The sequence below is a fragment of the Thermomonospora echinospora genome (assembly GCF_900108175.1).
GTDB lineage: Bacteria > Actinomycetota > Actinomycetes > Streptosporangiales > Streptosporangiaceae > Thermomonospora > Thermomonospora echinospora.
This window is the reverse complement of sequence record NZ_FNVO01000004.1, coordinates 1-111,023: the sequence shown is the minus strand read 5'-3', so window position 1 is coordinate 111,023 and position 111,023 is coordinate 1. Positions and strand designations below refer to the sequence as shown.

The following is a 111,023-nucleotide window of genomic DNA, read 5'->3' as shown; positions in this document are numbered from 1 at the left end:
CGGAGCTGAAGAACCCGCTGACCGGGCAGGGCGTCGAGCAAGCCAAGCAGCAGTACCGCTCCGACCGGGACCCGACCGAGCTGATCTTCACGCGTCGGGTGATGGCGAACTTCGCCGTGGACCCGGACCTGGTATTCGTGACGACACAGTTGCGCGGGGCCAAGACCCGCTTCCTGCCGTTCAACACCGGTTCCAACGGCCCCGGGCAGCCGGGCGGGGCGGGCAACCCGGCCCCCACCGAGCCCGGAAAGTACGCCACGTCATACCTCTGGGAGCAGGTCTGGCAGCGGGACAACTGGCTGGACATGCTTGAACGGTTCGTGCACGAGCAGCGGACCAAGAGCCCAGGCGGGCGGACCACCAGGACGCTGATCTTCCCGCGGTTCCAGCAGTGGGACGCGGTCAAGAAGCTCACCGCGCACGCCGCCCGGCACGGCGCCGGGCACAACTACCTGGTGATGGCGTCGGCCGGGTCGGGCAAGTCCAACACCATCGCCTGGCTGGCCCACCGGCTGTCCTCGCTGCACACGCCCACCGACCCCGGCGCGCTGGACCCGGAGGCCGTCGCGAACGGGCTCAAGCCCGGGGAGCCGGTGTTCGACAAGATCATCGTCATCACCGACCGGCGGAACCTGGACGCCCAGCTCCGCGAGACCATCGGCTCGTTCGAGCAGACCGCCGGCCTAGTGGTCAAGATCGACGAGAAGCTGGGTACCAAGTCCGAGCAGCTCGCCAAGGCCCTGTCCCAGGAGACTGGGAAGATCATCACGGTCACCCTGCACACGTTCCCCGCGCTGATGGACTACCTGCGGCGCAACCCAACCGAGATCCAGGGCCGCACGTTCGCGATCGTCGTGGACGAGGCGCACTCCTCCCAGTCCGGCGACGCCGCCACCGCCGTGCGCGCCGCGCTGCGCGATCTGGGGCTGGATTCGGAATCCGAGGACGAGGGCGCCACCAGCGTCGACGCCAAGCTGGAACGCAAGGCCACACAGCGGAGCCAAGCAGCGAACCTGTCGTATTTCGCGTTCACCGCCACACCGAAGGCCAAGACGCTGGAGCTGTTCGGCGCCCTGGAGACCGTCAACGGCAAGGCCACGTACCGGCCGTTCCACACCTACTCGATGCGGCAGGCCATCGAGGAGGGCTTCATCCTCGACCCGCTGCGCAACTACGTCACCTACAACACGTACTGGCGGCTGGTGAACGAGAACCCCGAAGACATCGAGGTCGACCCGGCCAAGGCCAACCCGCTGCTGGCCCGGTACGCGCTTACCCACGACTCGACCGTCGCCCAGCACGCCAAGATCATCGTTGAGCACTTCCGGGCGCACACCCTGGGCCGGCTCGGCGGCCGGGCCAAGGCGATGGTGGTGACGGCCTCCCGGCACAGCGCCGTCCAGATGTCCCGCGCCATCAAGCAGCACATCGACGACATGGGGTACGGCATCGGCGTGCTGGTCGCGTTCTCCGGGCCCCTCACCTACCAGGGCGAGGAGACCACCGAGGCCAAGGAGAACGGCGGACTGTCGGAAAGCGCACTGCCCAAGGCGTTCGCCTACACCCGCGCCGACGACATGACCACCAAGGCGGGCGGTCCCGGCAAGCCGGAGTACCGCATTCTGGTCGTCGCCGAGAAGTACCAGACCGGGTTCGACCAGCCACTGCTGACTACCATGTACGTCAACAAGAAGCTGACCGGCATCGCGGCGGTGCAGACCCTGTCCCGGCTCAACCGAACCACCGACCGCAAGTCCCAGGCCGATCTAGCCGTGCTGGACTTCGTCAACGAGGCCGCGGACATCCAGGAGGCGTTCCGCCCGTTCTTCGAGGAGGCGATGACCCTCCCCTCCGACCCGAACCTGCTCTACACCGCGCAGAGCCGGGTCATGTCCGCGCCGATCCTGGTCGGCTCGGAGATGCAGGCGTTCGCCGAGGCGCACCTGGCCGCCGAGGAGCAGGCGGCCGGTTCCCAAGCCAAGTGGGAGAAGCTGCATGCCGAGCTGTACCGGCTGCTGAACCCCGCCGTCGAGCGCTTCACCGAGCTGGTCGACAGCGAGGACACCGAAGACCACGACACCGCAGAGACGTTCCGTGCGGACCTGAACGACTACGTCCGCAAGTACGGGTTCCTCGCGCAGATCGTGCCGTACCGGGACGCTGAACTGGAGCGCCTGTACCTGTACGGCCGCCACCTGCTCAACCGGCTCCCCCGCCGCAACGACGGCGGCGTCGACATCGGCGAGGTCGACCTGAGCCACCTGCGGGTCGAGCAGACCGGCGAGCACGACGTCAGCCTGTCCCCAGAGGGCGCCACGCTGGTCAAGGGATTCGGCGAGGGCTCCGGCGGCGCCAAGGAGCCGGAGAAGTCGCCGCTGTCGGAGCTGATCGAGAAGTTCAACGCCAGGTTCGGCACGGACTTCACCGAACAGGACCTGATCGTCCCGTTCGAGGAGGCGATGGCCGATCCCAAGGTACGGCAGGCGGCCGTCGCCAACGACGAGGAGAACTTCGGGGTCGTCTTCAACGACGTCTTCGAGGACAAGATCGCCGACCACATCGACACCATCGCCGGCCTGGGACACCAGTACTTCGGCCCGGACAAGAGCTTCAAGAACGCGCTCAACCGCAGTGCCCGCAGCGCGGCGTGGCGACTGATCCGCCAGCAGGAGGGCGTGGTCGACGACGTAGCCTGATCCGCTGGTCCAGCGCTCGTTCCAGACCGACTTCGGACGAGCGCTGGACAGGCGATCTTCACCGTGAGAACACTGGCCTGACAGACGAACGCAGGCGCGAGCGGGGAGCTGATGCCGGGAAAGCCGATCGCCGGACGCTACGAGCTGATCGGGGAGATCAGCGCAGGGGGAATGGGAACGGTCTGGCGGGGCTATGACTCCGTGCTCGACCGCGAGGTGGCCGTCAAGCTGATCCGGCCCGACATGCTCGCCTCACCGAAGGTCGCCGAGGAGTTCGCCAAACGGTTCCGCCGCGAGGCCCGGGTCACCGCCCGCATCCGGCACCACGGCGTCCCCCAGGTGTACGACGCGGTCCTGGACAAGTCCTTCGACCGCCTCTACCTGGTGATGGAGCTGATCCACGGCACCAGCCTGCGCGCCTACATCAACCCCGACGACCCGCTGCCCATCGCCTGGGCCGTCGCCATGGGCGCGCAGATCAGCACCGTTCTGTCCCATGCCCACGCCGTGCCGGTCGTCCACCGCGACCTCAAACCGGACAACGTCCTCGTGGCGCCGGACGGCACGGTCAAGGTGCTCGACTTCGGCATTGCGGCGATCCTGCGCACCGACATCACCAAGCTCACCCCGGCCGGGCAGCCGATCGGCACCAGCAAGTACATGTCGCCCGAGCAGATCCGCGGCGCCCAGATCACTCCCCACAGCGACCTGTACGCCCTCGGCTGCATCCTGTACGAGCTGCTGTGCGGCCGACCGGTCTTCGACGGCCACAGCGATTACCAGCTGTGGCAGCAGCACACGTCCGCATCACCCCGGCCACCGCACGAATTGCGCGACGGCATCCCCGCCGACCTGGAATACCTCGTTCTGGAGTTGCTGAAGAAGAGCCCGGAGCACCGCCCGCAGGATGCCTACGCGGTGTACGAGCGTCTGCTGCCGTTCCTGCCAGCACCCGGGTCGTCGCTGCCCATGGTGGAGGGGCAGCTGCTGAATGTTCCCGACCCGACCCACATGTTCCGCCGCCCCAACGCGCCGCATCCACGGCCCACACCGGCTCCGCCCGCGGTCACCGCCGCGACCGCCGTCGACCCGAACGTCTTCCCCGCCACAGGCCTCCGAGACGCCATCAGGACGGCGGTCGAGCAGTCCGACGCGTTGCTTGAGGAAGAGCGCTTCGCACAGGCAGCGGACGTGCTCCAAGCGGTCATCACTCCGGCAGCCGAAGTCATGGGCGCCGAAAGCCGCCGTGTCCTGCAACTACGCATGCGCCGCGCCGCAATCCTCGTCCTCAGCGGCGATCCCCGCCGCGCCCTGGCAGAGTTCAACGCCCTAGCCGCCGCCTACGTCCGCGCCGAGGGAACGGCCAGCCCCAACGCCCTCGAGTGCCGCCGCCAGGCCGCCCACTGCCGCGCCGAACTAGGTCAGGCCACTACCGCCCTCAAGCAGTTCCGCGAAGTACTCGACCAGGTCCGCAAGAATGAGGGAGACGCCTCCCCCACCGCGTTGGACCTGCGCCGCAACATCGGTGTGCTGCTCATCGCAGAAGGTGACGCCGAGGCAGCATTCGACGTTCTCGAACCCCTTCACGAAGACCTGTGCCTGCTCAACGGCCCAGACCACGAGGACACCCAGGAGATCGCCGACCTCCTAGCCCGCCTACGCCTCTAAGCTGCGAGGTCCTCCTCCGCTAGGAGTTGGGCTGACGTCTGCGCTTAACTTTCGATTTGAAGCAATCTGAGAATTTCTTCAAAATGTTGCATCTGTCTGGATAGTGCTGCCAGAGTGCTCCTCATGGACCTCCAAGCGCTGGCCGCTTCCCCTGTCGGCACTCTCGTTCCAATCGAGGGCCTGGACACCAGAACGGGCCGAACCTATAAGCACAAGGCATTCGTGCCGACCGCTCTGCCGCACGAACTCGTGCTCGAACCCTCGACCTACAGCGCCATCTCCGATGCGGTAGCGGAAGTAGTACGGCTCGACGAGGCATCCAAGAAACTACCCAGCCCCTCATCGCTCGCGCAGACCACCATCCGTGTTGAGGCAGTCAGCACTACCGCTCTAGCAGGAAGCCGCACCTCTCTTATAGAAGTCCTCAAAGGAGAGATTCTCCCTCGCTACAAAAGATCACCTGCGGCAATTGAGGCGATCAACTACATCCAAGCCGCGGATCATGGTCTTACGTGGACCAAAAACGAGCCAATCTCAATCGGACTCATCAACTACCTTCACAAGGCGCTCCTAAAGGATACCCCTGCAGACACGCACGCGGGCACCCCAAGATCAACTGTCACCTTCATTGGCGACAGCCCAACCCTGGAGGAATCACGTTTCGTCCCTCCACCTCCCGAGCACCTTCATGACTCACTTCGATCCTGGATCGAATGGGCCAACAAGGCAGACCAGATTCCCACTCTGGCCAAAATAGCCCTTAGCCATTACCAATTCGAGACGCTGCATCCATTCACCGAAGGAAACGGGCGCCTCGGCCGGCTCATCTGCACGCTTCAGTTGGCCCGCAGCCGTCAGATAACCCACCCCCTCCTACATCTTTCCACCTGGATGCTGTCGAAAAAGTTCCAATATCACGACCACCTCCTCCAGTGCAGCAAAAAAGGAAGGTTCGATGAATGGATCCAGTTTTTTTGCCAGGCGGTACAGCACCGGTCCAGGGAGACGACGAGGAAGATCGACGAGCTGATCCATTGGAGGAGGGAGATCGTGAACGAACTGCACAGAAGGGGAAGGAGAGGAGTCATACACCAAATCGTCAAAAACTTGATCGGATACCCGGTCGTTACACCCCAGATGGCAGCCGGTCAGCACTCCGTATCCTATCAAGCCGCCAATGCGGCGATACTCCACCTAGAAGACATGAAAATCCTGCACGAACAAACCGGTGGAGCATATGGCCGAATTTTTGCCGCCCCTCAAGTGCTATCCATTATTTCGCCTTAGCAACTCAAAAATCCTAGGCGGAAGGGCCCGGCGCCATGAGGCATCGGGCCCTCGCCATAAACATCCGATTGAGCTACACGATTTATGGAAAAATAAAGGCTGTCTCGTAACGATGGGCGTCTTGGTTGATGGTCGTGTGGGGCAGGTGATCACGGCTGAACGAGAGGAGTGGATCGGCCCGCCCCCTAGGCTGAGTGTCCGGCGGTTCCACAAGCTCGTGCGGATGGTGGCCGAGCGGGGTGGGCTGAAAATCGCCGATGGTAGGCCAGGCATCCGTGGACGTTGTCGTTGGTCAATTGAGTGCTGCTGGTCTCGGTGTACTGGGCACCAACCTGACCTTGCAGCAGGTCAGGCCGCTGTTCGGGATCTCCCATACCGCCGCGCACCGAGTGGTGGACCCCCTCCGCTGCTGACGCTGCAACCGATCCGACACTGCCGCCGATGGCAAGCAGGACCCGAAAAGGTGGACGTCGTCGACGGCTCGCTGGTACTCAGTCACCGTGCAGATCACCATCAACGCCGGCACCCGCCTGGTCGTCGCGGTCGGTGACCCGGTGCCGGGCAACCGCAACAATTGCCAGGCATACCGCGACTCCTGCATCGATCGTGCCCTGGCCGGGCGGCGTGGGATAGCCGACAGCATCTACCGGGACAACCTCGGTGTGATCGTTCCCTACCGGCGTCCCCGCCGCTGCCCGTCTAGCAGGAAGACCTCAACGCGGCGCAGCGCCTGCGCCCGCATCGAGCAAACCATGACGCACCTGAAGGTGTGAACGATCCCGCGAGACTACCGCCGCCAGGCACGTACGGTGCACGGCACCGTTACCGACATCGCCTACCTGCACAGCCTGGCCCGCACCACCAGCACCCGACCAGCCAGAGCCCTCCAGCACCAGAGCTACGCGATAACCTTTACTCAGGCATGTTGGGGTCGGGGCCAGTCCTTCGCCTCAGGCAGGGTGTCGAAGACCCGATCCATGGTGTGGGGGTCGAACACTGTATCCGCTTCCACAATGTCGATCCAATCGGAGTCGGTGAACTGGAACATCCACAAGGCATCCATTTCGAAGTCCCCGTGTGCCTCCGGTAGGTGCCCCATCTCCTTCTCCATGGCGTCGCGATCGAGGCCATCCCCTCCGGTCCGCCCCTCGAGATAGGAGCGTGCAGCCTCGTCCAACATGATCAGCTCAGCGATCGTGTGGGGGACGGGGACGCGCCCGGACTCCAGTTCCTTGCACAGGTCCATGCAAGTCTGCGCTAGCCGCAGGTAGAACTGAGGTGCTTGGGCGACCAGGGATCTAGGGAATCCTACCGCTGGGCCCTCGACGCCCCACATTAGATCCTCGGCATGAGAGACGATCACCTCGGAAATCTCAGCCAGTGACTTGTAAATCGCGGCAGCCCAGCGAGGACCAACATCCCACAGGCCGCACATGCAGTCATCCAAGTCACCTTCCAGGTCCTCACTCTGGCAGCTGCATGACCCACCGGGAGCACACTGGTTGACAACCTCGCCGTCGCCGCGGGATTTGGAGTGTCCAGGACACCCCTCGCACCAGTCGCACCCGCCCGGAGGGCACTGCGCGACCGGGAACAGTTTCGCCCAGTCGATGAAGGCATCCGGATCGGGCAGCTCGGGGATGTCCAGCTCGGTGATGAACAGAGACGCGAGGGGGTAACGTCCATCTGCTTCGCCGACCCTCTCCTCCTGGACTTTTTCCAGGTTCGCCTTGACGCTGGCGGGAAGGCTTACCCAGAGCCCGGAGAGAGCTTCACGGCCATCATCGACGTTGAGTATGTTACAGATGGCGACGGCCTCGTGCGGCCAATCCACTGTGGCTACCGCATCGATTTCCAGGCCGCTGCCTTTGTCGACAAGCGCCATGATGCGCGACTTGGTCGTCGTGTGTTGAGGTACGAAGGCCAGAACATTTCTGGGCACAGCGAACTCCTCCTGATGCAGGACAAGACTGCATCGGCAGCAGTGAAAGAGTGAGGGGATGCGCTGGTTGTCCCGGTGCTTCCAAGGACTCCGCTTCGCAGGGTGCCAAGCTAACACAAGTCGTCTACCCGCACAACGCGTAAAAGCGCCTCTGGTGGTTACCCACCCTCGATGAACCTGCGTCCGACGCTTCCGCCCCAGCACTACCCAAGCCCGAGCCGCGGCGTCCGACCGCCGAACGCCTCCCGTCGACGGAAGCAGAGCCGTCGGCCGGCTGGCAGCCACCGGACCTGGTAGGTGCCTGGATGAATATCCGGTACGGTGCGGCGGTCTCGCTACAGTGGCTGGGCAATAGAATCACGGGAAGGAGGGGACCATGAGGGTACTCTACGATGTCGACTCTGACGTCCCCCCCTCCTTCTATCTGGTCGTTCCCCGCGCCACCAGCGGATACACGTCCGGTGAACTCCCCATACGCGAGGTGGTCTCCGGCGCACGTGAGCACTCCTCGCCACAGGCGATAGCTGGGCTACGGCAGGAGATCGACAGGCTTGATCAATTCCGTGCCGATGCCGCCCTTGCGGGTCCTGGCGGCATCCGCATGCTCCTCCAGGCTAAGTTCTCCTCGCGCTCCAATGCGACGATGCTCTCTCGGTACGGAGAACTGACTAAGATCATCGCCGCTTTCGCTGACTGTCGCGGCCGGATGGGCTTCGAGCTCCCCTCCCTGTTTGAAGCCGAGACCATCCCCGCCCCCCGACCTGTGCCATGGTCGCCATTGCTGGAGACCACATCGGGGTCATTGGCCGTAAAGGCGATCCGCCGTCTTCCCGATCTCTCCCGTGAATCCCTGCCGAGCACCTTGCCTAACAGCAGTCCGCGGGTGGAGCTCGCGATTCCTCAGCAGGTGCTTCATGACGTTTTCGCTGCCTTCCTGCGGATGCTGGACGACCAGCTAGTCCGCCTGCGACTCCTCTTGTTCATCGCCTTGGCCGCGCTGACACGAACAGCCTGCGTGGCCGCGTTCGTCCTGGTTCTCATAGCCGTGTGTCTGCGGTATGGGCTTCGCCACGAGCCCTCGGACGACGACGAGCGGTTCCTCCTTCGCACGCCGGAACTAATCCGGCGGGGAGAGTGATGACCTGCTAGGACCACGCTCCCCGCCATGAGACTGGGGAGCTGGTACGTTGGATTCGCTGTTTCGTCTGCTGGCCGAGGGCGGGCCTGTTACCTGGGTCGCCGCGCTCGGTGCTGCGGTCATCGTCGCGCTCGTGTTCTATCTCGGAGTGGCGATGTTCGCCACGCTCATATCCCGTGATCAGCGACGGGGCAAGATGCGTTACCGCGTCTTCCTCGACCTGCTGGAGCTGTTCCAGCGCCGGGGTCCCCGATGAACGCCCCCGCGCCGAGGGCTACTGCGCCCCGCCGTCGGGGCCGCCCGCCCTGCTGCCCGCGTGAGGTCACCATCCGCGTGGTCGAACTGCATCGCCAGGGCCTGAGCTTGGCGCAGGTCGCTGACGTCCTCAACGCCGAGAGCGTACCCACGCCGGCTGGTAAAGCACGCTGGACCAAGTCGCACGTGGATCGGTTGCTGTCCACGCACCACGCCCAAGACGTCATGGCAGAGCTGGACGTTCAGAACGAGAATCACACTCTCGCCGATGGCCGCAGCCCCCATACAGTCCAGGAGCGCCGACAGTGAACGGGTAGAAGGCCACGCGCTCCGTGCCGCATGGCACGGAGCGCGTACGGACACCGTTGAGGGGACGAACCCTGGCAGAGCGAAGGCCCAGCGTGTAGGTAGGACGCTGGGCCTTGCGGTGTTACCATCAGTGTTCGGTCAACTGCATAGCGCCTAGCCGCCTATTGGGATGTGGTGGACGTCGCCGATGGGGTGGGGTGTCCATGTGCGGTTGGGCTGGGTCGCCCCTCGGACCCGAACCGACCGCACACGTCGACAGGCAGGACGGATACACCGCTAGGCAGCAGACGCGAACGGTAGGGCGTCGGTCAGGGTGATGGTGTTTGGGGTTTCTGGGCGTGACGCCCCTCGGACACCAAAGTTGTACATGTCTGGATGTTTCCGGACAGGGTCGACCGTCACTTGAGGTCGGCTCCGGCTGAGCTCGGGTGGTTTCGCCGGACTGGGGCTGGCCGTGCAAACACTCCTCCGCCGCTCTGTACCTGCTGGCCGAGGCATTCGACGACGACCCGTTCCGATCCTGGCCTGGCGGGGCAGGTCCCGGGAGGAGCTGCTGAGCGACCTGCGCGGGACCTCGGCCGACGAGGGACCGCGACGGCCCAGCCTGCTCGATGTCGACGACGTTCCGTTCAGCGCGTATGGAGGACTTCTTCACCGGCGAGCGGGTGCCCCCGCCCGCACCGGTCGACCTGCTGCTGCGCGCCCTGGAACCCCCTCGGATCGAAGTGCGGGGCACCGCTGCTCGCCCTGCTCGCCCCGATCTACCGGGGCTTCGCCGTTCAGGACGAGGAGACCGCACCCCCGTCGTCCTGAACGAGGATCGCCGCCGCTCCGCGACACCGCCCCGGCTGGGGATGGAAAAGCTTCATGTTCAACCGGCGGCTTCGACCAGTGGCTTGTTCCGAGTTTTCAGCTCAGTGCGTATACGCAGAAGCTCACCGCTCTGTCGAAACGCCGGGAGGCCAGGTCGTCCTGGCGGATGTACCAGATCATCGAACCGTCGGAATAGTCGAACGCCTCCTGCGTGAGGACCTGGGCCAGCAGAACCCACTGGTCTGCTTCAGCGGCAAGTTCCGCGTAATACTTCCTGAACAGCGCCTGCCGCTCCTCGTCCCCCGGGTAGGGCTGCTCGGAGTCCGGTGCCTCGTCGGGCGGCAGCACCCCGCGGTCCCTCAACTCGTGCTCGGCCATGGACCAGTGGTCAGGGGTCTCTGCGATATTTGCGAATCCGCCGACCTGTATGTTCCCCAATCGGCCATCCGGCGGTATGCCATCGCAGCGTTCGTGGTATTCCTCGCACGCCTGGAGCCCTTCGGCTCCGGGCCCCAGCAATCCGTCGGCCTCCAGCCAGTCGGCGTACTCGCTGCCCCACACCCAGTGGGGCGGGCTTTTCCTGCTCCATGAGACCGAGGCGTACAAGGGACGGCGTTCGAGCACGTCGAACTCGTCCTGTGGGGCGGCCCGCTCGGAGGTCTCGGCTCCCGCCGGCACGTACCTCACGGACCCTCGCCCGTCTACGTCGTTATCGCCGAACAGCAGTAGTCGCCCGTCTTCGGGAAAACCGACTTCCAGGTACTTCCGGGGCAGAGCGGCACAGTCGAGGGTCAGGATCAGCGAGTGCCTGTCCCAGGTGGCATCCGCGGGCAGCATCGGCAGACCGCCGATGTGCCCGATCTCCCGGCCCTGCCCATGCGTTTCCAGGGACAGGCACGGGCGGTACCACTTCCGAAGCGTTTTTATCGCATCCGCCGACACACCGCGCCGACGCGCATTCTCGAAGAAAGTCTCTTGAGTGGCCATGCGCTGAACGCTAGCAGGCATCTCCGACAACAAGTCTTCCTTCGCCGAGCTGGTGAATCCGCCGCGCCGAGTGCGCTGCGCTGTTGCGCGGGCCGCGCCTCAGTCACCGGGCGGGCGGGACGACCCGGCGGTGCGGAGGCGGTGGCCGGGTGAATGGCGGCAACCGGTTGGCAACCGTCCGGCAACCGGTTGTCGGCACAGTCCCTGGGCAGCCGTGGCGTCAGGGCCATCGGCCGGAGAGAGGAGAAACCATGGCGGGTAAGGCCGTCGTCAGCCTGACCACGGGGCTGGAGGACCCCGAGCGGGTCACGGTGGCGTTCCTGGTCGCGGTCGGAGCGGCCGAGCAGGGACGTCCGACACTGATGTTCCTCACCAAGGAGGCCGCCCGGCTGGCCCTGGAAGGCGTCGCCACCGGCGTGGCGTGCGACGGCTGCCCGGCGTTGGCGGACCTGGCGGCCCGATACGTCAAGGCGGGCGGACGCTACCTGGTCTGCCCGATCTGCTTCGACGCCCGCAAGCTCGACCGGACGCAGCTCATCGACGGCGCGGATCTCGGCGGCACCGTCGTGATGTGGGAGTGGATCGGCGACGAGGGCGCGACCACCTTCAGTTACTGAGCACGTATCCAGAAGTCATCCAGAAGTCCCGCGCGTGACCGGTGTGAGGCCGCCGGAGCGGGCCACCGACCCAGAACTCGTAGCCCCGGTCGTCCCCGTATTCACGCAACGGCACACTGCCCTCACAGATCCCTCGGCTTGGTAGGGCGCTGGGCCTTGCGGAATTACTATCCGTGTTCGAGCAGGTACGTGACGCCTATGCGCCTATCGGGATGCGGTGGACGTCACCGATCGGGCGAGCGAGGTATGTGTGGTTGGGTGGGGTCGCCCCTCGGACACGTCGTGGTAATTCACGAAGAAGCGGGACAAGGTGGGCTTGTTCCGCTTCTTCGCGTGTGGGGTGACGTGTGGTCTCGGCTGGGAACGGGATCGTGGTGATGGCCGACGAGGTGTCCGCCGGTTCCGGACAGGCGATGCGTCAGCCCCGGGGCGGTGGCGGGTGAACGCGGCGAGGGGAAGGTGACCACCGCCGGCCCGGCCGCGACCGGACTGGTCATCGCTGCCATGGGCCGGTAAAGCTCTTCACGGCAAAGCACGGCAGATGGTCATCTGCCGCGCTTTGCGCGTTCATGAGGACGAGGGGACCGGTGCTGCTCGCCGGGCGCTGCCTGGCGGGGTCAGCGGAGGGAGTTTCCGCCGTCGGCGACGATGGAGCGTCCGGTGATCCAGGCTGCTCCCTCACCGCACAGGAACGCGATGACCTCGGCCAGGTCTTGCGGGGTGCCGGCGCGGCCCAGTGGTGTGGCGCGCGCGGCGGCGGCCAGGAGCCGTTCCGGGTCGGGGCTGATGTCGCGCAGCGCGTCCGTCGCCACCACGCCGCCGCTCACCAGGTTGACCGTGATGCCGTCGCGGCCGAGTTCCACGGCGAGGTAGCGGACGACGCTTTCGGCCGCGGCCATGGCGGCGGCGATCGCCGCGTAGCCGGGGACGTGCCTGCTCGTCCCGGTGCTCACGGTCGTCACGACACGGCCGCCACCGTTCAGTTGCGGGCGTGCCGCCGCCACCAGGGCGAGGAGGGAGCCGACGCGGGCGGCGAACATCTGCTCGTAGGTGTGCCAGGGCGTTTCGAGGGCCTTTCCCAGGGACGGTGAGGCGGAGCCGAAGCCTGTCGCGTTCGCGATGACCGCGCGGACGGGGCCGAGCCGTTCACCCGCTGCGCGCACGAACTCCGCGCACTGGTCCCGGTCCGCGACATCCAGCGCGAAGGCGGCGGCGTGTCCGCCGTTGCGGTCGATCTCGTCGACGACTTCGGCGGCGGACTCGGCGTTGCGGTGGTAGCCGACCGCGACGGCGTAACCGTCGCGTGCGAGCGCGAACGCGGTGGCCCGGCCGATGCCCCGGCCGGCTCCGGTGATGACGGCGGTCTTCACGGGCGGCCCCCGAAGGTGATGTGGTCGCCGTCCGCCGCCTCGGCGTAGCGGCGCCGTGCCTCCTGCTGGAGCGTCGCGGATTCGGAGGAGGCCAGTCTCTCCGCGAAGAGGGCGGCCTCAAGCCGGAGACCTTCGGTGAGCGGCAGCCGGGAGCCCTCGACCAGTGCGCGTTTCGCGGCGGCGAGCGCGGCGGCGGGGCGGGACGCCATGTGGCGGGCCAGTCGCAGTGCCTCCGGCTGGAAGCCGGGGGCGGGCAGGACCCGTTCGACGATTCCGGACGTCCTGGCCTGGTCGGCGGTGAGGACGTCGCCGGACAGGACGATGTCGGCGGCCCGGCCGGGACCGATCAGCCTGGCCAGGCGCTGGGTGCCGCCCGCCCCGGGAATGATGCCGAGCGCGGTCTCGAGCAGGCTGAAGTGGGCGGCGGACGAGGCCCATCGCAGCGTGCACGCCAGGGACAGTTCGAGGCCACCGCCCCAGGCCTGGCCGTCGATCGCGGCGATCACCGGCTGGGGGATCCGCTCGATGCGCCGCATCGCGGTGTACCAGATCTTGGCCCGCGGCACCGGCCCGCGGGACAGTTCGGCGAGCTCGTCCAGGTCGGCGTGGGCGACGAAGTAGCCGGGGACGCCGCTGGTCAGCACCACGACGCCGATGCCGGGCGTGTTCTCCAGCCGGGCGAGTTCCGCGTCCAGTTCTTCCAGCGCGGCGAAGGTGAGGAAGTTGCGCGGCGGGTTGCGGTAGGTGAGGACGGCGACGCCGTCGCCGTCCTCACGGCTCCACATCGTCATGTCAGCCCTTCGGGGAGTCGAGTCCGTGTTCGGCGAGGAAGCTCAGCACGGCGTCGTTGAAGAAGTCGGGGTTGTCCTGGTTGGCCAGGTGGGCGGCGTCCGGGACGACGAGGTGCCGCGCCAGCGGGTCCCGGCGTTCCCAGACGGGCATCGCGGTGCGGAAGTTGCCGAGCCGGTCGTGTTCGCCGTGCAGCAGCAGTTCGGGGATCTCGATCCGGTATCCGGGCTCGGGGTGGAGGGCGCCGACCAGGCTCGCCATGACCGCGACCATGTCGCGGTGCGCCATCCGGCTCGCGGCCTCACGGACGTACTCACGGACCTGCGGGTCCCGGGCGGACGCCCTGGCCTCCTGGCGGATCAGCGTCTTCCGCGGGTACCAGGGCAGCATCCGGACGACCGCCCTGGCCTGGAGCCGTTCCCGGCGGGACAGCGGCAGGGTGTTCCCGGCACAGCCCAAAGCCACCAGGCCCGAGGCTCTGCCGGGATGGTGGTAAACGATCTCCTGGGAGAGGTTGCCGCCCATCGACTGGCCGACGAGCACGGTCCGCTCGATGTCCTCCCGGTCGAGGATCGCCAGCAGGTCGTCGGCCGCCTCCCGCAGCGTCCACGGGACCCGGTTGGGGATCGAGCGGCCGTGGCCGCGGACGTCCCACAGCAGGATCCGGTACCGGGCGGTGAACGCCTCGATCTGTGGCTCCCACGTGCGGTGGTCGAGGGTCGCGCCGTGCGTGAAGACGATCGGGGGGCCGTCGTCCGGCCCGCCGATCCAGTAGTGGATCTCGCAGTCGGCGCGCTGGAGGGTCCGGTGCCGCAGCGTCACCGCTCCGCCCCCTCGCCCAGGATGAGGACCGACGTGCCGTAGTGGACGCTGTGGTCGGACGGTGTGCCGGGCCCGGCCGTGGCGGGCGGCTCGCCGTTGCCCTGGTTGCGGTCGTAGTGCGGGAAGTTGCTGCTGGACAGCATCAGGCCGATGCGGTGGCCCGCCCTGAAGCGCTGGGCCGTGTGCCCGAGGTCGATCTCCAGCCGGACCGGTTCCCCGCGCGGCACGGGGGTGTCCGGGCCGTCGCGGTGGCTGAGCCGGACCACCCCCTCGCAGACCGGCAGCAGGCGACCGTCCGGCAGGTGGTCCACCAGCCGGGCCATCACGTCGGCGTCGGCCGCGTCGGTGGCGAAGCCGAGCCGGAGCCGCACCCGGCCGACGACGTCGATGTCCTCGGTGAGCGCGTCGCCGAGGTAGAGGAGTACGTCCGGTCTTGCGGCCGTCCGGCTGAGGTCCAGTGGCCCGGGGGTGAGGCGGCCGAGGTGCAGGACGCGCCCGCCACGGCTCGGCACCGGGTCGGCCGGATCGTGGACGTAGCCGTCGGGCGCGGCCGGGCTCGCCGTGTCGGGTACGGCGGTCAGCCGACCCGGCGTCCGGCCCGGGACGGCGGGGCCGGTCAGGTGCAGGACGTGCCCGGCGACGTCCGCGGGCGGCCACTGCTCGGCGGTACGCCATTCGTCCGCGCCCATCAGGAAGTACAGGACGGGGTCGGATCCGCCCGGTCCGTCCAGGCAGCGGCGGAAGAACTCCAGGTGCCGGGCGGGCAGCCGGGCGGCCGCCGCCGAGGCCGCGACCCCGAAGTTCACCTCGCCCTGCAGATGGGACAGGGCGCCGGTGTGCGCCCAGGGGCCGACGATCAGCTCGTGCCGCAGGTCCGGTCGTAGCCTGCGCATCTCCAGGTGCCCGCGAATGGTCGCGCCGGCGTAGACGTCGTACCAGCCCGTCACCGACAGGACCGGCACCTCCACCGCCGCGGGGTCCCAGTCGGGCAGCGCCCGGACCCGCCCGCCCAGCAGGTCACCGATCCTGATCGGGAATCCGGGCAGGTCCAGTTCCGGCATGTCCGCGAGCGGCAGCCGCCGCATCGCCCGTTCCGGGCCGTGGATCAGCGACGCGACCTTCGCGGCCAGCGCAGGGTCCGTGTCCGGGCTCTGCCGGCCCAGCCAGTCGGCGGCCATGTAGGCCAGCCACCCGACGAGGTGGTCCAGCCGCAGCGCGCCGCCGGTGTCGCGGAGGTCGGCCGCCGCGCCGGTCGTCATGGCCGGGGCGATCCCCCGCAGGTGCGGCGGACGTTCCGCCGCCCCCAGCCAGGCGACGATGCCGAGGTAGGACGTGCCCGCCAGGAACACGTTGCCGTCGCACCAGGGCTGTGCCGCCGCCCATTCCACGGTGTCGTAGGTGTCCTCGGCCTCCTGCTCCCACATGACGGCCTGCCACTCGCCGTCGGAGTCGAAGCGGCCCCGGGTGTCCTGCACCAGCGCGGCGAACCCTCCGGCGAGGCAGTGCTGGGGCTGCAGCGTGTCGGAGCTGATCTGCCGCCGTCCGTACGGCGTCCTGAACACCACGACCGGGGCCGGGGACGCGGGCCGCCACAGGTCGCCGCGCAGCAGCACGCCGTCCCGCATGGGGGTCTCGACGCCGCCTTCGATGCGTCCCAGTTCCGTCATCACACCGCCTTGAGGGTGAGCATCGTCCGGGCCATCTCGTTCCAGCCGGCGGTCGCGCCGCCGTCCACGGTGAGGGCGCATCCGGTGAGGAAGGAACTGCCGGGCAGCGCGGCGAACACCGCGGCGCGGGCCTGCTCCTCGGGGGTGGCCAGCCGGCCGGTGGAGGTGGTGGCGATCAGGGAGTCGCGGAGCGGGCCCGGCGGCCACAGCTCGTCCACCATCCCGGTGTGCGTCGGCCCGGTGACCAGGGCCACCGCACGGATCCCCTGCGCGCCGTAGTCGACGGCGACGGACTGGGCGAGGCCGATGAGGGCGTGCTTGGCCATGTTGTAGACCGGGGAGCGGGGTGTCGCCGCCACCCCGCACATCGATGAGGTGAACACGAACACTCCCCCGTCCGTGCGCATGTGCCTGACCGCGGAGCGCACCAGGTAGAAGTTGGCGTCGCAGCAGACGCCCATCACCTTGCGGTAGTCGTCGTCGGTGATGCTGTGCGGGCGGCCGGGAACGTTGATGCCGGCGTTGCCGTGGACGACGTCGAGCCGGCCGTGCCGGGCGACCACCCCGTCGACGACCTCGGCGACCTGTGCCGGGTCGGAGACGTCCGCCTGGACGATCCCCTCTCCGGCGGTCAGGTCCACGCCGACGACCTCGGCGCCCACCGCCCGGAACAGTCTCATCGAAGCGGCGCCGATGCCGCTCGCCGCGCCCGTGACCAGGACGACCCGGCCGTCGAGGCGGCCGAAGACGTCGCCGTCCGCTGCCCTGTCCGTCATGGTCATCCGTTCCTCCTCAACGACCGGTGAACTCGGGGCTGCGCTTCTCGACGAACGCACGCGCCCCTTCGACCGCGTCATGGACTTCTCTGTTGTTGCGGATGTGGAAGCCGTTCTGGATGCGCAGCGCCTGTTCCAGCGGCTGCCCGTACACCCGTTCGCGCAGTTGCTTGTAGAGCCCGATCGCGCGGGTCGGGCCGGCCGCGAGGCGACGCGCTTCGGCGAGCACCACGTCCTGGAGCTCTCCGAACGGGACGACGCGGGTGTAGATGCCCAGGCGCTCGGCGTCGGCGGCGTCGAGCAGCCCGCCGGACAGGTAGATCTCGGTCGCCTTCGCGGTTCCGACGATGCGGGGCAGCATGACGGCGGTGCCGGTCTGCGCCACGTTCACCAGGCAGCTTCCGATCCGCGCCGTGTCCGAGGCGATCCGCAGGTCGGCGGCGCAGGCCAGCTCGGTGCCCGCGCCGGCCGCGGGGCCGTTGACCGCTGCGATGACCGGCTGCGGCGATGTGACGATCGCCTCGACGATCCGCAGGTACACCGGGTCGGCGGTGTCACCGAGCACCGGCGAGTGCCTGCGGTCCCCGGCGAGGTGCTCGTCCACCGCGCCGAGGTCGTCCCCGCCGCAGAAGGCGCTGCCCGCTCCGGTCAGCACCACGACCCTGGCCTGCGGATCGGTCTCGGCGTGTTCCAGCGCGCGCAGCAGCTCCTCGCCCAGCGCGCGATCGAGCGCGTTCCGCCGGGCCGGACGGTTCATGGTCAGCCACAGCACCCCCGGCGCCGGCCGGGACACCAGCAAGGTCTCCGTACCGCCGGACGCCGTGCTCTCCTGATCGCGCCTCACGCTCTGACCATCCCTCCGTCGACGAACAATGCCTGGCCGGTGACGTAACCGGCGCTTGTTCCCAGCAGCCACACGATCGCGGCGGCGACCTCCTCCGGATGGCCGCACCGGCCGAGCGGCAGCCGCGCGGCGACCTTCTCCGCCAGCCCGCGAAGCCCGCTCGCGTCGAGCATCGGAGTGTCGATGAAGCCGGGGCACACGGCGTTCGCCCGGACGCCGAGCGGTCCCAGCTCGACGGCGAGCGAGCGGGTCAGGCTCAGCAGCCCGCCCTTGCTCGCGTCGTAGGCGGCCTGCCCGGCGAACCCGGTCACCGCGATCGAGCAGACGTTGACGATGGCGGCGCCCGGCTGTCCGGCGAGGGCCGGGGCCGCCGCGCGGGCCAGCCGGAACGGCGCCGAAAGGTTGATCTCCAGCACGCGCGTCCAGTCGGCGGTGCCGTGCTCGGCCAGCGCCGCGCGATGCTCGACCCCCGCGTTGTTGACGAGTCCGTCAAGGCCGCCGAGCCGGTCGATCGCCCGGTCGACGATGCGCTGCGGCGCACCGCTCTCGGTCAGGTCGAGCGGCATCGTGTGCAGCCGGCCGTCCTCCGGCCGGCCGCCGATCCGCCGCTCCAGCAGGCGGCAGCCGGACTCGTCGACATCGGTCGCCAGCACCCGCGCGCCCTGGAGGAGCAGTTCGGCGACGAGTGAGGTGCCGATGCCTCCCGCGGCTCCGGTGACCAGTATCCGGCGGCCGTTCATGCCGCCGCTCCCGGCCGGACCCGGTTCAGCAGCCGCTCGGCGTTGTCGTGCAGCCAGGCTCGGACGACGTCGTCCGGCAGACCGAGCCGGGTGACCTCGGCGGCGAGTGCGGCGGGAGGGCGCGCCTGCGTCCAGCTGGTCGACCCGAAGAGGACCCGGGTCCGGACGGACGCGGTGCCCAGGGCGAGCAGCGCCTCCCACCCCGATCCGCGGTCCCCCATCCTGGCCGGACGGTGCGAGGAGAACTCCAGGTAGACGTTGGTGTGCCGCTGCACCACGGCCAGCATCTCGGTGACCCAGGGCCATCCCCCGTGGCCGGCGACCAGGACGAGATCGGGGTGCGCGCCGGCGATCCGGTCCAGCACCCGCGGTGCGGAGACGTCGATCGCGACGTCCGAGCGGAAGTGCTGCCCGCAGTGCAGCCACACCGGGACACCGCGGTCGGCGGCGAACCGCCAGAACCCCTCGTACTCGGGTCCGGACGGGTCGACGCCGTCGAGGAACGGGATGACCGACAGGCCGGTCGCGCCGAGTTCGTCGAGCGCGCGACGGGCCTCGGTGATCGCGGCCCGCGGATCGGTGAGGCCGACGCCGGCCCAGGCGCTGAGGCGGTCCGGGTGCCGGGCGGCGTAGGCGGCGACCCGGTCGTTGACGGTGCCGTCTCCGATGGTCCACGGCCCGCCGTGCAGGACCTGGTGACGGACCCCGGTCTCGGCCAGCGCGGCGACGTGGTGGTCGATGTCGAACCCGCGCCCGAGGACGGCGGCCAGCCGATCCGCCGTGCCGGCCGGGTCGCGGGCCGCCTCCGCCGCGACGTCGCCGGGGGCGCGGCCGGTGAGGGTGGCCAGGCGTCCGGCGAACAGGACGAGATAGCGTGGCGCGACGGTGGCCAGCGCCCCCAGATAGGCCGTCCAGCACTCGGTGTCGTAGGCGACCTCACAGACGTCGATCACCGGTTCACTCATCACTCCCCCCTCTGTATACAAACGTTTGTTTACCAGATTCTGCCATGACAGGTCAATGAACGTTCATATGGTGATAGCGTCAAGGGGTGGCTACGACACACTCCCGGACGACCGCCGGCGACCCACCGGCCACGGCCTCGATGAGCCGGCGGATCCTCGACGAGGCGGCGCGCCTGTTCTACGAGGACGGGTTCCCCGCCACCAGCGTCCGCAAGATCACCGCCGCGTGCGGGGTCACCGCGGGCTCGCTCTACAACCACTACCAGTCCAAAGAGGAAGTGCTCTACGCGATCCTCAAGCGGGCGCACGAGGACTCCGAGCGCCTGCTGGAGGAAGGGCTGCTGCGCGGCGGCGACCGGGCCGACCGGCAGCTGGCCGAGCTGGTGCGGGAGCTCACGCTCTTCCACACCGAACGGCGCATCGAGGGCCTGGTCGCCCGGACCGAATGGCGTCACCTCCCGCCCGAGCAGGCCAAGGAGGTGCTGGACGCCCAGCGGCGCGTCCGCCGGATCTTCGAACGCACCCTGGAACGGGGCCTGGCCGCCGGCCGGTTCCGCCTGAGCGATCCGCGTTCGTCGCGCCCGGCCCCGGTGGACGTGGTCGCCAAGGCCATCCTCGACATGTGCATCAACGCCGGACAGTGGTTCCGGCCGGAGGGCACGGTGTCGGCCCGGGAACTCGCCGACCAGTACGCCTTCCTGGCCCTGCAGCTCGTCGGCGCCGGTCCCCCGGACGCCTGACGGCACCCGCCGCCCCGGCCCCGGTCCGCGAAGACGTCCGCGGCACCCGCCGGCGCCGGGGCCGGCGGGTGCCGCGGACGAGCGGCTCAGCGTGCGGCGGGCGTCTCGCCGATGCGGTCCCGCCGGACGACCACGCCCAGCCGCTCGCGATCGGCCGTGTCCACCGTCACGCCCTCCGAACGCAGCCGATGCTTCTCGACCTTGTTCGTCGGGGTGTGCGGGAGCGCGTCGACCACGCGCACGTAGCGGGGCACCATGAAATGCGCCATGCGCGGGATCAGGAAACGAAGCAGCTCGGCCGGGTCGATCGTCGCGCCCTCCACGGGCGCGACCACGGCGAGCACGTCGTCCTCGCCGTAGGGGCTCGGCACGGCGACCACCGCGGCCTCCCGGACCGACGGATGCGCCAGCAGTTCCGCCTCCACCTCGGCCGAGGAGATGTTCTCGCCCCGGCGCCGGATCGTGTCGCCCATCCGGTCCACGAAGAAGAACTCGCCGTCCACCGTGCGGAAGGCGTCCCCGGTGTGGAACCAGCCGTTGCGCCAGGCCCGTGCCGTCGCCTCGGGCATCCCGAGGTAACCGGAGTTCATCGCCCACGGCTGGTCGGTGCGCAGCACCAGCTCCCCGACCTCCCCGTCGGGCAGCACCCGGTCGTGCCGGTCCACGATCCGGGCCTCGACGCCGGGACGCAGCCGCCCGGACGTGCCCGGGACGCCGGGGTCGGGCCCGGAGATGATCGGGATCGAGACCTCCGTCATGTTGAACATGGCCACCACGTCGACGCCGAAGCGCTCGGCGAACGCCACGCTGTCCTCGATCAGCGGGATCATGAAGACGTGCCGCAGTGGGTGGGCACGGTCGTGGTGGGACGCGGGGCGCTTGCTCAGGAACGTCGCCATCACGCCGAGCAGCGTGACGTGCGTGGTACCCGTCGCGCGGACGGCCGGCCAGAACGACTCGGTGTCGAACGCGCTGACGAGACTGATCCCGCCGCCGAGCAGCAGCGCGGCGTACGTGCCGATCGTGCCGCCCGCGTGGAACAGCGGAAGGTTCACCATGTAGCGGTCGGCCTCCCCGAAGCAGCCGCCGAACGCGGCCCGCGCGCACGCCGCGAGCTGGACGTACGAGCACAGGACGCCCTTCGACGGCCCGGTCGTCCCCGACGTCAGGATCACCGCGTACGGGTCCCACGGCCGGGGCGGCGCCTCCGGGCGGAATCCCGGGGCCGGCGTGGCCAGCACCTCCGGCCCCAGCACCTGCGGCCCTGGCGCCTCCTGCCCCGGCGCGGCGACCCGGCGACCCGGCCGGGTACCGCCCTCGCCGAGCACCACCACCCGTTCCAGCGCGCCGGTGTCGATGTCGTCCAGGCGCCCGGCCAGCTCGGCGTGTACGACCGCCACCCGCGCCCCGGACAGCCGGATCGCGTGTTCGAGCAGCCCACCGCGATAGGCGGTGTTGAGCGGGACGAGGGTGCCGCCGAGCAGGTTCACGCCGAACCAGGCGCGTAGTGCGTCGGGTCCGTTCGGCAGCCAGGAGACGACCATGTCACCCGGCCGCACCCCCAGGCCGTGCAGCCCGGCGGCGACCCGCTCGGCCTCGGCCAGGGTCTCGGCGTACGTCCACCGCGTCCCGTCCTCGAAGACCGCGTACACCCGGTCCGGATGCTCGGCGGCACGGCGGGCGAGCAGCTCCCCGACCACGCAGTCCTCGGCCTCGGGCACCGCCGGGCCCCACCACTCATCGCTCATGTCACTCCTTGATCCGCTGGTCACCGGCCGCGGCCGCGCCCAGGTAGGCGACCCGCAGCGCGGGGTCCTTCGCCAGCTCGGCGGCGGACCCGGCCGCCTCCACCCGGCCGTGCCGCAGCACCAGTCCCCGGTCCGCGAGCGCCAGCGCCTGGCCGACGCGCTGCTCGACCAGGATCACGGTCAGGCCGTGCGTCCGCAGCCGGTCCACCACCGCGAACACCCGCTGGATGACCACGGGCGCCAGGCCGATGGAGGGTTCGTCCAGCAGCAGCACCCGGGGTTCACGCATCAGCGCCTGGCCGATGGCGAGCATCTGCTGCTCCCCACCGCTGAGCACCTCCGCGTAGGCGTCCATTCGCTCGCCCAGCACCGGGAACAGGTCGACGACCCGTTCCGTCCGCTCCCGCTCGACCCGGCGCCGGTTCGGGGCGTTCCAGAGCCCGAGCCGCAGATGCTCGGCCACCGTGAGCCCCGTGAACAGGCGCCTGCCCTCGGGAATGTGGACCAGGCCGTGCGCCACGATCCGCTCGGGGCTCCACCCGGTGATGTCGGTTCCCGCGAGCCGCACCGACCCGGACGTGGGGCGCAGCAGCCCCGAGACGGTGCTGAGCAGGGTGGTCTTCCCGGCTCCGTTACCGCCGACCACCGCGAAGATCTCGCCCGTCCGGACCGTGAAGTCCACCGAGTGGATCACCGGCACCGCGCCGTAGCCGGAGCTCAGCCCGGACACGGCGATCAGTTCCTCGTCCTGAGCTGTCATGCGGGTGCCCCCAAGTACACTTCGACGACCCGTGCGTCGCCGAGGGCGTCCTGCGGCGACCCCGACGTCACGAGCCGGCCCCGGTCCAGGACGGTCACCACGTCGGCGACGCTCGCGACGAGTTCGATGTGGTGCTCCACCAGGACCACGGTGGTGCCGGCGTCGCGGATCGCGCGGATCAGGCGTCCCAGCGACTCCAGTTCCCGCGGGGTGAGCCCGGCCGCCGGCTCGTCCATCAGCAGCAGACGTGGACGCGTCATCAGTGCCCGCGCCACCTCCAGCAGTCGCTGCTCGCCGTGCGGCAGCGCGGCGGCCTCCTCGTCCGCCCGTTCGGCCAGTCCGAGGTCGGCCAGGAGCCGGTCGGCCTCCTCCGTCAGTTCGGCCCGCTCGCGGCGGGCCCACGGCAGCCGCAGGACGGTCGCCGTCCCGCCCGTCCGCTCCCGCGCGTAGGCGCCGAGCAGGACGTTGTCCCGCAGGCTCGACGCGCCGAGCAGCCGCGGCGTCTGGAAGACGCGCGCCACACCGTGCCGGGCGAGCCGCTCGGCGGTGGCCCGGCTGACGTCCTCGGTGCCGAGGAGGACCCGCCCTCCGTCCTGCCGCAGCAGGCGGCTGATCACGTTGAGCAGGGTCGTCTTCCCCGACCCGTTGGGCCCGACGATCGCGTGGACCGTGCCGGGTTCGATGGTGAGGTCGACTCCCTGCAGGGCGTGCACCCCGCCGAACGACTTGCGGACGCCGACCAGCTCGACGCCGAGCGGCTCCCCTCGCGGCGGCCCGACCTCGACCGGGACGTCCGTGCCGGAGGCATCGGAGACGTCGGAGGTGCCGTAGGCATCGGAAGGCGTGCCGGAGGCCCGGCGGCGCGCCCGCAGCCGCTCCCATTCCCCGGCGATGCCCTGCGGCGCGTACACCATCAGTACCAGCAGCGCCGCGCCGTAGATGAGTCCGCGCCATTCCGCCAGGCCGGTCAACAGCTCGGGGAGGGCGAAGAACAGCAGGGTGCCGATGATCGGGCCCACCAGCCGCGCCGCGCCGCCGATGATGACCACCAGCAGGAACAGGATCGAGAAGTCGAGGGTGAAGTCGTCCGGGGTGACCAGCCCGTGGTGGACGGCCAGCAGCGCCCCGCCCAGTCCGGCGGTGGCGCCGCCGCAGGCGAACGCGAACAGCTTCATCCGCGCGGGCGCGACGCCGACGCTTCGCGCCATCTCCGGCGCGTCCCGGACGGCCATCATGCCGCGGCCCAGGCGGGAGTCGACGGTGGTGCGGACCATGGCGAACAGTACGACATTGACGGCCAGGACCAGCCAGAAGACGCCCCGTTCCCCCAGTTCCCACGGGCCGAGCACCGGCCGCGGGATGCCGATCAGTCCCGACCAGCCGCCGGTCAGCCCCTCGAACTCGACCAGGAGGCTGCGCGCCGCCATCGCCGCGCCGAGCGTGACCAGGGCGATGTACCAGGACGACAGCCGGAAGGCCGGCAGGGCCATCAGGGTTCCCGCTCCCACGGCGACCAGCACCGCCACCGGGGCCGCCGCCCAGAACGTCCAGTCGTGGTCGGCCATGAGGATGCCGGTGGTGTAGGCGCCGACGGCGACCAGTGCGCCCTGCCCGAGCGAGACCTGGCCGGTGTAGCCGAACATGAGGTTCAGCCCCGTCCCGACCAGCACGTAGATCCCGGCCGTGGTCGCCAGATAGGTGATCGTCGGGTCGCCGCTCAGCAGCGGCAGCGCGGCCGCGGCCGCCACGAGGACCAGCCACGGGGCCGCGCGCCGCGCGGCGCCGGACCGTGTCCCGCGAGCTTCAGACATGACGTTGCACCGCCAGACCGCGCAGGCCGTTGGGCCGGATCAGCAGGATGAGCAGCATGGCCGCGAACAGGACGACGGACTGGGACCCGGGCGAGGCGAAGACGGCGCCCGCGGCCTCGATGACGCCGAGCACCCAGCCCGCCACCAGCACGCCGCGGTTGTCGCCGATCCCGCCGACCGCGAGGGCGGCGAAGCCCTTGATCAGCAGACCCAGGCCCATCGTCACCGAGGCCAGCAGCAGCGGCGCCGCCAGCACCCCGGTGAGCCCCGCGAGCGCGCCGCCGAGCAGGAAGGAACGGCGGGTCAGCGCCGCCGGGTCGATGCCGCGCAGCCGGGCGCCGTCGCGGTCGGCGGCCACCGCCCGCAACGCGGTGCCGAGCCGGGAACGATCCAGGACGTCGAGCAGGGCCACCACGGCCACGGCGATGACCACCACCGCGACCTGGTAGCTGGAGAAGCGGACCCCCAGCACCTCCTCGACCCGCATGGACAGCGGCCACGGTGGCGCGACGGTGCTCGGCTGGTCCGTCCACAGCCGCCCGGCGGCCTCCGCGAGCAGCAGCGAGAACGCCAGCGTGGTGATCACCCAGCCGACGGCGTGGGACGACCTGCGCAGCACCGGGGTCACGGCGACCCGTTCCTCGGCCAGCGTCACGATCGCGACGACCGCCATCACGCAGGCGGCGGCGATCCCCCAGGGAAGCCCGCCGATCGGGGTGGCCGCCATCAGCATCGCACCGATCATGATGAGCTCGCCCTGGGCGAAGTTCACCACGTTCGTCGGCCGGTGCAGGATGTTGAAGCCCACCGCGACGAGGCCGTAGAGGCTGCCGAAGACGAGGCCGGCGACCAGGATGTCGGCGATCATCGGCCGGTCACATCCCGTCCGCGCGCCGTCGCAGGACCCCGCCCAGGCTCTGCGGCTCCTTCGCCGACACGAGGGTGCCGACCGTGATGTCCTCGGCGGCGATTCCCGAGTGCCGCTTGGCGGTGAACGACACCTTCGCGCGAACGCCCTGGTAGTCCTCGACCTTGTCGAGCGCGGCCTTGAGCTTCGCCGGTTCGAGGCTCTTGGTCTCCTCGATCACCTTGGCCATCAGCAGCATGTAGTCGTAGTAGGGGCTGGTCACCGCCGAGTAGCCCAGCCCGGCGGTGTCCGGATGCTTGTTGATCCGCTCGACCAGCCCGTGCACCGCGGCGGAGGGCTCCTCCGCGTCGGTGTAGGTGAGCCCTCGGTAGGTGGTGCCGAAGAACCCGTCGAGCAGCGCACGGGGGAACTCCCCGAGCGCCTCGATGTAGTTGAGGTCGTGCGAGACGATCACCGGGTGGAAGTCGCTCGCCGCCATCGCCCGCAGGATCAGGATGGTCGCCTGCGGCTGGCCGGTGAACAGGCCGAGGCCGTCCACGCCGGCCCGTTCCAGGTTGCGGACGAACGGCGTCATGTCGGAGGCGTCCACCTCGAACACCTCGACCGCGACCGGCTTCGCGGAGTAGGTGTCGCGCAGGATCCGGACGACCGCGTCCCTGATCGACGTGCCGAACTCCGAGTTCTCGACGATGATGCCGATCTTGCGGAGCCCGCGGACCTCGTGCAGGAAACGCGCCGCCACCTCGGCCTGCTGGGTGGTGTTGTAGACGAGCTGGTAATGGTACGGAAAGCGGTCACCGTCCCCGAGCAGTTCCGCGCCGCCCCAGCACGACTGGATCAGCTTCGCCCGGGCCAGGGCCGTCACCGACGCCAGGACCTGTGAGCTCCCGGTCGGCCCGACCACGAACGTCGGCTCTTCCCGGATCAGCCGCTGCGCCACGGCCGGCTGAGCGGCCGGGCTCCCCTTGTCGTCCTCTTCCATGAGCTGCACGGCCTGCCCGAGCAGCCCGCCGCCCGCCTTCAGGTCCTCCAGGGCGAGCCTCGCACCGACATAGATCGGCTTGTAGGCGGCGGCGAGCCGGCCGGTCTTCGGCTCCACCCATCCGATACGGGCCGTCGCCTTCCCGCCGCCTCCCGAGCTTCCGCACGCCGCCGTCCCCAGGCCGAGCATGCCGAGCGCGGCGACGGACGTGGTGCCCGTCAGGAACCCTCGCCGGGACATCCCGTTCGTCCGGTATGTGCTCAAGGCCGCCTCCTCACGCTGGTGTATGAACGTTTGTATACCTGCCTCCAATGCACGTCAAGAGACATGGCAGGTTCCAGCGGAAAGACGAGTCGGTCCGAGCGCCGCGCGTACGTGAGGGCGAGGGCCGCTCGGAGCGCGGCCCGGCCCCGCCCGGCCCCGCCCGGCCCGGCTCGGCGATGAGCGATGTCTCGCGCTTGTGCCGAGCCTCCCAAGCCGGTCAGGCGTTCAGGCGGGGTCAAGCGGTCGGCACGAACGGGAGCGTGCCGGTCACGGTGATGAAGGCCGGGGTTCCTGGTCCGTACGCCCAGCGAGACGTCCCGGTTGCACATGCTGAACCGCGTGCCCTATGCCACGGCCCCGTCCAACGGGTACATGATCACTGGGACGATCGGGCGCGGGTCGGTGGGGCGAGACACCCCTCGGACACCCATATCAGCCCTGGCCACAGGGCCGAGACTGATGCTGGGGTGCAACGCAGGATGCGACCGGGTATCGAGTGGAGTATCAGGCGAACAGCGAGGCGACGAGCGGGTTGCGGTCGTCGGCACGGGTGAAGACGGCCACATCGGATCCGCTCTCGTCCCGGAACTCCGCGCGGCAGGCAGGGAACTTCGTCCAAGTGCTCGCCGCGCCGTCCCGTCCCTGGCCGATGCCAGGCCGCACGCGGCCTGGCGGCATTTCAAGCGGCCTGGCGGGCAACGTGGCGAGTTCTCCGGAGAGGTGGCGAGCACGTGCGCAGACGTCTTGTCTCAGCGAGAGTGCTGCCGGCCCGAGGCCATGACCCGGGCAACATCAGATTGAGTTCACTCCACCTTCATCTGCCCTGGTGGCAGAGGGCGAGAATGGCCTGATGACGGTGGTCGTGCGGCCGCCTGGCCGCCTGCCGTGCGGTGGCGGTCGCCTCAGAGGTCTTTCAAGATCTCTGGCGACCATTTTTCCATCCATTTCAAACAGTCCTTGCATGCACATCGCGCCCCTACCCGGGATCGCTGCTTCCCCCGGACGACCCTGGTGCGAGGAGCAAGGTCGTTCAGCCAGTCCGGCAGTTCGCGGAGAGCGTTGTGGGAAAGGTCGATGTTCTTGAGCGAGGTGAGCTTCCGCAAGGACTCCGGAAGCAAGGTGAGCGCGTTGCCGCGCAGTGAGAGATATCTGATCGAACTGAGCTCGCCCAGCGATTCCGGTATCTCGGTGAGGAGGTTGTGACCTGCGTAGAGGGTGTCAAGACGGATGAGTCGCCCCAACGACTCCGGCAGTGAGGTGAGCGAATTGCCGTCAAGGTGAAGAGCATGGAGGGAGGACAGGTCTCCCAACGACTCCGGCAACTCGGTGAGAGCGTTTCCCGTCAGATTGAGGGTGGTGAGCGAACCGAGCCCTCCAATTGATTCCGGCAATCGGGTCAGGGCGTTTCCGGCCAGTCTGAGCGTGCCGAGCGAGGACAGCCCTCCCAGCGATTCCGGCAGCTCGGTGAGAGCGTTTCTCTCCAGTCCCAGGTCTTTGAGGGCCACCAGGCCGCCCAGTGAGCCCGGAATCGAGACAAGGGCGTTGTCCGTCAGGTCGAGATACTGGAGGGAGGTGAGGCTCCCCAGCGACTCCGGCAGTTCGGTGAAGGCGTTGGCCCTGGCGTTGAGCGAGGTCAGCCAGGTCATCTGCCCCAAGAACTCCGGCAGCTCGGCAAGGCCGGTGTCCTGTAGCCAGAGGCTGCGGAGAGAGGTGAGGTCCACCAGCCATTCCGGCAGCGTTTTGAGCTCGTTCGCCGGCAGGTCCAAACGGGCCAGCCCGGGAAGGTCCCGCAGACACTCCGGCAATGCGGTGAAATTGTTCCACCGCAGGTCGAGACGAGTGAGGGCACTCAGCTCGCCCAGCCAGCCCGGCAAATCGGTGAGGGCGTTACCGCTCACGTCGAGATGTTCGATCCAGGTGAGGCCACGCAGAGAGTCGGGCAGGCGGGAGAGCCTGAGATAGGACAAGTCCACCTCGCGGGCGCCCTCGTGCATCGCCTTGCCAATGCGCTCCTCGACCTCCGAAGTCACCAAACCCCCGCAAATTCAGCATTCGGACATGAGTTGCAATATGATAACACAATGGCGATTGGGTTTTTCGTCCTCAGTGAACCCGCCCATACAGCGCGACAGGACAGCGCACCCGTGGCCCGAGCGCCCCGGTGAGCATGCGCAGCCCGGACCGGGCGCCGTCGCACGCGGTCACCGTACCGAGCACCACCACGTCGATCCACCGCCCGGCGATCATCGGCAGTCATCCCGTGCCCTGGAGAAGGCCCGTCGCGGCCTGGACACGGCGGGCGGAGAGCTCCGTCGTCCCATCGCCCGGTGACGACCTCATAGGTGAGCGATCGGTACCGATTGCTAACCTATGAGCATGGAGTTGCCATCGTCGTCGCGGATGGACCAGGTGGCCGCAGCGCTACGCCAGATCAGCGAGGGGTTCGCGGCACTGGCCGACGCGATCTCGGCCGACCCCGCCGAGGTCCCCGCCGAGAGCCGGTATCGCTCGCTCATCTCCGAATGGGGAGCGCGGGGGCTGACCAGGTCCGAGGCGAGCGCCCTGTTCCGCAAGCACGGCTTCTCCCCCCAGGTGGCGGGCGGCTGGGCACGTGGCGACTGGCTGGAGATCCGCGACGACGGGCTCCGCTACCTCACAGACCGTTCCTTCCACTGGTTGGCCGAGCAGGGAGCATCCGATGACCCGCAACCCCACGACTGAGCCGTTCAGCGTCCGGCTGGAGGTGCGCAGCTACGAGATCGACCCCCAGCTTCATCTCAACGGCGGCTTCTACGTCCAGTACGCCGACCACTCCCGCTTCGCCTGCGTCCAGGCCGCCGGGATCTCCATCGAAGACCTGCTGGGCAGCGGCATCGGCCCCGTCAACCTGGAGACCGTCATCAGATACCGCAGCGAACTACGCGGCGGCGACCAGGTCGATGTGTCCTGCGACTGGGAATGGGGCACCGGCAAGACCTACCGGGTGCACCACGTCCTGCGGCACCTGGACGGCACCGTGGCCGCCGAGGTCGACCACGTGAGCGGCCTGCTCGACCTCAAGACACGCCGCCTGATCACCGACCCCGACCACGAATGGCGGACCCGGGCCGACAGACCCGAGCTTCTGGGCCTCGGACCTCACGACCCGCACAACGAGGGGTCCGTACGGTCAACGGCGCCTCTCTGTGACAAGCCGCGGTGAGCAGAGAGGTATCCGTCGGCTGGACAGGGGCACGGATCGGCTGGCGCCGACCACGGGGAAATGAGGCTGGGCGTCCCGGCCGGCCGGTGGGTCTGCGATGCCGATGAGCTTGTTGGACAGGACGGTCGACGACGACGCGGTGGCTCGCACGCTTCCGGCGCTTCGCGCCACCGGGTACCGGGTGCAGGAGGAGCTCTGGGTCGACCGCAGCCCGTGCTGCCCGCCCAACCCGTGCATCGCCGACTCAAGGACCAATGCCCAACCCCCGGCCTCACCAGCGCAGCAGGCACCGGTGACCTCGGTACGAGCCGATCCATTCGCGGCCGACAGCGGCCACTTCGGACTCTCTACGTAGGGCCGGTTACGGCGTCGCTCTGCGTATGCACCGGCTGCTCCGCGTTGTGGCCGGTCTCCGCCTCACGGTCCGGCAGTACCGGCGGCGGACGAAGGGGCGTTCGGTTTGCGCGCATCTGATCGCGCTGAGGCGAAGGGCCATCGGCTAGCCGTCCTCGTCCTTGACCTCCAGCGCTCCTCGCGCCAGACCGATGAACGTGACGTAGGCCTCCCGGAAATCCCGGTAGGCGGCGTCATAGGCGTCCCGCCGCCCGGGACCGCCGTCACCGATGAGCGCCTGGAGCAGCACCTGCACGCGCCGCGCCATATTCCGCAGGTGATCCGCCGCAGCGGAGACCTCGTCAGGGCCGTCGAGCCGGACCTCGTGCATCGCCCTGTTCATGTCCCCGATGGCCGGGCCGATGCGCTCGTACATCTGCGACAGGAGCCGGTCCTTGCCCTCACGGTCGTGCGTCGCATCGACGTCATCGATCTGCCACGTGATCGCGCTGAACGCGTGCGCGCAGCTCATCATCTCCCGATAGGAGGATCGCCGCCGCTCGCGCTGCTCGCGAAGGGCCTGAGCCCGTGTGGTCGTTCGGGCCTGGGCCAGCGCCGCGCGCAAGGTCGCCCGCGAGGTGAGGTAGCCGGCTCCCAGTGCGGTCAGCGCGGTGAGGACGCCGACCCACAGTCCGCTGTTCGCCATGGCCGAAGAGTCTGTCAGCCGGGGTGCCGTCGAGACAGCCCGCGAGTCGATCACCGACCGTGGCCGGTGACGGCCGGATGGCTCCCCGCCCTCCAGCCGTGCAGCTTTCCGAACGGGGCGGGCGCTGTGCCGCATACTCCTGATTCTCGCGAAGGTCGGTGGTCGTTTCCCTGTACTGCAGTTGGCCTCGCTGGGAGCAAGGAGCGCGGGACGGCCAGGACGACGCAGTTACACCTCTACACGGTGCATGAAGGTCTGCTGGACGAGTGGGCCAGCAAGTGGCGGAGGCCGTTCGTTCAGGACTGTCCGGTTCCGGGGTAACCGGAACCGGACAGTCCCGCCAGATGGCCCAGCCGTCTGTCGGAGACATGTCCGGCGGGCGTTGTCGGTCGTGTGGTGCAGGATCGGAGCGCCGGTGCTTCGAGGAGGGACAGGGAACGCCGTGGCGATCACGAATCAGCAGGTGACAGGGCATCCGTTTCTGCGAGGGCTGTACGCGGACGAGTACTTTCCCGATCACGTCGTCGACAAGGGCAAGGCGGTCCTGCTGAGGCTGTGCGAGCGGATCGAGGCCGAGCGGCCATCGGATCTGGCGGCGCTGTACGCGCTCACCCATGTGGCGACGGAGGAGTTCAACGCGCTGGAGGCGGAGTTCGAGGCGGCCGGAAGCGAGATCGAGACCTTTGCGCGGGAGGAGATAGCCGAGGACTTCTGGTTCGTGGCCTCGGCGTACGGGTTCGCGGAGGCGGACATCGAAGAGCTGATCGCCCCCCGCGACTGGTGACATCACGCGGGAGCAGGGACGTCTGCAGCACTGGCCCCCGGGCGGTCGACGGCGTCAAGCGGCCGTGCCGGGAGCTCGGTCACCCGTTCGTGGGGCCACTGGTCGATGCAGATGCCATCGAGCGGGCTGGTTTTTGCCTGCGGGGTTGGCCTTGCGGTAGGCGAACCAGTGCCGGATGACGTTCATTCCACTGACCTCCTACTCCCACATGTGGAGTGTCACCAGAGCAAAGGCATCCACGTACAGCCGCTGGGTGGCCTTTCATAGGCGATCTTTTCGGGAAGCCAGCCTCCATGGGGGTCAGGTTGGTGATGCGTCGTTCGCCCCCTGGGAGAAAGGTGATCGTACCGGTCGGGCGTCCTCGGCCGGGTCGGTGAACGGGCGCGACGGCCAGTTTCCAGCGCGCAGCAGTAACGGCGCGGTGCTCTTCTGTCGGGGCGAAGCAAAGGGACTGGTGCAGCCAGTGTTGCGCTCCTGAAGGGTGAGGTGAACGTGGCTGGACGCCCCATCCCCGCCAGAACCACACAAAGTAATAATTAAACCTCGGACAGTGATCGATCCGATGTCGGACCGACGGCGGGCCGTCGGGAGGGAGATCCGGTCGTGTCTGCGAGGAGAAGAAATGCATCTGACCCCTCATGAGCAGGAACGTTTGCTGATCCATATGGCGGCCGAGGTGGCCGCCAGGCGCCGGGATCGAGGGCTGCGGCTGAACTATCCCGAAGCGGTGGCGCTGCTGACCGTGCATGTGCTCGAAGGGGCCAGGGACGGCAGGACCGTCCGGGAACTGATGTCCTCCGGGCGTGGCGTGCTCACCCGCCAGGAGGTGATGGAGGGCGTCCCGGAGATGATCGAGATGATCCAGGTGGAGGCGACCTTCCCCGACGGCACCAAGCTGGTGACCATCACCGATCCCATCCCCGTCAGGAACGACGTTCCCGGTCCTGGGCAGATCGAGCATCCCGGCACGGGCGAACCGGTGCTCGTCAACGAGGGCCTGCCGGTGACCAGGGTGGAGGTCCGCAACGTCGGCGACCGCGCCGTCCAGGTCGGTTCCCACTACCACTTCTATGAGGTGAACCCCGCCCTGGAGATCAGGCCGGCACCGGTGGAATCGCCGGACTCCGAGCCGGACCGCGCGTGCGCGTACGGCAAGCGGCTGAACATCCCCGCCGGCAAGTCCCGGCGTTTCGAACCCAACTACCAGGTCGAGGTCGACCTGGTGCCCCTCCAGGGCGAGAGGATCGTCCCGGGGCTGCGCGGAGAGGTCGGAGGTCCGCTCGATGGCTGAGCCCGAGGTATGCCGCCCCCGGCTGGAGCGCGCCGACTACACCGACCTCTACGGCCCGACCGCCGGAGACCTTATCCGGCTCGCCGACACCGACCTGTGGATCGAGATCACCGAGGACTGGGCCGGCGGCCCGGGCCGCAGCGGCGACGAGATGGTGTTCGGCGGCGGCAAGGTGATCCGCGAATCGATGGGCCAGTCCCGCGTGTCGCGTGCGGAGGGCGCCCCGGACACCGTGATCACCGGAGCCGTGGTCCTGGACCACTGGGGGATCGTCAAGGCGGACGTCGCTCTGCGGGACGGTCACATCGTCGCTCTCGGCAAGGCCTACAACCCCGACATCATGAACAGGCTCCACGATGACCACCCCCTGGCCACCGACATCGTGGTCGGGCCGGAGACCGAGATCATCTCCGGCAACGGCAAGATCCTCACCGCGGGCGGCGTCGACACCCACGTGCACTTCATCTGCCCCGAGCAGATCGACGAGGCGCTCGCCTCGGGCGTCACGACGCTCATCGGCGGCGGCACGGGCCCGGCGGAGGGCAGCAAGGCCACCACTGTCACCTCGGGCTCCTGGCACGTCGCGGCCATGTTCGAGGCGCTGGACGGCTCCGCGGTCAACATCGGACTGCTCGGCCAAGGAGCCACGATGTCCCGCGACTCGATGCGCGACCAGCTGCGCGCCGGGGTCATGGGCTTCAAGATCCACGAGGACTGGGGGGCCACCCCCCGAGTCCTCGACGCCTGCCTTGAGGTGTGCGCGGAGTCCGGCGTCCAGCTGGCCATCCACGCCGACACGCTGAACGAGGCCGGCTACCTGCAGAGCACCCTGGACGCCATCGGCGAGCGCTGCATCCATGCCTTCCACGTGGAGGGCGCGGGCGGCGGCCACGCCCCCGACATGATCGAAATGGCCTCTCATCCCCGCGTGCTGCCCGCCTCCACCAATCCCACCCGGCCGCTCACGGTCAACACCGTCACCGAGCACATCGACATGGTCATGGTCTGCCATCACCTCAACCCGAAGGTCAAGGAGGATCTGGCCTTCGCCGACTCGCGTATCCGCCCCTCCACGATGGCCGCCGAGGACCTCCTGCACGACCTGGGCGCCATCTCGATCATGTCCTCGGACGCCCAGGCCATGGGACGCATCGGGGAGATGGTCCTGCGGACCTGGCAGACCGCGCACGTGATGAAACGCAGCCGCGGCAGCCTGCTCGGAGACGGCCGCTCCGACAACCTCAGGGCCCGCAGGTACGTCGCCAAGTACACCGTCAACCCGGCCATCGCCCACGGCATCGCGCACAAGGTCGGCTCGGTGGAGATCGGCAGGCTCGCGGACCTGGTGCTCTGGGAGCCGAAGTTCTTCGGCGTCAAGCCGCATCTGGTGCTCAAGGGAGGGCAGATCGCCTACGCGCAGATCGGCGACGCCAACGCCTCCATCCCCACCCCCCAGCCGGTCCTTCCCCGCCGTATGTTCGGCGCCCTGGGGAACGCGCCGGGCGGCAACTCCGTCAACTTCGTCTCGGAGTGGTTCACCGGTGGGTCGCCCGGGACGAGGAAGGCGTTCGAGCACATCACCGACACCCGGGAGCTCACCAAGGCCGACATGCGCGAGAACGACGCCCTGCCACGCATCGATGTCGATCCCGACAGTTTCGAGGTGGTCGTCGAAGGCAGTGGAGGCACCGGCGAGCAGGACGACCGGACCAGCGATGTGAACGTGTCGGTCGGCGAAGGGGCGGTCGCGCCGGATTACCGCAGAGAGCTGCCCATGGCCCAGCGGTACTTCCTGTTCTGATGAAGCCTCCGCCGACTGGAGCCATGATGAGTCCTGCGGCACTGCTCGTCCTCAGCGACGGCCGGTTCCCCTCCGGCGGGCACGCCCACTCGGGAGGAGCCGAGGCCGCCATCGCGGCCGGGCACGTCCACGACGCGGCGACCCTGGAGCGGTTCTGCCTCGGCCGGCTGCACACCGTCGGACTGGTCTCCGCGGCGTTGGCCGCCGCAGCGGCCGGCGGCTGCGACCCGCTCCTCCTGGACGCCGCGGCCGACGCCCGTACCCCCGTCCCGGCGCTGCGCCGGGTCGCCCGCAGGATGGGCAGGCAGCTGATGCGCGCCGTGCTCGCCGTCTGGCCCGATCCCGGCCTGCGGGAACTCGCCGCCGCGCGTCCGGGCGGCGCGCACCAGCCGATCGTGCTCGGCCTGGCCGCGCGTGCGGCCGGGCTGTCCCCGCCGGACGCCGCCCAGGCCGCCGGCTACGACGCCGTCTGCGGCCCGGTCACCGCCGCGGTGCGCCTCCTCGGTCTGGATCCCTTCCACGCCACCGCGGTCCTCGCCCGGCTCACCGACGACATCGAAGAGGTCTCCCGTCAAGCGGCCGGGGACGCCGCGCGGGTGCCGGCGGAAGGCGTGGACGTGCTTCCCGCCGCCTCCGCGCCCCTGCTGGACATCACCGCCGAGCAGCACTCGGCCTGGCCGGTGCGTCTGTTCGCCAGTTGAACGGCCACCGGCCACCGCAACCGCCTCACACCGGAGCAGCCATGCATCTGCACCACCCTGAAACCGCTCCCACGGACATCGCCCCCTCCGGCGCGGTCGCCGTCCGTCCCGGCGCCCCCTCCCGTGCCCTGCGCATCGGTCTGGGCGGGCCGGTGGGCTCTGGCAAGACCGCCACCGTCGCCGCGCTGTGCAGGCGTCTTCGCGACACCCTGTCCCTCGCCGTGGTGACCAACGACATCTACACCCGCGAGGACGCCGAGGCCCTGCTGCGCGAAGCGGTGCTGCCGCCCGAGCGGATCGCCGCCGTCGAGACCGGCGCCTGCCCGCACACCGCCATACGCGACGACATCTCCGCCAACCTGGAGGCCGTCGAAGACCTGCAGGACCGGCTCGGACCCCTGGACCTCATCCTGATCGAGTCCGGTGGCGACAACCTGACCGCCACCTTCTCCCGAGGGCTGGTCGATCACCAGATCTTCCTCATCGACGTCGCGGGCGGCGACGACATCCCCCGCAAGGGCGGTCCCGGGGTCACCACCGCCGATCTCCTGGTCGTCAACAAGACCGATCTCGCCCCCTATGTCGGAGCCGACCTCGGTGCCATGGAGCGCGACGCCAAGACCGCGCGCGGTTCCCTTCCCGTCATCCTCACCAGTGTGAAGGCCGACGGCGGTGTCGAGCCCGTCGCCGCGTGGGTGCGCCGCCGCCTTGCCGAGTGGGCCGAGACCCGCGCATGACGGCCGCGCCCCGAACCCGTCCCGCACCGTCTTCCCCTCCGGCCGGGCGCCCCGCCGGGAGAGGGCTGCACGCCACCGCCCGCATCGTGGCCACCGCCGAGGCCGGGAGCACCCGTTTTCCCCTGCTCCAGGGTGATGGGCCCCTCGACCTGCGCCGTCTTCGCCCGGACGGTCCTCGTGCGCGCCTGTGTCTCCTCAACGCGATGAGCTCCCCGCACAACGGCGACCGGCTGCGCGTCGAAGTCACGATAGGTCCGGGCGCCGACGTGTACATCACCTCCGCCGCCGCCACCGTCGCGCTGCCCGGTCCCGCACCCGGACACGCCTGCTATGACGTGGTCCTGCGCGTGGAGGAATCCGCGCGGCTGCGCTGGCTTCCCGAACCTGTCGTCTCCGTCTCCGGCAGCGACCTGCGGCAGAGCATCCGGGTGGAGTTGGCGCCCACCGCCCGGCTCCTGCTGGGTGAGCAGCAGATCCTCGGTCGTGCGCACGAACCCACGGGCAGGCTGGACAGCCGCCTCAGCGTCCGCTGCGACGGGCGGACGCTGCTGGACCAGCACACCGTTTACGGACCCGGCGCACCCGGCTGGGACGGTCCCGCCGTCCTGGCCGGCAACCGCGCCACCGGCCAGCTCCTCCTCATCGACCCGGCGATCGAAGACCCCTCCTGCGTCCGGCTCCTCGGCGGCACCCCGGTGGAGGGACACGGCGTGATCGTCCCCCTTCCCGGCCCCGGCAGGCTCCTCACCGCCGTCGCGCCGGATGCGGGCGTGCTGCGCCGCCTCTTCGACGCCGCGCTGTGCCACCTCGGGTTCTCGGACGGATGAGAGCGCGGGCGACGGCGGGCGGTCCGCCTGCCGAACGCCGAGGCCCCCGGCCAGGGAGATCATGGGATCTTCCCGGCCGGGGGCCGTGGGCGCCGTTAGGTGATCAGAAGGCGAGGGACACCGTGCCCATGGTCACGTTGTCCGGGCAGAGGAAGCGCTTGGGGTCCTTCTCCACGGCGGGCACGTCGGTGCCGGTGTAGGTCGGGCCGGGGCCGAGGAGCGTGGCGTTGCTCACCCGGTAGGCGCAGCTCGGTGTCTGGACGGCGACGTCGATGGACACGATCGTGGCGTTGCCGCCGCTGAAGGTGACCGTGGGGCTCGAGGTGACGGTCAGCGCGATGCCGCCGGTGCAGGAGATGGTGGAGTTGATCGAGGTGTGGCTGATCGTCAGCGTGTTCGGGGGCACGTCGCTGGTGGTCGCGTTGGTCCAGGAGCAGGTCACGTTCCAGGGGCTGAAGTTGACGCTGACGGTGCCGCTGACCGTGCCTGCCGCGTGGGCGGGGGTCGCCGTGAAGGCGATGGCGCTCACACCGGCGGCCAGGCCGACGAGCATGCTGGCGAGTTTCATGGAGTGGTCCTCCTCGGGGTGGGCGGCGGTCCTTCCGCCGTCGTCCGACACGGCTGCGCCGTCTCTCGCCGGGCCCTGCGAGGAGCGCGATCCCCGTCGAACGTTGATCTCTTTGATGATCAGCGCCGTCCCCGGTGGATACCCCGTCCAAGGAGGACAGGTTTAGACCTTGTCCAACGAAGGATCTGGCCGTGGCCGTCCGGCGTACCGGTCGTCGCACCGTCTCCGACCGGCCGCGTCCAGCACGATCGGCACGGCCCTCCGCCATGACGGCTCCCGCTCACCACGGGCGGGACGGACACTGATCTCGATGCGGTTGCGTCCGCCTCGGACAGGCCGCCGAAAACGCCCATGATCATGTCGTGGGCCTCCACCGGTCGTCGGCTCGTGCCCGGTCGTTGTTTCCGGCTTCTGAGGTGCGGCCTTGAGCAGGATCCGCAGCAACGCCCTGGCCTCTCCTGGAATGAGCCATAGCGGGCTCCTATCGCGATCGCCGGAGAAGAGGGCCAGTTTTCTTCACGGAAGGGTCCTCTCTGGGGATCACCGCTGTCAGCAAGTGGTAGCACCGCAGGACCATCCACATCCTCAAGACCCGTGTGCCGGATCTCGGCCCTTTCCACGCCGTCTCCTGGGAGCCCATCTACGCGGGCAAGCCGGTCACCCGGCAGGGCCGGCCACTGATCCCGGACGGCAAACGCCGAGTGGTCCGGGAGCAGGAGGAGGCCTCACGCCGCATAGCCGACGGCAGCCTCAAGAACGTGCCCCTCGTCGATGGCACCTGGAACTGAGCGCCACAAGACTGAAGCGAGCGCACACCACCCACCTACTCGGCCGAGGGGCCGCCCCCGTCCCTTCCGAGAGCCAACCCCAGTAGCCGGCCAAGCCTCCAACGATCAGAACGGCGACGTTCATACGCGATGCCTGGAAGCGGACGCCCCCTGACGGCCGTCAAGGGCTCCGGGACACCGGTTCGGGCCGGGAGGCAGGCGCTCGATGAGCTCGGCCCGCTCCACCTGACGGATCGGCCGCCCGGAACGATCCGTACGCGGCCGAGGCTGCGCGGATCGCGTGAAAGGCCGGCGCGGGGAATCAAGTGGCCATGGCGGGAGAGGAACAGCGGTCATCCGAGATCGCGGTGGATCGGCCGGCGGGGTTCGGTGAGCGGTTGCTGGGCGTGCTGCTGGACCGGGCTCGCGAACTGCCGCCGCAGCTGATCGCCCCGGTGATCGCCGAAGAGATCGGCAGGATCGGAGGCCGGGACGTCTCCGTCCTCCTGCAGGACTACGACCAGTTGATGCTCACGCCGTTGCCGGGCGGGAAACTGGTGGCCGGGGAGCCCGAGCGGATCGACGACTCTCCGGCCGGCAGAGCCTTCCTGCGCGCGGTCCCCGTCGAGCAGCCGCTGGCCGATGGCGTACGGATGTTCCTGCCGCTGCTGGACGGCAGCGACCAGGTCGGGGTGCTGGCCCTCACCCTCGACTCCGCCGACGACGACGACCGGCGGCTGCTGCGACGGCTGGCCAGCCTGGTCGGCAACATGCTGCTCACCAAGAGCGGTTACACCGACCTTTTCTTCCGGGCACGGCGCCGCGAGACGATGAGCGTGGCCGCCGAGATCCAGTGGTCACTGCTGCCCCCGCTGGCCATGACCGCTCCGCAGGTGGCGGTCGCCGGAATCCTCGAACCCGCCTACGACATCGCCGGTGACAGCTTCGACTACGCCCTCAACGAGGGCATCCTGCATCTGGCCGTCATCGACGCGATGGGCCACGGCCTGAACGCCGCCGTACTGGCCACCGTCGCCATCGGCGCCTACCGGCACGCCAGACGGACCGACGTCGGGCTGGCCGAACTGTACGCGTTCATGGACACGGCCATCGACGAGCAGTTCGGGCCCGACCAGTTCGTCACGGCGCAGATGTCGCGGCTGGACACCGCAACGGGCCACCTGGAATGGGTCAACGCCGGTCATCCCGCGCCGCTCCTGATCCGCGACCGGCGGGTGGCCCGGAGGCTGGAAGGCCCCGGGACCCTGCCGGTCGGTTTCGGCGGCGACCAGCCGCAGACCAACGAACTGGGCCTGCGGCCCGGTGACCGGCTGCTGTTCTTCACCGACGGGCTCGTCGAGGAGCACCGGCCCGGAGGAGAGGAATTCGGCGAGGAACGCCTCATCCACGTCATCGAGGGGACCGGGCGCGACGGCGAGAACGTACGGGAGACGGTACGGGCGCTCTCCCACACCCTCATGCGGGAACGACGCGGGATCACCACCGACGACGCGACGCTCCTCCTGGTCGAGTGGCGCGGAGGCGGCGCCGACCACCTCACCGCACCGGGAACCTGACGATCCCGCCTCCGTCCGTACCCACCACGGCGTCGAGGAGGCCATACCCCGCTCGACAAAGGCCGGGGCGTGACCATCGACCGGCGTGCGCGCCTCGCGATTCGGCCCTGAGACAGCTGCGGCAGGTGTTACGCCGGCTCTCGCTGCTGCGGAACCTGTGCCCCATGTGAGCGCGGAATCAGAGCGGAGGCATCCGGGTCGGCGCCGTTCCACCCGGATGGCCGTCCGACGGCGGCGAGGCGCGGTCGTCGGGCGAGGTGCTCCGGACGCGCAGGGCGCCGGGGTGTGCGCGTTCCTCGGGATGGGCGCGGACGCGCAGCACGCTGGCGATCGTGGTGACGATGAGGATGAGCAGGATGAGGGCGAGCGAGAGCGTGGTCGGCAGTTCCGGCACGGTCCGGGTGATGTCCTGATGCAGGAACAGCAGGATGAGTTTGACCCCGATGAGGGCCAGGATCAGCGACAGCCCGATCGTGAGGTAGACCAGGCGTTCCAGCAGGCCCCCGATGAGGAAGAACAGCGCGCGCAGGCCGAGCAGGGCGAAGGCGTTGGCGGCGAGCACGATGAACGGTTCGCTGGTCACCCCGAACACCGCGGGGATGGAGTCCAGGGCGAACAGCAGGTCAGTGCTGCCGATGGCGAGGAACACCAGCAGCACCGGGGTCACCACCCGTCGCCCGTCCTCGACCGCCAGCATCCGGCCGCCGTGGTAGCCGGCGCCGACCGGCATGATCGCTCGTGCCCGGCGGACCAGCCAGGTGTCCTCCACGTCGGGGTTCTCGTTGCGGTGGCGGATCAACTGCATCGCGGTCCACAGCAGCACCAGCCCGAACAGCAGGAAGGTGAAGGAGAACAGGCTGATCGCGGCCGCCCCGATCGCGATGAACACCGCGCGCAGGCACAACGCGAACGCGATGCCGAACAGCAGGATCTTCTGCCGGTACTCGGCCGGAACGGCGAAGCGGGCGAAGATGATCGAGAAGACGAACAGGTTGTCCACCGACAGGCTCTTCTCCACCACCCAGCCCGCGAAGTACTCGGTGCCCGCTTGGGCGCCCGCGACGGTCCACAGGGCCAGCCCGAACCCGACCGCGACGACGACGTAGAACACCGACCACACCGTGGCCTCGACCAGCCCGACGGCATGCGGCCGGCGCACCGCCACGAACAGGTCGAACGTGAACAACACGACGATCAGGCCGATCATCGCCGCCCACGCCCCCACGGCAAAACCGTTCATCCGCCATCACCCTCTCGCGGTCGTCCGCGCCGCCCCCGCATCGCCGTATCCCGGCTCGGAGGCCGAACGCAGCGCCACAACAGGGCTCGCGAACCACACCGGGCCCGGTGCCGTGCCGACCCCCGGGGCCGACCGGGCCGTTCCGCTTCGGCACAGGGCGAATCCATGGTGAGCGGCCACGCCTCATGACGGCCCGCCCGGGTCGCCGCCGGGCAACGGTCGCGCGGAATCGGCTCCGCCCGGCCGTACAGGGGGCACGGGGGCCGCACAATGCGCTCCCGCCGGCGGCCGGCAGTCGTACGAGCCATCGGGGACACGCGTCTTCACCAGGTGAAGCAGTGGGCGTACCAGGCGGCGATGCCGCCGGGGCCGGGCCGCCGTCCATAGGTGATGGCGACGGCCGTGGCATGAGCGCTGTGTCCGTCCTCGCGTGAGGGTGTGAGGTTGCCGGGCTCGGACGGGGCGGGAAGAACATCGCGGATCTCGCCCAGCAACAGGTGGATGGACTTGCGGAATTCCAGGCGCACGTCGATCGGGCCATGACCGCGGGCGGCGGCGCGGGCGACCAGTTCCTCGATCAGCGGCACCACCTGACCGGCGACCGGACCCAACCCCCATCCCCGCAGGACACCGGGAATCAGGCGGCGGGTGTACGCGGCCGCCGTCTGCCCGCGCGGCATCCGCCATCGGCCGGTCCGCAGGCCCGATCGTGCGGGGGTGCAGGTGCGGTCCGGGGTCGTGGGCACGGCTTCCATGCAGTTCCTTCGAATGCAGATGGGCGCGTTCCGGGGCCCTCGATCGATCAGCGGTGCGGATCGGATGCGGTCGTCGCCTCGCCTGTCGGTGTGCCTGGTGACCAGATGCCCATGCGGCCACGGTCCCCGATGGCCATCGCCCGGCCTCGCTCGACTTGGACATCACCGGTGGCGGTCGGTGCCACCAGGCCCGGCCGGGCGGACACGAACGGCCTGCCTCCCGCGCTCTCGGCGATCCGGCGAAGGTGTGCGGTCACCGCATGTGGGTCGCTTTGGCCGTGCTCGGGTCGCTTTGGCCGTGCTCGGGTGGCCGGCGTCGCCGTGGCCATGCGGGTCCGATCGGGGCCGCCCGGTCCGGCCGGGCGACGGGTCAAGAGCGTGCCGTGGGCGACGGCCGGTCGAAGCGGTGCGCGTTCCCGGCGGGACGGCGCTCGACGGTGAGGGCCGGGAGTCGGGTGGGAGGCGAGGCGAGCGCGTCATGGAGTGTGGGATGAACGGTGAGGCTGCGGTCCAGTCCGGTGATGCGCAGCAGCTTGGCGACCTGCGGGTTGGGAGCGGCCAGGCTCAGGGTGATGCCGAGGCCGGCGGCGCGGCGTTGGGTGCCGAGCAGCACGGTCAGCCCGGCGGCGTCGCAGAACGACACCCCGCTCAGATCGATGATCAACAGCCGGGTGCCGTGGTGCAGCGTGGCCAGCAGGCGCTCGCGTAGCACCGCGGTGGTGGCGAGGTCCAGTTCACCGTGCAAGGCGACGAGGGTGTGTTCCGGGCGTTGCGGGGTGGGGGCCCGGGAAGGGCCGATGGCGAGGGTCGAGGTGGTCATGGTGAATCTCCGTTCGTGGAGGGAAGTGCGTGGTCCGCCGACCGTGTCACGGCGTCGCCGGATGTCGTCGCGGGTGACTGGTCTCGGATTCCCAGGTGCTCTGGGTGGTTGCGCGTTCAGCGATGGTCCACATGGCCGTGGCCCTCTCCTCGGGCCGCCGGTCGGGCCGCCGGGGATGAACGACGGAATCGGGATCGGTCAGTGCCGCGGCTCCTCGATGGGTCGGAGCCGGGTGATCCAGGCGGTCCCGGCCACCAGCGTGATCAGAATCCCCCCGGCCACCAAGGTCACCAGCGCCATGGCCACCGCCAGTGGCGGCATGGTCTGCACGAGGAGCACGACGAACACGATCGCTGCGGTCAGCACGACCGCGGCGGGCCAGACCTCATCCCGCCAGGACGGGGCGGCTTCAGGCCGTGCCACCCAATGAGCGGGTCCGTAACCGCGATTCAAGATCGGCATGGACATCCCCCTTGTCGGGGCGAGCCGGTATGGCGGTTCAGCCTCGGGATGAGGATGTCGTCGTTGCCGGATATTTATATCCTACCGCATGAATCCATGATGCGCTGAAATATCTGAAGTAATCATCGGCAATGGTTTTGGAATTTTCGGCTCCACGGTGGCCGATGGCCGGGACATGGTCCGGGCGGTCGCCGAGCCGGCCGATGCCGGTGGTGCCGCGTACCGGGGCGTTCACCCTCGTCATCCTGCGCAGAGGGCTCGGTGCCGATCCGGTCCGAGGGTCGGCGGGAGGGGGAGCGCGAGCGCTTCGGGCAGAGTGCTGTAGATCATGAAGCCGCAGTCCGCGCCGGTGACCTCCAGGATTTTCGCGACGCGGGAGCGGGGGGCGGCCAGGCGCAGCGGAATGTGCAAAAGCGTGGCGCGGCGCCGGGTGCCGAGCAGGACCGACACTCCGGCCGCGTCGCAGAACCACAGGCGCGACAGGTCCAGGACCAGCAGCCGCAGGCCGGGACGCAGCAGTGCCAGCAGCCCTTCCCGCAGCGCGGGCGCGGTGGCGACGTCGAGGTCGCCTTGCAGCGTGGCGATCGCGCCGCCGGGGCCGTGCGCGACCGACAGCACCACCTGCGGATGAGCGTCGATGTGGCCTTCGGCCGTGTAGGTGGTGTTCATGGCATTCTCCGATTCGTCGGGCGGCGGAGCCGCCGGCCGTCCCCGCGATAACGCGATGAGCGGACGGGTTCGGCTCCCGCCGAGCGGTGGTCGTGCACCGGCCTTGAGAGGCGGTGCACGACCGGGACGACGCCGCCTCCGCCGCCTTGCGGCTGGGAAAGTCGCCCCGCCGCACGCTCGGGCTGGGCTGAGCAGCAGGTCGGCGACGACAACGAGATGCCGACCGTCCTGGACTGCGGCCACAACGCCGACCTGGCCGACGAATACGCCATCTACGTGGCCCATGGGTGACCCGCCGCGCCATAGGAGATGCCTCAGATCATTCGGACAGGTCTCAGCGCGGTCAAGGGCAAAGGGCCGGTTCCATCCGGCTGCGGGGCTCGCAGGCGAGCCGTACGCCGAGGGTGGGGACAGGCTGATCGTCGTTGCGCGTTCGGTGGTGGTCCGCGTGGCCGCCGTCCCCTTCCGCCCGGTCACCGGTCGGGCGGCCGGAAGGAGGGGCGGAATCAGGATCGGTCAGGGCCGTAGTTCCGCGATGAGGAGGCGGAGCCGGGTGACCCAGGCGGTCCCGGACACCAGTGTGGCCAGGATCCCCCCGGCCACCACGGTCGCCAGCGCCATGATCACTGCCAGCGGCAGCGTGGTCGGCACGAGGAACGCGACGAACACGATCACTGCGGTCAGCGCGATAGCGGCGGGCCAGACCTGCTTCCGCCAGGACGCCTGCGAGACCGGGGCGGCCTCGGGCCGTGCCACCCAGACAGCGGGTCCGTAACCGCGATTCAAAATCGGCATGAGAATCCCCTTTATTGGACTGAGCCGGTATGACGGATCAGCCTCGAAATGAGGGTGTCGCCGTTGCCGGATACCCTCATTCTATATCCCGAATTCCCATGCACTGAAATACCTGAATTAATTGTCGGCGGCGATGTTTTGACCGTCCGGCCCGGGATGCGTGCTCGGAGCGGCGCCGACCACCTCGCCGCACCGGAAACCTGACGGCTCCGCGCCCACCGCATGTGATCCGAGTGCGTCCAGCGCCGCCTGATGCGCGACCTGGGTCCGGGTGGGGACCGGCGATGCATGGTCGGCACCAGCCCCCAGCCGACGTCGGGATGAACACCTGTCGGATCCGGGGTGAGCCGGCCGGGCGTGGGTGTTCTGTGATGTCGTCCGACCTCCCGGCGGCGGTCGGGTGAGAATCGGTGCGTGCCGGAGGCCGAGCAGTCGGCGTGATCTTTCCGTTCTCGGATACCGGTGAGGGTCAGAGTTTGACGAGTTTGTGGTACGGCGCCACGATCCGCAGGGTCGGCAGGCCGAAATCGACGATCACGGCGACGCCCTCCTCGACGCCGACGACACGGCCGAGGCCGTACTTCTCGTGGGTCACCTGGTCGTGCAGGGCGTAGGTCTCCGGTGCGGGGGCCGCCTGCGGAGGGTTGAACGGGCTGGTGGGCAGGTGCCGCCGCCGGGCGGCCCGAGAAGAGGTCATGACGCCAGTATGCGCTCACCCGCCGGAACGAGGGTGGTGCCCGGCCCGCCGGGCGCTCCCCTCGTTCGGTGGCCGTCGAACCTGAGGTGCGGTGATACGGCCGGGCGATCGCTGTGTTACGGCGGGGAAGTTGCGGTTCCCATGGATTTCTTGTGTGCGCCTGCCGGTCTCAACCCAGGCGCATTTTTTGTTTTCTTGATCTCCCTGATGGGCTGATCGCGGCACCCCCGGACCACACGGTGTGGGACCGGGAATCGATCCAGAGGGAGACAGGCATGGCCACCGGCACAGTGAAGTGGTTCAACGCGGAAAAGGGCTTCGGCTTCATCGAGCAGGACGGCGGCGGCGCCGACGTCTTCGCCCACTACTCCAACATCGCGGCCCAGGGCTTCCGGGAGCTCCAGGAGGGCCAGAAGGTGTCCTACGACATCACCCAGGGCCAAAAGGGCCTGCAGGCGGAGAACATCGTTCCCGCCTGAAACCCGGCGGGTGGGGCTGGTCGCCCGGCGTGCGATCCTGGATGCGGGGCCCGGTCCCGTGAGCCTGGAGGTGTTCCCTATGGGTGGTGTGGGGCCCGAAGTGTGGATCGCGACGGCCGACGGCCGGGACATGGTCCGCGCGGACGCGATCGTCGTCGTACGCCTGGACGGGGGAAGACTGACGGCTCAGCTGCGCGACGAGTCCAAGCAGACCGTGACGCTGATCGACGGGGCGACCGCTGCGCACCCGCCGGCCGACTTCCACCGCCGGCTCGTCCGGACGGTCGCCGAACTCGCCGACTCCAGCGGCGCCCAGCTGGTACGGACGGCGTGCGACGAAAACGGATGGCGGTGGGTGACCGAACCGCTGTAACAGACCACAGCGCGCCTGGGCCCCCGCTCTGCACGGGATGCCGGGAGCTCGCCCCTGTCATCCTGCGCAGATGACCCGGTGCCGGTTGCGAGGCGGCACCACCGCCCTTTCCTCACCGCGTGGTGGCGGTCGTGGCCGGGGCGGTGGAGATGTCGCAGGCCGCCAGGATCCGGTCGGGCCGTTCGCTGGCGGTCCCGGTCGCCGATTCGCTCAGCGCGGCCTGCGCACAGGCCCGCGCCGCCTCGGGCGGAACCACCAGCAGCAGGAACGTGTCCATCCGGCCCCGGATCACGGCGACCATGTGCCCGAGCCCGGGGAACCTCCCCACCTTCACCCGCCTGCCGGCGATGGTGATGTCGGCGGGTATCCGCTCCCAGCGGTAGGGATCGACGGCCAGGTGGGTCACCCTGCCCAGATGTTCGACCAGTGTGGCGGCCAGTTCCGGCAGCTCGGCCCGCGCGTCGCGCGAGCGCGGCCACCAGCCGCCGTCCAGCGCCCCGCGGTGAGCCGCGCCCGCCGCCAAACTCAACCGCGCCCCGCGCGGGTACGGACGCACGGGCCCTGGATCGATGGTGCAGTCGTTGATGTCGTGGGCCATGGTGCAGGCCCCGTCCTCGGTTCGAAGAACCGGATAGTCGATCGCCCCGGACGACGCCGACACGGCTGCCAACGCTCGAATAACCCCAGGTAACCCCTACCTTAGGCGCCGAACCCGTTGGTGGCGAATCTCGCCGGGGCGCCCTCGTCGAGGTTTGACGGTCTCGTGCGCGCCACCCCGGGCCGCCGCCGGCGCCGATCGGCGTCGGCCCAGCACCCTGCGCCCGGATGAGCCGGCGGCTCTGGCTGCGAGCCCGATCGTCACACCTCGATCAGACGACGGCTCGGAGTTCGTCCGCCGGTGGTGCGGTCTCCTCCGGTCGGGGCCGCCCGGGACCCGGCAGCGCCAGCCGTAGGACGCGCTTCCAGACCGAGCCCGCCTGCCGGGCCAGCGAACCGGAGTTGTAGGGGAGCCCGAACCGCTCGCACAGGGCGCGGACCCGGGGGGCGATCTCGGCGTAGCGGTTGCTGGGCAGGTCCGGGAACAGGTGGTGTTCGATCTGGTGGCTCAGATTGCCGCTCATGAGGTGCAGGAGGCGTCCGCCGTCGATGTTGCAGGAGCCGAGCAGCTGGCGGAGGTACCACTCGCCTCTCGTCTCGTTCTCGATCTGGTCCTCGGTGAAGAACTCGGCGCCCTCGGGGAAGTGCCCGCAGAAGATGATGGTGTGCGCCCACATGTTGCGGGTCATGTTCGCGGTGAGGTTGCCGAGCAGGACGGGCAGCAGGCACGGGCCCGCCAGCAGCGGGAACGCCACATAATCCTTGAGGATCTGGCGCCGCGCCTTGCCGGCGACGGCGCGCAACTGGTTCAGGGCCTCCTTCGGGCTCTTGTCACCTGTCGGTATGCGTTCGAGTTCCGCGTCGTATATCGCGATGCCGTATTCGAAGAACAGCGCGAGCAGCACGTTGTAGAGCGGCTGGGCGAGATGGATCGGATGCCACTTCTGCTCCGGGCTGATGCGCATGGCCGAGTAGCCGATGTCGCGGTCCTTGCCGAGCACGTTCGTCCAGGTGTGGTGGATGAAGTTGTGCGAGTGCTTCCACTGGGCGGCGGGGGTGGCGTTGTCCCACTCCCAGGTCGTCGAGTGGATCTTCGGGTCGCGCATCCAGTCCCACTGGCCGTGCAGGACGTTGTGGCCGATCTCCATGTTCTCCAAGATCTTCGCGATGGCCAGCGCCGCGGTCCCGGCGGCCCAGGCGGGCGGCAGCCACGACGCGAACAGCAGTGCGCGGCCGGTCAACTCCAGCCTGCGCTGCATCGCGATGACACCGCGGATGTAGCCCGCGTCGTCCTCCCCAAGTCCTGCGATCACCTCGTCCCGGATCCTGTCCAGCTCACGGCCGAACTCCTCGACGTCAATGAGTGCGAGGCGCACTGTGGTCGGCATGGTCGCGTTCTCCTTCAGAGATCGATCTCAACGGGGCCGGCGGCGGCCGACACACAGGTCTGGACGAGGTCGCCCTCCTCGCCGTGGATCCGGCCGGTGCGCAGGTCACGCACCCGGCCCGAGGACAGCCGCGCCACACAGCCATGACAGATGCCCATGCGGCAGCCGCTCGGCATGAGCACGCCCGCGCCCTCCCCGGCCACCAGCAGCGACGTGCCGCCGTCGGCGGTGGCCTCCCGGCGGCTCCTGGTGAAGCGGACACGTCCACCCGTGTTGCTGGTCGCCGGCGTCGCGAGACGAAAACGCTCGACGTGCAGGCGATCGGCGGGCCCGCTCCAGTGCGCCGTGACCTCGTCGAGCATCTCGGGCGGCCCGCATGCCCATACGGAACGTTCCGTCCAGTCCGGGCACAGTCCGGGCAGATCCGCCGGTTTGAGGCGCCCCTCGGTCCGCGTGTGCCGCTCGTGCAGCCGCAGGTTCGGAAACCGCGCCGCCAGGCCCCGCAGTTCCTCTCCGAAGATGACGTCCTCGGGCGTGGGGGCCGAGTGCACCAGCACCACGTCCGGTGCTCGCCGGCGGGACCCGGCGCCTGCGGCGACCGTCGCGGCTCCGTGGGCCAGCAGGCCGTGCAGCATCGGCCTCACCGGTGTGATCCCACTGCCGGCCGTCAGGAACAGCAGGCGCGACGGCGGCGGTTCGGGGAGCACGAACTCGCCCTCCGGCCGGCCCAGACCGAGGATCGTCCCACGCGCCACCCGCCGCAGCAGATGGCCGGAGACCAACCCGCCCGGGACCGCCTTGACGGTGATCGTGATGCAGCCGTCAGGGCGGTCCGGCGGCGAGGAGATCGAGTACCCGCGCCAGTGGCGCACCCCTGCGATGTCGACACCTACCCTGACCCACTGGCCGGGCCTGTGCGGGACCCAGTGACGGCCCGGGCGGATCACGAGCGTCACCGCGTCCGAGGTCTCCGAGCGCACGGCCTCGACCCGGCCGCACAACCCCCCGGCGGGCCAGAGCGGGTTCACCAGCCGGAGGTAGTCATCAGGCGTCAGGGGGGTGGTCAGCCACCGCGCGGCGCCCGCAAGCCACCGCCGGACGCCCCACCGGGACGTGGTGTCCGATGTGGTCGCATACGGACTGCTCATGGAACCTCACATCTCCGAAGCGACCACTCCCAACACCCCGTGTTGACGCAAGCGCACTTAAAACAACGACAGCCGACTCGTCCACCATGGCGATGTATGGATCCCGGCCACGTCACCGCGCTGATGGAGCGGGCGGTGGAGGAGGCCCGCACGATCCCGCCCGACCCGGAGCGCTGGTCCAGCCTGTCCCGGACGCTGGTGGAGATCGCCAAGATCGGTGACCGAGCGCGCCCGGGTCCCGGTTTCCGTGGCCGAACGGCTGCGGGCCGTCCCCGGCGTCCGGGACGTGGTCGCCGACGTGTCGTTCCCCGTTCTGACGTCCTCGGGGCAGGGCCGCGCCCGGCCTCACCGTGGCCACCGGACCGGCGCGCGGCGACGCCGAGGACCTGACCGTGGCCGCCGTCCGGCCCGACATCCTGCAACTGGGAGCGTCGCTCGGCGGCCTCGCCGTGATGACCGTGCTGGTGGTCGTCGCGGGCTGGTCGCCTTCGGGTCCGCCGACGCTGAAACCACCGCTCCGCCCGTACGCGCGGCGAAACCGACCCCCTGGGCCTTCGCCCCGACACCACCGGGCGCGAAGGCCCAACCCGTCGTCAGGATGCCGGGCTGCAACCCGTGTCGCGTATCGACAGGTTTGCGTTGAGGGAGCGGAGTGCGATGTCGATGCGCGCCGCTACCGCTCCGGGGTGAACGGCAGGCGGCGCGGGCCCGGTAGGTGGTCAGAGGGTGATGGCGACCTTGCCTCGGGCGTGGCCGCGCTTGATGTAGTGGAGGGCCTCGGGGATCTCGGCGAACGGGTAGGTCCGGTCGATGACGGGGGTGAGCTGTTCCTTCTCCATGAGCCCGGCCAGGAACTGCAGGTCCGCGGAGTTGGGGTTCCAGCGGACGCCGGTGATGCGCTGGCGGACGAAGGGGGAGACCAGGGCCCCGCGGAGCATCTGCGCCGCCGGGCCGAGCAACCCGCCGCGGGCCGAGATGCCGCCCACGAGCACGAGCGTTCCACGGGAGGTCAGGGGGCGCCGTAGCTTCGCCAGCGACCGGTCGCCCACGATGTCCATGAGCAGGTCGTATCGTCCCTGCCGGGCGGTGAAGTCCTCGCGGGTGTAGTCCACGACGTCGTCCGCGCCCAGAGAGCGAACCAGTTCGACGTTGCGGGTGCTGCACACGCCGGTGACCTCGGCCCCGAACGTCTTGGCGAGTTGGACGGCGAACGTGCCGATGCCGCCGGAGGCCCCGTTGACGAGGACCCGCTGCCCGGCGGAGATCCGCCCGTCGTCCCGCAGCCCTTGCAGGGCGGTGTGCGCGGCCATCGACACCGACGCCGCCTGTTCGAAGGTGAGGCGGGCGGGCTTGACGGCCAGCCTGTCCTGCGGGACGGCGACGGCCTCGGCGAACGAGCCCAGGCTGACCTCCCCGAAGACCTCATCGCCGGGCTGCAGTCCGGTCACCTCCTCGCCCACTCGCTCGACGACGCCGGCGAGGTCGGCGCCGAGGATCAGGCCCGGCTTCGGCCGCCGCAGGCCGATGCTCAGCCGTGCCAGCATCGGGTCGGCCCCCGCGTGGCGCCAGTCGTAGGGGTTGACGGAGGCCGCCCGTACCCGCACCAGCACCTGGTCCGGGGCGATGTCGGGTTCGGCGACGTCCTTGAGGGTCAGCACGTCGGGCGGGCCGTAGCGGTCCCAGCTCCAGGCTTTCATGGCGTCTTCCTTTCGGTGGGCGTTCACGCTCGGGTCGGTCGGGGTGGTCTGAGCGGGCTCAGGTTCCGGTGCCTGCGGGTGCTCGTCGGCCTCGGCCCCGGTGTGACCCCCTGTGGCTGGTGTCCGCATACCGCTCCTGGTCGGGCCGCTGTCGTACGACGTAAGCCTGTCGTACGTTGTAAGATTCTCGTACGCAGTAAGGCTATCGTACGACGTAAGGGAGTCAAGGGCGCGACGGAAAGGAAATCAGTCGGTGACCGAAAGTGACGACGTGTCCGGCGCGCTCAGCCGCGTTCGGAACGGGTCACGAACCGGCGGCGCGGCGCCGTTCCAGCCCTTCGAGGATCAGGTCGAGCGCGAACTCGAACTCGAACTGGTCGTCACAAAAGCCCAGGGTGCCATCAGGATCGTCATGGATGGCGTCCGCCAACATCCCGACGATGTTCGGGAACTGGTCGGCCATCTGCTCCATCATCGCGGCGGCCTCGGCGTCCGCGGTCTCGGCGCCGCCGGGCTGGAACAACTCCTGGGTGAACCCGAGGGCGCGGCTGCCCAGAACGTGCAGCGCGCGGTGGGCCAGGTCGAAGGAGAACCCGCCCGCCCGGAGAATGGCAACGACCTGGTCGTAGTAAGCGATGACGGCCGGGCTCGTGTTGGTGCGGCTTTCGAGCACCTGCGGGGCCCAGCGATGGCGCAGGAAGACCTCCCGGGCAGCGAGGATCCGCGCGCGCAGCGCCGCTTGCCAGTCCTCCTCCGGGGACGGCGCCTCGACCCCGTCCACCGCCGCCGTGATCTCCCCGAGGATCACCTCGACGACGCCGTCGAGGACGGCCTCCTTGTTGGCGACGTGGTGGTACAGCGACATCGCCTCGGCCCCGACCTCCTGCGCGAGCCGGCGCATGGTGAGCGCGTCGAGGCCGTCGCGGTCGGCGAGCTCCACGGCGGCGCGCAGCACCCGCCTCCGGCTCAGCGGAATACGCGGCTGCTCGATCAGCTCATCGGCGTCGGTCCGTGGGGTCATGGATCTTCCTCCCGCCGCACTCTACCCGTACCCGGATTGCCGCCCGTGGCCACAGTCCCTAGTGTCGGCCGCACATGGCTGAAGATCAGAAGGCTGAGACACGGCCGGCCTTTCTCCAGACCCTGGAACCGGGGCAGGTCCGGCGGGGGACCGTGACGTCCCTCGAACGGTTCGGGGCGTTCGTGGATCTCGGTGGGGCCAGTGGCCTGGTCAGCGTGCCCGAGCTGTCGTGGCGGCGGTTCGATGACGTGTCGCAGGTGGTACGGGTCGGCCAGGACGTCACCGTCATGGTCCTGGACGTCGATCTCGATCGCGAGCGGGTGTCCCTGTCGCTGAAGGCGCTCCAGGAAGACCCGTGGAAACAGCTCGCCCGGACCCGGCTCGGTGACGTGGTGAGCGGACCGGTGACCAAGGTCGTGCCGTTCGGCGTCTTCGTCGCCGTGGCCGACGGCATCGAGGGCCTGGTCCACGCCTCCGAATTCCTCCCAGGAGAACCGCCCGCCGAGGGGCGGGAATTGACGGTTCGCATCCGCGACATCAACCTGTGGCGTCACCGCATGAGGCTCGCACTCGCTTAGATCAGCGTCTACGGCCGCCATCGAAGGCGTGGCGATTCCGGCAAGGGTGAGTGCAGCAAACCCCCAGACGCATTTCCATAGGCTCCTGACGTGCGGTGACGCCGCCGGTGTGCCAGAGCAGGGCCGGAAGCCGGTGTCCCAGGATCAGCGGACGTAGGGAGGCGCCACGCCCCAGCCCCAGTGGGGGACGGGGGCCTGCATGGGTGGGGAGGCGTTGGGCTGGGAGTTGGCAAGGGCCAGGCGGGTGCCCCACTCGATGTAACCGGTGAACGCGGCGCGGAACTCCGGGTCGGACGGCAGGCCGACCTCGTCGGCGGCGTCCATGAGCAGGCTCACCCAGCGGCGCCGCTGCGGCTCGGTGATCGCCTTGCCCAGGTGCTGGATGAGCATGTGGTGGTAGCCGCCGCGTTCGCGGGTGTAGCGGTCGGGGCCGCCGAAGACCTCCGACAGCCACATCGCGACGTACTTGGGATGGCCCGGGTCCATGTGGGCGAACAGCGGGCCGATCAGCTCGTCGGCGAGCACTTTGGCGTAGAAGGTCTCGGTGAGCCCCTCGAACGCTTCGGCGCCGCCCGCCCACTCGTACAGGCTAGGCACGGACCCGCCGGCGCCGCGCACGGCGGTGCGCTTATAGTGCCGCATCTCCTCGATCTGCCGCACGTACAGCTTGATCTCGGCGAAGAACGCCGCGAAGTGCTCCCCTCCGCGGAAGCCTTGCAGGTGGTCGTCGGCCGAGGTCCAGACGATGCGCAGGATGTACCACTCGGGCTCGTCCACGCAGCGCGTCAGTTCGTACTCCACGCACTGCGGGGCCACCGCGAGACAGGCCGCGGCACGGCCGTAGGCGGCCTCGAACTCCTCGGCGTCCACCTGGTCGATCCGGTAGCGGATGTACTCAACGATCATGATCGCTCCTCGGGCCGACCCAGGTGTAATCAGCGTAACAGCGTAATGATCGTTGAAAGCAGTGTCTTGGGACAGCTGCCGGAAGTTTCCCGTCAGAGCCGGCGGGCCTTGGTCCCTTGGGAGCCGCCGGCTCGGGCAGTGGCGGGCTCCCGCGCCGGCGGAACACCCGTCGGCGCACGTGCTGATCGAGGCGCCGGTGTGCCCGACCGACGCCGCCGTGCGCGTCTTCGGTGAGGTCTGCCTGCCGGGTGAGGTGTTCGCGCAGGTGGGTCGAGGTCAGAGATGGAAGGTGGCCTGGCCGGTGATGCGGATGCCGGTCCGGTCGCCGGGGCGGAGGGGGACGTGGCCGCCGATGCGGATGTCGACGGGCGTGTCGAGGCCGTCGACGGTGATGGTGATCATGGCGTCGTGGCCGTAGTAGCGGACGTCGGTCACGATCCCGTCTGGTGTGGTCTCGCCAGGTTCGGTGAGCCGCAGTTGTTCGGGCCGCAGAAGCACGGTGCCCTGGAGGGGGGCTTCGGTGGGCGTGCGCAGTTCCACGGTGCCGAGGGCGGTGGTGGCCGTGTCGTTCACGGCGGTGCCGGGGAGGGGGACGGCGTCGCCGACGAAGCCGGCGACCCAGGGGTCGATGGGGCGGCTGTAGACGTCCTGGGGGGAGCCGCACTGGGCGACTCGCCCCTCACGGACGACGGCGACGAGGTCGGCCGTGGACAGGGCCTCCTGCTGGTCGTGGGTGACGAGGAGGGCGGTGGCTCCGGTGGCGCGGAGGGCCGCGCGGACGTCGGCACGCACCCCGGCGCGCAGGGCGCTGTCGAGGGCGTTGAACGGTTCGTCGAGCAGGACCAGTGCGGGTTCGGGGGCCAGGGCGCGGGCCAGGGCGACGCGCTGCTGCTGTCCGCCGGACAGCTCGTGCGGCATCCGGTCGCCGTATCCGGCCAGGCCCACCAGATCGAGCATCTCCTCGGTACGCCGGCGGCGGGCGGCCCGGTCGGTCAGGCCGAAGGCGACGTTGCGGGCCACGCTCAGATGGGGGAAGAGCGCGCCTTCCTGGGGCACGATGCCGATGCGGCGGCGTTCCGGGGGAATGTGCGTTCCGGGGCCGGTCAGGGTACGTCCGCCGACGGTGACGGTCCCCGCGTCGGCGCGCAGGAAGCCCGCGATGATGCGGAGCAGGGTGGTCTTTCCGCAGCCCGAAGGGCCGAGCACGGCGGCCAGCGAGCCGCTGGGCACGGTGAGGTCGAGTCCGTGCAGGACGGTGGTGTCCGGGCCGTACGCCTTGGTCAGCCCCTCGATCTGCAGTTCGGTCATGAGCGTTGTCTCCCGAGGAGGTACGAGGGGACGGCCGCGAGCAGGATCAGTGCGGCGGCGTACGGGGCGGCGTCGGCGTAGGAACCGACGCCGGTCTCCGTCCACAGCCGGGTGGCGAGGGTGTCCATGCCGGTGGGGCGCAGCAGCAGAGTGGCCGGCAGTTCCTTCATGCAGACCACGAAGGTCAGGGCCGCACCGGCCGCGACACCGGGTGCGGCCAGCGGTACGGTCACCTCCCGCAGAACGCGCAGGGGGCTGCGGCCGAGGGATCGGGCGACGTCCTCCAGCACGGGCGGGGACTGCAGGACGGCGGCGCGGGTGGCGCCCACCGCGACCGGCAGGAACAGCACCGCGTAGGCGCAGACCAGCAGCGGCAGCTCCTGGTAGAGCGGGTTGGCGTAGCGGACCGCGAAGAAGACCATCGAGAGGGCGACGGTGATGCCGGGCAGGGCGTGCCCGGCGTAGGCGGCCTGCTCCAGCAGGTCCGCGGCCCGTCCCCGGTAGCGGGCCGCCACCACGCCGACGGGCAGGGCGAGCACGGTGGTGAGCGCGGCCCCGCCCGCGGCCACGCCGAGGGTGACGCCCGCGATGTTCAGGAGCCCGGCGGGATCCCAGGTGGCGAGGTTTCCGGCGACCAGCCAGTAGCCGAGCGTGGCCAGCGGGAAGACGACGGCGGCGGCGACGACCGCCCCGCACCAGGCCAGCGCGGGGATCGTCATCCGTCCGAGGGGGACGGGGGTGAAGGGACGGGCGGTTCCGGTTCCGGTTCTGGCGTGTCCGCGCCGGCCCCGGGTGCGCGTCTCCAGGGCGACGAGGGCCACGGTCATCACCACCAGGACGACGCTCAGGGCGGCGGCCGGAGTGCGGTCGAAGCTGGCCCGGTAGGAGGTGTAGATGCCACGGGTGAACGTGTCGTAACGCATCAGCGACACCGCGCCGAAGTCCGACAGGGCGTACAGCGCGACCAGCAGCCCGCCCCCCGCCGCAGCCGGACGCAACTGCGGCAGGGTGACGCGGAGGAAGGTTCGTACCGGCCCGGCTCCGAGGGACCGGGACGCCTCCTCCTGCGCGGGATCGATCCCGCGCAGGGCGGCGGCGACGGGCAGGTAGACGTAGGGATAACTGACCAGGGTCAGCGCCACCGCCGAGCCGGTGAACCCGGCGAGTTCCGGTACCGCGGACAGCCAGGCGAAGGCCGCCACGTAGCTGGGCACGGCCAGCGGCAGGGTCGCCACCACCGACCACGCGCGTCCGCCGGGCAGCGCGGTGCGCACGGTCAGCCAGGCCAGGGAGATCCCCAGGAGCAGGCAGGCCGCCACCACCACGACGGCCAGCGCCAGGCTGCGGCCGAGGAGCAGCGCGGTGCCCTCGGTGGTGACGACGCTCCAGGCGAAGCCGGGGCCTCGCTCCAGCGAGCGCACGGCCAGATAGCCGAGCGGCAGCAGGGCGAAGGCCCCGGCCAGGCACGCCGGGCCGAGCAGGACCCACGGGGCGCGGGCTGTGGTCATCCGGGTCAGACCATCCCGACTTCCCGCAGCATCGTCAGGGTCTGCTGCAGCGATTCGAGCTTGCCGAGGTCGATCTCAGGGGCCTTGAGGGACTCCAGCGGCGGCAGGTCCGGAACCGTGCTGGTGACCCCGGAGGCCAGCGGGTACTCCTTGGTCTCGTCGGCGAAGTAGGTCTGCGCCTCCTTGGAGAGCAGGAAGTCGACGGCCTTGAGCGCCGCCGCGTTGTGCTCGCTGCCCGCCAGGACGCCCACGCCCGCCACGTTGATCAGCGCGCCGGGGTCGCCGCCGGGAAGGTAGTGGAGTTTGGCGGTGACCTTGTCCGCGCCCTTCTCGGCGACCTTCTCGTACCAGTAGTAGTGGTTGATCATCCCGAGGGCGACCTGCCCGGAGTCGACCGCGTCCAGCAGGGCGAGGTTGTCGTCGTAGGCCTTGATGCCGTTGGCCTTCAGGCCCTTGAGCCACTCGCGGGTGGCGTCGTCGCCCTCCAGGACGCGCATGCCGGTGACGAACGCCTGGAAGGACGCGTTGGTCGGCGCGTACCCGACCTTGTCCTTCCACTCCGGCTTGACGAGGTCGTGCACGCTGTCGGGCGCCTTGGTGACCTGGCCGGGGTGGTAGGCCAGTACGCGGACACGGCCGGAGACGCCGACCCACTCTCCCCCGCCGGCGCGGAACTGCTTGGCCACCCGGTCGAGGGTGGGCTGCGGCAGCTTCTCCAGCCGCCCCTGCTTGGCCAGGGCGCCGAGCGCTCCGGCGTCCTGGGACAGGAACAGGTCGGCCTTGGTCTTGTCGCCCTCCTCCAGGAGCTGCGCGGACAGTTCGGCGCTGGCGCCGTAGCGGACCTCGACGTCGGTGCCGACGGCCTTCTCCAGCTTGTCCAGCAGCGGCTTGATGAGCCCTTCGTTACGGCCGGAGTAGATGACGAGGCCGGCTTCCGATCCGATCCCACAGGCCGTCCCCAGGGGAAGCAGAACGGCCGCCAGCGCGAGTGCGGAGATACAACGGGTCACTGAGGGTCGCATGGGGCCTTCCTAAGGGATGCGGCACACGGTACGTTTTGGCACGTAGGTTAGCCTTACTTAAGATGCGCCGCATGAGTCGCCCCCACCCGAGGCCGAATGCGGTCCCGTTCGCCTGTGAGCTGGCCGAGCACGGGGATCGGACGGCGGTCATCACCGCCGGCGGCGCGTTCTCCTATCGTGAGCTCGCCGCACGGGTGGCGGCCACCGCCCGGCGCCTGGGATCCGAACGCCGGCTGGTCCTGCTCGCCGCCGCCGACACGGTCGACGCGCTCGTGGTCTACCTGGCGGCGCTGGCGGCCGGCCATCCCCTGCTGCTGGTCCCGCACGACCGCCCCGAGTCGATGCGGTCGCTGGTCGCCGCCTATGACCCGGACGTCGTGGCCCTCCCGGACGGCACCCTCGACGAGCGGCGCGCGATCTCCGCGCACACGCTGCACCCGGACCTCGCGCTGCTGCTGAGCACCTCCGGCTCGACCGGCTCACCCAAGCTCGTACGGCTGTCGCAGGAGAACCTGCGGGCGAACGCGGAGGCCATCGCCGACTACCTGGACATCCGGGACAGTGACCGTGCCGCCACGACCCTGCCCATGTACTACTGCTACGGCCTGTCGGTCATCAACAGCCATCTGCTGCGCGGGGCGGGGCTGATCGTCACCGAGCTGTCGGTGGCCGACGCCTGCTTCTGGGAGCTGTTCCGCGACGCGCGGGGCTCGACCCTGGCGGGCGTCCCCTACACCTTCGACCTGCTGGACCGGGTCGGCTTCGCCGACATGCGGCTTCCGCACCTGCGGTACGTCACCCAGGCGGGCGGGCGGCTGCCGGCCGACCGGGTGGCGCGCTACGCGGAGCTGGGCAGGCGGCGCGGCTGGGACCTGTTCGTCATGTACGGCCAGACCGAGGCGACGGCCCGCATGGCGTACCTGCCGCCGGAGCTGGCGGCCTCCCATCCCCAGGCGATCGGCGTTCCGATCCCCGGTGGCTCCTTCCGGCTCGAACCGTTGCCGGACTGGCCCGGCCCCGACACCGGCGAGCTGGTCTACTCGGGGCCGAACGTCATGCTCGGATATGCCGAGGGCCCTTCCGACCTGGCCCTGGGCCGTACCGTCGAGGAGCTGTACACCGGCGATGTCGCGCGGCGCACCCCGGAGGGGTTGTACGAGGTGGTGGGGCGGCGCAGCCGGTTCGTGAAGCTCTACGGCCTGCGGATCGATCCTCAGCGCGTCGAGGCGATGCTCGCACGCCACGGCCTGACCTCATGGTGCACCGGCGATGACGAGGGTCTGATCGTGGCCGTGACGGGCGAGGCGGACGCCGGGCACGTCAGACGGCTGGTGGCGGCCGAGTGCGGCCTGCCCGCCCGGGTGGTCGGTGTGCACGTCCTGGCCGAGCTGCCCCGGCTCCCCACGGGTAAGCCCGACTACCAGGCCGTACGCGGGTTGGCACGCTCCAAGCCCGGGTCCGTCTCGCCCGCCTCGTCCAGCTCGTCCAGCTCGGATCTGTGCCGCCTGTACGCGCAGATCCTCGACTGGCCCGACGTCACCGAGGACTGCAGCTTCGTCAGCCTGGGCGGCGACTCGCTGTCCTATGTCGAGATGTCGCTGCGGCTGGAGGAGACGCTGGGGTCGCTGCCCGCGGACTGGCACACCCGGCGCATCCGCGACCTTCGGCGTCCGGCCGGGCGCGCCGGACGGCGAACGCTGGAGACGGGCATCGCGCTGCGCGCCATCGCGATCGTCCTCATCGTCGGTTCGCACATCACGATCTTCACGATCCGGGGCGGCGCGCATGTGCTGCTGGCGGTGGCGGGCTTCAACTTCGCGCGGTTCCACCTCACCGCGGCCGATCGGCGCGAACGCCGCCGGCACGTGCTGAGCGGCCTGGCGCGGATCGCCGTGCCGAGCATCCTGTGGATCGCGCTGGCGGCGCTTGTCACCGACGACTACCACCTGGCCGGCGCCCTGCTGCTGGACAGCGCCCTCGGGCACAACAGCAACTACTGGTTCGTCGAGGTCATCGTCTACATCCTGGCCGCCATGGCCGCGTGGCTGAGCATTCCGGCGCTGGACCGGGCGGAGCGGCGCTCTCCCTTCGGGTTCGCCCTCGGCTTCCTGCTGCTCGGGCTGGTCGCCCGCTTCAACCTCTTCGGGCTCGTGGACCTGCCGTCCGCGATCGCCGCCTGCTGGATGTTCCCGCTGGGCTGGGCCGCGGCGAAGGCGGGCACCCCGGGGCAGCGCCTGCTGGTGACCGCGATCGCCCTGGCCACGGTCCCGGGCTACTTCGGCTCCGGGGAACTGCTCCGGGAGACCCTCATCATCGCCGGCCTGACCCTGCTGATCTGGGTACCGACGCTGCCGAGCACGGGTTGGCTCAACCGCCTCGCCGGCCCACTGGCCGGCGGCTCGCTGTACATCTACCTGGTCCACTGGCAGATCTATCCGCTGTTCGCGGACCACTCACAACTCCTGGCCCTGCTCATCTCACTCGCGGCCGGCGCAGCGTGCGCCGCCCTCGCGGCAAGGATCACCCGGCACGCAACCTCATCCCTACGCCGCCGCCAGGCCCCCCGTGACACGACGGATGTGGCGACGCCACCGAGCAGACGCCCACCCGCACCGTCCCGTCAGCCACCGGACGACCAGGTGACCTCTCCGACTCGGGGGGACGAAGGTCGTGTTCCCTCTCAGTGGTGACGGGCGGTGATGATCCAGGCGCGGGAGTCGAAGCGGACGCCGTCGTCGCTCAGGTGTGCGGAGATGTCGACCCCGCGCGCGCTGCCTGCCCGGGCCGTGCGCGCGGCTGGCTCGCCTTTCGGGGTTTGCCGAAGTGGCAACAGGATTCGCGGTGGTTTCACCGGGTGCCGGACGATCGATGTGAGGGCCGCCGGCCGGTGCTGTGGCCGTGGTCTGCGTTCGGCGCATGAGGATCGAAGGTTTTGGGGGATTGATGTCGCAGTCCGTTCCGGCCATGGCGGTCACGCATCGTCTGGTCTCGTCTTCCGCTGGTCGTGTCCACCTGGTGGAGCAGGGCTCCGGGCCGCTGGTGCTGCTGGTGCACGGGTTTCCCGAGTCGTGGTACTCCTGGCGTCACCAGTTGCCGGTGCTGGCCGCGGCCGGTTACCGGGCCGTCGCCGTCGATGTCCGTGGCTACGGCCGCTCTTCCAAGCCCGCGGACGTGGCCGCCTACCGGATGCTGGAGCTGGTCGAGGACAACGTCGCCGTGGTGCGCGCTCTGGGTGAGCGGACGGCGGTGATCGTGGGTCACGACTGGGGCGCGACCATCGCCGCGAACTCCGCGCTGGTGAGGCCCGACGTCTTCCGCGCGGTCGGGCTGCTGAGCGTGCCCTACGCCCCGCGCGGCGGGCCACGGCCCAGCGAGATCTTCGCGCGGATGGGCGGAGCGGAGGAGTTCTACGTCAGCTATTTCCAGCAGCCCGGCCGGGCCGAGGCCGAGATCGAGCCGGACGTCCGCGGCTGGCTCGCCGGCTTCTACGCCGCCCTGTCCGCCGACACCATGCCGCCCGCCGACGCCCCGGATCCGCACTTCGTCTCCACGGGCGGGACGCTGCGCGACCGGTTCCCGGCCGGCCGGCTGCCCGCCTGGCTCAGCGAGGACGACCTCGATGTCTACGCCGCGGAATTCGAACGGACCGGTATGAGCGGGGCACTGAACCGCTACCGGAACGTGGACCGGGACTGGGCGGACCTCGCCGACTTCGACGGTGCCCCCATCACCCAGCCGTCCCTGTTCATCGGCGGTGCGCTGGACGCCTCCACCACCTGGATGGCCGACGCCATCACGGCCTACCCCGCCACCCTGCCGGGCCTGGTCTCCTCCCACATCCTCGACGGCTGCGGCCACTGGATCCAGCAGGAACGCCCCACGCAGGTCAACGACCTCCTGACCGGCTGGCTCTCCTCCCTACCCACCTGACCCCGGCCACGGCCTGGCCCAGTGCGGCATGGCGGCCGCCTGGCGCAGGCGCTGCGCGGCGAGCACGACCGCGCGGCCGGACTGCTCACCGCGGCGCGAAGCCGCCTACGGAGCTGGGCGTGGATCTGTTCGGCTTCGCTCCGGTCGGCTGGCTCGATTCACCTACCCTCACACGGGGAGATGCTCGAACCGCTGCGGCGGCTGGGAGGGATGGCCTGGTGAACGAGCTGTGCGCCCCCCTTGACGTCGGTGACACCGGGGCGGTCATCCCCACCGCGTCTTTATTACCCGCCGAGGTGGCCGCGGCGGAGCGGGCGGCATTGGCCAGTGCCGCCTTCGACGGGCCACGCCAGAGGCCGGACGGCACCCGCACCACGATTCGGGGGCAGCACACGATCATCAAGGTGCAGCATCGTCGGCACGAACGGCTGGAGACCATGCTGCGGCTGGAACGAATGCGTCAGGAGGCCGGTGTCCGCGCACCCCGCCTGTTGGACCACGGCACCGTCCCCACTCCCGAAGGCCAGGCATGGTGGGTGGTACACACCTTCCACGACGGGCAGCCCGGTGACCGGCCCACCGCAGCACAGCAACGAGCCCTGGGCGACCAGTTGCGCCGCTGGCACGACCACGGCCCGGCCGGGGGCCTGCGCCTGGACGGTCCCGGCGCGCTCGGAGTCCTGCTGGGAACGGCCCGCCGCCTGGCACCTGGCGCCTACGCGGAGATCTCCAAACGGTTCGACGACGCCTGCCGAGGCCGGCGGATGACCGCGATTCACGGTGACCTCGCCGTCGGGCATAACGTGCTGTTCCAGGGGGACGAACTCGTGGCCGTGCTCGATCCGGGAGCCGTTGACATCGGTCCGCCCATGCTCGACCTGGCCTGGGCCATGGCGGTCGATCTGCCGCACGGCGCCGCTCCTGGCCCGCTGCTGGACGGGTACGGCCCCATCGACTCCGAGGCGCTGGATGTGGTGCTGCCGCTGATGATGCTGCGCCGCCTGATCGACACCTTTGACGAGGACGGCCCCAACGACGGTCCCTGGCTGACCGGCTGGCTCGACCAGCACAGTCCCGAACTGCTCGACCTCGTCCCCTCCGTACCGGAGGCATGACCCCCGGCGCGCTCAAGGACGCGCCGGGACCGACAGCGCCCGAGGCCGCCAGTACGCCAGGTCAGCGGAGGCCAGCACCCCGGCCTCACGCCCCTCCACGTCCACCTTCAACAGGTCGAAGCCCGGACGCGCGTACCGCCGCAGCTCGGCGTCGTAGCCGCTGGGGCCGGGCGTAGGTCCGCTTACAGGGTGCCGCACCGCAGCTCCTCCGCCACGGGTGGCTTGTCGATGGCCTGGCCTGGTGATGTGGGGCGGGCAGGCAATCGCATCAGTCGATCTCCGAAAACCTCTGCCGCTCAAGGTAGATATTCACTGCGGTGTGGGGTATGGTTCCTGTCATCGAAGAGGAACAAGTCCATGAGACGCGGCAGATGACGAACTGCCCGGTGAGATGGATGACGCAGGCCGGGCGTGCCGGGGTCAACGCAGTGGAAGGGACCCCGGCAGCCGGCCGCGGAGCCGGCGGCCAACGGGCCGCCGGGCGCACGAATGCAAGTGATGGCAAGAACACAGGTAGGGAGAACACGGAAGGAGGTTGGCGGCACCATCGGGATCGCCCGCAGTCGGCTCCAGTCACGCCGCGCGGGTACCGCAGCCCCATAGATTGGACGGTGGTCTACGGTCACGCATCCGCGATCCTCGCGCCCCCGCCCCAGGCGGCAGGCGCGGAAGACAACCGGCCGCAGCGCCGGATAGATGGTGTTGTACCTCATGGCCCCGGCGCCGCCCTTTGGCGCCGGGGCCCCGTCGCTTCTCCCGAAACCCCATCCGGCGCCGACACGCCCACGACAGTACGGAAGGTTTTGTGAGAGCACCTCAGCCGGTCAGGCCCGGCACCCACCCAGCACCCCGCGACCCGCGCCCCGCCCAGCCTGGTCCGGTGCCGGACGACCCCGCCACCGGGCTCGACAGCAGGCTGGACGACAAGCTCGACGATGAGGACTACCCCGCCTACAGCATGGGCCGGGCCGCCGAAATCCTCGGCGTCACCCCGGGGTTCCTACGCGGCCTGGACGCCGCCAAGCTGTTCGTCCCGCAACGCTCGCCCGGCGGGCACCGCCGCTACTCCCGCTACCAGCTGCGCCTGGCCCAACGCGCCCGCGACCTGGTCGACCAGGGCACCGCGCTGGAAGCGGCCTGCCGCATCATCATCCTGGAAGACCAGCTCGCCGAAGCCCAGCGCATCAACGCCCAACTCCAGCAGCGCATCGACAACGGTGCCGACCGGGACTGATCCCGCCTTCCCCGCCACCAGTACCGGCGCCTACACCTTCCCGCCCCGTCTCCAGATCCGTCTTCGTGGCCCTGCTCATGGCCGCGAGGCCGAGGTCGAGGTGACCGAGCCGCAACTCCAGCGGGGCTGGTCGGCGTGAGCGGTGTTCCCACACCCGGCAGCGGTGCCGATGGCGGGTCGGGTGCCCGGCCTGTGTGGTGCTGGGCCGGGCGCCCGGCTGGGGCGTGTTCCTGCACACCCTGGCCCGGCTCCCCGAGGTCCGTGAGCCATGGCTACGCGCCGTCTACGAGCACGTGAAGGACCGCCGGTACCGCTACCCGTTCTGATCAGGCGAGGTCGGACGGGCGCCGCACGATGGCGGTTCCGGCGTTGAGGTCGATGTGCGTGCGTGGGGGTGCACCGTCGTTCTCCTCGTCTCGCAGCATCAGTGAGGAGCGGCGCTGCTCCTGCTGATGGCGGTGCGTGCCGTGGAAGAAGACGTCCAGTTCGCCGAGAGCGACCGCGGAGATCGGGCGGCCCACCTCGTCCCGCCTCCAAGGCAGACGGAACCTGCGATGCGCCCACAGGCCGACACGATCGAGGACGGCGAAGGCGACCAGCGCTATCACCAGCCCGGGGATCGTCATGAACGCGATGGCTGCCACGATCCCTCCAACGGACCTGACCCGTCAGCGGTTCCGTGTCGCGGCTACCAGGCCAGAACGGCCTCACGACCTGGTCGGCCAGGTCGACATGGACGAGGACGAGACCGCCGGCCGGCGCAGGATCCGCGCGAATCCGGAGGCCGCCACCACCTTCCGCCGCACCGTGAACCTCATCGGCTGACCGGGGCTTCGTGTGACGCCCCACCCGCACCAGAACGGCCAGTGGCGATGACCCGCGCCCCGACGACGGCCCCTGGCTGACCGGCCGGCTCGACCACCACAGCCCCGAACTCTCGACCTCGTCCCCTCCGCCCCGCAGGCATGACCCCTGCCGCGTTCGAGGACGTGTGAGGCCGGGTGCCTGCTTGGGGTGGTCAGTCTTCTTCGGGGGGCTGGTCGGGGTCGCCGGGCCGGTCCTTGGTCTGTTCGAGGGCTTCGGCGATGGCGGTGAACTCGGCGAGGGCGGCGGTGAGGTCCTCGACGATCTCGCGGGCGATGACGTCGGGCGGCAGGAGGCTGTCGGCGTCCTCCAGGCTCGGGTCCTTCAGCCAGGTGATGTCGAGGTTGACCTTGTCGCGGGCGATCAGCTCGTCGTAGGTGAACGGCTTGAACCGCTCGGTTTCCTCGCGGGTGTGGTGGGGCTCGCCAGGCCGGTAGCACGTGACGAAGTCGTCCAGGTGGGCGCGGGTGAGCCGGTTCTGCTTGAGGGTGAAGTGCTGGCCGGTACGGAAGTCGTACACCCACAGCGTGGAGGTCCAGGGCACGTCCGGCCGGGCGGGCTTCTTGTCGAAGAACAGCACGTTGGCCTTGACGCCACCGGCGTAGAAGATGCCGGTCGGCAGCCGCAGCAGGGTGTGCACGTCGAACTGCTTGAGCAGCCGCCGCCGGATCGTCTCCCCCGCCCCGCCCTCGAACAGCACGTTGTCGGGCAGCACGACGGCGGCGCGGCCGGGGATGCCGAGCATGGAGGCGATGTGCTGGACGAAGTTGAGCTGCTTGTTCTTGGTGGTGACCCAGAAGTCCTGCCGGGTGTACTCGATGTCCTCCCGGCCGGCCCGCCCGTCCTCGCCGACGACGGTGATGGACGACTTGCGGCCGAACGGCGGGTTGGCCAGGACCACGCTGGGATACAGGTGGGACGGCTCGGCCAGCGCGTCGCGGACCTCGATCAGTGAACGGCCGGTGGGCTTGCCGATGCCGTGCAGCAGCATGTTCATCGCCGCCAGCCGGGCCGTACCGTCCACCAGCTCGACCCCGCTGATGCCGCCCCCGGCGAGCCGGTCACGCTGCTCGGGCGTCAGGTCGCCGCTGTGGTGCCGCTGGATGTAGTCGTACGCCCCCAGCAGGAACCCGCCCGTACCGCAGGCCGGGTCGCAGACGGTGTCGTCCGGGCCGGGCCGGACGCAGTCCACCATGGCGGCGATCAGCTCACGGGGCGTGAAGTACTGCCCGGCCCCGGACTTGACGTCCTCGGCCCCCTTGGCGAGCAACTCCTCGTAGGCGTCGCCCTTCACATCGACGCCCTGGCTGGACCACTGCTCCTTGCCGATCAGGTCGGCGATCAGCTTTTTGAGCTTGGCCGGGTCCTGGATCCGGTTCTGCGCCTTGCGGAAGATGACCCCGAGCGTGTCCTTGCGCTGCCCGAACTCCCGCAGCACATGGTTGTAGGTGTCCTCCAGCTCCTGGCCATCGGCGTCCAACAGGGACTGCCAGGCGTCCCCCACCGGCTTGAGCGCCAGGTCCGGGAAGCTCTTCCGGTTGGCCCGCTCATGCCCCATCTTCAGGAACAGCAGGAACGTGAGCTGCTCCACGTAGTCGATCGTGGAGACCCCGTCGTCCCGCAGCACATCGCAGTAGTTCCACAGCTTCGCGACCAGCCGCCGCGTCTCCGGAGTGCTCACAGCAACGTCTCTTTCTGAGGTGCCTTCTCGCCCTTGCCCCGCCGCGCCCGCCGTACGGGCTGCCCCGCCGCCCGCTCGGCCCGAATCCGCTCCAGCAACACCGAGGCGGGCTCATCCGCCGGATCCTGCTCCACCAACCGCCCCGCGAACGCCTCCGCCAGCAGCGCCCGCCGCAGGTGCTCACTCTTGTGTTCTGAAGTCGCAAGAGCGTTAGAAAAACGCTCCACTGTTTGAGCAGTCTCAGCGAAGTCAGCAAGCAGGTCCTCTTGAACCTCCCGCGAGGGAACAGGAATGTTGAGCATTCTCAGTTTCTCCTGTGGCAAATGCTTAATCGTCGTCCCGGTGAACATCCCGACGGCACGGCCGTTGCGGATCGATTCCTCGATCATCAGAGCCAGCCATTCCGAGGTTATCCGATCTCCAGGACGAATCCGATGTAGCGCCTTTTGGTAAGTCATTAGCTCGTACCCACCTGGCCATATGGCGCAACGCCCAGGCTCCCCACCCTCACAGACAAGCAAGTCACCCTCTCGGAGGGAGAACTTGGTGCGCTGCTCCTCAGGCATTGGCACAGTCTCGATATTGGCCAGATCAAATGAACCCCACCGAACATTTATATTCCGCAAGTAGGGGGTTGGCTCCCCTTCGTTCCGCTTGGAGTCCAGCATCTTGCCCAGGCTTGTTGTGGCTATCGTCCCGAGCGGAAGAAGCTCTGCTTTACACTGAAGGGCTCGTTGGCGCAGCGCCTGGAGTGCAGATCTTCGCAGTAGAGGTATGCGGGCACCAGCAGTGGAACATCCAGCCGTAGCCGCGTCGAGGTGAGAGAGGTGGTCTTCGAGGGCGGCGACGATGCGGCGTTGCTCAGCGAGTGGAGGGACAGGGAATTTAAGATCCATGAGACGTTTCGTCTCTATGGAGGCTACTGTTGTTCCCGATTTTCGGCAGTTACGAAGGATATATTTCTCCAGCGAACGAAGCCCCCAGGACAGCCATCGCGCATCAAGCCAGGGCCCTGGAGAAATTGCCTTCATGTCCTGATTGAGCGTTACAGCAAAGGACACCAGGCCAATGGGAACTTTGCGCTCCAAGATCCCTGATCGAACAACGACTGCAACAGAATTCTCGGGAACTACGCGCACGGGCGAATTTTGAACCGCAACTTCGGTGATGTGATCTCGCGTTCCCGAGATGACATCGGCATTCATGTCCTTAGGGGACAGCCAAGGAACCGTGCCATCATCCCAGAATTCTGGATTGGACTTCGAGGGGGTGCCGCCGCCATACCATGTGCCCAATTCGCACAGAGGGAGGCGGATCCAGCCGGAGGGAAGGTTTGTCATGCAGTGAGGTTCCGGTTCGGGTCGGTGCGGAGGGTGGCGGCCTGGTCGTCGCCGAAGGTGAGCAAGAAGCCGTCGATGCCACTGCGGTCAGTGGAGGGGGGCCTGTCCGGCTCGGCGGGGGTGATGGCCGCGTTGTGGATGTGGTCGAGTCCCCACCGTTGGTTTGTGGTGAAGGTGGCCCCTACCTGCTGTTGCTTCACAAATCAGGCAGCGTAGCGCTCCCCTATGACGGTGTGGTGTGGTTCGGGCAGTTTTCCATGGCTATCCGTCGCATCGTCCGGCGGTGTTGCGGGCCGCGTTCGCGTCTGCGTGCCAGGTGGAACTGCGCGAGGTGCTGGCGGAGGTGGTCGGGCCGGGTCTGGTAGGGATGCGGTGATCAGGCAAACGGCGTGATCAGGCTGGCCTGGATGAGCGGTTGCCGCCATCCGGGCCGGCCTCTACTGCGGCAGCTGGATACCTTCGCCGGGTCTCGTGACCGCCGTGCCTTCGGCGATCTTGACGTTATCGTCGTCTGAACGCGGTTCGGAGCGCAATAACGTCAAGATCGGCGGGAGCTGGGAGTGGACACGGTGGGCGTTGGGGGACGCCGCACTACGTGGACGACGCCGGGGAGTAGGGCGGAGGGCGGTGGTCCTGCTACCGGGTGTGATGGTCAGGCGGTCAGCTTGTCGTGCTTGAGGTGGGCCAGGAGGGCGGCGAAGGCTTCGGCCGGGACGGTGAGGTGTTCGGCGTCGGGATTCTTGGAGTCGCGCAGGCCGATGACGGCATCCAGCCGAGCCGCCTCGACGCAGTCTCCGCCGGTGTTGCCGCTGTGGCTGCTCTTGTGCCAAACGGCAGCGTTCAGCCGGGCGACCTCGACGCACTCACCACCGTTGTTGCCGCTGTAGCTGCTCTTGCGCCAGACGGCAGCGTTCAGCCGGGCGACTTCGACGCAGTTACCGTTTCCGCCGCTGTGGGTGCTCTTGCGCCAGGTGGTGGGGCGGGTCATGGCGGCTCCCTCATGTGGGCGGACGCGCGGTCGCGTTCAGTGTGAGGGAGCGACGGGCCGCCGTCACCCCCTCAAACCCGCCAAGGATGGGCAGGTTTGAGGGGTGTAACCCGTCAGGCGGTCGGCCCGCCCTGCTTGAGGTGGGTCAGGAGGGCGGCGAAGGTCTTGGCCGGGACGGTGAGGTGTCCGGCATCGGGGTTCTTGGAGTCGCGCAGGCCGATGGCGGTGCCTAGCTGGGCGACCTCGACGCAGGCACCGCCGTTGTTGCCGCTGCGGCTGCTCTTACGCCACGTGGCGGTGAGGAGGTCCATGGCAGGGTCTCCTTCTGCTCGGATGGTCATCGGGTCAACTCTGCGGCCACTTGCTGAATGAACTCGACAGTCTGCTCCGGTCCGAGCGCCCGGGCACGCAAGTGGTCAAATACCAGGCTATACCGCTCAACCTCGTCGGTCTTCTGGGAGTAGACACCGCCAGTCTGGAGTTCCACGTAGACCTTGTCCGGGTTGCCCTCGTCAGGGAACCGCATCAGGTAGAACGAGCCCAGCATGGCGGCATGTTCACCTGCATCGAATGGCAACACCTGGAGCGTGACGTTGCGTGTCCTGGCCAGCTTGACGAGGTGATCGAGCTGTTCGCGCATGACTTCCGGGCCACCGACCGTTCGACGGATGACCGCCTCGTTCAGTACTACCCAGAGGTTGAGCGGGGCCTCGCCCGCCAGCCGGGCCTGCCTGTTCATCCGGACGGCGATCTTCTCTTCGATCTCCTCATCGGAGTCGAGAATTGGCGCGGTAGACATGATGGCTCGTGTGTACGCCTCGGTCTGCAGGGTGCCCGGCACGAGTTCTGACTCGTACTCGCGCACCTCGGACGCGGACGCCTCCAGGACGACGTACACCTGAAACCACTCGGGGATAGCACCGGAGTAGCGGTGCCACCAGTCGGGCTCGCGGGCCTGCCGGGCGAGTTCGAGCAGCACCTCAGCCTTGGCGTCATCGATCTCGTACAGCTTGATCAGCCGCTTGACGTCGCGGGCCAGGATGCGGCTTTTGTCGTTCTCGATCCGGTAGAGCTTGCTCTCGGACCAGCCCATCTCCTCGGCCACGGCCGGCCAGGTGAAGCCCGCCCGTTCTCGCAATATCCGCAGCTCAGCGGCCAGTCGGCTGCTCGCGACGGTCGGTATGTGTCTGCCTTGCGCCATGGCTCCGCTCATCACCACCAGTCATATGACAGGTTTCAAACAATCCCTTGCGTGCTCGGATCGCTACGTGCATCCTAGCGAGTAGCAGAACGCTTGCGGACTGTAATGGCGGAAATCGCTCATCGCAGACATTGGGTCGTGAGGTGGATGCCGCTCAGAAGCCGCCGCGCGACCGGGTTACGGATTCCTGGCCTGGCCCGGTCGCGCGGCTCTACCCCCTTGAAGGAGGTACCGATGAGAGTACTGCCGATCGGTGTGCGGGCGGCCGCGTACCCGCTCGCCCGCCGGGTGGGCCGGGTCCAGGCGGCGGGCCGGTGAGCGGCGCGGTGGCCGGGGTGGACCCGAAGGTCCCGGTCGAGTTGCGGATGCCCATGGCGGCCTCCCCGGCCAGCGTCGGGCTGGCCTGGACCCTGGTCGAGCAACGGCTGCTGAGCTGGGGGCTGGGCGAGGACGCGCGCTACGACGCCCATCTCATCCTGGCCGAACTGATGGCCAACGCCATCGCGGTCACCCCGGCGGCCGGGTGCATCACCGTGTACTGCCGCCGGGACGTGGCCGGGATCGCCCTCGGGGTCGGCGACCCCGATCCCGGTCTCCCCCACAACCCCGCGCCGGTGACCGAACTGCAGCCGGGCGACCTGGACCTGCGTCCCGAGCACTTCGACGACAACGGCGGCTGGGGCCTGACCATCGTCACCGCGCTCGCCGCCACCTGCGGCGTCACCCCACTGCCCGACGGCGGCAAGGTCGTCTGGGCGAGGTTGAAGCCATGACCGGCGCCCCCCGGCCCGGACGGGGACCACGATGAAAGCCCTCCCCGACCTGGCCCCCATCATCGGCACGCTCCTCGCCTACGGCGGGCTCTGCCTGCTGACCGGCCTGACGCTCGGCTACCTGCTGGGCACCACCCGCCGCGAACGACGGCTCACCGCCCCGTTCCGCCCACGGCCCGGCCGGCACGCCCGACCACCGGCCCACCGCCGGGTGGGGAGAGGACACCCGGCGGCGGGCCGGTTCTAACCCGCGCCCCCACCACCCAACCCCCGGCCACCCCAGAACAGCGGCGGCGCGGTGCCCTCTTCCCCCTTCGGGCACCGCGCCGCCGCCCACCCCCACCACCCCGGCCACAAGGCCCGGCCGTGGCTCGGAGCCGTGGACGCCATGGCCACCGAGCCCGGTGAGGCTCCGGCGGGATGGCACCTCGTTCGGTGCCGTACCGAAGGGCAAAACAGCCGTCACTGCGCCGGTCTGCCGACTGAACGTGGTCCGCTCGATGCCCTGGCTCTCGGCGAGCGCGGTGAGCCGGTGGTCTGTCACGGCGTTGATGTGGCGGTCTTCGACCTCGCCGCGCTCATCGGCGCCTAGGTGGACGACTGGGTCAGGCGATACTGCGAAGGCGGGATGCCGTAATGGGCGACGAACGCCTGGCGCAGCGTCTCGGTCGTCCCGAATCCGCAGCGGGCCGCCACACCGGTCATGGGCAGGGTGGTGGAGGCCAGGAGGTGGGCGGCGGCCTCGGTGCGGGCCTGGCGGACGAAACGGCCCGGTGTCCGGCCCAGATGCTTCAGGAACAGCCGGGTCAGGTGCCGTTCGCTCACGCCCGCGAGGGCCGCCAGCCCGGCCGTGCTCAGGTCGGCGTCCAGGTGGGCCGTGATGTGGTCGACGATCTGCCTGACCAGGCCGTCGCTCGGCGGCGGGGCGGCGGTGAACATGCTCATCTGGGCCTGGTTGCCCGGTCGCTGTAGGTAGGTCACCAGGTGCCTGGCCACCCACCGGGCCGTCTCGACGCCGTGGTCCTCCTCGATGAAGGCCAAGGTGAGATCCAGGGCGCTGGTGACCCCGGCGGCCGTGGCGACGTTCCCGTCCCGGATGAAGATCGGATCGGCGTCGACGACGACCTCGGGATGGCGGACCGCCAGGTCCTGCGCCTCCCGCCAGTGGGTGGTGACGCGCCGGCCGTTCAGCAGACCCGCGGCGGCCAGGATCCAGGCTCCCGTGCACACCGAGGCGACACGGCGGCTCTCGCGCGCCAGGCGGCGGACGTGGGCGACGATCAGCCGGTCGGCGGCGGCCGCCTCATGTCCGATCCCGCCCGACACCATGAGCGTGTCCAGCGGCCCGGTGATCCGTTCGAGGGCCTCCTGGGCCTGGAGCGTCAGCCCGCTGGCACAGGTGATGGGGTGCCCGCCCGGCGTGGCCAGGCATACCTCGTACGGTGGTGCCGCACCGTGCAGGTTCGCGCCGATCAGGCTTGAGGTCACGCAGGCGATGTCCAGCAGTTCCGCCGCGTCGTACCCGACGATGACGAACCGGCGTACGGCCATGCCCAGGACTCTAGGCCGAAAAGACAGGGATCCCAAGTTTCCGGACCTGCCTGCCGCATCCGCCTGGGCCTGCCGCCGTCACGGCAGCACAGTGAGATCATGACCCAGATCGCACGGAACACCCGCCGCCCATGGCTCCGATTCGCCTGGCACTACCTTGAGATGGTCATCGCCATGTTCGTCGGGATGGCCGTTCTCGGGCTGCCCCTGGCCGCCGCCGGGGTCAGTTTCTCCCACGAACGCAACCCCGAGCCGGCCTACCTGCTGATGGCGTTCACCATGTCCGTGGGCATGGCCGCGATCATGCGCTACCGCGGCCACGGTTGGCCCGCCACCCTGGAGATGTGCGCGACGATGTTCGCCCCGGCCCTGCCGCTGTTCCCCCTGCTGTGGCTGGACGTCATCGACGCCGAGGCCCTGATGCTCCTGGCGCACGTGGCGATGTTCCCCCTCATGCTCGCCGTCATGCTGCGGCGCCGTACCGAGTACACCGGATGCGCCACCTGACCCGGCCACGGCACCGACGGAGATGGCCGGTGCACGTGGGGGTCAGGGTGGGCCGGCGGCCGATGGGGGCTGGCCGGGGGTGCCGTTTGGTGCAGTGGCGGATGTGGCCGCGGGCCATGCCGGGTCAGTGGGGACCGCTCTTATGGCCCCCTTGGTAGGCGGGTCGGCGTGGTGGTTTGGTGAAGACGTTGAACGGCGCGGCGAAAACGGCCGCGAGAAGAGCCGGTGACGCCCCGGCGTTCAAGAAGACCAGCACGGCGGCCACAATGGTTGACGCGATTCCGATGATCCACACGGCAAACGCCGTGCGCAGTGCCCGTTGCGGGTTTCGATTTCTCAGTGCCGCGACAGCTGCACTCGCACAGATGGTCGAACAGCCCAGTGCCGCCACGGCCGCGGCGAGAACCGGCACGAAAGCGATCGGAATCTGATCCGGTTGCGAAACCGCCAGAGAGACAACGAAGACCGATACGGCCGCGAGCGTGGAATGCTGGAAGAACTGGAGCCACTGCGGTGCCCGGTTGGCGTTCCCGTTGAATGAGGGCTCACGGTGATTCGAGGGGGATGTCATGTCAGAGGTCACTCGATATTCGCTGGAGCGTGTTCTGGCTGATGATTCGAAGGTGATGTCGGACGGTGGGCCCTCAGGAAGGAAGACCGACCGCCGAAGGCTGCCGAAACGGGCGTTCGCACCCTTGAGTATCGCATTCGAGATGGCCTCCAGGGCCGCGAGGTCGAAGGTCTCCTGCGGGAGTCGCTCACGCCACGTGCCACGCAGGCGGAACGACGACGACAAGCCGTCATCCGCCACCAGGACCTCGATGCTTCCGGTGCTGTCGGTGCTGTCGGTGCCCACCGCCGAAGCGGGCTCGGCCGTCGCAAGAGGCTGTTCAACCGGCACCACGCCCAAGTGCGCGCCGTCGGCGAGCAAGGAGCCGCCACGCTCAAGCGTTGGCACATCCTGCGGAAGGCCCGTTGTTCGCCAGCCCGGATCACCACCATCGTCCAGGCGATCATCACCCTGCACCACCACACCGCCTGATGTTGGGAACAGCTCGCTGCTCTACCTCGACCGGTGAGCCCTCAGCCCCAGCAGGTAGACGATGGGACCGCGGCGGCGGTGTCCATGGTTTTCAGCCCGGGGCCGCCCTCACTGGGGCGTGGGGCGGTTCCCCGGCCAGGGGGTCGTGGTCGCTACGAAGGTTTTGCCGCCGTAGAGGGACTGGTAGTGGATCTCCACCTGGAGTCGTACGGTGATCAGTTCCCAGAACCAGGAATGCCGCTCGTCCTCGAAGTCGTCAAGTCGCAGGAGGAAGGCTTCGTGGCCGACCGGCAGGGCGGCGCCGTCGGTGAGGGTGGTGACCCTCGGCTGGATCGGAAATCCGTCCGTCACCTGCCGGTAGGTCGGCAGGTTCCACCCCCCGACCGGGTTTCCGTCCAGCCTGACCAGCGTCTTGGTGATGATCGCGGGCCCGAGACCGCAGTTCACGACCCGCAGCCCGGCGGGTACGTCGTTCAGCAGTTTCGTTCGCCGCAGTTGCAGTATGGGTCGTACCGAATGGCGGTTGTGCTGCCGGGTCATCCGGGTTTCCGTGACGGAGACGGCGAGGGAGCCTAGGGCGATCACAACGGCGCAGACGGCGGTCACGGTATTGGCGTCCATCGATTCCCTCCCGGGGCCACGGCACCTTTGCCGAGTTGGACCGGTGGAGATCGTCCCTGGTTCCCGGATTCCGGCGGCGCTGCGTGAGAGAGCGCGGGTCCGCGCGTTCCCTGCGATGGCCGGCCACCTGCCGTACAGGGTCTGCAGCCAGGTCCGGCGATGGGTCAGGTCGAGCGTGGTGGTCGATGTGGCGGGTGGACCGGGACATCGACGGGGCGTCCCGACGGCGCTCGATCGACGCGTTCCTTGCGATACTTCGAGTGTCGATATATGGTCCCGGCCATGGCAAAACGATCACCACTGATGAGCGAGGCGACGTACCACATCCTCGCCGCGCTCCTGGAGGGCCCGCTGCACGGGTACGGGATCATCAAACGCACACAGGAGCTGTCCGGCGGGCGGGTGCGGCTCGCCGTCGGCACCCTCTACGGGGCTCTCGACCGGATGACGGGCGACGGGCTGATCGCGGTGGATCGGGAGGAGACGGTCGACGGCCGGCAGCGTCGCTACTTCCGGATCACCGACGAGGGGCATCGGGCGGTGTCGCAGGAGGCGGCCCGCATGGCACGGGCGGCTGAGATCGTCCGAGGCCGGATGGTCGCCCGCCCGGGGACGGCGCCGGCATGAGCGCCGAGGTCACTGCGGGCCACGGGCCGCGCCGCTCCCCGCTGGAGCGGCGTTATGAGGCGCTGCTGCGGATCTATCCGGCCGCCTTCCGGGACAGGCACGGCGCCGACATCATCGGCACGCTCATGGAGACGTCCACGCCCGGCCGGCGCGTTCCCTCGCCGCGGGAGACGGCCTCCCTCATCCGGGAGGGGCTGGCCGCACGGGCACGGCAGGCGACCGAGAGTCCGGTGCGCTGGTGGGCCGACGGCCTGCACCTGGGCGTGCTGATCCTCGCCGTCGTCCACCTGGTCCATGTCGGCGCCGACATCGTCCTGCAAGGACGCTCCTCCTGGCCGTGGGTCGCCGTCTCGATGGCCCTCACGCTCGCGCTGCTGCGCGGCCGGCTCTGGGCGGCCCTGCCGCTCGCGCTGGGGTCGGCATTCGTGGTGAGCCGCGCGATGCTGTTCGGGTACGCCGCTTCAGCGGACTGGCCCCTGCTGAGCAACGCGACCGTCTACCACAGCTGGATATCGCTGACACCGTACTGGCTGATGGCGGCCGGGGTCGTCGTGCTGGCGGCCCGGCGGTCCCGCGAGTTGCAGCCCCGTTCCTGGTGGTGGCTCGCCCTTCCGGTGGCGACGTTCGCCGGGGACGCGCTGCTCGGCGTCGATCTCTACTCCGAACTCGGATCGCTGGGCAGGGCAGGGCTGGAGGGCGGGCTGCTGCTCGCCGGGATCTGGGTCACCACGGTCACCCGCAGCCCGCGCTGGGCCCTGGCCGCCGCGATCTACGTACTGCCCGGCGAGTTGTCCACGATCGCCGACCTGCCACAGACGCTGAAGAGCCCCATGGTCACGGCCTACTGGGCCGTGCTGGCCGTGCTGCTGCTCGCCATGGCCTGGATCGCCTCGCGGGTACGAACCGACACCGGAAGCGGAGCCTGAACCTCAAGGCGGGCCAGGGCGGTGGTGGCGAGCGGGGGCGGCACCGCCGCCTACAGGGAGGCGGGGGCGGCGCCGGGGTCGGGTCGGCGGACGGCGCGATCCCGGTGTGACCGGTGACCAGTAACCAGGCGCAGGCGAGCACGAACACGGCCATGCCGGTGCCTGTCATCAGCACGGCGGACGGCCTCCGTCGGGATTCGGTGCGGGTCACTCCTCACCGGAGAAGCGTTCCCAGGCGGACTGGCGGGTGATCCCGAGTGCGGCGCCGATCCTGCTCCAGGTGACGCCGCGGCGGCGCAGCTCCAGCACCCACGAGCGCAGGTCGGCCTCGGCCTGGTCGATGTGCGCGGCGACGCGCGGGATGTGGCTCAGCATCTCCTCGTCGGTCAGCGCCTGCCAGACGGGGGCGCGCGGTCCGGCCGGCTTGGCGGGGCTGCCCTCGATGATCGACGCGGCCAGGGCCACGCACTCGTCGCAGATGTGCACTCCAGCGCCGGCGACCAGCTTGGCGACCTCGGTGTCCGGCTTGCCGCAGAAGGAGCACCGGATGAGCTCGGTCAGGGTGTCGGGTGACGTCATGACGTACTCCCAGATTGTCAGGATTTCCCTGACACACTAGGGCGTCAGGGACACCCTGACAATCTGCCGGGGACGGCCGGTACCGGTCAGGCGGTGAGGTTCCGGTTGAGGTCGGACAGGAGGGTTTCGGCGTCGGCGTCGCCGAAGGCGTGCAGGAAGCCGTCGATGCCGCCGCGGTCGGTGAAGGGGGGCTTGTCGAGTTCGGTGTGGTCGATGGCGGCGTGGGTGATGACCACGTCGCGGATGTGGTCCAGCCACCACCGCTGGTCGGCGGTGAAGACGACCCCGGCCTGCCGCTGTCTGGCGAGCCAGGCGGCGTAACGTTCCTCCACGACGGCGCGGTGCGGTGTGGGCTGGGAGTCCAGGCCCAGCTCGAAACGGATGAGGCCGATCAGGTCGATCGGGCCGTGCCCCGTACCGGACTTGTCGGCGGCCAAGCCGAGGCGTTCATACGCCTTCCACAGCTCCGCGGGCGTCCACTCGTGCGGGGGACGGGCGATACGGGCGGCCAGTTCCTTGAGCTTCGCGTAGGCGGTGCGGCCCGACTCGCCGCTGCGGTAGGCGACCTCGATGGTGGTGATCTCATCGCGGTGTTCGTCCAGGTAGGCCCGCCAGGACGTGACGACCTCCTGGGCGCGCAGCTTCGGGTCCTGGGCGGCGGCCTCGATGAGGGTGTCGGGGTTGACCTCGTCCCAGTAGACGTCGTGGGCGCGGCGGATCTCCAGCAGGCGCCGCCTGAGCTCGCGGTTTTCGGCCAGGGGGCGGACGGCCCGCACCACCAGATCGTGCACGGCGTTCTTGCCGCCGGCCTCGTGGGCCTTCTGGAGGGCGTCGGGATCGGCGCAACTCGACACCGAGGCGATCACCTCGGCGAGCGGGCGGCCGGCCAGGTTCTCCAGTTCGGCGCGCTCGTCCGGGGTGATCTGCTTGTTGAGGCGGGCGAGGCGGCCGGCGAGGGTGGACGCCTCGTCGGGGCTGATGGTCAGGTTGCCGGCCTTGTTGAGGAGGGCCTCCAGGCTGACCTGCCGGTCACTGTGCTGGACGAGCGGGGTGGCGTCCACCCGGGGCGAGTCGGTGACGCCGACGGCGTCGACGAGGACGAAGCGGGTCTTGGCGTCGGTGTCCGGGGTGACCTGCCTGAGCTCGGCCGGGTCAACGGTACGGGCCCCCCTGCCCTTCATCTGCTCGAACAACGCCCAGCTCTTGACCTCGTTGAGGAAGAACACGCACTCCAGCGGGCGGATGTCGGTACCGGTGGCGATCATGTTGACGGTGACGGCGATCCGCAGGTCCGGAGAGTTGCGGAAGGCGGCGATCAGGGCGTCCGGATCGGCGGCCTTGTAGGTGATCTTCTGGCAGAAGTCGTTGCCCTTGCCGAACACCGTCCGGGTCATCTCGACGATCTCCTGGGCGTGGTTGTCGTCCACGGCGAAGATCAGCGTCTTGGGCACATAGGTCCGGCCGGGGAAGATCTCGGTGAACAGCCGGTCGCGGAAGGTCTGCAGCACCAGCCGGAGCTGGCCGGTGCTGATCACCTTGCGGCCGAGCTGGGAGCCGGTCCAGGTCAGGTCGTCGTCCAGTTCCTCGTACCGCTTGCGGCGGGTGGGCCGGCTCATGATCGGCACGATGGTGCCGCGGTCGATGGTGGCGCCGCTTTCGGCGTGCTCGGTGCGGATGCGGTAGACGTCGAAGTCGACGTTGACCGCGTCGGCCACCGACTCGCGGTAGGTGTACTCGCTGACCAGGTTCTGGTGGAAGAACCCGAACGTCTGCTTGACCGGGGTGGCGGTCAGCCCCACCAGGTAGGCGTCGAAGTACTCCAGCACCTGTCGCCACACCCCGTAGATCGAGCGGTGGCACTCGTCCACGATGATCAGGTCGAACGTCTCCGGCGGTAGGTCGGCGCTGTAGTCCACCTCGACCACGTCGCTGGTGGCGTAGGAGTCGAACGCCTCGTCCTCGACGTCCGGGTCCACCGGCTCGCCACGCAACCTGGCGTGCAGGCGCTGCACGGTGGAGATCACGACCTTGGTCGAGTCCTTCATCGCGGCGGCGCCGAGGCGTTCGACGTTGTACAGGTCGGTGAACTTGCGGCCGTCGTCGGGGGTGACGAAGTTGTCGAACTCGGTGTACGCCTGCTTGCCCAGGTTGTTGCGGTCCACCAGGAACAGCACCCGCCGCGCCTTGGCGTACCTCAGCAGCCGGTAGATCTGGGTGACCGCCATGTAGGTCTTGCCCGCCCCGGTGGCCATCTGGATCAGCCCGCGCGGCTCGTCGCGGGCCAGCGAGGTCTCCAGCCCGGTGATGGCGCGGACCTGGGCGGCGCGCAGGCCCCTGGTGTCCAGCGGCGGCAGCCCCCGCAGCCGAGCGCGCAGGGTGGGGGCGTCGGGCTCGCCGTCCGCGTCCCGCATCCAGCGGGACAGGGTCCGCGGCTGGTGGAAGGAGAACACCCGGCGGGCGCGCGGGGCCGGGTCGAGGGTGTTGGTGAAGTGCGTCTCGACCGCCGTGGTCTCGTACCGGAACGGCAGCGGGATCCGCCAGGCGGCGAACTGCTGGGAGGCGGTCAGGGAGTCGGCGTAGCGGGCCGACTGGGCCTCCACCGGGGACAGGATCGTGCCCTCCCGCTTGGCCTCGATCACCCCGACCAGCTTCTGGTCCACGTACAGCAGGTAGTCGGCCACACCGTCGGCCGTTGCGACCTCGCGGACGGCCACGCCGTCGGCGGCGAACAGATTGACGGCATCGGCGTCCTGGACGGCCCAGCCGGCCAGCCGCAGCATCTCGTCCACCCGCGTGCGGACCTCGGCCTCGGTCAGCGGCTCACCGGCCGCCCGCTGGGCACGCGCGATGAAGGCGTCCCGGTGAGCGGGCTTCACCTTCTGGGCGCGTTCCAGCTCCGCCGCGAACCGCGCCTGGGCCTCCTTGAGCCTCCGGTCGGTCTGCTCCACCAAGGCGCGCAGTTCGTCCCGGGCGGTCTGCACCCGGACCAGCTCCTGCTCTGCCTGGCGGCGGGCGCGGGCCTCGGCCTCCAGCCTGGAGAGCTGGCCGTCCCGGTGCACCATCACCTCGGTCAGCCGCTCGCGGTGGCGGGTCAGCTCCCGGCGCAGCTCCTCCAGTTCGGCGCGTTCGGCGGACGTCTCCGAGGCCCGTGCGGCCGGGTCGGGCGGCGGGACGAACCCCTGTGGGGCGCCCTCGCCGGTCACCGCCCGGTGGAACCAGACCCCCAGCTCGAAACACGTACGCACGCACGACAGGGCCGCCCGCACATCGCCCCAGTGAGAATGGACGGCCCGATTACCCGAAATACGGACATGGTCGAATGCCTGGCGGATGCTGGGGACCAGCACCCCCGCATCGGTGAGCGCTGCGATCCGGGCGTCCTGAGTGGTGCCGCGCACCCGCGTCTGCGTGCGCTTGACCAGCATTTTCGCCAGCGTCTCGGTGAACCTGCGGGCCTTGGCCAGGGCCGCGTCCGGATCGCTGTACAGATACGACTCGGCAGCGGCCCCGTCCATCACCAGCAGCGGCTCGTGGCGCAGCAGGAAGCCGAAATTACGTGACCGTTTCGCCAGTTCGTCGATGGGCTCCGCCATGTCCCCTCAGCACCCCTGGAAGTTACGCAGAACGTTGCAGAATATCGGAATGCGCAGATTCTGCCCAGTGAGTTGAGGGGATCGGCCCCAAGCCCGCCTCGTCCGACCTTCAGGCCGGGCGAGGCGGGCCGAAGGCCGGGGAGCGCGTCATTCGAAGAGGGACGGGTCTCCGGTGCCCCGGCGGAGGATCTCGGCCTCCCCCTGGGAGAAGTCGACGACCGTGGTGGGCACGGCGCCGCACTCGCCGGAGTCGAGCACGGCGTCCACCACGTGGTCGAGCCTTTCCTTGATCTCCCAGCCCTGGGTCAGGGGCTCCGTCTCGCCGGGCAGCAGCAGGGTGCTCGACAGCAGCGGCTCGCCGAGTTCGGCCAGCAGCGCCTGCACGACCACATGATCGGGGATCCGCACGCCCACGGTCTTCTTCTTGGGGTGCAGCAGCCGGCGCGGCACCTCCTTCGTCGCCGGCAGGATGAACGTGTAGCCGCCGGGGGTCGCCGCCTTGATCGAGCGGAACAGCGCGTTGCTGATCTGGACGAACTGGCCGAGCTGCGCGAAGTCCTTGCACACCAGGGTGAAGTGGTGGCGGTCGTCGAGGTGGCGGATCTCCTTGATCCGGTCGATGCCCTCCCTGTTGCCCAGCCGGCAGCCGAGCGCGAAGCACGAGTCCGTCGGGTACGCGATCAGCCCGTCCGCGCGCAGCAGGTCCACCGTCTGACGGAGCGCCCGCGGCTGCGGGTTGTCCGGATGCACATCGAAGTACTTCGCCATGCGTCCCAGCCTAGAAGCGGACGCTCCCGGCAACGACCACCGATCCGGAACGCCGGTCTTTCGCGATGCGCCCGTCTCGTCCTGCGCGTTTTGTCGTTTCATTGCCACGGGTGCGGCTCTGTCGGCCGCGGCGGGCATTACGATCGCACCCGATCCGGTGGCACGAAATCGGGGATCGAAATCACCTGAGAACGATCCCGGGGCGAAAAGGAGAACCCTCCGGCCGCCCGTTCCCATCGGCGTCCGTCGTGCGGCGCCCACCAGTCGATCACCCAGGAGACCGCCACCGGCGCAGGGGTGTACGGCTACGCGGTGCTCCGCGATGACAACGGCACCTGGGAGCTCACCTTCCACCAGACGAACGGGACCGTACGGGGCAAGACCTGCGACCTGAGCAGCGGCCTGGTCAAGACGTTCACCTGTCACTGACGGGCCGTCACGTCCGAGGGCGGGCACGTCCTCGGCGGCGTGCGTCCGGCCCGGTCTGCTCCGGGCCGGACGCACGTCGGGTTCAGGTGGTCAGGACGAGGGCGGGATCCACAGGTCGCACTTGTGGTCCTGCGGGAAGGTGGTGCTCGGGGCGATCGCGCCGGGCGCCAGCACCTGCACCTTGGGGAAGACGCTCCAGTGCGGGGCGTTCCCCGCGTACGGGAGACCGGTCCGGGCGAAGTTCGTCCAGTAGCCGAGCATCTGGTCCGACAGGGCGTTCTGGGCGGGGGTGCCCGAGACGTTGCCGAAGATGTAGCGGATCTCCGAGCCGTGCGGGGCGCCGATCGGGAAGCTGACCGGCAGGTTCAGGTAGTCCATGGCGTGCCGGTCGGCGAACTCGTACTGGTAGGCCCGGGTGTGCTCGGCCATCAGGCGTGTCGTCTGGTGCGACAGGCAGGAGAACTGGGAGTCGGTGAAGATCGCGCCCAGCGCCTCCGCGGGCGTGCCGTAGTCCGACAGCGGGTAGCGGGCCAAGATCGCCTCGGCCCGGTCGCCGTAGGCCTGGCGGACCGCCACCGGGTAGCCCTCCGCCGTGAGCCGCCTTCCGGCCAGGTCATAGGTGGACGCCACGGTCAGCCGCCCCTCGTCGGCAGTGGTGCCCTGGATGACCGGGACCCGGTGGAACCGTCCGGTGCCGAGCGCCTGCGCCACCTGCAGCGGCACCACCCTGCCGTCGACGACCGGCGTCCAGCGCGCGGCCGGGCTCAGCGAGGCGGCCAGCACCTGGTCGGCGGACCTGCCGCGCAGGCAGGCCACGTCGGAGCAGCCCAGGGCCGAGGTCGCCCAGGCCGAGCCGCTCGACTGCTGGGCCTCCTGGGTGGGCATCGGGAATCCGCAGCCCGACTGGGCGATCGCCCGGTCGAACAGCCCGGCGGCGCGGGGCGAGATCAGGTTCTGGCAGACGCTGCCGCCCCCGGCCGACTCGCCGAAGATCGTCACGTTGCCGGGGTCGCCGCCGAACGCCGCGATGTTCTCCTTCACCCAGCGCAGGGCGGCCTGCTGGTCGAGCAGCCCGTAATTGCCGGCCAGCCCCTGGGCGGACTCCTGCGCCAGCCCCGGGTGGGCGAAGTAGCCGAAGGCGCCGAGCCGGTAGTTGAAGTTGACGACGACCACATCGCCCTTGGCCGCCAGGGCACGGCCGTCGTAGAAGGTCCCCGAGCCGATGGTGAAGCCACCGCCGTGGATCCAGACCATCACCGGCCGCTTGGACACGGACCGTTTCGCGGGCGTGTAGACGTTCAGGTAGAGGCAGTCCTCACTGGGCGTACCCGGCCCCGCCAGGTTGCCCCAAGGCGTGGGCTCGGCGCGCTGCATGCAGGGGTTGCCCGGCGTGGACGCGTCCCGGACGCCCGGCCAGCGCGCGGGCGGGGAGGGCGGCTTCCAGCGCAGCGACCCGACCGGCGGCGCGGCGTACGGGATGCCGAGGTAGGAGTTGGCGGTCTCCGCGGCCGTTCCCCGGACCTGTCCGTACCGGGTCGCGACGGTCGGTCCCTCCTCCGCGGCCACGGGGGCGGCCAGGCCGCCGGCCGACAACAGCAGAACGGCCGACACCACCCCCCGCCGCATCCATGACAGCGGCGAACGAGCCCTCGCCGGGAAACCCGTCGGCAAACCAGACATCGGCACCTCCATGGAGGAAAGCGGTGCCCGCATCGTGGCAAGAAGGCCGATGACCGGCATCGCGTAAATCACCGGTCTTCGGCCGCCGCAACGGTACGGCCACCGCCGCCCTCGGCATCATGAAGCTGCGCACGCCCACCGGCCGGTGGTGCCCGGCAGCGCGGAGAACGCCGTGGTCAGGAACGCATGTCCTGCGGCTCCGGCTCGTCCTGGGGCTGCGACCCGTCCTGAGTCCGCGGCTCGTCCTGGAGCTGCGGGCCGCTCTGCGGGTCCGTTCCAGGGCGGGCGTCCGGGTGGGCCGCGATGAACTGCTCGTAGACCTCGTCGGCGATCTTGCCGCGTACGCTGACCTCGACGCCCTCGCGCTTGGCCCACTCGCGGACGTCGGTGTTGGTGTAACCCCGCAGCCGGGGGGTGACGTCGGCGTTGCTCTTGCGGGAGCGGCCCGCGGCCTTGACGACGACCGCCTTTTCCAGGTACGGGGCGAGGATTTCCAGCGTCTCGGTGAGCCTCTTGTGGTTGGCGTCTCCCAGATCGATGGTGAACTGGGTACCGGCCACCTCGAAGTCCCGCTTGGCGACGTCCTCTCCGTCGTACCCATCGATGTCGTCGACCATGACGACCTTGGTGGCCATGTGCTCCCCTTCGTCGCAGTAACAGGCGAGCCAGAATCATAGGGGCTGGGTACGACAGCCACGGCCGAGCGGGTCGGCCCGGGTGCGGCGACGGACGGTCACTGCCCGAACACCCGATATTTCCATGGGGCTCACTGCGCGTCCGATGGGCGTTTCGTTCCGAAATTTACCGTCCGCGCTTATGAGCATCAGCCTTCTGCCGCGTCCACCGCGGCGTACCAGGGGCCGGTCGGCGGTGGCGCTCGGCACGGTGGTCATCGCGGCGGGCACGATGTCCCTCGCCGTCCCCGTGTCGGCCGCCACGCCGGTGGGCGGGGACGCGGCCGGCTCCGGCGGGGTCCGGGCCCTCGTCATCGGCGGCGCCACGGTCCCCCTCACCCCTGTGAAGATCACCAAGCCGGCCGCGAACAGGTATCTGCGTCCGCGCGGCGGCCCGGTCGCCGTGGTCGCCCACCGTGGGGCGTCCTCGGCCGCGCCGGAGAACACGCTCGTCGCGCAGGAGGTCGCCCGCCGCGCGGGCGCCGACCTCATCGAGACCGACGTGCAGCCCAGCAAGGACGGGGTGCCCTTCGTCATGCACGACCGGACCGTGGACCGCACCACCAACGGCGCCGGCCCCGTCCGCGCTCTCACCTCCGCCCAGCTCAGAAAGCTGGACGCCGGGTCCTGGTTCGCCCCGCACTACCGCGGCGCGAAGGTGCCCACGCTGGCCGGGCAACTGGCCGACCTGCGCACCCGGGGCGGCCGCCTGCTGCTGGAGATCAAGGGCCCGCACACCAGGGCCGAGGTCGCCAGGATCGTCAAGGTGATCCGCGCCCAGCGCATGACCGGGCGGGTGTTCGTCCAGAGCTTCGAGGTCTCCGTCCTCAGGTACGCCCGCGAGCTGGCCCCCGAACTCCCCCTCGGCCTGCTGCGCAGCAGCCTGGACGCCGACCCGGTGGGCGTCACCAAGAACCTCCGCCTGACCGCCTACAACCCGAGCCACGGAGCCCTCCTGGCCAGGCCCCGCATCGTCGCCGACCTGCACAAGGCCGGTGTCGCGGTGATGCCCTGGACGGCCGACTCCCCCTCCCTGTGGAAGCGCCTGGACACCCTTGGCGTCGACGCCATCATCACCAACCGGCCCGCCGAGCTCACCGGCTGGAACGACGCCCGCCCCTGACCACACCGCACGAGGGAGGCGTCCCGTCGTTCGAGACGGCGGGGCGCCCGGCGGGGTCAGCGGGGCTGGGCCGGGTTGGTCGGGTCGCCGTGGGAGGGCGGGTTCATCGGCGGGCCGCTGGTGCTGGGTGACACCTTCGATCCCCCCGCGGCGGCGGGCGGGTGTTCGGGCACCGACCCCCGCGCCGACCCGCCGGAGGGCTCCTGTCCGGCGTCGAGTTGTCCCAGGCGGGCCTTCATCACCTGGAGAACGGACATCCGGTGGGCGTGCTCCTTCTCGTAGTCGAGCAGGCGTCGCAGATCGTCCCTGCCCAGCGTCCGGATCCGGTGCTGCAGCGTGGCGACCGGCAGATGGTCGTAGTCGGGCAGTGGCAAGTCGGCATGGGACATGCTTCCTCCTCGTTCACTCGTGGGCTTCAAGCCCGGCCCGGGTGAGGGCGGTGCCGCCCCTACCCCCACGACCTCGGCCTACTCACCCGGAGAGGCCGTGTCACCAGGCCGTTTCGGCCGAGCGGCCGGCGGGCACGGGGACGACACGGCACGGCGACACCGCGCGGCGGCACAACCCGGCATGATCCGGTACGGCACAGCGCGGCACGGCTCGGCCCGGCGGTACGGCCCGGCTCGGCGCGGCACAGTGCGGCACGGCGGCAGGGTGCGGTTCGGGAGGGATGTGCGGTGGGTTCGGTCACCGTGGCTTTGCTGTTCCTTTAATATTGTCGCGTGACAACCATCCCGGTGTCGGCGGTGGTGTCCCGTTGTCGAGCGTGCCGGTCCTGGGGCGAGGGCCGGGCGGTCGGCGGCGGGCGGCCACCGTGTTCGGTGCGGGTGCTCCGCACCGACCGGAGAACTCGTGAGCGTCCCGTTCCGCCGGACGTTCCGGTTTCCGTGAAGCTGCGGCTAGAAGGGCTGACGCGTGAGCGGAGGCGTTTTCTGCGGTGCCGGCCGAACGGCGGCCGAGGCGCCGCCGCCTCGGGGAGAACAGGCCGGCCGGCCGTTCCCGCGGACGGTGCACGGCTGCGGGCGGGACGTGCCGGTGCAGGCGTGAGCGACGCGGTCTCCACGGCCATGCTGCCGATCTCCAACGACGTCGAAATGGCGGCCGTACGCCGGGCCGTACGGGAGTGCGCGGTGCAGATCGGGATGAGCCTGGTGGAGCAGACCAAGCTGGTCACGGCCGCCAGCGAACTGGCCCGCAACGCCCTGCTGCACGGCGGCGGCCGGGCGGAGATCGCCCTGGTCGAGTCCGGGGGGCGGCGGGGCATCCGGCTGGTCTGCACCGACGACGGCCCCGGCATCGCGGACCCGGCCCAGGCCATGTCCGACGGCTACAGCACCGGGGGCGGGCTCGGCCTGGGACTCGGCGGCACCCGCCGGCTCGTGGACGAGTTCACCCTCGACACCGCACCGGGCCGGGGCACGACCGTGACGGTCGTCTCATGGGCGTGGCGGGCGGCCGGTCCCCGTTGAACGGTCAGCGGCCGGTGACCGTCAGGCGGGCCAGGAGACCTCCGCGGACGGGTCGGCCTTGTCTCCGGTCGCCGCCTCGTGGAAGTGCAGCAGCCCGGTGAGCAGCGCTATCTGGGCGGCCGGCGCCATCCGGGCGAGCACCCGGCCCAGCTCCTGCCGGCGTTGCTCGCGCAGCCGATCCAGCAGCAGCCGGCCGTCCTGGCTGAGCCGCAGGCTGATCGCCCGGCGGTCACGGCCGGGGTCGCGCACCAGCAGCCCCGCCGCCTCCAGCCGGTCGCACAGCCGGCTGGCCGAGGACGGCAGCGCCCCCAGCTCGGCGGCCAGCCCGCTGAGGTTGATGTCGCCGTGCCGCTCCACGATGAGCAGCACCCGTAGCTGGGTGGCCGGTATCACCTCTCGGCCGCTGCTCCACACCGCCGCCAGGGTCCCCGCCGGTCCGTCCAGCGCGGCGGCGAGCCGGTCCAGGGCCCCCGGCCCGGCCAGCGGGGAGGGGTCGCTGGGCAGGCCTGTCATGTCCCAACTGTGACACATTGACGTAAGCTCCGTTACGCACTCGGATACGCCCGCCGGGTCGTCTCGACTGTCGTACCCGAGTGAGGCACCCATGACCGAAGACCAGTTCAGCGCCATTGAGGAAGCCGTCTGGGAGGCCCGGCCGCACGCCGTGCCACAGGCCGCCGCGCGCCTCGTCAAGACCCACTTCGACGCCAGCCGCGTCGAAACCCTGCTGGCCGACTACCGGATGGCCTACCTGATCCCGGCCACCGGCGACGCCGAGCCGGTGCCGCTGGACGCCGGTCCCGCAGGCCGGGCCTACGCCTCCCAGCAGGTGATCACCGAGCCGGTGACCGGCTCCCCGGCGCACCGCCTGCACCTGCCGCTGACCGTGCACGGCGACCGGCTCGGCATCCTGACGGTCGAGCTGCCGGGACCGCCCGGCGCCGAGCATCGCCTGCGGCTGGCGGCGGTCGCCAGCGCCCTGGCCCGCGCGATCAAGATCGCCGACGGCCACACCGACGCCTACCGGCAGATCCGGCGGCGCGCCCGGATGACCCTCGCCGCCGAGATCCAGTGGGATCTGCTGCCGGCGCGCACCTGCAGCGGCGACGAGTTCAGCCTCGCCGGCCAGCTCGAACCGGCCTACGCCGTCTGGGGCGACAACTTCGACTGGGCGCTGGCCCCCGACCACCTCACCGTGACGGTGACCAACGGCATGGGCCGCGGCACCCAGGCGGCGCTGCTCACCCATCTGACCGTCAGCGCCCTGCGCAACGCGCGCCGCTCGGGGAGCGGCCTCACCGAGCAGGCGGCCCTCGCCAACGAGATCGTGTACGCCCACCATCACGGCGAGCTCACCTCCGCGACCCTCCTGCTCGGCTTCGACCTGCGAACGGGGCGCGTCACGGCCGTCGACGCCGGATCGCCGCTGGTCTACCGGCTGCGCGGCAACACCGTCGACCCGATCGCCCTGGAGCCCCAGTTGCCGCTGGGCATGTTCAACGACACCGGGTACACCGAGGAGGAGTTCTCGCTGCAACCGGGCGACCGCCTCGTCGTCGTCAGCGACGGCGTCCACGGCGCGCTGTCCCCCGGCGGTGAGGCCTACGGCTCGCTGGCGCTGGCACGGGCGCTCCGCCAGACACGCCTGCAGGGTCCGCCGGAGGCCGTCCGCACCCTCATGCGCGGGCTGCTCGACTACCACGAGGACACCGACCTCGCCGACGACGCCGTCATCGTCTGCATCGACTGGACCGGCAAATCCTCGCGCTGACCTCCTGCGGCGGCGGGCTCGTTCGGCGTCGGGAGCGCCACGATCATCCGGGCGGTGGCCTCTCCTGACGGGAGAGTAAAGTGTCCCGCGCGGGGCGGGTCTGCACATTCGCGGCGTGCCACCCGCCTCGCCTCCGCCATTTTCGGGGTCGCGATGTCTCCGGGCCGGCCGGCGGCCCTTCCACGGCCCCGCACCCGGCGTCTGCCCACCGACTTGACTGCTCTGGACTCGGGTGTCAACCTCCCCTATGCTGCTGCTCCCCTGAAAAGGCCGCGCATTTCCCGTGGGCGCGTCGGGCACCGTTCACTCCTCACCCGTACGGGCGGGGTTTTCCCGGGTCGCGGCGCCATGGGCGGGAGACGCCCCTCCGGCGAGGAGAGCCAGATGAGCCGTGACGACGGGCAGGGCCCGCCTGACGGAGTACACACCGACAGGCCGGTCTCCGCCCGCGTCTGGAACTACTGGCTGGGCGGCAAGGACCACTACGACGTCGACCGCGAGGCCGGCGAGAAGGTCGCCCGCCACGTCCCCGGGATCGCCGCCGCCGCCCGCGGCGACCGGCTGTTCCTGGGCCGCTGCGTGCGGTACCTCGCAGGCCAGGAGGGCGTCCGCCAGTTCCTCGACATCGGCACCGGGCTGCCCACCGCCGACAACACCCACGAGATCGCCCAGCGGGTGGCGCCACAGGCGCGGATCGTCTATGTCGACAACGACCCTCTCGTGCTCGCCCACGCACGCGCCCTGCTCATGAGCACCCCCGAGGGGGCGACCAGCTATATCGACGCCGATGTGCGCGACCCCGGGAAGATACTCCGCGAAGCCGCCGCGACGCTGAACCTCGGCGAGCCCGTCGCGCTCATGATGCTCGCCATCCTGCATCTCATCGCCGACGACGACCAGGTGCGGCGAATACTGCGCGAGTTCGTCGACGCGTTGCCGTCCGGCAGTTACCTGGCCATTTCCCATGCGTGCACCGACGTCGAGGCGACGCGCGTCGCCGTGCGCACCTGGAACGACAGCGACACCCCCCACCCGGTCAAGCCGCGCAGCCGCGCCGAGATAACCCGCTTCTTCGACGGGCTGGAACTGGTCGAACCCGGAGTCGTCTCCTGCTCCCGGTGGCGCTACGAGCCCAATCCCTGGGGCGAGCCGGAGGAGATCATGACCTTCGGCGGGCTGGCCCGCAAGCCCTGACGCGCTCCCCGGTCCGAAGGCCGGGGATCCGGTCCGTGCCGCCACATCAGGCCGGAGCACCGCGGATAAACCTGGTGGGCGTCCATGTGGCGGCGGATCATCCGGGTGGCCGACGCATCGGGCCGCCGTTATCGTGGCGGCGGTCCGATTGATCTTTCGTCATCGCCGGAGCCTCACCCATGTCTCCGGCCGTTCCGCCGGAGGTGGCCCCGTGGCACACATCGATCTGGGCGAGGACCTTCCCGGACTGCCCTCGCTGCTGCGCTTCCGGCCGGAGACCGCGGGGCCGCTCAGCGCCCTGGCCGAGACGCTGCTGCGCGGCCCGAGCCCGCTGGAGCGCGGGGAGCGCGAGCTGATCGCCTCCTACGTGTCCACGCTGAACGAGTGCCGATTCTGCGCCTGGTCGCACGGGGCCTGTGCCGCCGCGCAACTGGACGGCGGCATGTCGCTGGTCGAGCAGGTGCACGCCGACCCGGCCACCGCGCCCGTCTCCGACAAGCTCAGGGCCCTGCTGCGCATCGCCGCCGCGGTGCAGCGCGGCGGACGCGAGGTCACCGGCGGGGACGTCGCCGCGGCCCGCGCGGCGGGCGCCACCGACGTGGAGATCCACGACACCGTCCTCATCGCCGCCGCCTTCTGCATGTACAACCGCTACGTGGACGGCCTGGCCACCTTCACCCCGACCGACCCGCAGGCCTACACCCGCATGGCCGAACGCCTCACCACCCACGGCTACGGCGCCCCACCCTCCAACCCCCCGCAGGGAGCCGGCACCCCCTGACCGGGCCGGTCACTCGGAGGTGAGGGCGGGCAGGACGCGGCCGCGTACCTCGCCGAAGGACAGGTGGCCGCCGGTCGAGGCGGGGGCGGTGGCGGAGATGACGACCTCGTCGCCGTCCTGGAGGAAGTCACGGGACTCGCCGTTCACCTGGACGGGCTCCTTGCCGCCCCAGGTCAGCTCGATGAAGGCGCCGCGCTGGTGCTTGCCGGGGCCGGAGACGGTGCCGGAGGCGAACAGGTCGCCGGTGCGGGTGGCGGCGCCGTTGACGGTCATGTGGGCGAGCATCTGGGCGGGCGACCAGTACATCTCGCGGTAGGGCGGGCGGGACACCTCCTGGCCGTTCCACTGGACGGTCAGGTCGATGTCCAGGCCCCACGGCTCGCCTTCCCGCAGGTAGTCCAGGGGCTTCGGCTCCTGGGGCGGGGTGGGGACGCGGGCGGCCTCCAGCGCCTGGAGCGGAACGACCCAGGCGGAGATCGAGGTGGCGAAGCTCTTGCCGAGGAAGGGGCCCAGCGGGACGTACTCCCAGGACTGGATGTCGCGGGCCGACCAGTCGTTCACCAGGACGGCGCCGAAGACGTGCTCGGCGAAGTCGTCGCAGGCCACGGGGGTGCCCAGGGGCGAGCCGGTGCCGACGATGAAGCCGAGCTCGGCCTCGATGTCCAGGCGGCGGGACGCGCCGAAGCGCGGGGCGTCCTCGTCGGGCGCCTTGAGCTGCCCGCACGGCCGCACGATGTCGGTGCCGGAGACGACGACCGTTCCGGCCCGGCCGTGGTAGCCGACCGGCAGGTGCTTCCAGTTGGGCATGAGCGGCGGCGCGCCGGGGCGGAAGAGGCGGCCGAGGTTGGCGGCGTGGTGTTCGGAGGCGTAGAAGTCCACGTAGTCGCCGACCTGGATCGGCAGGTGCATCCGCACGCTCCCCAGGGGATGGGCCGCCTTGTCGGGCACCTGGCCCGACACCAGTTCGGTGACGCGGTCGCGCACCTCGGCCCAGCGCCGGTGGCCCTGCGCCATGAACGGGTTGAGCGTCGGCTGGGCGAACACGTCGTCGCCGAGGGCCGCGGCGAGGTCCACGACCCAGTCGGCGACGCGGACGCCGATCCGGGGCCGGGTGCCCGGCGTGGAGAAGACGCCGTAGGGCAGGTTGGCGAACCCGAAGGGAGAGTCTTCGGGGATGTCGATCGTGGTCAAGGCGTGGCTCCTCGATGACCGGTGAAGGAGGCGGGAACGAGGCCGAGCGCCGCCAGCTCGGCCAGCGGCTCGGTGATGCTGCACGTCCCGAAGGACAGGAAACGGGCGCGGACGGCCTCGGCACGGGCGTCGCGGTCTTCGAGGCGGGCGGCCAGCTTCGCACCGTCGCGTTCGGCGAGGACGCCCACCAGGTCGGCCTCCCCGCCGCCGTCCAAGGCCGCCTCGACGGCCAGCAGCAGGTTGAGGAAGCCGTGCTGCTCGAACCCGGTGCCGGGGTCGGTGTTGCGGACGGCGTGGTGCAGCCCGGCGGTCGCCTTGAACGGCACGTCCGCGCGTACGGCCGCGCAGACGGCGGCGGCGAGCTCCGCCTCGTCCGGGTACAGGTCGGCGGTGACCCCGCCGGTACGGAACTTGGCCCGCCGGCCGGTCGTCGCACAGGCCGCGATCAGCTCCGGGCGCCGCCCGTCCCGGGGGATCTCGACGAACACCTCCGCGCCTGCGACGGCGGCCTGGGCCCTGTCGAGCTCGGCGAGGAACGCCGACGGCTCCATCCCGGACGGAACCGCCACCTCGACGGCGCACACCCGTACCGGCAACGCCGCAGCCGCAGCGAGCACCGGCACCAGCCGCCCCGGCCCATCCGGAAACGTGACCGCGACATCCAGCCGCCCGCTGGGGGGCGTGATGAGGAGGTCGGCCAGCTTCGGCAGGGCGGGGGCGGCGATCACCAGGGGGCCGACCAGGGCGGCGTACGGTGACGCGGTGTGGCGGGCGTGGGCGCGGACGGCGTCGGGGAGCGGCATCAGGCCGGGCGGGAACACCGCGGCGTCGTCCAGCAGGCCGGTGAACCATGCCGTCGAGACGTTCATCGTGGTCCCCGGCCGGCCCACGTCCAGGCGTAGCCGGGGTCTTCCGCGGCCCGGCCGCCTTCGCCCAGCTCAAGGGGGCGGAACGTGTCCACCATGACGGCCAGTTCGTCGAAGAAGTCCTTGCCGACGCTGGCCTCGTAGGCGCCCGGCTGGGGACCGTGCGCGTGGCCGCCGGGGTGCAGCGAGATGGAGCCCTGGCCGATGCCCGAGCCCTTGCGGGCCTCGTAGTCGCCGCCGCAGTAGAACATCACCTCGTCGGAGTCGACGTTGGAGTGGTAGTACGGCACCGGGATGGCCTCCGGGTGGTAATCCACCTTGCGCGGCACGAAGTTGCAGATCACGAAGCCGGCGCCCTCGAAGACCTGGTGCACGGGCGGCGGCTGGTGGATCCGGCCGGTGATGGGCTCGAAGTCGGCGATGTTGAACGTGTACGGGTACAGGCAGCCGTCCCAGCCGACCACGTCGAACGGGTGCTGGGGGTACACGTGCCTCGTTCCCGTGATGCCTGCGGTGGTGCGGTGCTTGACCAGCACCTCCACGTCCTGGCCCTCGGCCAGCAGCGGCTCGTCCGGGCCGTGCAGGTCGCGTTCGCAGTACGGGGCGTGCTCCAGCAGTTGCCCGAACTTCGACAGGTAGCGGCGGGCGGGGGTGATGTGCGAGGCGGCCTCGATGCAGTACGCCCGTACCGGCCCGTCCCCTCCCGGCACCCAGCGGTGGGTGGTCCCGCGCGGCAGCATGACGTAGTCGCCCTGCCGGAACGGCAGCACGCCGAACACCGTCTCGACGGTGCCCTCACCGGACTCCACGTACACGCACTCGTCGCCGACCGCGTTGCGGTAGAGCGCGGACGTCTCCCCGGCCGCAACATAGGAGATGCGAACGTCGGCGTTGCCGAGGACGAGACGGCGCCCGGTCACCACGTCGTGGTGCTTCCACTCCTCGCCGGGGAAGAGGTCGTGCAGCTTCAGGTGCCTCGGCTTGAGGGGATGGTTGGGCTCGGTGCCCTGCTCGTTCAGCTCCCAGGGCGAGGCGTCCACGATGGCGGACGGGATGTGCCGGTGGTACAGCAGGGAGGAGTCGCTGGAGAAGCCCTCCTCCCCCATCAGCTCCTCGTAGTAGAGGCCGCCTTCGGGTGCGCGATGCCGGGTGTGCCGTTTGGGAGGGACGGCACCGATCCGCCGGTAGTACGTCATGGCCTTGTCTCCTCGCCCGGACGGCTCCGGGGATCGCCCAGAGATCCCGCCCCACCAAACTAGTAAAAGTCTTAATCAACTATCCGCCCCCCGAACGACCCCGTCAAGACCGTCAAGGCCGGGCCGTCCGCGCCGGGCCCTAGTGGCGGCCTCGTACGTCGAACTGGTCGCGGTTGGTGATGAGCTTGTCCAGCAGCATGATCAGGATGCGCTGTTCGGCCTCGGTGAGCACGCCCGCCCACTCCTGCTCGCGGCGGTGCTGGGCCTGGAAGGTCTCCAGCATCTCCCGCCTGCCCCGTTCGGTCAGCGACAGCAGCACCGAACGGCCGTCGCGCTCACCGGGCGTACGGTCCAGCAGGCCCTGCCCGACCAGCGTCTTGGCCAGGCCGGACACCGCGGCCCGGCTCATCCCGGTCAGCTCGGCGGCCTTCTTGGCCTCCAGCGGCCCGGCCAGCCAGACGACGAACAGCAGCCGGAAGCCCGACCAGGAGCGGCCCCGGGGCCGGTGCACCGCGGCCTCCAGGTCGTAGGTGACGATGCCCGAGGCCCGGTTCAGCGTCAGCAGCAGCTCGGTGGCCAGCCGGTCCCCGAAGCCGTGCTCCTCGGCCAGCCGGTGCTGCGCGAGCCGGATGAACGACCAGAAGTCCAGCTCATCGGCTCCGCCGTGGCCGCCCGCGGTCATGTCCAAACCCTAGCCCCGGCTGCCGGGACAACCGCTGCCCGCAAAATGGTCAACACTTTAACTATTTTGGACCCGGAAGGGCTGCACCGGCAAGGTCGCGGCGTTCCGCCGTGCCGCGCGCTCGGGGTCAGGCTCCCGTGGTGGAGCCGGGGCGGACGATCATCAGGACGACGACGATCGCCCACAGCAGGTTGAAGATGCCGGTGAGCATGGTCAGCCGGGTCGCCGCCTGCGCGTTCGCGGAGGCGTTCGCGGTGGTGGTCGTGGCCTCGGACGAGGTCAGCAGGCGCTGCTGGCCGGGCAGGATGGCCAGCGCCAGCAGGGCCGCGGCGATCGCGGTCAGGACGACCGATGCGATCAGCCAGGCGTCGGTGAGCACGCCGAGCTGGGCGGCGGTGGAGAACCCGAAGACCGGGACGGCGATGCCCACGACGGCGTAGCCCTGGCAGATCCGGTGCAGGAACGCGGCGACCCCGGGAGCGGGCCCGCCCGCGTCCGCTCCCTCGGCCGCCGGCTGCCGGGCGTACCGGGGGAACAGCGAGGCGGCGACGGCGACCGGTCCGATGGTCAGGATCGCCGCGAGCACGTGCACGGACAGCAGGAACTTGGTCACCGCGGATCTCCGATAGGTAGGCAGCCAATACATTGGCCACCAATAGGTAGCACACCTACCCGTAGCATGGGTAGGCTGGCTTTCCATGAGGGCAGACGCGGTGCGGGGACATCTGGACGGACTGCTGCTGTCCGTGCTGGAGTCGGGCCCGCTGCACGGCTACGCGATCATCACCGCCGTCCAGGAACGCAGCGGAGGAGCACTGGAGCTGCGCAAGGGCACGATCTACCCGGCGCTCAACCGGCTGGAGCGGCTCGGGCTGCTGCGCAGCACCTGGGAGTCGGCGGGCGAACGGCGGCGCCGCCGCTACGAGCTGACCGACGCCGGACGGCGCAGCCTGGCCGCCGAGCGGACGGCATGGCGAGAGTTCACCACCGTGATCGGCGCGGTCCTCAACCCGGCCCCGATATCCGGACAGACCACATGAAGGCCCCCGCCCGGCACACCGGCCCGGCCGGAGACACTGATCCGATCGAGGGTTACCTCGCGGCCCTGACCACCGCCCTGCGCGGTCCGGCGCGGGCCAAGGCCCGGATGATCGAGGAGATGCGCGACGGCCTCGTCGAGACGGCGATGGCCTACACCGACGAAGGGATGCCCTACCGGCAGGCCGCCGGCGAAGCGGTGCGGGAGTTCGGCAGTCCCGAGGAGATCGCGCCGAGCTGCCAGCGGGAACTCACCATCGTCCAGGCCCGGCACACCGCCCGCGTCGCCGCCCTCACCGTCCCGCTCCTGTTCGCCTGCTGGTACCTGGTCCGGACCACCGGCCAGGGCTGGCAGCCGCCGGGCGCGGCGCTGCTGCCGGCCGGTGTCGCGGCCACCGCCGCGCTGCTGGCCTCGGCGACGCTGGCGGCCACCGGCACCCTCGCCCGCCGGCTGCCCACCCCACGTCGGCTGCCCCTCGCGGTGGCCTGGACCGGCACCACCACCGCCGTGGCCATGGCACTGACCGCCCTGGCGTTCGCCGTCACGTCGCCACCGGCCGTGGACTGGCCGCTGGTCGCGCTCGTCGCCGCGCTCGCCGTCGCCTCGCACGCCGTGATCGCGGCCTCCGCCCGCGTCTGCCGCGAATGCGCCCGCCTGTCGGCCGCCCCGTCCGGGGCAGGCGGCTGACCCTCGTACGCCACCGGCTCCGGCGGATGGGGCCAGGTCGCTTTCGGTAACTCGGCCGAGCGACTGCTCCTCGTACGCGGTAATCGGTCGAGCGGCTGCCCCTCGTACGCCACCGGCTCCGGGCATTGCGAAGGGGCGGATTCGCCCCTTAAGGTCGGCCTGATCTTGAAAGGGAGTCCTTACCCGGTTTCTCCCGCCCCCGAGGAGCGTCCGATGCCCCGTTCCCTCGTCGTGTCCGTCGCAGCGTCGCTGGCGCTGGCCCCGTTGGTCCTGTACGTTCCCGCGGCGCACGCCGCCGACGGCGTACGGACGGTGCAGGTCAGGTCGTTCGACGGTGTCCGGCTGGTGACCAACTTCTTCCCGGCCGCCGGGCCGGCGAAGGGCGGCCGGGCGCCGACCGTCATGCTGGGGCACGGCTTCGGCGGGCGGGGCGAGACCGATCCCGACGCCGGGCAGGTCGGACCGCTGCGCAGGGCCGGCTACAACGTGGTGACCTGGAACGCGCGGGGCTTCGGATCCGGCGGACGGGCCAACCTCAACTACCACCGGTTCGAAGGCCGCGACTCCACGGCGCTGATCGACTGGATCGCCCGGCAGCCCGAGGTGCTGACCGACCGTCCCGGCGACCCTCGGCTGGGCATGGCGGGCGGCAGCTACGGCGGCGGTATCCAGTTGCTGACCGCCGGGCTGGACCGCCGCGTGGACGTGATCGCCCCCAACGTCACCTGGAACTCCCTGACGGATTCGCTGTATCCGTCCCGGGTGTTCAAGTCGGGCTGGGCGAGCCTGCTGTGCCTGGCCGGGCACACCCAGGGCAACCGCGTCGCCCCGCAGGTGTCACAGGGCTGCGTGTCCGGGCTGGCCTCCGGGACGGTCCCGGCCTCCACGGAGCGGTGGATCGACGACCACGACCTGGACCCGCAGGTGAAGCGGATTCGGATCCCGACGCTGCTGCTCCAGGGCACCATCGACACTCTGTTCCCGCTGCGCGAGGCCATCACCAACCACCGGCTGCTGAAGGCCGGCGGCGCCCCGCTGAAGATGGTCTGGTACTGCGGCGGGCACGGCGAGTGCTCCACCGGGACCGGCCCCAAGGACTACATCGCCGGCCTCACCCTCACGTGGTTCGACCGCCACCTCAAGGGCGACCGCTCGGTCTCCACCGGCCCCGCCTTCGAGTACATCGACCAAACCGGGACGTTCCGCGGCGGCTCCTACCCGCTGCCCGCCCTGCCCTCCGTCAAGACCACCGCACCGCGCGCCCGGCTGCTGGCCGTCAACGACCTGGCCAAGTCCGGCACCCAGACGTCCGCCACGAAGGCCACCAACGGCCTGACCATCCGGCTGCGGACCTTCGACGGTCACTCGGTGGGCGAGCCCCGCCTGTCGTTCACTTACACCGGCCGGGCCTCCCGTACCAAGACGCACGTCTACGCCCAGCTCGTCGACCAGACCACCGGCAAGGTCCTCGGCAACCAGGCCACGCCCATCCCCGTCACCCTGGACGGCCGCACCCGCACCGTGACCCACAACCTGGAGACCATCGCCTGGAAGCTCACCCGCGACAGCCGGATCGCCCTCCAGATCATCCCCAACACCGCCCTGTTCGACGGTCAGCGCGCCCTCGGCACCATGACGATCTCCAAGACCTCCCTCACCCTCCCCCGCGTCCGCCCCGGCACCATCACGGCCCGCTGACCCCCGCCCCGCTTCTCACGGGAGTCTGCTCTTTCGGTGGTCGGCCCACCGCTGAGCCACTGCAACGTATTCCGGCACTTTGGCTACGCCCTTGGATTCGGCGTGTCGTCTCCATCGTTCGGCGGAGAGTTGTGCGTAGAGATCAATGGCCACCGGATCGGCGGTGGTCCATGAGGGGAACTGGGAAGCCCACTCCTCCGCTTCGGCTGGGCTGTGCCCGGCTCTGATCAACCAACGTACGGTCTGCCCCACTTCCACCCACGAGGCTCCGCGCGACGCGAACGCCCAGTCCACCGCGTGGACACGGCCGGCAAGCGTGATGAGCAGGTTCTTGGGGTTGAGGTCGGTGTGCAGCAAGGCATCACCCGCCATCGCGGACACATCGCAGGCCAGGCTCGCCCAGCGCCGTTCGACACGCATCTCCACAACGTCCGGGCAAGAGGTGTCCTGGAGGCGGTGAATCACCTTCGCCAGAACCGCGAGATCAGGAGATCCGGGGGAGTAGTCGGCGTGTCGACCCGCTACGCATTCGAAGCCGAGCGCAACCCACCCCTTGGTCTCCAGGTGCCAGAGAAGCCGAGGGGTGAACTCGCGAATGTAGGGATTGATCACGGCTTCACGGCGCAGCGACCGGATTCCAGGGCCTTCCCCATCGACCGGCTTCCGAGCGGCCTTGACGAAGATCTGCCCGTCCGCCGTGTGGAGCGTGGCCGCGATGTTCGCGTTACTGCCGCCGGAAGCCGACTGGAATCGGGCGATGAGCCCGGTTCGTTTCTCGATGAGATCCCGGATCTCGGCGGGCAGCTCCTCCACCCGGTCGCCGCGCATCTGGCTTCCCTTCCGTCAGCCGCCGCCGGGCTCACTGCACTCGGGCGGGCAGCAGGGCGTCTCCTCACCGTCCCGGCCAGGGTTCCGGTCAGAAGATTCGCATGGTCGAGCGCCTACCATATTGGCGGCATTTGTGGCCAGAAGCGTCGCAGCAGCAGATCATGCCTCTGCAGGCGGCGCAGGCGCAGGTGTGGCACGGCTCGGCGCTCCGGATGACCTTCCTCCTGAACGCCGTCACCGCGCGTACGAGCCAGGGCGTCAGGAGTCCCTCCGGGCTTGCAGGCGGTGGATGGTGTGGATGGTCGGTCTTCGGTGGCCGTTCAGTAGTTCGGCGAGGGCTTGGACGTCTTCGGATAGGTAGCGGGTGTGGGAGATGACGCCGAGGTGGCCGGGGTCGAGGTGGCGGATGAGTCCGGCCCGTGCCCAGCGGCGGACGGTTCCGGTCGTGGTCCGCAGTAGGTAGGCCGCCTGCCCTGGGGTCAGGTAGGCGCGTTGCCAGGAGTGGTCGTCCTGCGGCTTCACGGGTCGCGGCCCGGGTCGCGTTCGGATGCCGCGCACACCGCGACGAGGAGCCAGAAACCTACGACCACACCGGCCAGGAAAACGCCGGCCAGGGCGGTGAGGGAGACCATGACGGCGGTCCTTTCCGGGAACGGCAGTGATCCCGGCCCCGAGGGGCTGACCTTCTGCCGGTGGACGAGGTGTCAGACGTTAAGCGAGGCGCAGACCCACTTGCCCGGACCCGTTCCGGGGCGTTCCATCCACACCTCGCGGGAAAGCGCCCGCACGATGTGCAGGCCCCAGCCGCCGGGGTCGTCGGGCAGGGCGTCGACGTCGTTCAGGTCGACCACCGGCAACGGTCCGGGCGACGGCGTACCGGCCGCGCCGTCCCATACCGCCAGCACCAGCCCCCTGGACTGCTCCCCGAGGAACAGCACCACCGTGTCCCAGGGGCCGCTGGCCCGCGCGGCATTGGTCACCAGTTCGGCCGCGATGAGCTGAGCGTCCTCGATCGCGTCCGGATAACCCAGCCGCCGCAGATGCGCGCCGACATACGTACGCGCCAACCCGACCGCCGCCGGCGAGGCCAACAACCGCCTTTTGAGCGCGTCCCCCGTGGTCTGCTGCACCGTGATCCCCTCCAAAGGTCTTCTTGTGACGCAAGCCACAGAGTGGACCGGAGCGAGATAAGCTGTCGCGTATTGGTGGGCATCCAATAACGCCAATACCCCTCGGGAGTGATCAGTGAACCCCGTAGAGTCACTGGACCCTGACGCCTCAATCTTGCACTGGATAGCCTTTGACCTGCGATTTTGGCGCACGAAGAGCGGACTATCACTCGCACAGATGGCCAAGATCATGAACTGTACGAAGGGGACCGTATCGAACCTTGAGCACGCGAGGCCGGGGTATCGGCTCGATGAACGTCAAGCCAAGGCGATCGATGAGTACTTCGGGCTCGGAGTCCACTTCCAGCGCATGGTTCGCTACGCGAAGTCTGGCCATGATCCGGACTGGTCGAGGCAGCACACCCTCTACGAACAGCGTGCGCTGACGATCAGAACGTATGAGGCGATGGTCGTGCCGGGGCTCCTCCAGACCGAGGACTACGCCCGAGCACTCTTGACCGCTGGCTACGCGGACGACGTAGAGACATGGGTGAAGCGGCGAATGTCAAGGCAAGCAGTGCTGGCCAAGTCCGACAGGCCACACCTGTGGGTCATCATCAGCCAGAACGTCCTTGACTGGCCCGTAGGGGGAGCTGCAGTCATGGCAGCACAGCTTGCGCGGCTGTTGGAGATTTCAGAGATGCCCAACGTCACGCTCCGAGTGCTCCCCCGATCCGTCGGCGCCCATCTGGGCCTAGAAGGCACGTTCAAGATCGTATCTGTGAAGGAGGGCGACGTCGTGTACATGGAGGCGTGCGGCGGAGGCAGGCTGACGCAGGACCTCACGGACGTGCGCAAGTACCATGTGCGGTATGACCGAATCGGGGCAGATGCCCTGCCGAGGAATTCCAGTAGAGATCTAATACGCCGGGCTATGGAGACCTACCATGACGCAGTGGCGCAAGAGCAGCCATAGCGGTGCAACGCAGGGCACAGACTGTGTCGAGTTGGCCGCTCTCCCCGAAGGTGTCGGCCTGCGCGACAGCAAGGCACCTGACGCCGGACACCTCACCATCTCCCCCGAAAGCTTCGCCGCGCTGCTGGAGCAGATCAAGAACAGTTAGGCCACGCCACGGTAGGACAGCACCAGAAGCTCCTGGCAGGACGGTCGTTCTGGTCGACTCCGCATCTCCCGGGGGCTTCCCTGCTTCGCGGCCGGCACTCGCACCCTGCAACCAGCCTGTGGTCAGCACGATCAGGATGGGAACGGCTCAATGCCGGCGGCTTCGGGTCATCTGCGCCATCGAGGCGTGTGGAAGCATGAGACTGTGCCGAACGATGCCGTTCACGGGGGTTCCGCCCGGTTTGCCGCCCGGCTGGTGGGCACGGTCGCCGCTCCGCTCGACCCTGCGGCGGCGGACGCCCCACAGGTGCTGTCCTGGCCAGGGCGCAGGCTGCTGGTGCAGCGCGGGGACACCGAGCTGGCCGTCCGCGACCTGGACGGGGATGGGACGCAGGTCCGCTTCCCCGCGCCCTGGCCTCGCCGGTACGGCTCGGTGGCGGTCTCTCCCGCAGGGGACGTCGCCGTGTTCGCCGGCGTGCACGCGTTGCGAGCCGTGGATGCGACAGGCGCCGTCCGTTGGGAGATCCGGCACGGTTGTTGGTCCGCCGCCGTGTGCACCAAGGCCCATGTCTCGTTCCGCGAGTACGCCGACGACCATCACCACGGCCACGCCGACAGCGGCTCGGCGGCCTTCTCCTCGGACGGCAAGCTCCTGTGGGCCCACATCCGCACCTACTCGGGGCAGGACAGCGAGGAGGAATGGCTGATCCTCGACCCCGCCGACGGCACGGTGCTGACCCGGGCCGCGACGATGACCGTGGGATCGGGCTCCTTCCACTTCCCCCATCCGGACCCGGCGTACATGGGGCTGACCGTCGCCGAGGGTGAGGAGGACTCGCCCGTGCTGTGGGGCCACTGGGACGGCGCGAAGCTCACCGTCCAGCGGTTCGTCGAGGAGGTCCTCCTCGCCGTGAGCCCGTCCGGGGAGCACTTCCTGACCACGGATACAGGGCAGTGGGACCTCTACCTGCACCGGGCGGAGGACGGCATGGAACTGCGGCGGCTGGACGCCGAGGGCGCCGTGCCCCCTCTCTCAAGCGAGGACGACGACCGCGTTCGTTGGGACTTCGAGGCGGCGTTCCCGTATGACGACACCGCCGTGGTCGGCACCGAGTACTACGCGCAGGCCCCCCGCCACTGGCTTGTCGACCCACGCACGATGGCCCTGCGCGGCCGGATCGCCTACCCCTTCCCCGTCTCGGGTTCTCCCCGATCGGCGGGGCAGGGTGCCTGGTACACGGTCTCCAGGGACCAGACCGCCCTCCACCTGTGGCACCTGCCGGACGGGGAACAAGCCAGCTGAACAGCGGCATGGCGGGCCGTACCGGAAGGCAGGGCCGCCGCCGGCTGGCCAACGTCATCGCGATCACCGAGGAGGGAGCGCCCGCATTTCGGCGAAGTCATGTACTGGCGATTCGCCGGGCGCTGACATGCGTTGACGCGGTACTCGGCGCCGACGACGCGCGGGAGTGGAGACGCCGTTCCGCCCGCGGAAGGCTCCGGTGGCCCCCCCCCGCTGGACCGGGCGACCCGTTCGTCACATCGGTGGCGTGAACAAACCGCCGAACATGGTGAGAAGGTACATCGGGAGGGCCATGCTGCCGGCGATCGAGAGTGCCGCCAGCGCCTGACCGACGGGACCGCGCTGCCGGAACCTGTGGTCCAGCCGCCTCATGCCCAGAGCGAATGCGGCGATGGCCCACAAAGGCACGAGGGCGGCACCTGCGAGCACCAGCGGCACCATTATGGCGTCGCTTTCGGCAACACAGACGGTGGCACCGCAGTCCTCAGGGATGGCGGCGTCGGGAGACAGCATCACCCAGCTCACCGCCCCCAGGATCACCGGTGCCACCAGCAGGACGCCGGTGATCAGAAGAAACGGTGTCAGGGCGCGCTGTGCGGGCCGGTCCGGCCGAGCCGCCGATCCCGTTTCGGGGGCGGAGGAGAGAACAACGGCCCACTTCACCACCATTCCGGCCACCCAGCCGAACAGCAGACCCTCCAGCGCCCCCACAGCGGCGGCACCCACCAACTGCACGGGCACACTCAAGCCGTTCAGATACGGGGCGATGGTGACCATGTGACCTACCGCGAGAGCGACCATGGCGGCACCCCACCCGCCCAGGAAAGGCGTCGTCCCCAGCCGGGCCGCCCGTTCGAGGCACAGGCCGAACGTCAACGCCATAACGGCCATGGCGGCCCCGAGAACGACGGCGTAATGCCGATCCCAGGGCAAGCCGATCCATCGGAGCACCGTATATGCCGGTGGCAGTCCACTCGCCACCGCATTCAGGACGAGGAGGACCATGGACAGCGCGACAGCACCGGCGATCACTACACGAGGACGAATATCCGCTTCACTCAGCACAGGGTCATCCTGACGATCCGCCCCACCCGGCGCGTCATCCCAAGGTCGGATATCCAGGGGACCTCACAAGTCCGTACGAACCCCGGCCCGGTGTGGTGGCTACAGAGGTGGGCCGGAGGGCATCTTGCCGGCGCGGAGGTCCTCGGCCTGGCGGGGGGTGAACGGGGCCTGCATGAGGCAGGGGTCCTGCTGCCAGAGGCGGAAGAAGTCGGTGAGGTAGTTCATGCGCTCGGCGAGGAGAGACCAGTCGGCCGCCGCGCTGCCCAGCACGCTGTTGGGGCTGCGGTCGAAGTCGTACAGCAGTGCCTTCAACTCCAGGTCGATGAGGTCCGTCAGGTGCTCACAGAAGGTCGTCGCGCCGTGCGCCCCGCCCACGTCGCGGCCCAGGCGCAGGGGGATGAGGGTGCGGGTGGTGGTGAAGTCCACCGCCGGCATGTAGACGTCCATCAGGTGGCTGGTCGCCAGGCGGCCCCAGAAGCGGGTGGCGAGGACGTTCAACGGCGCGGGGGTGAACGGGGCGCGCAGCGGCGGGGCCAGCGAGGCGGCGATCGCCTCCTGCAACCTGATCTGCTCGTGCAGGGCCACCTGCAAATTGGCCAGCAGGATCACCTGTGACCGTGCGGCCGAGTGCGGCAGGGGCATCGCCCGGTGGTACGAGCGGGCGGCCGCGATCAGCAGGTCCTGGCCACCCTCGGTCACGAGGCCGGGCCTGAGGGGCTGCAGGACCCGCTCCAGTGCCCGTTCCGCGTCGTCCTCCTCGGTGTAGGCGGTGACCATCGTGTGGAACAGCGGCCCCAGCTCCTGGAAGACCAGCAGGTTGCCCCTGGCCACGTTGCTGCCGACGTGCGGGGCCGCCCACGTCATCAGGTGCCGGCTCACCCACGGGGGAACGGGCGGCAGGCCGACGGGACGGGGCTTCAGCTCGCCCCGGATGAACAGCCCCGCCGTCCGCGACGCCCAGGTGCCGAACCCGCACCACGTCGCGTTCCGGTCGTCCAGCAGCCTCGCCAGGGCGACGGCCAGCTGGTGGTAGGCGTAGGTGATCCGCAGATTGCGCAGCGGCGGATTCTCAGTGCCGATGATCTCGTCGATCTCCTGCAGAGAGAGCGGACCTTCCCGCTCGGTTCCGTGCTCTTCGAGCGAGTGCGTCATGGACCAAGAATCGCAGAGCCCGCCGGTCCGGTCGAGTGCCCGTTGTGGGGCAGAACGGAAACGCCGCCCGCACGAATCGGAAATCGATTTCCGGACGGACGATATCAAGGAACAAGGGCACGACCGGTATGCCGGTGCCGCGCACCGGGAACGCGCGGGAAACTCCCTCCGAATTCGGCAACGGCTCATTGGGGTTTGACGGTCTCGTACGCACTGGCCGCGTCACTTCTGAGGCCGATCGGTGGCTTCCGCCGGTGCGCGCCGCCGACTCCGGCCGCGAATCCGGTCGTCGTACCTCAATCAGCGCGTGAGTTCCGAGAAGACGCCCACGTGGGGACCGGCGCTGACCCGTTCGGCCCCGTGGCGGCGCGCCGGGTAATGGCCGGGCAGGAAGGGCTCAGTCCGGGGCGTCGGTCTCGTCGAGGCGGTAGTGCAGGCGTAGGGCGGGGATCGACCAGAGGGTCAGCGCGTGGTCGGTGCGCAGGACGCCCTCCGTGTCCACGTAGACGTGGAAACGCTCATGCACCGGTATGCGCCGTGCCCAGGCCGGGGAGCCATCGCCCGGGTCGACGACCAGGTAGGCGCCGTCCTCACCCCAGCCTCCCTCGGGTGAGGCGAGGACCAGTCCGCCTTTGGCCGTGACCTCGGGGCGCAGGAGCACCACCAGCCGCCCGTTCGGCAGCGGGAAGACCACGCGTACCCTGGGCTGCCGCACGCCGGGCAGGGTGATGTCCTGGTACCAGCCGCTGAACACGGTTTCGCCGTTCGCCCGCAGGCGCCGTCGCCAGGAGGTGCCGATCACCCGGCCGTCGGCGTCGGCCACAGGCGTGATCTCGCTGCTCATCCCGTGCGCCACGTCCAGCGGCCGCAGCGGCAGGCTCAACTGCTGGAGCCTGCGGGCGAACAGCGTCGAGATCAGCCAGCCGAACGGCCACGCCCACGGCGACCACTGCGACCACAGTTCGAGCCGCCACCGCGCGGTGCGCTCGTAGAAGTCCCGTACCCGTGGATGCAGCGCGGAGGAGTCGAAGCCGGGCCCGTCCAGCAGCGCCATCGACGCCACCAGCCCCGCCGGTCTCTCCTCGTCCAGCACCCGCGCGCCGTGCCGTGCCGCCTCCCGGTGCAGCCAGGAGTCACCGACCCGGTCGCGGTCTCCACGAGGACCGGAGAGCCACTCCTCGTCCGCCGGATCGACCCGCCGGCCGGTCAGCCGCACCCAGCGCTGCGTCCCACGGTCCATCAGCCGTTCGCACGCCCGCCTGATCCCGTCTCTCACGGGACGAGGCTACCCATACGGCTGCTCACCGCCCATTGCGGTCACCGCCCGCAGAGCGGTCCGGCAGTCGGCCGTCGGCGAGCCCGCCGAGACGTCCGAAGACGGCTCTTCAGCGCGTACGGCCGGTGATCCGCCAGGCGACCGTGGACTCAGTCCGAAGAAACCTCGGCGCACCTGGCCTGGCTGGTGATCCACCGGGCGGCCATGGGCTCAGCCCGAAGAAGTCTCGACGCGCCTGGCCCGGTCGGCGATCCGCCGGGCGGCCGTGAACTCAGTCCGAAGAAGTCTCGACGCGCCTGGCCCGCTCGGTGGTCCGCCGGGCGGGGGTGGGGTCAGGCGTAGGTGGACTGGTCGGTGAACAGGGCGAGGAGGTCCCGGACGTCGTGGTCGGCCTCGGCCGGGTGGCGGAAGGGCCGTTCGGCGTTGACGGTGTAGGTGTTGCGGCGCCCGACGCGAGTGCGGGTGAGGTAGCCGGCCTCTTCCAGGTCGGTGATGATCAGCTGGGCGGCCCGCTCGGTGATCCCGATCTCCTGGGCGACGTCGCGCACCCGGATGGTGGGACGCCGGGCGATGCTGATCAGCACCCGGGCGTGGTTGGTCAGGAAGGTCCAGGACTTGCCGCGTCTCGCTGGTGTCTCCACCTGTTCACCTCACCGCCGTACCTGCCCCGGCCGGCTCCGGCCCGGGCCGACCGGGGGCGTCTCCGCGGCGACCGGAGCTGAGGTCGCCTGGAGGCCTCCGTCACAGGTACTATCCTACGACCAAGATTTAGCGAATAATATTTCACGTAACACCTTTAGGGCTTCCGTCGTCCCCGCCCTGCCGGTTCCCTGAGGAAGGCGCACTCCCATGCTCGTGAGGCCGACCGCACCGCAACCCCTGCTGTCGGAAGCGGACCTGCCGCCGGCCGGTCCGTCGGCCGAACGCGGCCGGGACGGGCTGGCGGTCGAGTCCGCCCGCCGGGGGACGTCCACCGTCCTGAAGATGACCGGGCCGCTGCACAAGGGCACCGTGGTCACCGCCGAAGCGGAGATCCTGTCCACGATCGTGCTGGCCCCACAGCCCCTGAACCTGGTGCTGGACCTGACCGAGGTCGACGCCATCGACTCCCACGGCGTGGGTCTGCTGGCCAAGGCCCACTTCGCCGCCCACGCCGTCCGCGGCGTCCTGCACGTCGTCGCCCCCGCCGACAGCCTCGCCCATCGCGTCCCGCATCTGAACGTGACGGACCCCGCGTCCCTGCGAACCGACGAGACCGAGGCAGCCGAAGCAGCCGCCGGGTAACGAAGGGCACCCGGCCCCGCCTTCGCCGCGGACGCCTCGGCCCAGAGTGGTGCTCCAGCGCGCCTTTCGGCGGCCCGATTCTCGGGATGCGCTGGGTGGTGGGCTCCTCAGAAGTGCCCTTGGACGGTGGTCTCGGTGGTCGCGGCGGTCGCGGTCAGAGTGAAGGCGTCCCGGCGGGGGTCATGGTCGGCGCCCCGGTCGTACTGGGCGGCGATGACGTACGAGCCAGGCCGGATCGCACGGCCCGGGAACAAGGTCCAACGGTAGACGACGGCCCTGTCGGTGGCGTCCGTGCTGATGCGGAAGTCCGAGGCGGGCAGCGACAGCCATGAGCCGGTCGGGTTGACCCGCCGCGTACGGACCACCCGGATGGTGACGTCGAGGCCGGCGAGCGGACGGCGTACCTCCAGCCGCAGGGTGTTCTCACCCCAGTGGTCGGTGCTGTTCGCCCCCGGCGCCCCTGTGACCTCCACGATGCGTCCCTTGGCCGCGGGGCGCTTCGTCGTGCCGGGCGACGTGCTCCTCGTGCCTTCCGGTGTCGCCGAGGCGGCCCCCTCGGGCATCTTGCCCGGGGTGGGGACCTGTGAGCTGGTCTGGGCGGGCGACTGCGCCGGAATGTCACCGCCGTCCCGCCCCGTCATCGGCGGGTGAGGCAACCGGCCGCCCCTGTCGGTCAGCGCCAGCGCGGTGAACGAGGTGACGCCGACGACCGCCGCGGTGCCCAGCGCCGTCGCGGCCACGCGCAGGCCGCTCCAGCGCGACCACCACCCCCGCCGTGGCCGTGACCACCGTTCGGTCTCCTCCGGCGGCCCCGTCGTATACGGCCCCACCATGGCCGTCTCCACCCTGCTCCACATGCGGTCCCGGTCGGGCTCGTGCCGCTCCGCCTCATCGCGCAACCGCCGGGCGACGGACTCCTCCGCCGTACTCCACCGACCCTCCTGGTCTCGCATCACGCTCCCTCTCTGAGAGGACCCTTGGCCACGCCGCCGCCGGGCAGTGCCTCGTCGGCGGGCAGCGCCGTGCCCGCGGGGCCGCCGTGCTCCGGGCGGTCGCGCAGTGTCCGGGCCAGTTCGGCCAGGCCGCGTGAGGTCTGGCTCTTGACCGTTCCGACGGAGATGCCCAGGATCCGGGCGGTCTCCTGTTCCGACAGGTCGAAGGCGAGCCGCAGAACCACGCAGGCGCGCTTGCGGTGCGGCAGCCGCCGCAGCGCGGCCCGCACGTCGACGATCGCCGCCACGTCCGGGTCCTCCCGCGCCTCGCGTTCACCGGCCTGCAGGGCGTGCAGCCCGCCGCGTTCGCGTACCAGGGTCCGGATCCGGCTGTTGCACATGTTGACGACCATCCGCCGTACGTAGGCCAGGGGCTGGTCCGCGCCGCGCACCCGGTCCCACCGGTGCCAGGCCGCCGCCAGTGCGTCGGCGGCCAGGTCGTCGGCGGCGTCCGGGTCGCCCAGCAGCAGGAACGCCAGCCGGGCCAGCTCTCGATGGTGCCGCTCGAAGAAACCCCGGAACTCCGCCCGGGCGGCCTCGTCGGCGGAGTCTGGTGAGCCCAAGGGGTCCGCCTCCCGCCGAGGAACGCGGGAGGCGGCCGGCGCGCCGCGTCCCGCGTCCGTCATCGTCGGCTCATTCGTTGAACATTGAACCGTAGTCGGCCATCGCCATCGCTATGTCGGCCTGCGCCCAGAACCGGTGGTACCGGAACACCGGGACGGTGGAACTGGCGCCGGTGGCGTAGGCCCACACCCGTTCGTAGTCGGGGTCGTTCTTGTAGAAAGAGCGGATCGACATGAACGTGGAAGAGGAGTTGATCGGGTCGCCGTTGGGCATCTGGCCGCTCCAGCCCGGCGGGACGTAGACGGGGTCCTTGACCCGGGCATAGTCGGCCTTGGTCTCTGGCACCGTGACCCCGGCGGCGTCCTGATGCTTCCACAGGGCGTCCAGCAGGTTCTTGGCGGCGGTCCTGGCGTCGGTGTCGCCGGACCTGGCCGCGTACGCGGTGAGGGTCCGGGCGAGCGCGGCGGCGGTGCCGACGTCCTGGGTGTAGTCCACCACGGTGACGTGCAGGCTGGTGTTGACCGGTGGCGTGCCCACGTTGTTGGACCAGTCGGCGTCCGGCTGACCGCTCCAGCTCAGCGTGGACGGGAGCTGGTAGTCGCCCGTGGCGGGGTTGGCGGTGGTGTGCAGGAGCACCCAGTCCACCCACTTGTCCAGCAGCGTCTTGGCGGCGGCGTTGCCGGTGGCGTTGTAGAGCTCGGCCACCCGCTGCATGGACCACACCTGGAAGCCGAACCACTGGTTGCTGGGCGGGTCGTGGTAGACCGGCTGCCAGTCGTACGCCATGCCGAAGAACTTCGTCAGTCCCGCCGGTGGAGTGTTGTAGCTGCCCTCCCAACTGTTGGTGGCGCCACCGGCGATCCCGCCCTCCACCGATTGCAGCCACTTGTAGAACTGCAACTGGCGGGTGAGGCTGGCCTGCCAGTCGGCCTTGGCGGTCGCACCCTTGGGCGCCATCGCCGGATTGTTGACCAGGGCGTAGGCGGCCATCGGGTTCTGGTAGCCGAAGTGCGAGGCGCCGTCGCCGATACGCCAGGCCCAGCCTCCGCCGGAGCCGAGGGAGCCACCCCAGGCGTAGTACCACGACAGCAGGTAGTGCGCGCTGTCCTTGCCGGTGCCCCCCGGGCAGGACGTGGCCGGGTAGCAGTTGCCGATCCGCTTGAAGTACTTGTCGAAGAACGCGTACCGCAGGTAGTCGCCGAGCTTGCCCGCCTTGGCCACGGTGGCAGCCACGTCGGTGCCCCTGTTCTGCTGCTTGGCCCACACGTCGGCCCAGTAGGCGGCCTGGATGGCGCGGGCGTCGGCGTCCGGTGCGTTGGTGAACTTCCACTGCTTGGCGTAGCTGGAGTCCTTGATGAACAGGTCCAGGTAGCCGTTGGGTCCGCCGTAGGTGAACTCGTCGCAGGTCGGCTGCGGGATGGTCTCGAAGACCGACTCCTGCGAGCCGCGCTGGTAGGTGTTGATGTAGGACGGGCCGTCCGCGGACGGTCCCTCCTCGCAGCCGCCGCCGGGCGTGTTGCCGTAGCCGTAGACGTTGTCGACGTCCTGCAACCAGTGCATGCCGTAGATGTCGTCGGTGCCGTAGGCGGACTTCAGCTCACCGGCGATCGGGTCGTCCCCGGTCGGCACGCTCGGCTCGATCTGCGAGGGGTAGTCGCTGGGCGAGGGATGCTCGGCGGCGTAGGTGGCCGGCGAGTTCGCCTGGTAGGAGGCGTTGGTGGGCTGGTCGGCGTGGGTCGGGATCATGTAGCGCTCCATCAGCGCCCAGGAGGCGTTGAAGGGGGCCCAGTTCTGGGTGACCTTGCCGTACATGGCCTCCAGCCAGATCAGGTAGCTGTAGGCCTCGGAGGTGGTCTCGTGGCCGTGGTCGGGGGCCTCCACCAGGAAGGTCTCCACCGAGTGGTACGGGATGCCCTCGGGGCTGAAGTAGCCGTTCGCCGGGTCCTTGATCTTGTTGTACTGGTCGAGGAAGCGCTGTTCGTAGACCCCGCCGGCGGCAACCTGCGTGACGGTGATCTGGGCCGAGGCGTAGCCGGTCGCGGACGAGGTGAAAGTGGCCGCGCCGGTGCCGGTGTTGTCGGCCGTGATCTGCACCTGCTGGGCGGTGGACCAGTTCTGCGGGGTGAACGTGAGCGTGGCGCCCGCCGTCACCGACAGGCCGGAGTTGCCGCTCGTACGGCTGGTGGTGACCGCGACGTTCGCGGACGGCTGCCGTGACAGCCGGACGCCGTAGGTCGCGGCCGTACCGCGCGGCACGGTCAGCGTGGTGGGGCTGGCCACCACACTGGCCTGCGCGGTCACCGTGATGCCGACCGGGGCCGACTCGGCGGTGGCCCCGTTGCTGTCGGTCACCTTGGCGTACAGGGAATGGTTGCCGGCGGTGGTCGGCGTCCAGTTCAGGCTGTAGGGGGCGGTGGTGTCGCCGGGGGCCAGCAGGCCGTCCTGGCTGAAGAACTCCACCTTGGAGATCGTCGCGCCGCCGCCCGGGGTGGCGGTCGCGGCCAGCGGGACGGTGCCGCCGACCGAGTAGGTGGCGCCCGCGGCCGGGCTGGTCAGCGTGACGGTGGGCTGGGTCTGGGTCTGGTTGCAGGGGGTGTCGTTGAGGGTGAAGGCGGTGGGGTCGATGTTGGTGCCGGTGTAGGTGAACTGGGCGCCGATGTTGGTGGTGGCGCCGGTGGACAGGTTGCCGTTCCAGGATTCGTTGTGGACGGTGATGTTCTGTCCGGTCTGGGTCCAGCGTCCGCTCCAGCCCGAGGCCAGGCGTTGGTTGCCGGTGTAGGAGTACTTCAGGGTCCAGCCGGTGAGCGCGTCACCGGTGTTGGTGATGTCGATCGAGGTGGTGAAGCCGGTGCCCCAGTCGTTCTTCTTGTAGACCACCTTGCAGGCGACCGC

113 protein-coding genes and 2 pseudogenes (1 of these 115 running past the window's edge) are annotated in these 111,023 nt (G+C 69.8%); 46 read left to right on the top strand and 69 right to left on the bottom strand.

Features of this window, described 5'->3' with window-relative positions; translation table 11 throughout:
- From C4U03_RS10745 to C4U03_RS10730, 4 genes and pseudogenes are all read left to right on the top strand, one after another.
- Positions 1–2,696: the 3' portion of a type I restriction endonuclease subunit R gene (locus C4U03_RS10745; protein ID WP_103937588.1), read on the top strand. It extends 469 nt beyond the left edge of the window; 2,696 of the gene's 3,165 nt are visible here — the last part of the coding sequence; its start codon lies off the left edge, out of view; it ends in the stop codon at positions 2,694–2,696.
- Positions 2,697–2,807: 111 nt separating this feature from the next.
- Positions 2,808–4,364 carry a serine/threonine-protein kinase gene (locus C4U03_RS10740; RefSeq protein ID WP_103937587.1) on the top strand — a complete coding sequence of 519 codons (1,557 nt, stop codon included), beginning with the start codon at positions 2,808–2,810 and terminating at the stop codon, positions 4,362–4,364.
- Positions 4,365–4,487: 123 nt separating this feature from the next.
- Positions 4,488–5,651 (top strand): Fic family protein, encoded by a 1,164-nt coding sequence (locus C4U03_RS10735; protein ID WP_146087322.1) that lies wholly within the window; start codon positions 4,488–4,490, stop codon positions 5,649–5,651.
- A gap of 112 nt (positions 5,652–5,763) precedes the next feature.
- Positions 5,764–6,514: pseudogene (locus tag C4U03_RS10730) on the top strand (IS5/IS1182 family transposase); the annotation flags it as partial.
- Positions 6,515–6,567: 53 nt separating this feature from the next.
- Here the strand turns inward: C4U03_RS10730 and C4U03_RS41095 are convergent.
- On the bottom strand, positions 6,568–7,536 hold the full coding sequence (locus C4U03_RS41095) for a hypothetical protein (protein WP_200827222.1): 969 nt from the start codon (positions 7,534–7,536) through the stop codon (positions 6,568–6,570).
- A gap of 433 nt (positions 7,537–7,969) precedes the next feature.
- Here C4U03_RS41095 and C4U03_RS10720 point away from each other — a divergent pair, with 433 nt between their 5' ends.
- The 3 genes from C4U03_RS10720 to C4U03_RS10710 all read left to right on the top strand — a co-directional run bounded on the left by C4U03_RS10720 (position 7,970) and on the right by C4U03_RS10710 (position 9,295).
- Positions 7,970–8,731, top strand: a complete 762-nt coding sequence (locus tag C4U03_RS10720; RefSeq protein WP_103937584.1) for a hypothetical protein — start codon at positions 7,970–7,972, stop codon at positions 8,729–8,731.
- A 49-nt stretch (positions 8,732–8,780) separates the two neighbouring features.
- Complete coding sequence (locus C4U03_RS10715) at positions 8,781–8,987, top strand: hypothetical protein (protein ID WP_103937583.1); 207 nt, start codon at positions 8,781–8,783, stop codon at positions 8,985–8,987.
- A gap of 77 nt (positions 8,988–9,064) precedes the next feature.
- Positions 9,065–9,295, top strand: coding sequence for a recombinase family protein (locus tag C4U03_RS10710; RefSeq protein ID WP_160146951.1), 231 nt, complete (start codon positions 9,065–9,067; stop codon positions 9,293–9,295).
- 909 nt (positions 9,296–10,204) lie between these two features.
- On the opposite strand, the gene C4U03_RS10705 is transcribed toward C4U03_RS10710, so the two are convergent.
- On the bottom strand, positions 10,205–11,095 hold the full coding sequence (locus tag C4U03_RS10705; RefSeq protein WP_160146950.1) for a DUF1963 domain-containing protein: 891 nt from the start codon (positions 11,093–11,095) through the stop codon (positions 10,205–10,207).
- Positions 11,096–11,346: 251 nt separating this feature from the next.
- On the opposite strand from C4U03_RS10705, the gene C4U03_RS10700 reads away from it, so the two are divergent.
- Positions 11,347–11,712, top strand: a complete 366-nt coding sequence (locus C4U03_RS10700) for a DsrE family protein (protein ID WP_103937580.1) — start codon at positions 11,347–11,349, stop codon at positions 11,710–11,712.
- A 617-nt stretch (positions 11,713–12,329) separates the two neighbouring features.
- Here the strand turns inward: C4U03_RS10700 and C4U03_RS10695 are convergent.
- Genes C4U03_RS10695 through C4U03_RS10660 form a run of 8 tightly spaced genes read right to left on the bottom strand, consistent with a single transcriptional unit; the run spans position 12,330 to position 19,685 of the window.
- A complete protein-coding gene (locus C4U03_RS10695) occupies positions 12,330–13,082 on the bottom strand; it encodes an SDR family oxidoreductase (RefSeq protein WP_160146949.1) in 753 nt (250 codons plus the stop codon).
- Positions 13,079–13,873 (bottom strand): enoyl-CoA hydratase/isomerase family protein, encoded by a 795-nt coding sequence (locus C4U03_RS10690; protein ID WP_103937578.1) that lies wholly within the window; start codon positions 13,871–13,873, stop codon positions 13,079–13,081. The genes C4U03_RS10695 and C4U03_RS10690 overlap by 4 nt, the downstream gene beginning before the upstream one ends.
- 1 nt (position 13,874) lies before the next feature.
- Positions 13,875–14,693: an alpha/beta fold hydrolase gene (locus tag C4U03_RS10685; protein ID WP_103937577.1), complete on the bottom strand. Its 819-nt coding sequence runs from the start codon at positions 14,691–14,693 to the stop codon at positions 13,875–13,877.
- Positions 14,690–16,360, bottom strand: coding sequence for a CocE/NonD family hydrolase (locus C4U03_RS10680; RefSeq protein WP_160146948.1), 1,671 nt, complete (start codon positions 16,358–16,360; stop codon positions 14,690–14,692). The genes C4U03_RS10685 and C4U03_RS10680 overlap by 4 nt, the downstream gene beginning before the upstream one ends.
- On the bottom strand, positions 16,360–17,142 hold the full coding sequence (locus C4U03_RS10675) for an SDR family NAD(P)-dependent oxidoreductase (protein WP_160146947.1): 783 nt from the start codon (positions 17,140–17,142) through the stop codon (positions 16,360–16,362). Before C4U03_RS10675 ends, C4U03_RS10680 begins: the two co-directional genes overlap by 1 nt.
- Before the next feature lie 10 nt (positions 17,143–17,152).
- On the bottom strand, positions 17,153–17,980 hold the full coding sequence (locus C4U03_RS10670; RefSeq protein ID WP_103937574.1) for an enoyl-CoA hydratase-related protein: 828 nt from the start codon (positions 17,978–17,980) through the stop codon (positions 17,153–17,155).
- Complete coding sequence (locus C4U03_RS10665) at positions 17,977–18,720, bottom strand: SDR family NAD(P)-dependent oxidoreductase (protein ID WP_103937573.1); 744 nt, start codon at positions 18,718–18,720, stop codon at positions 17,977–17,979. The genes C4U03_RS10670 and C4U03_RS10665 overlap by 4 nt, the downstream gene beginning before the upstream one ends.
- Positions 18,717–19,685: an amidohydrolase family protein gene (locus C4U03_RS10660; protein ID WP_103937572.1), complete on the bottom strand. Its 969-nt coding sequence runs from the start codon at positions 19,683–19,685 to the stop codon at positions 18,717–18,719. Before C4U03_RS10660 ends, C4U03_RS10665 begins: the two co-directional genes overlap by 4 nt.
- An 86-nt stretch (positions 19,686–19,771) precedes the next feature.
- Between C4U03_RS10660 and C4U03_RS10655 the strand changes: the two genes are divergently transcribed.
- On the top strand, positions 19,772–20,425 hold the full coding sequence (locus C4U03_RS10655) for a TetR/AcrR family transcriptional regulator (protein ID WP_146087320.1): 654 nt from the start codon (positions 19,772–19,774) through the stop codon (positions 20,423–20,425).
- Between the two features lie 86 nt (positions 20,426–20,511).
- Here C4U03_RS10655 and C4U03_RS10650 read toward each other — a convergent pair whose 3' ends face one another.
- The 7 genes from C4U03_RS10650 to C4U03_RS10625 form a co-directional block, all read right to left on the bottom strand.
- Positions 20,512–22,173, bottom strand: coding sequence for an AMP-binding protein (locus C4U03_RS10650; RefSeq protein WP_103937570.1), 1,662 nt, complete (start codon positions 22,171–22,173; stop codon positions 20,512–20,514).
- Between the two features lies 1 nt (position 22,174).
- The gene (locus C4U03_RS10645) at positions 22,175–22,933 is read right to left on the bottom strand and encodes an ABC transporter ATP-binding protein (protein WP_103937569.1); all 759 of its coding nucleotides are present in this window, start codon (positions 22,931–22,933) and stop codon (positions 22,175–22,177) included.
- Positions 22,930–24,744 carry a branched-chain amino acid ABC transporter ATP-binding protein/permease gene (locus C4U03_RS10640; protein ID WP_103937568.1) on the bottom strand — a complete coding sequence of 605 codons (1,815 nt, stop codon included), beginning with the start codon at positions 24,742–24,744 and terminating at the stop codon, positions 22,930–22,932. Before C4U03_RS10640 ends, C4U03_RS10645 begins: the two co-directional genes overlap by 4 nt.
- Positions 24,737–25,612: a branched-chain amino acid ABC transporter permease gene (locus tag C4U03_RS10635; RefSeq protein WP_103937567.1), complete on the bottom strand. Its 876-nt coding sequence runs from the start codon at positions 25,610–25,612 to the stop codon at positions 24,737–24,739. Before C4U03_RS10635 ends, C4U03_RS10640 begins: the two co-directional genes overlap by 8 nt.
- Positions 25,613–25,619: 7 nt before the next feature.
- On the bottom strand, positions 25,620–26,858 hold the full coding sequence (locus C4U03_RS10630) for an ABC transporter substrate-binding protein (RefSeq protein WP_146087319.1): 1,239 nt from the start codon (positions 26,856–26,858) through the stop codon (positions 25,620–25,622).
- Between the two features lie 504 nt (positions 26,859–27,362).
- Positions 27,363–27,521: a hypothetical protein gene (locus C4U03_RS40355; RefSeq protein WP_160146946.1), complete on the bottom strand. Its 159-nt coding sequence runs from the start codon at positions 27,519–27,521 to the stop codon at positions 27,363–27,365.
- Between the two features lie 239 nt (positions 27,522–27,760).
- Positions 27,761–28,888 carry a leucine-rich repeat domain-containing protein gene (locus C4U03_RS10625; RefSeq protein ID WP_146087318.1) on the bottom strand — a complete coding sequence of 376 codons (1,128 nt, stop codon included), beginning with the start codon at positions 28,886–28,888 and terminating at the stop codon, positions 27,761–27,763.
- Between the two features lie 346 nt (positions 28,889–29,234).
- Between C4U03_RS10625 and C4U03_RS10620 the strand changes: the two genes are divergently transcribed.
- Together C4U03_RS10620 and C4U03_RS10615 are read left to right on the top strand one after the other, a co-directional pair.
- Complete coding sequence (locus tag C4U03_RS10620; RefSeq protein WP_146087317.1) at positions 29,235–29,579, top strand: hypothetical protein; 345 nt, start codon at positions 29,235–29,237, stop codon at positions 29,577–29,579.
- Positions 29,557–30,060 (top strand): acyl-CoA thioesterase, encoded by a 504-nt coding sequence (locus C4U03_RS10615; RefSeq protein ID WP_103937563.1) that lies wholly within the window; start codon positions 29,557–29,559, stop codon positions 30,058–30,060. The genes C4U03_RS10620 and C4U03_RS10615 overlap by 23 nt, the downstream gene beginning before the upstream one ends.
- Before the next feature lie 499 nt (positions 30,061–30,559).
- Here the strand turns inward: C4U03_RS10615 and C4U03_RS10605 are convergent, their stop codons facing one another.
- Positions 30,560–31,099, bottom strand: a complete 540-nt coding sequence (locus C4U03_RS10605; protein WP_103937561.1) for a hypothetical protein — start codon at positions 31,097–31,099, stop codon at positions 30,560–30,562.
- A 442-nt stretch (positions 31,100–31,541) separates the two neighbouring features.
- Between C4U03_RS10605 and C4U03_RS10600 the strand changes: the two genes are divergently transcribed.
- The 6 genes from C4U03_RS10600 to C4U03_RS10575 all read left to right on the top strand — a co-directional run bounded on the left by C4U03_RS10600 (position 31,542) and on the right by C4U03_RS10575 (position 37,240).
- The gene (locus C4U03_RS10600; protein ID WP_103937560.1) at positions 31,542–31,883 is read left to right on the top strand and encodes a DUF5713 family protein; all 342 of its coding nucleotides are present in this window, start codon (positions 31,542–31,544) and stop codon (positions 31,881–31,883) included.
- A gap of 622 nt (positions 31,884–32,505) precedes the next feature.
- Entirely contained in the window at positions 32,506–33,174 is a 669-nt protein-coding gene (locus tag C4U03_RS10595) for an urease subunit gamma (RefSeq protein WP_103937559.1), read from the top strand.
- A complete protein-coding gene (locus tag C4U03_RS10590) occupies positions 33,167–34,975 on the top strand; it encodes an urease subunit alpha (RefSeq protein WP_103937558.1) in 1,809 nt (602 codons plus the stop codon). The genes C4U03_RS10595 and C4U03_RS10590 overlap by 8 nt, the downstream gene beginning before the upstream one ends.
- 26 nt (positions 34,976–35,001) lie before the next feature.
- The gene (locus C4U03_RS10585) at positions 35,002–35,676 is read left to right on the top strand and encodes an urease accessory protein UreF (protein ID WP_103937971.1); all 675 of its coding nucleotides are present in this window, start codon (positions 35,002–35,004) and stop codon (positions 35,674–35,676) included.
- 41 nt (positions 35,677–35,717) lie between these two features.
- On the top strand, positions 35,718–36,413 hold the full coding sequence (gene ureG / locus C4U03_RS10580) for an urease accessory protein UreG (protein WP_103937557.1): 696 nt from the start codon (positions 35,718–35,720) through the stop codon (positions 36,411–36,413).
- A gap of 203 nt (positions 36,414–36,616) precedes the next feature.
- Entirely contained in the window at positions 36,617–37,240 is a 624-nt protein-coding gene (locus C4U03_RS10575; RefSeq protein ID WP_200827189.1) for an urease accessory protein UreD, read from the top strand.
- Positions 37,241–37,343: 103 nt separating this feature from the next.
- Here C4U03_RS10575 and C4U03_RS10570 read toward each other — a convergent pair whose 3' ends face one another.
- Positions 37,344–37,808: a hypothetical protein gene (locus tag C4U03_RS10570; protein ID WP_146087316.1), complete on the bottom strand. Its 465-nt coding sequence runs from the start codon at positions 37,806–37,808 to the stop codon at positions 37,344–37,346.
- 596 nt (positions 37,809–38,404) lie between these two features.
- Between C4U03_RS10570 and C4U03_RS10565 the strand changes: the two genes are divergently transcribed.
- Entirely contained in the window at positions 38,405–38,596 is a 192-nt protein-coding gene (locus C4U03_RS10565) for a hypothetical protein (RefSeq protein WP_103937554.1), read from the top strand.
- Between the two features lie 311 nt (positions 38,597–38,907).
- Positions 38,908–40,152 (top strand): PP2C family protein-serine/threonine phosphatase, encoded by a 1,245-nt coding sequence (locus tag C4U03_RS10560; RefSeq protein ID WP_103937553.1) that lies wholly within the window; start codon positions 38,908–38,910, stop codon positions 40,150–40,152.
- 178 nt (positions 40,153–40,330) lie between these two features.
- Here the strand turns inward: C4U03_RS10560 and C4U03_RS10555 are convergent, their stop codons facing one another.
- The 8 genes from C4U03_RS10555 to C4U03_RS10530 all read right to left on the bottom strand — a co-directional run bounded on the left by C4U03_RS10555 (position 40,331) and on the right by C4U03_RS10530 (position 45,590).
- Positions 40,331–41,392, bottom strand: a complete 1,062-nt coding sequence (locus C4U03_RS10555) for a TerC/Alx family metal homeostasis membrane protein (RefSeq protein ID WP_103937552.1) — start codon at positions 41,390–41,392, stop codon at positions 40,331–40,333.
- 323 nt (positions 41,393–41,715) lie between these two features.
- On the bottom strand, positions 41,716–42,147 hold the full coding sequence (locus tag C4U03_RS10550; protein WP_103937551.1) for a hypothetical protein: 432 nt from the start codon (positions 42,145–42,147) through the stop codon (positions 41,716–41,718).
- A gap of 370 nt (positions 42,148–42,517) precedes the next feature.
- Complete coding sequence (locus C4U03_RS10545; RefSeq protein WP_103937550.1) at positions 42,518–42,967, bottom strand: STAS domain-containing protein; 450 nt, start codon at positions 42,965–42,967, stop codon at positions 42,518–42,520.
- Positions 42,968–43,165: 198 nt separating this feature from the next.
- Positions 43,166–43,390: a hypothetical protein gene (locus C4U03_RS39845; RefSeq protein WP_146087315.1), complete on the bottom strand. Its 225-nt coding sequence runs from the start codon at positions 43,388–43,390 to the stop codon at positions 43,166–43,168.
- 76 nt (positions 43,391–43,466) lie between these two features.
- The gene (locus C4U03_RS39840; protein WP_146087314.1) at positions 43,467–43,664 is read right to left on the bottom strand and encodes a hypothetical protein; all 198 of its coding nucleotides are present in this window, start codon (positions 43,662–43,664) and stop codon (positions 43,467–43,469) included.
- Positions 43,665–43,669: 5 nt separating this feature from the next.
- Positions 43,670–44,098 (bottom strand): STAS domain-containing protein, encoded by a 429-nt coding sequence (locus C4U03_RS40350; protein ID WP_160146945.1) that lies wholly within the window; start codon positions 44,096–44,098, stop codon positions 43,670–43,672.
- A gap of 516 nt (positions 44,099–44,614) precedes the next feature.
- The gene (locus C4U03_RS10535) at positions 44,615–44,854 is read right to left on the bottom strand and encodes a hypothetical protein (RefSeq protein ID WP_103937548.1); all 240 of its coding nucleotides are present in this window, start codon (positions 44,852–44,854) and stop codon (positions 44,615–44,617) included.
- Positions 44,855–45,362: 508 nt separating this feature from the next.
- Entirely contained in the window at positions 45,363–45,590 is a 228-nt protein-coding gene (locus C4U03_RS10530) for a hypothetical protein (RefSeq protein WP_103937547.1), read from the bottom strand.
- A gap of 275 nt (positions 45,591–45,865) precedes the next feature.
- On the opposite strand from C4U03_RS10530, the gene C4U03_RS10525 reads away from it, so the two are divergent.
- Together C4U03_RS10525 and C4U03_RS10520 are read left to right on the top strand one after the other, a co-directional pair.
- Entirely contained in the window at positions 45,866–46,069 is a 204-nt protein-coding gene (locus C4U03_RS10525) for a cold-shock protein (protein WP_103937546.1), read from the top strand.
- Positions 46,070–46,148: 79 nt separating this feature from the next.
- Positions 46,149–46,442, top strand: coding sequence for a hypothetical protein (locus tag C4U03_RS10520; RefSeq protein ID WP_146087313.1), 294 nt, complete (start codon positions 46,149–46,151; stop codon positions 46,440–46,442).
- 112 nt (positions 46,443–46,554) lie between these two features.
- Here C4U03_RS10520 and C4U03_RS10515 read toward each other — a convergent pair whose 3' ends face one another.
- The 5 genes from C4U03_RS10515 to C4U03_RS10495 all read right to left on the bottom strand — a co-directional run bounded on the left by C4U03_RS10515 (position 46,555) and on the right by C4U03_RS10495 (position 52,293).
- On the bottom strand, positions 46,555–47,103 hold the full coding sequence (locus tag C4U03_RS10515; RefSeq protein ID WP_103937544.1) for a DUF5994 family protein: 549 nt from the start codon (positions 47,101–47,103) through the stop codon (positions 46,555–46,557).
- Between the two features lie 208 nt (positions 47,104–47,311).
- Positions 47,312–48,427 carry a fatty acid desaturase family protein gene (locus tag C4U03_RS10510; protein ID WP_103937543.1) on the bottom strand — a complete coding sequence of 372 codons (1,116 nt, stop codon included), beginning with the start codon at positions 48,425–48,427 and terminating at the stop codon, positions 47,312–47,314.
- 14 nt (positions 48,428–48,441) lie between these two features.
- The gene (locus C4U03_RS10505) at positions 48,442–49,575 is read right to left on the bottom strand and encodes a ferredoxin reductase (RefSeq protein WP_103937542.1); all 1,134 of its coding nucleotides are present in this window, start codon (positions 49,573–49,575) and stop codon (positions 48,442–48,444) included.
- A gap of 719 nt (positions 49,576–50,294) precedes the next feature.
- Positions 50,295–51,272, bottom strand: a complete 978-nt coding sequence (locus C4U03_RS10500) for an NAD(P)-dependent alcohol dehydrogenase (RefSeq protein ID WP_103937541.1) — start codon at positions 51,270–51,272, stop codon at positions 50,295–50,297.
- A gap of 304 nt (positions 51,273–51,576) precedes the next feature.
- Positions 51,577–52,293, bottom strand: coding sequence for a TetR/AcrR family transcriptional regulator C-terminal domain-containing protein (locus C4U03_RS10495; RefSeq protein WP_103937540.1), 717 nt, complete (start codon positions 52,291–52,293; stop codon positions 51,577–51,579).
- Between the two features lie 80 nt (positions 52,294–52,373).
- On the opposite strand from C4U03_RS10495, the pseudogene C4U03_RS10490 reads away from it, so the two are divergent.
- A pseudogene (locus C4U03_RS10490) lies at positions 52,374–52,865 on the top strand (S1 RNA-binding domain-containing protein); the annotation flags it as partial.
- 150 nt (positions 52,866–53,015) lie between these two features.
- Here the strand turns inward: C4U03_RS10490 and C4U03_RS10485 are convergent.
- The 4 genes from C4U03_RS10485 to C4U03_RS10470 all read right to left on the bottom strand — a co-directional run bounded on the left by C4U03_RS10485 (position 53,016) and on the right by C4U03_RS10470 (position 57,615).
- On the bottom strand, positions 53,016–53,777 hold the full coding sequence (locus tag C4U03_RS10485) for a group II truncated hemoglobin (RefSeq protein WP_103937538.1): 762 nt from the start codon (positions 53,775–53,777) through the stop codon (positions 53,016–53,018).
- A 276-nt stretch (positions 53,778–54,053) separates the two neighbouring features.
- Entirely contained in the window at positions 54,054–55,085 is a 1,032-nt protein-coding gene (locus C4U03_RS10480) for an ABC transporter ATP-binding protein (protein ID WP_103937537.1), read from the bottom strand.
- Positions 55,082–56,593 (bottom strand): ABC transporter permease, encoded by a 1,512-nt coding sequence (locus tag C4U03_RS10475; protein ID WP_103937536.1) that lies wholly within the window; start codon positions 56,591–56,593, stop codon positions 55,082–55,084. Before C4U03_RS10475 ends, C4U03_RS10480 begins: the two co-directional genes overlap by 4 nt.
- 5 nt (positions 56,594–56,598) lie before the next feature.
- Positions 56,599–57,615 carry an iron ABC transporter substrate-binding protein gene (locus C4U03_RS10470; RefSeq protein WP_103937535.1) on the bottom strand — a complete coding sequence of 339 codons (1,017 nt, stop codon included), beginning with the start codon at positions 57,613–57,615 and terminating at the stop codon, positions 56,599–56,601.
- Positions 57,616–57,686: 71 nt separating this feature from the next.
- On the opposite strand from C4U03_RS10470, the gene C4U03_RS10465 reads away from it, so the two are divergent.
- The 3 genes from C4U03_RS10465 to C4U03_RS10455 all read left to right on the top strand — a co-directional run bounded on the left by C4U03_RS10465 (position 57,687) and on the right by C4U03_RS10455 (position 62,660).
- Complete coding sequence (locus C4U03_RS10465; RefSeq protein ID WP_103937970.1) at positions 57,687–60,305, top strand: AMP-binding protein; 2,619 nt, start codon at positions 57,687–57,689, stop codon at positions 60,303–60,305.
- A gap of 274 nt (positions 60,306–60,579) precedes the next feature.
- Positions 60,580–61,545 (top strand): alpha/beta fold hydrolase, encoded by a 966-nt coding sequence (locus C4U03_RS10460; RefSeq protein WP_200827188.1) that lies wholly within the window; start codon positions 60,580–60,582, stop codon positions 61,543–61,545.
- Positions 61,546–61,763: 218 nt separating this feature from the next.
- A complete protein-coding gene (locus C4U03_RS10455) occupies positions 61,764–62,660 on the top strand; it encodes a phosphotransferase enzyme family protein (RefSeq protein WP_146087312.1) in 897 nt (298 codons plus the stop codon).
- Positions 62,661–62,672: 12 nt separating this feature from the next.
- Here C4U03_RS10455 and C4U03_RS40345 read toward each other — a convergent pair whose 3' ends face one another.
- Positions 62,673–62,858 carry an FkbM family methyltransferase gene (locus C4U03_RS40345; protein WP_103937532.1) on the bottom strand — a complete coding sequence of 62 codons (186 nt, stop codon included), beginning with the start codon at positions 62,856–62,858 and terminating at the stop codon, positions 62,673–62,675.
- Between the two features lie 760 nt (positions 62,859–63,618).
- Between C4U03_RS40345 and C4U03_RS10445 the strand changes: the two genes are divergently transcribed.
- Both C4U03_RS10445 and C4U03_RS42440 read left to right on the top strand, forming a co-directional pair.
- Positions 63,619–63,894 carry a MerR family transcriptional regulator gene (locus C4U03_RS10445; RefSeq protein ID WP_103937969.1) on the top strand — a complete coding sequence of 92 codons (276 nt, stop codon included), beginning with the start codon at positions 63,619–63,621 and terminating at the stop codon, positions 63,892–63,894.
- A gap of 194 nt (positions 63,895–64,088) precedes the next feature.
- Entirely contained in the window at positions 64,089–64,220 is a 132-nt protein-coding gene (locus C4U03_RS42440) for a hypothetical protein (RefSeq protein ID WP_268817500.1), read from the top strand.
- Here C4U03_RS42440 and C4U03_RS10440 read toward each other — a convergent pair whose 3' ends face one another.
- Positions 64,221–64,538, bottom strand: coding sequence for a DUF6191 domain-containing protein (locus C4U03_RS10440; RefSeq protein ID WP_146087310.1), 318 nt, complete (start codon positions 64,536–64,538; stop codon positions 64,221–64,223). It lies immediately after the preceding gene.
- Here C4U03_RS10440 and C4U03_RS41730 point away from each other — a divergent pair.
- Entirely contained in the window at positions 64,528–64,719 is a 192-nt protein-coding gene (locus tag C4U03_RS41730) for a hypothetical protein (protein ID WP_160146944.1), read from the top strand. The two genes, C4U03_RS10440 and C4U03_RS41730, sit on opposite strands and share 11 nt — an antisense overlap.
- Positions 64,720–64,912: 193 nt before the next feature.
- On the opposite strand, the gene C4U03_RS10430 is transcribed toward C4U03_RS41730, so the two are convergent.
- The 6 genes from C4U03_RS10430 to C4U03_RS10405 form a co-directional block, all read right to left on the bottom strand.
- Positions 64,913–66,439, bottom strand: a complete 1,527-nt coding sequence (locus C4U03_RS10430) for a class I SAM-dependent DNA methyltransferase (RefSeq protein ID WP_103937529.1) — start codon at positions 66,437–66,439, stop codon at positions 64,913–64,915.
- Entirely contained in the window at positions 66,436–67,779 is a 1,344-nt protein-coding gene (locus tag C4U03_RS10425) for a restriction endonuclease subunit S (RefSeq protein WP_103937528.1), read from the bottom strand. The genes C4U03_RS10430 and C4U03_RS10425 overlap by 4 nt, the downstream gene beginning before the upstream one ends.
- Positions 67,776–67,979: a hypothetical protein gene (locus C4U03_RS10420; RefSeq protein ID WP_103937527.1), complete on the bottom strand. Its 204-nt coding sequence runs from the start codon at positions 67,977–67,979 to the stop codon at positions 67,776–67,778. Before C4U03_RS10420 ends, C4U03_RS10425 begins: the two co-directional genes overlap by 4 nt.
- A gap of 452 nt (positions 67,980–68,431) precedes the next feature.
- Positions 68,432–68,767: a DUF397 domain-containing protein gene (locus C4U03_RS10415; protein WP_103937526.1), complete on the bottom strand. Its 336-nt coding sequence runs from the start codon at positions 68,765–68,767 to the stop codon at positions 68,432–68,434.
- A gap of 113 nt (positions 68,768–68,880) precedes the next feature.
- Positions 68,881–69,078 (bottom strand): DUF397 domain-containing protein, encoded by a 198-nt coding sequence (locus C4U03_RS10410; RefSeq protein WP_103937525.1) that lies wholly within the window; start codon positions 69,076–69,078, stop codon positions 68,881–68,883.
- A gap of 26 nt (positions 69,079–69,104) precedes the next feature.
- On the bottom strand, positions 69,105–69,980 hold the full coding sequence (locus C4U03_RS10405; RefSeq protein WP_146087309.1) for a helix-turn-helix domain-containing protein: 876 nt from the start codon (positions 69,978–69,980) through the stop codon (positions 69,105–69,107).
- Positions 69,981–70,282: 302 nt separating this feature from the next.
- Between C4U03_RS10405 and C4U03_RS10400 the strand changes: the two genes are divergently transcribed.
- Together C4U03_RS10400 and C4U03_RS10395 are read left to right on the top strand one after the other, a co-directional pair.
- A complete protein-coding gene (locus C4U03_RS10400; RefSeq protein WP_146087308.1) occupies positions 70,283–70,741 on the top strand; it encodes an ATP-binding protein in 459 nt (152 codons plus the stop codon).
- A 31-nt stretch (positions 70,742–70,772) separates the two neighbouring features.
- Positions 70,773–70,988: a hypothetical protein gene (locus C4U03_RS10395; protein ID WP_103937522.1), complete on the top strand. Its 216-nt coding sequence runs from the start codon at positions 70,773–70,775 to the stop codon at positions 70,986–70,988.
- Between the two features lie 341 nt (positions 70,989–71,329).
- Here the strand turns inward: C4U03_RS10395 and C4U03_RS10390 are convergent, their stop codons facing one another.
- Complete coding sequence (locus tag C4U03_RS10390; protein ID WP_103937521.1) at positions 71,330–72,292, bottom strand: GlxA family transcriptional regulator; 963 nt, start codon at positions 72,290–72,292, stop codon at positions 71,330–71,332.
- Between the two features lie 99 nt (positions 72,293–72,391).
- Here C4U03_RS10390 and C4U03_RS10385 point away from each other — a divergent pair, with 99 nt between their 5' ends.
- Entirely contained in the window at positions 72,392–72,799 is a 408-nt protein-coding gene (locus tag C4U03_RS10385; protein WP_103937520.1) for a hypothetical protein, read from the top strand.
- A 124-nt stretch (positions 72,800–72,923) separates the two neighbouring features.
- On the opposite strand, the gene C4U03_RS42935 is transcribed toward C4U03_RS10385, so the two are convergent.
- Complete coding sequence (locus tag C4U03_RS42935) at positions 72,924–73,655, bottom strand: hypothetical protein (RefSeq protein WP_407701422.1); 732 nt, start codon at positions 73,653–73,655, stop codon at positions 72,924–72,926.
- Positions 73,656–73,709: 54 nt separating this feature from the next.
- On the opposite strand from C4U03_RS42935, the gene C4U03_RS41725 reads away from it, so the two are divergent.
- A complete protein-coding gene (locus tag C4U03_RS41725; protein WP_407701421.1) occupies positions 73,710–73,841 on the top strand; it encodes a hypothetical protein in 132 nt (43 codons plus the stop codon).
- Between the two features lie 108 nt (positions 73,842–73,949).
- On the opposite strand, the gene C4U03_RS10375 is transcribed toward C4U03_RS41725, so the two are convergent.
- Positions 73,950–74,462 (bottom strand): hypothetical protein, encoded by a 513-nt coding sequence (locus C4U03_RS10375; RefSeq protein ID WP_103937518.1) that lies wholly within the window; start codon positions 74,460–74,462, stop codon positions 73,950–73,952.
- Positions 74,463–74,765: 303 nt separating this feature from the next.
- Here C4U03_RS10375 and C4U03_RS10370 point away from each other — a divergent pair, with 303 nt between their 5' ends.
- Positions 74,766–75,089 (top strand): PadR family transcriptional regulator, encoded by a 324-nt coding sequence (locus C4U03_RS10370; protein WP_235017764.1) that lies wholly within the window; start codon positions 74,766–74,768, stop codon positions 75,087–75,089.
- Complete coding sequence (locus C4U03_RS10365) at positions 75,086–76,015, top strand: hypothetical protein (protein WP_103937517.1); 930 nt, start codon at positions 75,086–75,088, stop codon at positions 76,013–76,015. The genes C4U03_RS10370 and C4U03_RS10365 overlap by 4 nt, the downstream gene beginning before the upstream one ends.
- Positions 76,016–76,222: 207 nt before the next feature.
- Here C4U03_RS10365 and C4U03_RS42435 read toward each other — a convergent pair whose 3' ends face one another.
- The 5 genes from C4U03_RS42435 to C4U03_RS10340 all read right to left on the bottom strand — a co-directional run bounded on the left by C4U03_RS42435 (position 76,223) and on the right by C4U03_RS10340 (position 83,699).
- Entirely contained in the window at positions 76,223–76,594 is a 372-nt protein-coding gene (locus C4U03_RS42435; protein WP_103937516.1) for a ClpX C4-type zinc finger protein, read from the bottom strand.
- An 86-nt stretch (positions 76,595–76,680) separates the two neighbouring features.
- Entirely contained in the window at positions 76,681–80,187 is a 3,507-nt protein-coding gene (locus C4U03_RS10355; protein ID WP_103937515.1) for a DEAD/DEAH box helicase family protein, read from the bottom strand.
- A 147-nt stretch (positions 80,188–80,334) separates the two neighbouring features.
- Positions 80,335–80,955: an L-threonylcarbamoyladenylate synthase gene (locus tag C4U03_RS10350; protein ID WP_103937514.1), complete on the bottom strand. Its 621-nt coding sequence runs from the start codon at positions 80,953–80,955 to the stop codon at positions 80,335–80,337.
- A 519-nt stretch (positions 80,956–81,474) separates the two neighbouring features.
- Positions 81,475–83,010, bottom strand: coding sequence for a carboxylesterase/lipase family protein (locus C4U03_RS10345; protein WP_235017763.1), 1,536 nt, complete (start codon positions 83,008–83,010; stop codon positions 81,475–81,477).
- Between the two features lie 230 nt (positions 83,011–83,240).
- Positions 83,241–83,699: a histone-like nucleoid-structuring protein Lsr2 gene (locus C4U03_RS10340; protein WP_103937512.1), complete on the bottom strand. Its 459-nt coding sequence runs from the start codon at positions 83,697–83,699 to the stop codon at positions 83,241–83,243.
- A 181-nt stretch (positions 83,700–83,880) separates the two neighbouring features.
- Here C4U03_RS10340 and C4U03_RS10335 point away from each other — a divergent pair, with 181 nt between their 5' ends.
- Positions 83,881–84,861 carry a glycerophosphodiester phosphodiesterase gene (locus tag C4U03_RS10335; RefSeq protein ID WP_200827185.1) on the top strand — a complete coding sequence of 327 codons (981 nt, stop codon included), beginning with the start codon at positions 83,881–83,883 and terminating at the stop codon, positions 84,859–84,861.
- A 56-nt stretch (positions 84,862–84,917) separates the two neighbouring features.
- Here C4U03_RS10335 and C4U03_RS10330 read toward each other — a convergent pair whose 3' ends face one another.
- Positions 84,918–85,250, bottom strand: coding sequence for a hypothetical protein (locus C4U03_RS10330; protein ID WP_103937510.1), 333 nt, complete (start codon positions 85,248–85,250; stop codon positions 84,918–84,920).
- A gap of 654 nt (positions 85,251–85,904) precedes the next feature.
- Between C4U03_RS10330 and C4U03_RS10325 the strand changes: the two genes are divergently transcribed.
- Positions 85,905–86,330, top strand: coding sequence for an ATP-binding protein (locus C4U03_RS10325; RefSeq protein WP_235017761.1), 426 nt, complete (start codon positions 85,905–85,907; stop codon positions 86,328–86,330).
- 21 nt (positions 86,331–86,351) lie between these two features.
- On the opposite strand, the gene C4U03_RS10320 is transcribed toward C4U03_RS10325, so the two are convergent.
- Positions 86,352–86,843, bottom strand: coding sequence for a MarR family transcriptional regulator (locus tag C4U03_RS10320; protein ID WP_103937509.1), 492 nt, complete (start codon positions 86,841–86,843; stop codon positions 86,352–86,354).
- Positions 86,844–86,934: 91 nt separating this feature from the next.
- Here C4U03_RS10320 and C4U03_RS10315 point away from each other — a divergent pair, with 91 nt between their 5' ends.
- The 3 genes from C4U03_RS10315 (at position 86,935) to C4U03_RS10305 (ending at position 90,076) form a co-directional block, all read left to right on the top strand.
- Positions 86,935–88,101, top strand: a complete 1,167-nt coding sequence (locus C4U03_RS10315) for a PP2C family protein-serine/threonine phosphatase (RefSeq protein ID WP_103937508.1) — start codon at positions 86,935–86,937, stop codon at positions 88,099–88,101.
- Between the two features lie 384 nt (positions 88,102–88,485).
- Entirely contained in the window at positions 88,486–89,295 is an 810-nt protein-coding gene (locus tag C4U03_RS10310) for an SAM-dependent methyltransferase (RefSeq protein WP_103937507.1), read from the top strand.
- Between the two features lie 211 nt (positions 89,296–89,506).
- Positions 89,507–90,076 carry a carboxymuconolactone decarboxylase family protein gene (locus C4U03_RS10305; RefSeq protein WP_103937506.1) on the top strand — a complete coding sequence of 190 codons (570 nt, stop codon included), beginning with the start codon at positions 89,507–89,509 and terminating at the stop codon, positions 90,074–90,076.
- A gap of 9 nt (positions 90,077–90,085) precedes the next feature.
- On the opposite strand, the gene fahA is transcribed toward C4U03_RS10305, so the two are convergent.
- The 5 genes from fahA to C4U03_RS10280 all read right to left on the bottom strand — a co-directional run bounded on the left by fahA (position 90,086) and on the right by C4U03_RS10280 (position 94,624).
- Positions 90,086–91,267 (bottom strand): fumarylacetoacetase, encoded by a 1,182-nt coding sequence (fahA, locus tag C4U03_RS10300; RefSeq protein WP_103937505.1) that lies wholly within the window; start codon positions 91,265–91,267, stop codon positions 90,086–90,088.
- Positions 91,264–92,136, bottom strand: a complete 873-nt coding sequence (locus tag C4U03_RS10295) for a hypothetical protein (RefSeq protein WP_103937966.1) — start codon at positions 92,134–92,136, stop codon at positions 91,264–91,266. Before C4U03_RS10295 ends, fahA begins: the two co-directional genes overlap by 4 nt.
- Positions 92,133–93,329: a homogentisate 1,2-dioxygenase gene (locus C4U03_RS10290; protein WP_103937504.1), complete on the bottom strand. Its 1,197-nt coding sequence runs from the start codon at positions 93,327–93,329 to the stop codon at positions 92,133–92,135. The genes C4U03_RS10295 and C4U03_RS10290 overlap by 4 nt, the downstream gene beginning before the upstream one ends.
- A gap of 139 nt (positions 93,330–93,468) precedes the next feature.
- The gene (locus C4U03_RS10285; protein ID WP_103937503.1) at positions 93,469–94,011 is read right to left on the bottom strand and encodes a MarR family winged helix-turn-helix transcriptional regulator; all 543 of its coding nucleotides are present in this window, start codon (positions 94,009–94,011) and stop codon (positions 93,469–93,471) included.
- 127 nt (positions 94,012–94,138) lie between these two features.
- A complete protein-coding gene (locus tag C4U03_RS10280) occupies positions 94,139–94,624 on the bottom strand; it encodes a hypothetical protein (RefSeq protein ID WP_103937502.1) in 486 nt (161 codons plus the stop codon).
- Between the two features lie 85 nt (positions 94,625–94,709).
- Here C4U03_RS10280 and C4U03_RS10275 point away from each other — a divergent pair, with 85 nt between their 5' ends.
- The 3 genes from C4U03_RS10275 to C4U03_RS10265 all read left to right on the top strand — a co-directional run bounded on the left by C4U03_RS10275 (position 94,710) and on the right by C4U03_RS10265 (position 97,435).
- Positions 94,710–95,051: a PadR family transcriptional regulator gene (locus tag C4U03_RS10275; RefSeq protein ID WP_103937501.1), complete on the top strand. Its 342-nt coding sequence runs from the start codon at positions 94,710–94,712 to the stop codon at positions 95,049–95,051.
- Complete coding sequence (locus tag C4U03_RS10270) at positions 95,048–95,737, top strand: permease prefix domain 1-containing protein (RefSeq protein ID WP_103937500.1); 690 nt, start codon at positions 95,048–95,050, stop codon at positions 95,735–95,737. The genes C4U03_RS10275 and C4U03_RS10270 overlap by 4 nt, the downstream gene beginning before the upstream one ends.
- Positions 95,738–95,950: 213 nt before the next feature.
- Complete coding sequence (locus tag C4U03_RS10265) at positions 95,951–97,435, top strand: alpha/beta hydrolase family protein (protein WP_103937499.1); 1,485 nt, start codon at positions 95,951–95,953, stop codon at positions 97,433–97,435.
- Positions 97,436–97,450: 15 nt separating this feature from the next.
- Here C4U03_RS10265 and C4U03_RS10260 read toward each other — a convergent pair whose 3' ends face one another.
- The 3 genes from C4U03_RS10260 to C4U03_RS40335 form a co-directional block, all read right to left on the bottom strand.
- Positions 97,451–98,263 (bottom strand): phosphotransferase, encoded by an 813-nt coding sequence (locus C4U03_RS10260; protein ID WP_103937498.1) that lies wholly within the window; start codon positions 98,261–98,263, stop codon positions 97,451–97,453.
- Between the two features lie 258 nt (positions 98,264–98,521).
- Positions 98,522–98,785, bottom strand: coding sequence for a helix-turn-helix domain-containing protein (locus C4U03_RS10255; RefSeq protein ID WP_103937497.1), 264 nt, complete (start codon positions 98,783–98,785; stop codon positions 98,522–98,524).
- Between the two features lie 182 nt (positions 98,786–98,967).
- Positions 98,968–99,393, bottom strand: coding sequence for an ATP-binding protein (locus C4U03_RS40335; RefSeq protein ID WP_160146943.1), 426 nt, complete (start codon positions 99,391–99,393; stop codon positions 98,968–98,970).
- 217 nt (positions 99,394–99,610) lie between these two features.
- Between C4U03_RS40335 and C4U03_RS10245 the strand changes: the two genes are divergently transcribed.
- The 3 genes from C4U03_RS10245 (at position 99,611) to C4U03_RS10235 (ending at position 101,798) form a co-directional block, all read left to right on the top strand.
- Complete coding sequence (locus tag C4U03_RS10245; protein WP_146087307.1) at positions 99,611–100,348, top strand: DUF5753 domain-containing protein; 738 nt, start codon at positions 99,611–99,613, stop codon at positions 100,346–100,348.
- Positions 100,320–100,496: a DUF397 domain-containing protein gene (locus C4U03_RS10240; RefSeq protein WP_103937494.1), complete on the top strand. Its 177-nt coding sequence runs from the start codon at positions 100,320–100,322 to the stop codon at positions 100,494–100,496. The genes C4U03_RS10245 and C4U03_RS10240 overlap by 29 nt, the downstream gene beginning before the upstream one ends.
- Positions 100,497–100,700: 204 nt before the next feature.
- Positions 100,701–101,798 carry a hypothetical protein gene (locus tag C4U03_RS10235; RefSeq protein WP_103937493.1) on the top strand — a complete coding sequence of 366 codons (1,098 nt, stop codon included), beginning with the start codon at positions 100,701–100,703 and terminating at the stop codon, positions 101,796–101,798.
- A 234-nt stretch (positions 101,799–102,032) separates the two neighbouring features.
- Here C4U03_RS10235 and C4U03_RS10230 read toward each other — a convergent pair whose 3' ends face one another.
- The 4 genes from C4U03_RS10230 to C4U03_RS10215 form a co-directional block, all read right to left on the bottom strand.
- Positions 102,033–102,863, bottom strand: a complete 831-nt coding sequence (locus C4U03_RS10230) for a hypothetical protein (RefSeq protein ID WP_146087306.1) — start codon at positions 102,861–102,863, stop codon at positions 102,033–102,035.
- A gap of 99 nt (positions 102,864–102,962) precedes the next feature.
- Entirely contained in the window at positions 102,963–104,015 is a 1,053-nt protein-coding gene (locus C4U03_RS10225; protein ID WP_103937491.1) for a hypothetical protein, read from the bottom strand.
- Between the two features lie 397 nt (positions 104,016–104,412).
- A complete protein-coding gene (locus C4U03_RS10220; RefSeq protein ID WP_235017760.1) occupies positions 104,413–105,291 on the bottom strand; it encodes a hypothetical protein in 879 nt (292 codons plus the stop codon).
- A gap of 332 nt (positions 105,292–105,623) precedes the next feature.
- Entirely contained in the window at positions 105,624–105,932 is a 309-nt protein-coding gene (locus C4U03_RS10215) for a helix-turn-helix transcriptional regulator (RefSeq protein WP_103937489.1), read from the bottom strand.
- Between the two features lie 208 nt (positions 105,933–106,140).
- Here C4U03_RS10215 and C4U03_RS10210 point away from each other — a divergent pair, with 208 nt between their 5' ends.
- Positions 106,141–106,575, top strand: a complete 435-nt coding sequence (locus C4U03_RS10210; protein WP_103937488.1) for an STAS domain-containing protein — start codon at positions 106,141–106,143, stop codon at positions 106,573–106,575.
- 107 nt (positions 106,576–106,682) lie between these two features.
- Here C4U03_RS10210 and C4U03_RS10205 read toward each other — a convergent pair whose 3' ends face one another.
- The 3 genes from C4U03_RS10205 to C4U03_RS10195 all read right to left on the bottom strand — a co-directional run.
- Positions 106,683–107,528: a hypothetical protein gene (locus C4U03_RS10205; protein WP_146087305.1), complete on the bottom strand. Its 846-nt coding sequence runs from the start codon at positions 107,526–107,528 to the stop codon at positions 106,683–106,685.
- On the bottom strand, positions 107,528–108,193 hold the full coding sequence (locus C4U03_RS10200; protein WP_103937486.1) for a SigE family RNA polymerase sigma factor: 666 nt from the start codon (positions 108,191–108,193) through the stop codon (positions 107,528–107,530). Before C4U03_RS10200 ends, C4U03_RS10205 begins: the two co-directional genes overlap by 1 nt.
- A 7-nt stretch (positions 108,194–108,200) precedes the next feature.
- A partial coding sequence (locus C4U03_RS10195) for a glycoside hydrolase family 48 protein (protein ID WP_103937485.1) occupies positions 108,201–111,023 on the bottom strand: 2,823 nt, incomplete at its 5' end.

What these genes read in the sequence shown, in the direction of transcription:
- C4U03_RS10660 (WP_103937572.1), bottom strand. Translation starts at nt 19,685, where the DNA reads ATGAGTGAACCGGTGATCGACGTCTGTGAGGTCGCCTACGACACCGAG.
- C4U03_RS10720 (WP_103937584.1), top strand. Translation starts at nt 7,970, where the DNA reads ATGAGGGTACTCTACGATGTCGACTCTGACGTCCCCCCCTCCTTCTAT.
- C4U03_RS10675 (WP_160146947.1), bottom strand. Translation starts at nt 17,142, where the DNA reads ATGACCATGACGGACAGGGCAGCGGACGGCGACGTCTTCGGCCGCCTC.
- C4U03_RS10555 (WP_103937552.1), bottom strand. Translation starts at nt 41,392, where the DNA reads ATGAACGGTTTTGCCGTGGGGGCGTGGGCGGCGATGATCGGCCTGATC.
- C4U03_RS10605 (WP_103937561.1), bottom strand. Translation starts at nt 31,099, where the DNA reads ATGGCGAACAGCGGACTGTGGGTCGGCGTCCTCACCGCGCTGACCGCA.
- C4U03_RS10345 (WP_235017763.1), bottom strand. Translation starts at nt 83,010, where the DNA reads ATGCGGCGGGGGGTGGTGTCGGCCGTTCTGCTGTTGTCGGCCGGCGGC.
- C4U03_RS10405 (WP_146087309.1), bottom strand. Translation starts at nt 69,980, where the DNA reads ATGAGCGGAGCCATGGCGCAAGGCAGACACATACCGACCGTCGCGAGC.
- C4U03_RS10500 (WP_103937541.1), bottom strand. Translation starts at nt 51,272, where the DNA reads ATGAAAGCCTGGAGCTGGGACCGCTACGGCCCGCCCGACGTGCTGACC.
- C4U03_RS10595 (WP_103937559.1), top strand. Translation starts at nt 32,506, where the DNA reads ATGCATCTGACCCCTCATGAGCAGGAACGTTTGCTGATCCATATGGCG.
- C4U03_RS10200 (WP_103937486.1), bottom strand. Translation starts at nt 108,193, where the DNA reads ATGACGGACGCGGGACGCGGCGCGCCGGCCGCCTCCCGCGTTCCTCGG.
- C4U03_RS10620 (WP_146087317.1), top strand. Translation starts at nt 29,235, where the DNA reads ATGGAGTTGCCATCGTCGTCGCGGATGGACCAGGTGGCCGCAGCGCTA.
- C4U03_RS10275 (WP_103937501.1), top strand. Translation starts at nt 94,710, where the DNA reads ATGAGGGCAGACGCGGTGCGGGGACATCTGGACGGACTGCTGCTGTCC.
- C4U03_RS10385 (WP_103937520.1), top strand. Translation starts at nt 72,392, where the DNA reads ATGACCCAGATCGCACGGAACACCCGCCGCCCATGGCTCCGATTCGCC.
- C4U03_RS10485 (WP_103937538.1), bottom strand. Translation starts at nt 53,777, where the DNA reads ATGATCGTTGAGTACATCCGCTACCGGATCGACCAGGTGGACGCCGAG.
- C4U03_RS10225 (WP_103937491.1), bottom strand. Translation starts at nt 104,015, where the DNA reads ATGACGCACTCGCTCGAAGAGCACGGAACCGAGCGGGAAGGTCCGCTC.
- C4U03_RS10525 (WP_103937546.1), top strand. Translation starts at nt 45,866, where the DNA reads ATGGCCACCGGCACAGTGAAGTGGTTCAACGCGGAAAAGGGCTTCGGC.
- C4U03_RS10205 (WP_146087305.1), bottom strand. Translation starts at nt 107,528, where the DNA reads ATGCGAGACCAGGAGGGTCGGTGGAGTACGGCGGAGGAGTCCGTCGCC.
- C4U03_RS10480 (WP_103937537.1), bottom strand. Translation starts at nt 55,085, where the DNA reads ATGACCGAACTGCAGATCGAGGGGCTGACCAAGGCGTACGGCCCGGAC.
- C4U03_RS10640 (WP_103937568.1), bottom strand. Translation starts at nt 24,744, where the DNA reads ATGTCTGAAGCTCGCGGGACACGGTCCGGCGCCGCGCGGCGCGCGGCC.
- C4U03_RS10330 (WP_103937510.1), bottom strand. Translation starts at nt 85,250, where the DNA reads ATGTCCCATGCCGACTTGCCACTGCCCGACTACGACCATCTGCCGGTC.
- C4U03_RS10665 (WP_103937573.1), bottom strand. Translation starts at nt 18,720, where the DNA reads ATGAACGGCCGCCGGATACTGGTCACCGGAGCCGCGGGAGGCATCGGC.
- C4U03_RS41095 (WP_200827222.1), bottom strand. Translation starts at nt 7,536, where the DNA reads ATGGCGCTTGTCGACAAAGGCAGCGGCCTGGAAATCGATGCGGTAGCC.
- C4U03_RS10645 (WP_103937569.1), bottom strand. Translation starts at nt 22,933, where the DNA reads ATGACAGCTCAGGACGAGGAACTGATCGCCGTGTCCGGGCTGAGCTCC.
- C4U03_RS10375 (WP_103937518.1), bottom strand. Translation starts at nt 74,462, where the DNA reads ATGGACGCCAATACCGTGACCGCCGTCTGCGCCGTTGTGATCGCCCTA.
- C4U03_RS10570 (WP_146087316.1), bottom strand. Translation starts at nt 37,808, where the DNA reads ATGAAACTCGCCAGCATGCTCGTCGGCCTGGCCGCCGGTGTGAGCGCC.
- C4U03_RS10550 (WP_103937551.1), bottom strand. Translation starts at nt 42,147, where the DNA reads ATGGAAGCCGTGCCCACGACCCCGGACCGCACCTGCACCCCCGCACGA.
- C4U03_RS10530 (WP_103937547.1), bottom strand. Translation starts at nt 45,590, where the DNA reads ATGACCTCTTCTCGGGCCGCCCGGCGGCGGCACCTGCCCACCAGCCCG.
- C4U03_RS10415 (WP_103937526.1), bottom strand. Translation starts at nt 68,767, where the DNA reads ATGACCCGCCCCACCACCTGGCGCAAGAGCACCCACAGCGGCGGAAAC.
- C4U03_RS10680 (WP_160146948.1), bottom strand. Translation starts at nt 16,360, where the DNA reads ATGACGGAACTGGGACGCATCGAAGGCGGCGTCGAGACCCCCATGCGG.
- C4U03_RS10460 (WP_200827188.1), top strand. Translation starts at nt 60,580, where the DNA reads ATGGCGGTCACGCATCGTCTGGTCTCGTCTTCCGCTGGTCGTGTCCAC.
- C4U03_RS10650 (WP_103937570.1), bottom strand. Translation starts at nt 22,173, where the DNA reads ATGAGCGATGAGTGGTGGGGCCCGGCGGTGCCCGAGGCCGAGGACTGC.
- C4U03_RS10635 (WP_103937567.1), bottom strand. Translation starts at nt 25,612, where the DNA reads ATGATCGCCGACATCCTGGTCGCCGGCCTCGTCTTCGGCAGCCTCTAC.
- C4U03_RS10615 (WP_103937563.1), top strand. Translation starts at nt 29,557, where the DNA reads ATGACCCGCAACCCCACGACTGAGCCGTTCAGCGTCCGGCTGGAGGTG.
- C4U03_RS10295 (WP_103937966.1), bottom strand. Translation starts at nt 92,136, where the DNA reads ATGAACGTCTCGACGGCATGGTTCACCGGCCTGCTGGACGACGCCGCG.
- C4U03_RS10425 (WP_103937528.1), bottom strand. Translation starts at nt 67,779, where the DNA reads ATGACAAACCTTCCCTCCGGCTGGATCCGCCTCCCTCTGTGCGAATTG.
- C4U03_RS10320 (WP_103937509.1), bottom strand. Translation starts at nt 86,843, where the DNA reads ATGACAGGCCTGCCCAGCGACCCCTCCCCGCTGGCCGGGCCGGGGGCC.
- C4U03_RS10520 (WP_146087313.1), top strand. Translation starts at nt 46,149, where the DNA reads ATGGGTGGTGTGGGGCCCGAAGTGTGGATCGCGACGGCCGACGGCCGG.
- C4U03_RS10560 (WP_103937553.1), top strand. Translation starts at nt 38,908, where the DNA reads ATGGCGGGAGAGGAACAGCGGTCATCCGAGATCGCGGTGGATCGGCCG.
- C4U03_RS10245 (WP_146087307.1), top strand. Translation starts at nt 99,611, where the DNA reads ATGGCCAAGATCATGAACTGTACGAAGGGGACCGTATCGAACCTTGAG.
- C4U03_RS10575 (WP_200827189.1), top strand. Translation starts at nt 36,617, where the DNA reads ATGAGCTCCCCGCACAACGGCGACCGGCTGCGCGTCGAAGTCACGATA.
- C4U03_RS10470 (WP_103937535.1), bottom strand. Translation starts at nt 57,615, where the DNA reads ATGCGACCCTCAGTGACCCGTTGTATCTCCGCACTCGCGCTGGCGGCC.
- C4U03_RS10585 (WP_103937971.1), top strand. Translation starts at nt 35,002, where the DNA reads ATGAGTCCTGCGGCACTGCTCGTCCTCAGCGACGGCCGGTTCCCCTCC.
- ureG (WP_103937557.1), top strand. Translation starts at nt 35,718, where the DNA reads ATGCATCTGCACCACCCTGAAACCGCTCCCACGGACATCGCCCCCTCC.
- C4U03_RS41730 (WP_160146944.1), top strand. Translation starts at nt 64,528, where the DNA reads ATGGCTGCCACGATCCCTCCAACGGACCTGACCCGTCAGCGGTTCCGT.
- C4U03_RS10395 (WP_103937522.1), top strand. Translation starts at nt 70,773, where the DNA reads ATGAAAGCCCTCCCCGACCTGGCCCCCATCATCGGCACGCTCCTCGCC.
- C4U03_RS42435 (WP_103937516.1), bottom strand. Translation starts at nt 76,594, where the DNA reads ATGACGTCACCCGACACCCTGACCGAGCTCATCCGGTGCTCCTTCTGC.
- C4U03_RS10410 (WP_103937525.1), bottom strand. Translation starts at nt 69,078, where the DNA reads ATGGACCTCCTCACCGCCACGTGGCGTAAGAGCAGCCGCAGCGGCAAC.
- C4U03_RS10240 (WP_103937494.1), top strand. Translation starts at nt 100,320, where the DNA reads ATGACGCAGTGGCGCAAGAGCAGCCATAGCGGTGCAACGCAGGGCACA.
- C4U03_RS10505 (WP_103937542.1), bottom strand. Translation starts at nt 49,575, where the DNA reads ATGAGCAGTCCGTATGCGACCACATCGGACACCACGTCCCGGTGGGGC.
- C4U03_RS10270 (WP_103937500.1), top strand. Translation starts at nt 95,048, where the DNA reads ATGAAGGCCCCCGCCCGGCACACCGGCCCGGCCGGAGACACTGATCCG.
- C4U03_RS10465 (WP_103937970.1), top strand. Translation starts at nt 57,687, where the DNA reads ATGAGTCGCCCCCACCCGAGGCCGAATGCGGTCCCGTTCGCCTGTGAG.
- C4U03_RS10510 (WP_103937543.1), bottom strand. Translation starts at nt 48,427, where the DNA reads ATGCCGACCACAGTGCGCCTCGCACTCATTGACGTCGAGGAGTTCGGC.
- C4U03_RS10690 (WP_103937578.1), bottom strand. Translation starts at nt 13,873, where the DNA reads ATGACGATGTGGAGCCGTGAGGACGGCGACGGCGTCGCCGTCCTCACC.
- C4U03_RS10365 (WP_103937517.1), top strand. Translation starts at nt 75,086, where the DNA reads ATGAGCGCCGAGGTCACTGCGGGCCACGGGCCGCGCCGCTCCCCGCTG.
- C4U03_RS10370 (WP_235017764.1), top strand. Translation starts at nt 74,766, where the DNA reads ATGAGCGAGGCGACGTACCACATCCTCGCCGCGCTCCTGGAGGGCCCG.
- C4U03_RS10350 (WP_103937514.1), bottom strand. Translation starts at nt 80,955, where the DNA reads ATGGCGAAGTACTTCGATGTGCATCCGGACAACCCGCAGCCGCGGGCG.
- C4U03_RS10340 (WP_103937512.1), bottom strand. Translation starts at nt 83,699, where the DNA reads ATGGCCACCAAGGTCGTCATGGTCGACGACATCGATGGGTACGACGGA.
- C4U03_RS10705 (WP_160146950.1), bottom strand. Translation starts at nt 11,095, where the DNA reads ATGGCCACTCAAGAGACTTTCTTCGAGAATGCGCGTCGGCGCGGTGTG.
- C4U03_RS10315 (WP_103937508.1), top strand. Translation starts at nt 86,935, where the DNA reads ATGACCGAAGACCAGTTCAGCGCCATTGAGGAAGCCGTCTGGGAGGCC.
- C4U03_RS40350 (WP_160146945.1), bottom strand. Translation starts at nt 44,098, where the DNA reads ATGAACACCACCTACACGGCCGAAGGCCACATCGACGCTCATCCGCAG.
- C4U03_RS10260 (WP_103937498.1), bottom strand. Translation starts at nt 98,263, where the DNA reads ATGCGCGGCGACCGGGTGGAGGAGCTGCCCGCCGAGATCCGGGATCTC.
- C4U03_RS10445 (WP_103937969.1), top strand. Translation starts at nt 63,619, where the DNA reads ATGGGCCGGGCCGCCGAAATCCTCGGCGTCACCCCGGGGTTCCTACGC.
- C4U03_RS10290 (WP_103937504.1), bottom strand. Translation starts at nt 93,329, where the DNA reads ATGACGTACTACCGGCGGATCGGTGCCGTCCCTCCCAAACGGCACACC.
- C4U03_RS10475 (WP_103937536.1), bottom strand. Translation starts at nt 56,593, where the DNA reads ATGACCACAGCCCGCGCCCCGTGGGTCCTGCTCGGCCCGGCGTGCCTG.
- C4U03_RS10285 (WP_103937503.1), bottom strand. Translation starts at nt 94,011, where the DNA reads ATGACCGCGGGCGGCCACGGCGGAGCCGATGAGCTGGACTTCTGGTCG.
- C4U03_RS10735 (WP_146087322.1), top strand. Translation starts at nt 4,488, where the DNA reads ATGGACCTCCAAGCGCTGGCCGCTTCCCCTGTCGGCACTCTCGTTCCA.
- C4U03_RS10740 (WP_103937587.1), top strand. Translation starts at nt 2,808, where the DNA reads ATGCCGGGAAAGCCGATCGCCGGACGCTACGAGCTGATCGGGGAGATC.
- C4U03_RS10310 (WP_103937507.1), top strand. Translation starts at nt 88,486, where the DNA reads ATGAGCCGTGACGACGGGCAGGGCCCGCCTGACGGAGTACACACCGAC.
- C4U03_RS10590 (WP_103937558.1), top strand. Translation starts at nt 33,167, where the DNA reads ATGGCTGAGCCCGAGGTATGCCGCCCCCGGCTGGAGCGCGCCGACTAC.
- C4U03_RS10700 (WP_103937580.1), top strand. Translation starts at nt 11,347, where the DNA reads ATGGCGGGTAAGGCCGTCGTCAGCCTGACCACGGGGCTGGAGGACCCC.
- C4U03_RS10545 (WP_103937550.1), bottom strand. Translation starts at nt 42,967, where the DNA reads ATGACCACCTCGACCCTCGCCATCGGCCCTTCCCGGGCCCCCACCCCG.
- C4U03_RS10335 (WP_200827185.1), top strand. Translation starts at nt 83,881, where the DNA reads ATGAGCATCAGCCTTCTGCCGCGTCCACCGCGGCGTACCAGGGGCCGG.
- C4U03_RS10495 (WP_103937540.1), bottom strand. Translation starts at nt 52,293, where the DNA reads ATGACCCCACGGACCGACGCCGATGAGCTGATCGAGCAGCCGCGTATT.
- C4U03_RS10265 (WP_103937499.1), top strand. Translation starts at nt 95,951, where the DNA reads ATGCCCCGTTCCCTCGTCGTGTCCGTCGCAGCGTCGCTGGCGCTGGCC.
- C4U03_RS10390 (WP_103937521.1), bottom strand. Translation starts at nt 72,292, where the DNA reads ATGGCCGTACGCCGGTTCGTCATCGTCGGGTACGACGCGGCGGAACTG.
- C4U03_RS10210 (WP_103937488.1), top strand. Translation starts at nt 106,141, where the DNA reads ATGCTCGTGAGGCCGACCGCACCGCAACCCCTGCTGTCGGAAGCGGAC.
- C4U03_RS10355 (WP_103937515.1), bottom strand. Translation starts at nt 80,187, where the DNA reads ATGGCGGAGCCCATCGACGAACTGGCGAAACGGTCACGTAATTTCGGC.